Source organism: Psychrobacter sp. CX18, from assembly GCF_057396215.1.
This window is the reverse complement of the sequence record NZ_JBXYJH010000001.1, coordinates 115,343-230,685: the sequence shown is the minus strand read 5'-3', so window position 1 is coordinate 230,685 and position 115,343 is coordinate 115,343. Positions and strand designations below refer to the sequence as shown.

92 protein-coding genes (1 of these 92 cut by a window edge) are annotated in these 115,343 nt (G+C 41.5%); 44 read left to right on the top strand and 48 right to left on the bottom strand.

All coding sequences use genetic code 11. From position 1 onward, the window contains the following. Nucleotides 1-127 precede the first annotated feature (127 nt). The 3 genes from AC2SLT_RS00935 (at nucleotide 128) to AC2SLT_RS00925 (ending at nucleotide 3,305) form a co-directional block, all read left to right on the top strand. Complete coding sequence (locus AC2SLT_RS00935; protein ID WP_486545418.1) at nucleotides 128-1,321, top strand: YjgN family protein; 1,194 nt, start codon at nucleotides 128-130, stop codon at nucleotides 1,319-1,321. 190 nt (nucleotides 1,322-1,511) lie between these two features. Continuing rightward, nucleotides 1,512-2,741: a M48 family metallopeptidase gene (locus tag AC2SLT_RS00930; protein WP_486545416.1), complete on the top strand. Its 1,230-nt coding sequence runs from the start codon at nucleotides 1,512-1,514 to the stop codon at nucleotides 2,739-2,741. A gap of 309 nt (nucleotides 2,742-3,050) precedes the next feature. Further along, a complete protein-coding gene (locus AC2SLT_RS00925; protein ID WP_486545414.1) occupies nucleotides 3,051-3,305 on the top strand; it encodes a hypothetical protein in 255 nt (84 codons plus the stop codon). A gap of 288 nt (nucleotides 3,306-3,593) precedes the next feature. On the opposite strand, the gene AC2SLT_RS00920 is transcribed toward AC2SLT_RS00925, so the two are convergent. Further along, nucleotides 3,594-4,298, bottom strand: a complete 705-nt coding sequence (locus tag AC2SLT_RS00920) for a pseudouridine synthase (protein WP_486545413.1) — start codon at nucleotides 4,296-4,298, stop codon at nucleotides 3,594-3,596. 115 nt (nucleotides 4,299-4,413) lie between these two features. Between AC2SLT_RS00920 and AC2SLT_RS00915 the strand changes: the two genes are divergently transcribed. From AC2SLT_RS00915 to AC2SLT_RS00900, 4 genes are all read left to right on the top strand, one after another. Then, nucleotides 4,414-5,058 (top strand): YigZ family protein, encoded by a 645-nt coding sequence (locus AC2SLT_RS00915; RefSeq protein ID WP_486545411.1) that lies wholly within the window; start codon nucleotides 4,414-4,416, stop codon nucleotides 5,056-5,058. Between the two features lie 11 nt (nucleotides 5,059-5,069). Then, nucleotides 5,070-6,230, top strand: coding sequence for a YheT family hydrolase (locus tag AC2SLT_RS00910; protein WP_486545410.1), 1,161 nt, complete (start codon nucleotides 5,070-5,072; stop codon nucleotides 6,228-6,230). 232 nt (nucleotides 6,231-6,462) lie between these two features. Beyond that, a complete protein-coding gene (locus tag AC2SLT_RS00905; RefSeq protein WP_486545409.1) occupies nucleotides 6,463-7,581 on the top strand; it encodes a YheT family hydrolase in 1,119 nt (372 codons plus the stop codon). Between the two features lie 192 nt (nucleotides 7,582-7,773). After that, nucleotides 7,774-8,316, top strand: a complete 543-nt coding sequence (locus AC2SLT_RS00900; RefSeq protein WP_486545408.1) for an acyl-CoA thioesterase — start codon at nucleotides 7,774-7,776, stop codon at nucleotides 8,314-8,316. A gap of 846 nt (nucleotides 8,317-9,162) precedes the next feature. On the opposite strand, the gene AC2SLT_RS00895 is transcribed toward AC2SLT_RS00900, so the two are convergent. Together AC2SLT_RS00895 and AC2SLT_RS00890 are read right to left on the bottom strand one after the other, a co-directional pair. After that, nucleotides 9,163-9,666 (bottom strand): hypothetical protein, encoded by a 504-nt coding sequence (locus tag AC2SLT_RS00895; protein ID WP_486545406.1) that lies wholly within the window; start codon nucleotides 9,664-9,666, stop codon nucleotides 9,163-9,165. Next, entirely contained in the window at nucleotides 9,666-9,881 is a 216-nt protein-coding gene (locus AC2SLT_RS00890) for a hypothetical protein (RefSeq protein WP_486545405.1), read from the bottom strand. The genes AC2SLT_RS00895 and AC2SLT_RS00890 overlap by 1 nt, the downstream gene beginning before the upstream one ends. A 161-nt stretch (nucleotides 9,882-10,042) precedes the next feature. On the opposite strand from AC2SLT_RS00890, the gene AC2SLT_RS00885 reads away from it, so the two are divergent. After that, complete coding sequence (locus AC2SLT_RS00885; protein WP_486545403.1) at nucleotides 10,043-10,171, top strand: hypothetical protein; 129 nt, start codon at nucleotides 10,043-10,045, stop codon at nucleotides 10,169-10,171. Between the two features lie 230 nt (nucleotides 10,172-10,401). Here AC2SLT_RS00885 and AC2SLT_RS00880 read toward each other — a convergent pair whose 3' ends face one another. From AC2SLT_RS00880 to AC2SLT_RS00870, 3 genes are read right to left on the bottom strand one after another with little or no spacing between them, the layout of a single operon-like run. After that, nucleotides 10,402-10,878 carry a tetratricopeptide repeat protein gene (locus AC2SLT_RS00880; RefSeq protein WP_486545401.1) on the bottom strand — a complete coding sequence of 159 codons (477 nt, stop codon included), beginning with the start codon at nucleotides 10,876-10,878 and terminating at the stop codon, nucleotides 10,402-10,404. After that, on the bottom strand, nucleotides 10,868-11,035 hold the full coding sequence (locus AC2SLT_RS00875) for a hypothetical protein (protein WP_486545400.1): 168 nt from the start codon (nucleotides 11,033-11,035) through the stop codon (nucleotides 10,868-10,870). The genes AC2SLT_RS00880 and AC2SLT_RS00875 overlap by 11 nt, the downstream gene beginning before the upstream one ends. Nucleotides 11,036-11,040: 5 nt before the next feature. Continuing rightward, the gene (locus AC2SLT_RS00870) at nucleotides 11,041-12,000 is read right to left on the bottom strand and encodes an alpha/beta hydrolase (RefSeq protein ID WP_486545398.1); all 960 of its coding nucleotides are present in this window, start codon (nucleotides 11,998-12,000) and stop codon (nucleotides 11,041-11,043) included. Nucleotides 12,001-12,525: 525 nt separating this feature from the next. Between AC2SLT_RS00870 and AC2SLT_RS00865 the strand changes: the two genes are divergently transcribed. After that, nucleotides 12,526-12,810, top strand: coding sequence for a DUF2798 domain-containing protein (locus AC2SLT_RS00865; protein ID WP_486545397.1), 285 nt, complete (start codon nucleotides 12,526-12,528; stop codon nucleotides 12,808-12,810). A gap of 315 nt (nucleotides 12,811-13,125) precedes the next feature. Here the strand turns inward: AC2SLT_RS00865 and AC2SLT_RS00860 are convergent, their stop codons facing one another. The 6 genes from AC2SLT_RS00860 to AC2SLT_RS00835 form a co-directional block, all read right to left on the bottom strand. Next, nucleotides 13,126-13,890 carry a YidX family protein gene (locus AC2SLT_RS00860; RefSeq protein ID WP_486545395.1) on the bottom strand — a complete coding sequence of 255 codons (765 nt, stop codon included), beginning with the start codon at nucleotides 13,888-13,890 and terminating at the stop codon, nucleotides 13,126-13,128. 168 nt (nucleotides 13,891-14,058) lie between these two features. Next, on the bottom strand, nucleotides 14,059-15,114 hold the full coding sequence (gene oppF, locus AC2SLT_RS00855; protein ID WP_486545394.1) for a murein tripeptide/oligopeptide ABC transporter ATP binding protein OppF: 1,056 nt from the start codon (nucleotides 15,112-15,114) through the stop codon (nucleotides 14,059-14,061). A 3-nt stretch (nucleotides 15,115-15,117) separates the two neighbouring features. Then, nucleotides 15,118-16,188, bottom strand: coding sequence for an oligopeptide ABC transporter ATP-binding protein OppD (gene oppD, locus AC2SLT_RS00850; RefSeq protein ID WP_486545393.1), 1,071 nt, complete (start codon nucleotides 16,186-16,188; stop codon nucleotides 15,118-15,120). Between the two features lie 136 nt (nucleotides 16,189-16,324). Next, nucleotides 16,325-17,230, bottom strand: a complete 906-nt coding sequence (oppC, locus tag AC2SLT_RS00845; protein ID WP_486545392.1) for an oligopeptide ABC transporter permease OppC — start codon at nucleotides 17,228-17,230, stop codon at nucleotides 16,325-16,327. A gap of 163 nt (nucleotides 17,231-17,393) precedes the next feature. Further along, on the bottom strand, nucleotides 17,394-18,314 hold the full coding sequence (oppB, locus tag AC2SLT_RS00840) for an oligopeptide ABC transporter permease OppB (protein WP_486545391.1): 921 nt from the start codon (nucleotides 18,312-18,314) through the stop codon (nucleotides 17,394-17,396). 707 nt (nucleotides 18,315-19,021) lie between these two features. Next, the gene (locus AC2SLT_RS00835; RefSeq protein ID WP_486545390.1) at nucleotides 19,022-20,683 is read right to left on the bottom strand and encodes an ABC transporter substrate-binding protein; all 1,662 of its coding nucleotides are present in this window, start codon (nucleotides 20,681-20,683) and stop codon (nucleotides 19,022-19,024) included. 554 nt (nucleotides 20,684-21,237) lie between these two features. On the opposite strand from AC2SLT_RS00835, the gene AC2SLT_RS00830 reads away from it, so the two are divergent. Next, the gene (locus AC2SLT_RS00830) at nucleotides 21,238-22,215 is read left to right on the top strand and encodes a zinc-binding dehydrogenase (RefSeq protein WP_486545388.1); all 978 of its coding nucleotides are present in this window, start codon (nucleotides 21,238-21,240) and stop codon (nucleotides 22,213-22,215) included. Nucleotides 22,216-22,438: 223 nt separating this feature from the next. Here the strand turns inward: AC2SLT_RS00830 and AC2SLT_RS00825 are convergent, their stop codons facing one another. From AC2SLT_RS00825 to AC2SLT_RS00815, 3 genes are all read right to left on the bottom strand, one after another. Beyond that, entirely contained in the window at nucleotides 22,439-23,191 is a 753-nt protein-coding gene (locus tag AC2SLT_RS00825) for a YidX family protein (RefSeq protein WP_486545387.1), read from the bottom strand. Between the two features lie 122 nt (nucleotides 23,192-23,313). Beyond that, a complete protein-coding gene (locus tag AC2SLT_RS00820; protein ID WP_486545386.1) occupies nucleotides 23,314-24,885 on the bottom strand; it encodes a helicase HerA-like domain-containing protein in 1,572 nt (523 codons plus the stop codon). Nucleotides 24,886-25,947: 1,062 nt separating this feature from the next. Beyond that, nucleotides 25,948-26,643, bottom strand: a complete 696-nt coding sequence (locus AC2SLT_RS00815; RefSeq protein WP_486545385.1) for a DUF2306 domain-containing protein — start codon at nucleotides 26,641-26,643, stop codon at nucleotides 25,948-25,950. Nucleotides 26,644-26,816: 173 nt separating this feature from the next. Here AC2SLT_RS00815 and AC2SLT_RS00810 point away from each other — a divergent pair, with 173 nt between their 5' ends. Next, nucleotides 26,817-27,503 (top strand): YARHG domain-containing protein, encoded by a 687-nt coding sequence (locus tag AC2SLT_RS00810; RefSeq protein WP_486545384.1) that lies wholly within the window; start codon nucleotides 26,817-26,819, stop codon nucleotides 27,501-27,503. 193 nt (nucleotides 27,504-27,696) lie between these two features. Here AC2SLT_RS00810 and guaA read toward each other — a convergent pair whose 3' ends face one another. Beyond that, nucleotides 27,697-29,319, bottom strand: a complete 1,623-nt coding sequence (guaA, locus tag AC2SLT_RS00805; RefSeq protein ID WP_486545382.1) for a glutamine-hydrolyzing GMP synthase — start codon at nucleotides 29,317-29,319, stop codon at nucleotides 27,697-27,699. A gap of 316 nt (nucleotides 29,320-29,635) precedes the next feature. Between guaA and AC2SLT_RS00800 the strand changes: the two genes are divergently transcribed. Continuing rightward, nucleotides 29,636-29,806, top strand: coding sequence for a hypothetical protein (locus AC2SLT_RS00800; RefSeq protein WP_486545381.1), 171 nt, complete (start codon nucleotides 29,636-29,638; stop codon nucleotides 29,804-29,806). Between the two features lie 272 nt (nucleotides 29,807-30,078). Beyond that, nucleotides 30,079-31,959, top strand: coding sequence for a BCCT family transporter (locus tag AC2SLT_RS00795; RefSeq protein ID WP_486545379.1), 1,881 nt, complete (start codon nucleotides 30,079-30,081; stop codon nucleotides 31,957-31,959). A gap of 540 nt (nucleotides 31,960-32,499) precedes the next feature. Here AC2SLT_RS00795 and AC2SLT_RS00790 read toward each other — a convergent pair. The 12 genes from AC2SLT_RS00790 to AC2SLT_RS00735 all read right to left on the bottom strand — a co-directional run bounded on the left by AC2SLT_RS00790 (nucleotide 32,500) and on the right by AC2SLT_RS00735 (nucleotide 44,539). Continuing rightward, nucleotides 32,500-33,474, bottom strand: a complete 975-nt coding sequence (locus AC2SLT_RS00790) for an AraC family transcriptional regulator (protein WP_486545377.1) — start codon at nucleotides 33,472-33,474, stop codon at nucleotides 32,500-32,502. Nucleotides 33,475-33,994: 520 nt separating this feature from the next. Further along, nucleotides 33,995-35,359 (bottom strand): MFS transporter, encoded by a 1,365-nt coding sequence (locus tag AC2SLT_RS00785; RefSeq protein ID WP_486545655.1) that lies wholly within the window; start codon nucleotides 35,357-35,359, stop codon nucleotides 33,995-33,997. 118 nt (nucleotides 35,360-35,477) lie between these two features. Next, nucleotides 35,478-35,984: an anthranilate 1,2-dioxygenase small subunit gene (gene antB / locus AC2SLT_RS00780; RefSeq protein WP_486545376.1), complete on the bottom strand. Its 507-nt coding sequence runs from the start codon at nucleotides 35,982-35,984 to the stop codon at nucleotides 35,478-35,480. Between the two features lie 86 nt (nucleotides 35,985-36,070). Beyond that, nucleotides 36,071-37,438, bottom strand: coding sequence for an anthranilate 1,2-dioxygenase large subunit (gene antA, locus AC2SLT_RS00775; protein WP_486545374.1), 1,368 nt, complete (start codon nucleotides 37,436-37,438; stop codon nucleotides 36,071-36,073). Nucleotides 37,439-37,635: 197 nt separating this feature from the next. After that, a complete protein-coding gene (gene pcaD / locus AC2SLT_RS00770; RefSeq protein WP_486545653.1) occupies nucleotides 37,636-38,409 on the bottom strand; it encodes a 3-oxoadipate enol-lactonase in 774 nt (257 codons plus the stop codon). Between the two features lie 13 nt (nucleotides 38,410-38,422). Continuing rightward, nucleotides 38,423-39,643 carry a 3-oxoadipyl-CoA thiolase gene (gene pcaF / locus AC2SLT_RS00765; protein WP_486545372.1) on the bottom strand — a complete coding sequence of 407 codons (1,221 nt, stop codon included), beginning with the start codon at nucleotides 39,641-39,643 and terminating at the stop codon, nucleotides 38,423-38,425. 16 nt (nucleotides 39,644-39,659) lie between these two features. After that, complete coding sequence (locus tag AC2SLT_RS00760; RefSeq protein ID WP_486545371.1) at nucleotides 39,660-40,310, bottom strand: 3-oxoacid CoA-transferase subunit B; 651 nt, start codon at nucleotides 40,308-40,310, stop codon at nucleotides 39,660-39,662. A gap of 11 nt (nucleotides 40,311-40,321) precedes the next feature. Further along, nucleotides 40,322-41,017: a 3-oxoacid CoA-transferase subunit A gene (locus tag AC2SLT_RS00755; protein WP_486545370.1), complete on the bottom strand. Its 696-nt coding sequence runs from the start codon at nucleotides 41,015-41,017 to the stop codon at nucleotides 40,322-40,324. Nucleotides 41,018-41,176: 159 nt separating this feature from the next. After that, complete coding sequence (locus tag AC2SLT_RS00750; RefSeq protein WP_486545369.1) at nucleotides 41,177-41,974, bottom strand: 1,6-dihydroxycyclohexa-2,4-diene-1-carboxylate dehydrogenase; 798 nt, start codon at nucleotides 41,972-41,974, stop codon at nucleotides 41,177-41,179. A 49-nt stretch (nucleotides 41,975-42,023) separates the two neighbouring features. Next, nucleotides 42,024-43,037: a benzoate 1,2-dioxygenase electron transfer component BenC gene (gene benC / locus AC2SLT_RS00745; protein ID WP_486545367.1), complete on the bottom strand. Its 1,014-nt coding sequence runs from the start codon at nucleotides 43,035-43,037 to the stop codon at nucleotides 42,024-42,026. Between the two features lie 68 nt (nucleotides 43,038-43,105). Continuing rightward, complete coding sequence (catC, locus tag AC2SLT_RS00740) at nucleotides 43,106-43,396, bottom strand: muconolactone Delta-isomerase (protein ID WP_486545366.1); 291 nt, start codon at nucleotides 43,394-43,396, stop codon at nucleotides 43,106-43,108. Between the two features lie 27 nt (nucleotides 43,397-43,423). Next, complete coding sequence (locus AC2SLT_RS00735; RefSeq protein ID WP_486545364.1) at nucleotides 43,424-44,539, bottom strand: muconate/chloromuconate family cycloisomerase; 1,116 nt, start codon at nucleotides 44,537-44,539, stop codon at nucleotides 43,424-43,426. A 150-nt stretch (nucleotides 44,540-44,689) separates the two neighbouring features. On the opposite strand from AC2SLT_RS00735, the gene AC2SLT_RS00730 reads away from it, so the two are divergent. Further along, nucleotides 44,690-45,589 carry a LysR substrate-binding domain-containing protein gene (locus AC2SLT_RS00730; protein ID WP_486545363.1) on the top strand — a complete coding sequence of 300 codons (900 nt, stop codon included), beginning with the start codon at nucleotides 44,690-44,692 and terminating at the stop codon, nucleotides 45,587-45,589. A gap of 43 nt (nucleotides 45,590-45,632) precedes the next feature. On the opposite strand, the gene AC2SLT_RS00725 is transcribed toward AC2SLT_RS00730, so the two are convergent. After that, nucleotides 45,633-45,791, bottom strand: coding sequence for a hypothetical protein (locus AC2SLT_RS00725; protein ID WP_486545361.1), 159 nt, complete (start codon nucleotides 45,789-45,791; stop codon nucleotides 45,633-45,635). 12 nt (nucleotides 45,792-45,803) lie between these two features. Next, nucleotides 45,804-45,962: a hypothetical protein gene (locus AC2SLT_RS00720; protein ID WP_486545359.1), complete on the bottom strand. Its 159-nt coding sequence runs from the start codon at nucleotides 45,960-45,962 to the stop codon at nucleotides 45,804-45,806. Nucleotides 45,963-46,263: 301 nt separating this feature from the next. Between AC2SLT_RS00720 and catA the strand changes: the two genes are divergently transcribed. The 3 genes from catA (at nucleotide 46,264) to AC2SLT_RS00705 (ending at nucleotide 50,190) form a co-directional block, all read left to right on the top strand. Beyond that, entirely contained in the window at nucleotides 46,264-47,208 is a 945-nt protein-coding gene (catA, locus tag AC2SLT_RS00715) for a catechol 1,2-dioxygenase (protein WP_486545357.1), read from the top strand. Nucleotides 47,209-47,335: 127 nt separating this feature from the next. Next, a complete protein-coding gene (locus tag AC2SLT_RS00710; RefSeq protein WP_486545355.1) occupies nucleotides 47,336-48,592 on the top strand; it encodes a GTPase in 1,257 nt (418 codons plus the stop codon). Then, on the top strand, nucleotides 48,592-50,190 hold the full coding sequence (locus AC2SLT_RS00705; RefSeq protein WP_486545353.1) for a dynamin family protein: 1,599 nt from the start codon (nucleotides 48,592-48,594) through the stop codon (nucleotides 50,188-50,190). Before AC2SLT_RS00710 ends, AC2SLT_RS00705 begins: the two co-directional genes overlap by 1 nt. Nucleotides 50,191-50,235: 45 nt before the next feature. On the opposite strand, the gene AC2SLT_RS00700 is transcribed toward AC2SLT_RS00705, so the two are convergent. The 5 genes from AC2SLT_RS00700 to AC2SLT_RS00680 form a co-directional block, all read right to left on the bottom strand. Next, on the bottom strand, nucleotides 50,236-51,390 hold the full coding sequence (locus AC2SLT_RS00700) for a MalY/PatB family protein (protein ID WP_486545351.1): 1,155 nt from the start codon (nucleotides 51,388-51,390) through the stop codon (nucleotides 50,236-50,238). Between the two features lie 196 nt (nucleotides 51,391-51,586). Next, nucleotides 51,587-52,030, bottom strand: a complete 444-nt coding sequence (locus AC2SLT_RS00695) for a GNAT family N-acetyltransferase (RefSeq protein ID WP_486545349.1) — start codon at nucleotides 52,028-52,030, stop codon at nucleotides 51,587-51,589. Between the two features lie 320 nt (nucleotides 52,031-52,350). Next, nucleotides 52,351-56,079, bottom strand: coding sequence for a YobI family P-loop NTPase (locus AC2SLT_RS00690; RefSeq protein ID WP_486545347.1), 3,729 nt, complete (start codon nucleotides 56,077-56,079; stop codon nucleotides 52,351-52,353). Nucleotides 56,080-56,510: 431 nt separating this feature from the next. Further along, nucleotides 56,511-56,828, bottom strand: coding sequence for a hypothetical protein (locus tag AC2SLT_RS00685; RefSeq protein ID WP_486545346.1), 318 nt, complete (start codon nucleotides 56,826-56,828; stop codon nucleotides 56,511-56,513). 89 nt (nucleotides 56,829-56,917) lie between these two features. Further along, a complete protein-coding gene (locus tag AC2SLT_RS00680) occupies nucleotides 56,918-57,724 on the bottom strand; it encodes a crotonase/enoyl-CoA hydratase family protein (RefSeq protein WP_486545344.1) in 807 nt (268 codons plus the stop codon). A gap of 194 nt (nucleotides 57,725-57,918) precedes the next feature. Between AC2SLT_RS00680 and rlmF the strand changes: the two genes are divergently transcribed. Then, nucleotides 57,919-58,917, top strand: a complete 999-nt coding sequence (gene rlmF, locus AC2SLT_RS00675; RefSeq protein ID WP_486545342.1) for a 23S rRNA (adenine(1618)-N(6))-methyltransferase RlmF — start codon at nucleotides 57,919-57,921, stop codon at nucleotides 58,915-58,917. An 87-nt stretch (nucleotides 58,918-59,004) separates the two neighbouring features. Here the strand turns inward: rlmF and AC2SLT_RS00670 are convergent, their stop codons facing one another. The 5 genes from AC2SLT_RS00670 to dnaA form a co-directional block, all read right to left on the bottom strand. Then, the gene (locus AC2SLT_RS00670) at nucleotides 59,005-59,655 is read right to left on the bottom strand and encodes a manganese efflux pump MntP (RefSeq protein ID WP_486545340.1); all 651 of its coding nucleotides are present in this window, start codon (nucleotides 59,653-59,655) and stop codon (nucleotides 59,005-59,007) included. Nucleotides 59,656-59,923: 268 nt separating this feature from the next. Further along, nucleotides 59,924-62,584 carry a DNA topoisomerase (ATP-hydrolyzing) subunit B gene (gyrB, locus tag AC2SLT_RS00665; RefSeq protein ID WP_486545338.1) on the bottom strand — a complete coding sequence of 887 codons (2,661 nt, stop codon included), beginning with the start codon at nucleotides 62,582-62,584 and terminating at the stop codon, nucleotides 59,924-59,926. 470 nt (nucleotides 62,585-63,054) lie between these two features. Beyond that, nucleotides 63,055-64,506 (bottom strand): DNA replication/repair protein RecF, encoded by a 1,452-nt coding sequence (gene recF, locus AC2SLT_RS00660; protein ID WP_486545337.1) that lies wholly within the window; start codon nucleotides 64,504-64,506, stop codon nucleotides 63,055-63,057. Nucleotides 64,507-64,736: 230 nt separating this feature from the next. After that, nucleotides 64,737-65,912, bottom strand: a complete 1,176-nt coding sequence (dnaN, locus tag AC2SLT_RS00655; protein ID WP_486545335.1) for a DNA polymerase III subunit beta — start codon at nucleotides 65,910-65,912, stop codon at nucleotides 64,737-64,739. 374 nt (nucleotides 65,913-66,286) lie between these two features. Further along, nucleotides 66,287-67,726, bottom strand: a complete 1,440-nt coding sequence (dnaA, locus tag AC2SLT_RS00650; protein ID WP_486545334.1) for a chromosomal replication initiator protein DnaA — start codon at nucleotides 67,724-67,726, stop codon at nucleotides 66,287-66,289. Between the two features lie 891 nt (nucleotides 67,727-68,617). On the opposite strand from dnaA, the gene rpmH reads away from it, so the two are divergent. The 10 genes from rpmH to AC2SLT_RS00600 all read left to right on the top strand — a co-directional run bounded on the left by rpmH (nucleotide 68,618) and on the right by AC2SLT_RS00600 (nucleotide 79,739). Beyond that, entirely contained in the window at nucleotides 68,618-68,752 is a 135-nt protein-coding gene (rpmH, locus tag AC2SLT_RS00645; RefSeq protein ID WP_007394757.1) for a 50S ribosomal protein L34, read from the top strand. Between the two features lie 287 nt (nucleotides 68,753-69,039). Beyond that, a complete protein-coding gene (rnpA, locus tag AC2SLT_RS00640; protein ID WP_486545332.1) occupies nucleotides 69,040-69,456 on the top strand; it encodes a ribonuclease P protein component in 417 nt (138 codons plus the stop codon). Nucleotides 69,457-69,676: 220 nt separating this feature from the next. Further along, nucleotides 69,677-70,072, top strand: coding sequence for a membrane protein insertion efficiency factor YidD (gene yidD, locus AC2SLT_RS00635; RefSeq protein ID WP_486545331.1), 396 nt, complete (start codon nucleotides 69,677-69,679; stop codon nucleotides 70,070-70,072). 295 nt (nucleotides 70,073-70,367) lie between these two features. Next, nucleotides 70,368-72,074 carry a membrane protein insertase YidC gene (gene yidC / locus AC2SLT_RS00630; RefSeq protein ID WP_486545329.1) on the top strand — a complete coding sequence of 569 codons (1,707 nt, stop codon included), beginning with the start codon at nucleotides 70,368-70,370 and terminating at the stop codon, nucleotides 72,072-72,074. Nucleotides 72,075-72,319: 245 nt separating this feature from the next. Further along, nucleotides 72,320-73,759, top strand: a complete 1,440-nt coding sequence (mnmE, locus tag AC2SLT_RS00625; protein WP_486545328.1) for a tRNA uridine-5-carboxymethylaminomethyl(34) synthesis GTPase MnmE — start codon at nucleotides 72,320-72,322, stop codon at nucleotides 73,757-73,759. A gap of 93 nt (nucleotides 73,760-73,852) precedes the next feature. Further along, on the top strand, nucleotides 73,853-74,314 hold the full coding sequence (gene nrdR / locus AC2SLT_RS00620; protein ID WP_486545326.1) for a transcriptional regulator NrdR: 462 nt from the start codon (nucleotides 73,853-73,855) through the stop codon (nucleotides 74,312-74,314). A gap of 115 nt (nucleotides 74,315-74,429) precedes the next feature. Beyond that, nucleotides 74,430-75,584: a bifunctional diaminohydroxyphosphoribosylaminopyrimidine deaminase/5-amino-6-(5-phosphoribosylamino)uracil reductase RibD gene (ribD, locus tag AC2SLT_RS00615; RefSeq protein ID WP_486545324.1), complete on the top strand. Its 1,155-nt coding sequence runs from the start codon at nucleotides 74,430-74,432 to the stop codon at nucleotides 75,582-75,584. Between the two features lie 635 nt (nucleotides 75,585-76,219). After that, on the top strand, nucleotides 76,220-76,822 hold the full coding sequence (locus AC2SLT_RS00610) for a riboflavin synthase (protein ID WP_486545323.1): 603 nt from the start codon (nucleotides 76,220-76,222) through the stop codon (nucleotides 76,820-76,822). A 320-nt stretch (nucleotides 76,823-77,142) separates the two neighbouring features. Then, nucleotides 77,143-78,180 carry a methionyl-tRNA formyltransferase gene (gene fmt, locus AC2SLT_RS00605; protein ID WP_486545321.1) on the top strand — a complete coding sequence of 346 codons (1,038 nt, stop codon included), beginning with the start codon at nucleotides 77,143-77,145 and terminating at the stop codon, nucleotides 78,178-78,180. A gap of 53 nt (nucleotides 78,181-78,233) precedes the next feature. Continuing rightward, complete coding sequence (locus tag AC2SLT_RS00600) at nucleotides 78,234-79,739, top strand: transcription antitermination factor NusB (RefSeq protein ID WP_486545320.1); 1,506 nt, start codon at nucleotides 78,234-78,236, stop codon at nucleotides 79,737-79,739. 128 nt (nucleotides 79,740-79,867) lie between these two features. Here AC2SLT_RS00600 and AC2SLT_RS00595 read toward each other — a convergent pair whose 3' ends face one another. Further along, complete coding sequence (locus tag AC2SLT_RS00595; RefSeq protein WP_486545318.1) at nucleotides 79,868-80,707, bottom strand: DUF4062 domain-containing protein; 840 nt, start codon at nucleotides 80,705-80,707, stop codon at nucleotides 79,868-79,870. Between the two features lie 514 nt (nucleotides 80,708-81,221). Between AC2SLT_RS00595 and thrC the strand changes: the two genes are divergently transcribed. From thrC to AC2SLT_RS00560, 7 genes are all read left to right on the top strand, one after another. Beyond that, nucleotides 81,222-82,637 (top strand): threonine synthase, encoded by a 1,416-nt coding sequence (gene thrC, locus AC2SLT_RS00590; protein WP_486545317.1) that lies wholly within the window; start codon nucleotides 81,222-81,224, stop codon nucleotides 82,635-82,637. A gap of 311 nt (nucleotides 82,638-82,948) precedes the next feature. After that, nucleotides 82,949-84,337, top strand: coding sequence for a DNA-processing protein DprA (dprA, locus tag AC2SLT_RS00585; RefSeq protein ID WP_486545316.1), 1,389 nt, complete (start codon nucleotides 82,949-82,951; stop codon nucleotides 84,335-84,337). A gap of 219 nt (nucleotides 84,338-84,556) precedes the next feature. Further along, nucleotides 84,557-85,228: an L-threonylcarbamoyladenylate synthase gene (locus AC2SLT_RS00580; protein WP_486545315.1), complete on the top strand. Its 672-nt coding sequence runs from the start codon at nucleotides 84,557-84,559 to the stop codon at nucleotides 85,226-85,228. A 248-nt stretch (nucleotides 85,229-85,476) separates the two neighbouring features. Beyond that, a complete protein-coding gene (locus AC2SLT_RS00575) occupies nucleotides 85,477-85,995 on the top strand; it encodes a GbsR/MarR family transcriptional regulator (RefSeq protein ID WP_486545313.1) in 519 nt (172 codons plus the stop codon). 383 nt (nucleotides 85,996-86,378) lie between these two features. Next, entirely contained in the window at nucleotides 86,379-87,443 is a 1,065-nt protein-coding gene (locus AC2SLT_RS00570; protein WP_486545311.1) for a fatty acid desaturase, read from the top strand. A gap of 57 nt (nucleotides 87,444-87,500) precedes the next feature. Next, nucleotides 87,501-88,472 carry a TIGR01777 family oxidoreductase gene (locus AC2SLT_RS00565; protein WP_486545309.1) on the top strand — a complete coding sequence of 324 codons (972 nt, stop codon included), beginning with the start codon at nucleotides 87,501-87,503 and terminating at the stop codon, nucleotides 88,470-88,472. 62 nt (nucleotides 88,473-88,534) lie between these two features. Then, complete coding sequence (locus AC2SLT_RS00560) at nucleotides 88,535-89,044, top strand: thiol-disulfide oxidoreductase DCC family protein (protein ID WP_486545307.1); 510 nt, start codon at nucleotides 88,535-88,537, stop codon at nucleotides 89,042-89,044. A 180-nt stretch (nucleotides 89,045-89,224) separates the two neighbouring features. Here AC2SLT_RS00560 and AC2SLT_RS00555 read toward each other — a convergent pair whose 3' ends face one another. After that, nucleotides 89,225-90,652, bottom strand: coding sequence for an efflux RND transporter periplasmic adaptor subunit (locus AC2SLT_RS00555; protein WP_486545305.1), 1,428 nt, complete (start codon nucleotides 90,650-90,652; stop codon nucleotides 89,225-89,227). An 811-nt stretch (nucleotides 90,653-91,463) separates the two neighbouring features. On the opposite strand from AC2SLT_RS00555, the gene grpE reads away from it, so the two are divergent. Both grpE and dnaK read left to right on the top strand, forming a co-directional pair. Beyond that, nucleotides 91,464-92,096: a nucleotide exchange factor GrpE gene (grpE, locus tag AC2SLT_RS00550; RefSeq protein WP_486545304.1), complete on the top strand. Its 633-nt coding sequence runs from the start codon at nucleotides 91,464-91,466 to the stop codon at nucleotides 92,094-92,096. A 231-nt stretch (nucleotides 92,097-92,327) separates the two neighbouring features. Beyond that, nucleotides 92,328-94,259 (top strand): molecular chaperone DnaK, encoded by a 1,932-nt coding sequence (gene dnaK / locus AC2SLT_RS00545; protein WP_486545302.1) that lies wholly within the window; start codon nucleotides 92,328-92,330, stop codon nucleotides 94,257-94,259. A 239-nt stretch (nucleotides 94,260-94,498) separates the two neighbouring features. Here the strand turns inward: dnaK and AC2SLT_RS00540 are convergent, their stop codons facing one another. Continuing rightward, entirely contained in the window at nucleotides 94,499-95,737 is a 1,239-nt protein-coding gene (locus tag AC2SLT_RS00540) for an 8-amino-7-oxononanoate synthase (protein WP_486545301.1), read from the bottom strand. Nucleotides 95,738-96,043: 306 nt separating this feature from the next. Between AC2SLT_RS00540 and AC2SLT_RS00535 the strand changes: the two genes are divergently transcribed. The 5 genes from AC2SLT_RS00535 to AC2SLT_RS00515 all read left to right on the top strand — a co-directional run bounded on the left by AC2SLT_RS00535 (nucleotide 96,044) and on the right by AC2SLT_RS00515 (nucleotide 103,131). Beyond that, nucleotides 96,044-96,622 (top strand): porin family protein, encoded by a 579-nt coding sequence (locus AC2SLT_RS00535; RefSeq protein WP_486545299.1) that lies wholly within the window; start codon nucleotides 96,044-96,046, stop codon nucleotides 96,620-96,622. Between the two features lie 295 nt (nucleotides 96,623-96,917). Beyond that, nucleotides 96,918-97,379 (top strand): NfeD family protein, encoded by a 462-nt coding sequence (locus AC2SLT_RS00530; RefSeq protein ID WP_486545297.1) that lies wholly within the window; start codon nucleotides 96,918-96,920, stop codon nucleotides 97,377-97,379. A 126-nt stretch (nucleotides 97,380-97,505) separates the two neighbouring features. After that, the gene (locus AC2SLT_RS00525) at nucleotides 97,506-98,366 is read left to right on the top strand and encodes an SPFH domain-containing protein (protein WP_486545295.1); all 861 of its coding nucleotides are present in this window, start codon (nucleotides 97,506-97,508) and stop codon (nucleotides 98,364-98,366) included. 1,111 nt (nucleotides 98,367-99,477) lie between these two features. After that, the gene (locus tag AC2SLT_RS00520; RefSeq protein ID WP_486545293.1) at nucleotides 99,478-101,136 is read left to right on the top strand and encodes an alpha-keto acid decarboxylase family protein; all 1,659 of its coding nucleotides are present in this window, start codon (nucleotides 99,478-99,480) and stop codon (nucleotides 101,134-101,136) included. 336 nt (nucleotides 101,137-101,472) lie between these two features. Beyond that, complete coding sequence (locus AC2SLT_RS00515) at nucleotides 101,473-103,131, top strand: alpha-keto acid decarboxylase family protein (protein WP_486545291.1); 1,659 nt, start codon at nucleotides 101,473-101,475, stop codon at nucleotides 103,129-103,131. A gap of 206 nt (nucleotides 103,132-103,337) precedes the next feature. Here the strand turns inward: AC2SLT_RS00515 and hemN are convergent, their stop codons facing one another. After that, a complete protein-coding gene (hemN, locus tag AC2SLT_RS00510; protein ID WP_486545289.1) occupies nucleotides 103,338-104,888 on the bottom strand; it encodes an oxygen-independent coproporphyrinogen III oxidase in 1,551 nt (516 codons plus the stop codon). 485 nt (nucleotides 104,889-105,373) lie between these two features. On the opposite strand from hemN, the gene AC2SLT_RS00505 reads away from it, so the two are divergent. Next, entirely contained in the window at nucleotides 105,374-107,059 is a 1,686-nt protein-coding gene (locus AC2SLT_RS00505) for a YifB family Mg chelatase-like AAA ATPase (RefSeq protein WP_486545288.1), read from the top strand. Between the two features lie 269 nt (nucleotides 107,060-107,328). Here AC2SLT_RS00505 and AC2SLT_RS00500 read toward each other — a convergent pair whose 3' ends face one another. Continuing rightward, complete coding sequence (locus tag AC2SLT_RS00500) at nucleotides 107,329-109,038, bottom strand: formate--tetrahydrofolate ligase (protein WP_486545286.1); 1,710 nt, start codon at nucleotides 109,036-109,038, stop codon at nucleotides 107,329-107,331. A 323-nt stretch (nucleotides 109,039-109,361) separates the two neighbouring features. Between AC2SLT_RS00500 and AC2SLT_RS00495 the strand changes: the two genes are divergently transcribed. Continuing rightward, nucleotides 109,362-110,153 (top strand): hypothetical protein, encoded by a 792-nt coding sequence (locus AC2SLT_RS00495; RefSeq protein ID WP_486545284.1) that lies wholly within the window; start codon nucleotides 109,362-109,364, stop codon nucleotides 110,151-110,153. 138 nt (nucleotides 110,154-110,291) lie between these two features. Here AC2SLT_RS00495 and AC2SLT_RS00490 read toward each other — a convergent pair whose 3' ends face one another. From AC2SLT_RS00490 to AC2SLT_RS00480, 3 genes are all read right to left on the bottom strand, one after another. Then, nucleotides 110,292-110,933, bottom strand: coding sequence for a YceI family protein (locus AC2SLT_RS00490; RefSeq protein ID WP_486545282.1), 642 nt, complete (start codon nucleotides 110,931-110,933; stop codon nucleotides 110,292-110,294). A 231-nt stretch (nucleotides 110,934-111,164) separates the two neighbouring features. Beyond that, the gene (locus AC2SLT_RS00485) at nucleotides 111,165-114,266 is read right to left on the bottom strand and encodes an efflux RND transporter permease subunit (protein ID WP_486545280.1); all 3,102 of its coding nucleotides are present in this window, start codon (nucleotides 114,264-114,266) and stop codon (nucleotides 111,165-111,167) included. Between the two features lie 83 nt (nucleotides 114,267-114,349). Beyond that, a protein-coding gene (locus AC2SLT_RS00480; protein WP_486545278.1) for an efflux RND transporter periplasmic adaptor subunit crosses the window boundary here: on the bottom strand, nucleotides 114,350-115,343 show its 3' portion. 413 nt of this gene lie beyond the right edge of the window; only the last 994 of its 1,407 coding nucleotides appear in the window; the start codon falls outside the window, past its right edge — the gene reads right to left on this strand; its stop codon occupies nucleotides 114,350-114,352.

Sequence of the window (115,343 nt, the reverse complement as noted above, 5' to 3'; positions counted from 1 at the left end):
GGCAAATTATCCAAATATTTTATGAAAATCAAATATGTAAAGAAGCTTAAATAGTTAAAGCCACTTAATACAGCCGTATAACAAACTTTATAATTGATAACTATACTAAAAAGGATCAAAGCAAAGCATGAAACATCTAGTATTTAATGGAAAAGGTAGTGAGTATTTTAAAATATGGATTGTTAATGTTTTATTATGCGTTATCACGCTTGGCATTTATTATCCTTGGGCAAAAGTACGTACACGTCGATACTTTTATGCCAATACCGAATACTCAGACCGATTTTTTGATTATCATGCGACAGGCAAACAACTCTTTTTAGGCTATCTCATTGGTATGTTCATATTGATAGCCATTATTATTATCAACCAAGTCTATCCAGTGGCTGGGTTGATTATACCTATTATTATTTTCGCAGTTATGCCATGGGTAATCTGGCGCAGCTTAAAGTTTACTATGCGAATGACCAGCTTTAGTAATGTACGCTTTAGCTTCAACGGTGGTCTAAAAACGTCGTACTTTATCTATATGTTAATCCCTGTCGTGGGCTATTTGGCCGTTGTATTGCTTCTTTTAGGTAGCGTATTCCCTCTGATGCAATCGCTTCAAGGCGGTGGATCTATCCCTATGGCAGCCAGCACCATCATCGCAGTGGTGGGCGTTATTGCTACCCTTGCACTCGCCATTTATCTGGGTGGTTTATTTACTAAAAAAGCCGCTGAATACCAGGTTGGTCAGACCAAATATGGTCAAGGTAACTTCTTTATTGATGTGAAAACAGGCACATTTATAAAAATTGCGTTTAAAACGGCGCTAGTCGCCATTGGGTGTTATTTGGTACTGGCTGCGTTATTTGCGGTCATATTTTCGTCTACGATGTCAGGTGGCTTTGATCCTGAAACGATGGCCAATGAGATGGCGACTGCTAGCGCAAATCCACTGTTAGCCATAGGGCTGGTGTTGGTATATTTAGGCTTTATCGCTGCTGCTTTGTTGGTCGCGGCCTACTCCTATAGTCGCCAACGTCAATATATATACGACAATACCACATTAGATAAAGCGATCAGCTTTAAGTCGACGGTTAGTGCCAAACGGTATTTCATAGTATTGCTGACTAATATGTTACTGACTATTGTTACCCTAGGGTTGGCGCTACCTTGGGCTCAAGTACGTGTGGCACGCTACCTTGCTGAAAATACATGGATAGAAGCTTCAGATGTGGACGTTAATAGCTATTTGACTCAAAAAGAGAAAGAACAGTCTGCTATTGGGGAAGAGATTGGGGATGTGTTAGACATCGATATGGACATCGCGCTATAAGCCAATAACAAATCTAGAAATTAACCAATCGAGAATGGCTCACTAAACTCTACAACTAGTAGGTTTAGTGATCCTAATCGAGTCTAATCGGGTCTAATAAGGATAGGTTATTTTATAGAATAAGTATGATTTAGATTGAGCATTTGTTTTGAGTAAATATGGTTTTAAGTTATTATATTGAGTATAAAAAATGAGAACATCAACCCCAAAGCCTTTAAACACAAATCACTCAAAAGATGGCACAGGGATAACGGGTAAATGGTATCCCAAAGACAGCTCAACTCAATATCCTGCTCAGCTTATCGTCGATAAAACACGCTATGAGGTACATATTGTGCCTCATGAGCACAATACTACTCTCAAAGATCATGTTGAAGATAATTCAAAACCGAATTTAAAAGGTAATACGCAAAAAGACCATAAGCTAACGGGTCAGTGGTCTCAAATCAGTATCAATGAGCGCTTAGGCAATACCGAACGTAAATTGATCTTGGCGGATGGCTCACTGTTTACCACTTTGGACAACGACGCTATAGATATCTTGATTCGTGGTGATACTAATAGCAGTACAGGTTCAAAATGGAATCTACGCTTACACCAATATGAAACAAAAATGAGCAGTGTCTTAATGATGCTGGTCTTAACGGTCGTGTTTGCTATTGGCTTTATAAAATGGGGCATACCGTGGACCAGCCAAGCCGTGGCTCATGCCCTACCCCAATCGACGGGTGAGTATATTGGCAAACAGTCATTACAGGTTATCGACCGTTATTTTTTACAACCTACTAAAATAAGTGACGCGGAACAACAAAAGATTATCTCTCGTTTTGAAACCCGATTAAAACCGTTGGGTGGCAATGACAATATCCATTATCAGCTCCATTTTAGAGAGATGAACATAGGGGGCATGAGTCTGCCAAACGCATTTGCGCTGCCCTCAGGTGATATTGTGCTGACCGATAAATTTGTCGAGTTAAGTCATAATGACGATGAAATAGATGCAGTACTATTGCATGAAATGGGGCATGTGGTTGAACGTCATAGTTTAGAGATGCTGACCCAAAACTCATTCACCACTATGATTGTCATGTTAGTCTTGGGTAACCCTGATGGTATCAGTGAGCTTGCTACCGGCTTGGGAACAGCGCTGGTATCAAATCACTATTCACGTCAATATGAAACGGAAGCGGATGAGTTTGCGTTCAAAAAGATGCTTAAAGCAGGTATTAATCCGCAGGCTTTTGTCGCTATTCTAAGCCGCATGGAGGATTACTCTACTGGCGACACAGTAGACGACACCACAGCCAAAGATGACAGCCTATCTGATTTTTTATCCACTCATCCTAACACCCAATTGCGCATTGAAATGGCAAACAAATATAGCAAATGCTTCGAGCAGGGTCTAACCGTTTGCAACTAGTCATTTAAGAGTGGCGGGTTAATTTGTAGTGGTCGAGTTTAATTATACCAAATCAAGAAATTAACCTATCGAGGAAGGCGAGTGCAAACGCTACCAATAGTAGGTTTAGAGAGCTTAAGAAGATAACCTGAATTCGGGATAAGCGCTTTTGTAAGTCATTGTTTTTATTGGGTTGAAAAAATCCATCCCCAACCCTTCCTTTGGAAAAGGAAGGGAGTAAAACTGGTAACTTCTATAATCAAAACTCTATTTTAACGAGTAATAGTTGTAGCGTGTGGTGAAACGAAGTGTCACCCACGGTTTTTTTAGATGCCTCTTTTCATACAGGTAACCCTCTATTTGCAACATAGGCTATTAGTTGACAAGTATTTAAATCACGATAAATCGTGGCAAGCAGAGGATGTGACCGCTAGCCCTGACAGGAGCGGATATACTTGCTTACCCACTGAGAATAGCGGGGCTAGGCTGAGGGCAGTATCGAGACAACAGGAATGTCCTCAGCCTATAGTCACCGCCTCAGTGGGCAAGCAAGATAATAGCGGATGGCAGGATGAGCTACTCTAATTTATTCGCTTAGATTTAGGGCGTGTGGAACATTCGCAAGTTAGCACTGCTGATAGCTAAAATCGTTCCAGACTAGGCGCAAACTGACGCTAATGTCTAGACCTTGGCTAGGTTTGTAACAACGTCTGGGGCAATTTTAGTATCAGCCCGAAGGGGCGGGACTCTTTTTTGCCAATATATGGCGAAATTTTCTAACTTAGAATGACTAAGCGTCAAAAATTTCACTGCATATTGACTAAAAAATAGTCTCCGCCAGTGCCATGGTCGAATGTTCCACACGCCCTAATATTAAAAACTGGCGACTTCTTCTTCGGTGAGAAAACGACTCTCGCCTTTCTCTAATCCCTCAAGCGTCACCATGCCAATACTGGCACGATGTAGGTCGACGACTTTGTTACCGAAGTAGCCCATCATCCGCTTCACTTGATGGTACTTGCCTTCGGTCAGAGTCAAACGGGCATGCGTGTCATCTAAAAACTCTAGAGTAGCAGGCTTAGTGGGCTCATTATCGTCCTCTAATAAGATACCTTCAGCGACCTTTTGGATGGCTTTTTGTTGAGCCGCCTCGTCCATAGGATCAGCAAGCGTCATCTCATACACCTTAGCATGTTGATGACGGGGACTGGTGACACGATGCAACCAACCGCCATCATCACTCAATATCAGCGCGCCAGTGGTATCAACATCTAAGCGCCCTGCGATACGCAAGCTGCCTAGCTCGGGAACCGCGATAAGCTCGGTGACAATCGGGTACTCTTTTGGCTTTAGGGTACACTCAAAACCTTCGGGCTTGTATAGTAAAATATAACGATTGCCAGCGGCGACAGATAAAGGCTCGCCTGCCCACATCACATCATCGTTGAGCACATCGACATGCAAGCTGCCATCTTTGACGACTTGATCGTTGACGGTGATTTCGCTGGCGTGCAGTACTTTTTTGGCTTCTTTGCGCGACAATTCTGTCGCCTTACTGATAAATTTGTCTAACCGCATTTATGGTATCCTTTGTGTATTACTGATATATAGTATGAGTTCATAATAACTCACAGTTTAACACACCCATAAATGATGCATTTTATCACTTTAGTATTTTTGACTGAATTCAACTATGACTTATCAAACATTATCCAAGCCTGTCACTGCCCAACTAGAGATTAAAAAGTCGCAGTTTATTACTTACGCATACCCTGTCCTAAGTCGTGAAAAAGCGATGTTTCATGTGGAACAATTGCGTGAAAAATATCCAGAAGCCCGTCATCACTGCTGGGCCTACATTATCGGCGATCCAAATAATACCACCAGTGCTGGGTTTGATGATGATGGTGAGCCTAGTGGTACGGCAGGCCGCCCTATCCTAAATGTGCTACAGCACAAAAGCATCGGTAACGTGATTGTCATAGTGGTACGCTATTTTGGCGTTATTAAACTCGGTGCGGGCGGTCTAACAAGGGCATATGCGGGCTCCGCTCAGGCAGCCGTGGATCAGGCTCATGAACAAAACAGGCTGACCGCTTTTGTACCGATGACCCATAGACAAATTGAAGCCGACTTTGCCAATGAATCGCAGGTACGCTATGTGGTGGAGGATGTGGGAGGCACAATTGATGAGGTAGCATACAGTAAGGTTGTGACTTTAGGCGTGATCCTGCCAGAAGCTGATGTAGAGACGTTAAAAGAGCGGTTGGGGATGGACGGTCGTGTGCTTGATGATGAATCAGAATTTCAATCTAAAGGTTCTAATTTGCATAATTGAGATATAACAAAATGAATAGTAAGAAGCAGGACTCTAACCCGCTAGGCCTTGAAGTGGCTGATTTTAAACCGCCAGCTTTCAAACCGCCCGTTTTTAAACCGCCAGTATGGTTAAGAAACCCGCATTTGCAGACCATATTACCTAGATTTATTATGCCAGAGTCGCCCCCTTATCGACGCGAATTGGTATTGGATTCGCTGGAGGAAAGCGAAGTCGCCTATGATTTCTGGGATGGCATAGAGGTTCGAGAAAGCGAAGTTCGAGAAAGTAAGATTGTTGATAAGCAAATTAGTGAAAAAGAAGTTATTGTCAAAGAAGTTGCAACAAAAGAGACTAATGTCGGCTCAAACACCAATCCGTCAGACACAAACCCATCAAATAGATTAAACACGCCTTTAGTCGTGCTATTTCACGGTATGGAAGGCAGTAGCCAAAGCCACTATGCCCGAACACTGGCGCATTACGTGCATGACCAAGGTTGGCATTTTGTGGTGGTACATACTCGAAGTTGTGGCGGTGTGGCGGTAAAAGGGGAGCGGCTTTATAGTGCAGGCGATACCCCAGAGGTGCATCATGCCTTGCAACAATTGACAGCGCGTTATACCACCATTTATTGCGTAGGCGTGTCACTTGGTGGTAATACGCTTGCTAAATATATGGGTGAATATGGTGATCAAGCCCACTGCCAAGCGGCCGCTATTTTCTCAGCGCCCCTAGATTTATCCTCTGCCGCTACTGCTATGGAGAATTTTTTGGGTCGTAAAATTTATACCCCCTACTTGCTCAACCCTATCGCAACCAAAGCGCTTCAACTGACCCTGAGCGAGTCACAAATACAAGCAATTAAGACCAGTCGTAATATTGGTGAATTTGATAGCGTGTTTACCGCACCCTGCTATGGCTATCGTTCAGAAAATGATTATTATCACCAAGCGTCCGCCATGCCATATTTGCATCAAATCACCAAACCGACGCTGATTGTGATTGCCAAAGACGACCCCTTCTTAGGAGTGCTGCCTTCTCAAGGGGATGTATCAAAACAGGTGACGCTGTATACGCCCGAATATGGCGGACATATTGGTTTTTTGCGTTGGAAGAATAAGCAACTTGATGCTAATTGGTTTCCAGAGACTGTTTTTCAATTTATCAAGTCTTTAGCAGTTGGTGTTTAAGAGTAGTAAGTCTGGAATAATATTTTACCCTATGCTCACCACTACCTAACAATTACTTAATCACATATAATCATAACACTTTGATTTTGGGGCATTCGGTGCAATACATTTTAATACCCTTCATGCGCTTTAATAATTGTCAGTAACCAAATGTTCACTGAAATTATTTGTGCATATAGGATATTATCGTGCTCATATTTTAATCCCTAACTCTTATGATGAGCGCACTCTTATGGTCGATACCACTACCCACACCCAACCAATTGACTTCCATCACCAACCCTTTAATCCGCCTTTTTGGCTAACTAATCCGCACATTCAAACCATCCTACCTAAGTTCTTTGCTCCCAAAACACCAAATTACAGACGTGAAATATATCGCGACTCGCTCAGTGAAAGCGATGTGGCCTATGACTTTTATGATGCAGAGTCTGTATCTCCAGTGAGCAGTGACAACAAAGAGACCACGCCAATAGTCGTATTGTTTCACGGTATGGAAGGCAGTAGTGACAGTCATTATGCGCGTGCTTTGGCACATCATATTCATGCTCAAGGATGGCATTTTGTGGTTGCACACTTTCGCAGTTGTGGCGGCATTCCGACCCGAGGTCGTGTCTTTTATAACGCGGGGGACACCAAAGAAGTACACCATATGCTACAAACCTTAAAACAAGATTATGACAACATTTATGCCGTTGGCGTATCGCTAGGAGGCAATGCGCTGGCAAAATATATGGGGGAATATGGTGATGAGGCGCTGTGTCATGCAGCCGTTGCCATTTCAGCCCCAGTGGATATGTCGTCAGCAGCGATGAATATGCAGCGCTTTTTGGGACAAAAGATTTACACCCCCTACTTACTGACACCCATTATCAAAAAAGCATTGGCAAATGAAATCAGTAAAGAGGAGCTAAACGCCATAAAATCAGTGGACAGTATTAGTGAGTTTGACCATATCTTCACCGCGCCCCGACACGGTTACCGCTCAAGCAATGACTATTACCGTCGTGCCTCTGCCCTACCTTATTTGAGTGAGGTCACCCATCCCCTTTTACTCATCAGTGCCAAAGATGACCCCTTTATTGGCTTTACCGCGACTGACAATGATGTGTCCGAGTCAGTAACTATTTTGGACACAGCGCACGGTGGGCATATCGGTTATCTTCGCTACAGTTCTATCAAAGCTCAATCTAATAAAGCTCAATCCAATCACGCTTTAGCGCAGGCTGACCGTGACAATAACTATCATACTCAGGCAAAACCACAAAAAAACAGTAAGTTTGATATCAACTGGATACCTGAAACGGTCAGCGCCTACTTCATTTCGGTAGGTATTAATAAGGACATATAACCAAACTGGTTGAGCTAATTATATAAAATTCGACCTATCATGAGATACAACGTTTATAAAGAGCTTTCACTATTGCATACCGCTCTCAGTCTGGTCATATCGTCTTAATGACGGGTTAGACACGTCTGCTACTTTGCAACCGTCCATGTTTTGAGCATAATCGAAGCACTATTTCTATTTCGAGGCGTGACTATGTATCCTTTTTATCGTTATACCAAGGCTATCGTCAAAGCGGTTAATGCCACTCGCAAAGGCGAGACCATTGACCTTGAGGACACCGCAGAGATTCAGATACGCTGTAGCTTGACTGATATTGATAACTTTATTGAGATGAATAATGGACGGGTTCTCACGTTATACGACTTTGGCCGTACCGACTTTGCCATCCGCACTGGACTGGGTAAGAAACTACTTGAAAAGCGTTGGGGTTTGGTGGTTGCGGGCAGCACCATTCAATATCGCAAACGTATTCGTCCGTTTGATCTGGTCACGATTAAGACGCACATCGCTGCTATTGACGAGCGCTGGATCTATGTCGAACAATCTATGTGGGTAAAAGGCAAACCGTGCTCAACTGCTTTATTGCGTACTGGTGTGACCAAAGGCGGAAAGGTGATAGACACTCAAAAGATCTTAGATGCGCTGGGTCAATCTGATTTAAAATTGCCTGCTACGGGATATGTGGCGGAATGGATCGAAAGTGAAAAGGATAGACCGTGGCCGCCTAGAGGGTAGGAGGATTTGGAGTGTAAATTAACTGAGTAGCCAATCTCGCCATTCGCTTGTATCTACTGATATGAGCGAGGCGGTGACACAAAATGAGTTGTTGCTGTTACCTCGACACCCCCTCATCTTTAGCCACCGCAACTCGCTCAAACCAGTAGGATACCGCTACTGTCAAGGCTAAACCGCTCCTCGGGAGTGGGGTTAGAGACAATATATAAACATTTTGCGTTCATTTGCGTTCATTTGCGCTTAGTTCTTATCGACACTCGATAAGAAATAAACAACAGCTCTACTTTGGCCTTTCTTATGTATAAGACCTAGTTCGATTAATTTAAACAACTTTTGATGCGTTTTACTTCTACCCTCATTAATATATTCTTGAATCTCATTACGTGAAAGCTCTTTATTTAATTTTAGCAGATACTGTATGTATGAGCTTTGATAACAAATGGAAACCTGGTATCACCTGCAAAGACTTCCACTAAGGAGGTGCGTAAGCTGGAGGTGAGTGCTTCTTCAAAGCTACTGAGGTCTTATGGTTTATAAATATGCGTAAAAAAGCTGAGTCTAAACTCAGCTTTTTATTTTAATCTTGGAAAGAGTAAGCATTTAATCTAAATCGCAGTTACACAGAATTTGTGGTGGGCTCTGCTTAACCTAAGTATCTTAACGCTTTATTAACACTACTTTTAAAATCATCGTCTTTAAGCGTTTTCTGTATAGCAGTGGTGCTACTACCCCATCTGAGATTTTACCTGTATAAAACTTTCCATCTGCTAGACTATAGTAGTATTTATTTTGTAACTATCCCCTAAACAACTGAGCTAATAACTATCATAATTTTCCATAAATCGCTCAAGACACTTTGGCGTTTGAACGTTCAAGATAGGCTTTACGGCAAGGACTATGAACAGTCCAGCTGACAGACACGTGTAACTCTTCATTTATATTATTGTCTGGGAAAAAACCATCTAGTTTTTCAACATTAAGGTTATATTGATTATAGCAATAATCGTATTCTCTATAGTCTTCTAAATATACTTTTTGCCAAATTTGCTGGTTGTTAATATTTTTAATTAATCGATCAACCATTTCTTGCGATGGGTTCCTATATACCTTATTAGCGTATCGCACCTCAGGTTTTGACATTTCAGTGTTACGTTCTGCAGGAGGAAGTCCTTTAGTCACGTTATTTAATAATATTGTGACCTCCTCCATGGATGGTCTATCCTCTCTTGGTGGTGTTGTACCTCCGAATCCTAGTGAGCCTTCTTCATAAAACCCCCACCAGATGAATATAAATAAAGATACAACCATTGTGATAAAAACATATCTTACAATAGAAACAATATTGTTCATTACTTAATACCTAGCATGCTCAGTACCTTTTGCTTATTTTCTTCGCTCTCCTTAACCATTTTACCACCACTTAATCCAATTTGACTTGTTCCTAAACCATAGGTAACTACTTTATTTTTCGATGCGGTATATATCCCTCCGATACATGCACCATGGCAAACTTGTACACCCACAGAACTACCTTCAATGACACCGTCAATTTGACCTGCTGTCATATTTCCTCCAACGATACTACCAAAATTTATAGAAGTGGACATACCTACGGGTCTTGTTATTTTACCATTTGATGAAGTTACAGCATTTGCTAGCCAGCGTAGCGTGGGTTAGATTTTTCAAACCTCAAAGAGGTGCAGAAAAACGTAACCCACGTCTATTTATGGCAACAAACTATTCTGTTGCTAAGATGGTAGTCCATAATGGCTCACAGAATCGACTTTATGGGCTTGCTCGTGGCTTTATTATCACAAAAAACACCGCAATCGCTAATGTGTCTTTCGATAAGTAAGCGAGGTCGGGCTTGTAGTAAACATAGCGTGGACACGAAACAGCTTATGAAAGGTTTGGTGTTTAGATATGAGATTTTGGAACAATATATTCGCAGGTTAAGCTATCGCTAACCCACGCTACGCTTGCTAAACCTGTTAAAGTTTAAAAATAACTCACCCTTATTCTTATTCAAGTTGTTGATTTAGTTAGTAGTTCATGGTAGCGTTTCGTTTGAATCAGTTTTGAATGCTAATTTTTAATTATGGCTTTTAAAGAATCTAAACTCTTTCTAATTAACTGATCTTGTGGATCTATAGCAAGGGCATCTTCATAACACTTTTTAGCGGATTCTAACTCTCCTATATCAATTAACAAAGCACCTAAATCAATATAAGCATCGACAAAATCAGGTTCTATTTCGATTGATTCTTGGTAGTATTGAAAAGCTTGAACGAGATCATTTTTATTTAAAAAATCTGAAGCCCATAGATAATAATATCTCGATATCTTATAATTACTATCTTTTTCATATGCCTGATTGTAAAAATCGAATGCAGCACTATAGTTCTTTTTATAAAACTCTGCATTTCCTTCACATTCCAAAAATGCAACATCTGGTAGATTTGAGTTTTTTAGCAGCTCATACCCCATATCAAAATTATTATTTTTGAATAAATTAGTTATTTTTTTAACTGTATTTCTAATCTCAATATTTCTATTTTTCATAAATCTTCACTTCATTTTTCTTAATTATTTTATTGAAATTTTCAAGAATATCAGAAGAAGCTACAATATTAGTCAAACCATGTTCAGTGATGTCTTCAATATTTAGTTTAAAAGCCTTAATACCTTTAGAACCTGCTGGGTCAACCGCATTTGACATCCAAACTACTCTTTCTTTAGTCCCTCTCGAAATGCCTTATAATCATCAGCCGATTGATTCACTGCTTCTAATACGGGCACATGCCCAATGTCTGGCATTATAATCACTTTCGCTTGCGGTATAATTTGGGCAATGCGAGAGGCGGTTTCAGGCTTAATTACTCGATCTTTATCACCCCATACAACCAAAGTAGGAATGTTATATTGAGCGATGATCTTAGCACGCTCCTCAACATTATCTTCAACGATTTGTTTCAGGATAACAGCCTCAAGTTTTTGATTATCAATCCTTTCTTGAGCCAATACTGCTTTTAATGTTTTGGGAATATAGGGTGGTTTATTCATCACTAAATCTAACAGGTTATAGAAATCTTCATAATCTTTAATCAATAGTGGGTTGTTCTCAAGCGTTGTACCTTCAAAGGTCTCAGACCTACCCACTGACCAAAACCCAGCACTGTCTATCAGCCATACGCTAGCTACTTCTTCTGGGTACATTGCTGCATATGCCACCGAAATAGACCCACCCATCGAGTTACCACCCACATGCAAATTAGGCGTCATACCTTTGGCTTGCATCAGCTCATGCAACCGCTTGGCTTGGGCATCGGCACGGTAATCTGCCAACATCGGTTTGTCAGAGCCTCCAAATCCTAATAGATCTGGAATAATCACGTGGTAATCTTTGAACTCATCAGCGATACGCACGAAGTTGTCCATATTACCGCCAAAGCCATGAATCAGTAGTAAGGGCTCAGCAGTAACGTTGTTATTGTCAGCATAGACCAGTGTCTCGCCAGTCGACAACACAAAAGACTTAACCTCTAAACCTGATTTAGTACGCTCATGCTGTAACAGCTTTTGAGTGGTGGCGACCGTTACGGCATTAGGGGTTGTACAGCCGATAACAGATACGGCAAGCAACATGGCAATCACTTTTCGCAATTGTTTTTTGATCGGGGTCATTTAAGCCTCTCTTATATAGAGTATGGTTATAGAGTATGATTATAGAGTATAGATATCAAGTATGAGCGATAATGAAATGGGGTGTCCTAATTATGTAGGACCTTTAGATAAGGTAAATCAGTTAAATCAATAATACACTTAAATTAACTATTCAACCAACCTAATTTAATGCAGTCAATAATGGCTAAAGTGCTTATAGGGTGTGTGGAAACATAAAGGGGATGTCATATCCTGACATTTTTATGCAAAAATTTTACAGAGCTCATAAATAGCATTTGTTATGATAATCTAAATCAAGAGGTTAAGATTAAATAGAGACAGAATGATTACCTCATGATTACTTCGTGATAAACGCGCCAAGCTTTCAAAAAGCAAAAGCCTCTCCTAAATAAGAGAGGCTTTTTGAATGGAGGATAAGAATTAATCCTTCCAAAAACCGAGCCAAAAACCGAGTTTGACCCAGGTGGGTTAATTCTTAGAAATGATATTATGAATTTAATACGCCTTATGGAGTCACATGAACCCATGACCGAATCTTCTCAAAACCAAAGGCCCTCACCTAAAATACGTATTCATCAAAAATATTATCGTCTGATATTTACAGGACTGATGGCCTCGCTGATGTCGGTAATTATTTCTGGCGCATTAATACTGATTAAAGAGGGCTATAGTGATGCTTATTTTGAGCATCTTATCAGTTCGTGGCTCTTGGCTTTTGCATTTGCGTGGCCAAGTGCTTATGTGTGTGCGTATGTTATACAAACCCACATTTTAAGCCGTATCGATTTTTACACTGACCAAGACCAATAAGATTAAATAACAAACTTACACCAGCGGCTCAAGATTTTGAGTGTATAACGTACGACCGTACAGGTCTTTTAGCATCACCGTCATTAAGGCTTTAGGTTAAATTTATTAAGAGTCGGTGATAGGGTTAACAAGTCATGCCAAGTCTAGAAATTAGGGGCTGAATAAAAAAAGTATTTTTTATAGAAAGGTATAGTTTCAACGTTAAATAGTTTTGACGTTAAATAGTTTAGACATTAAAAGTTTTGACGTAAAAAAACCGCTGTCAATACAGCGGTATTTTAAATTAGGGTCTGTGACTGACTTCTTAATTCAGCTTTAATTGGCAATAGCGTCCAATATTTGGAACGGAAAGGTAACCACATCGAATGCCAAGGCGAACGGCAATAGCACTAATTTTTCACCCGCATTATTGCCACTTCGAGTGGTCGTTTGACTATTAGAGTGGGTGTAAATAACAACAGGATACGGTTTGGTTAACGCGTTGTATTTAGACTGAATCATACTTAAGTTGCTAACCGCAGGATACACGCCACCTTTAATAGGCACATTAAAACAGAAGCGCTGTGCGCCAATACGTTCATCACTCGCATTGGTACACTCTTTACCTCCATTTTGTAAAAAGAACTGATAGTCACTGCGCTTAAACTCATCTCTTAGTTTCGCATAGGACATCTTCATCTCACCTTGGAAATAGCCATCATTATTAGGTGAGTAAAAAGTCATATCACTGTCGACTTGGATATTTTTGGGGGTAAGATTGGTCAATATATTGACCATTTCAGGACCCCCTTGACTCAGTACATAGCTGTTCTTTTCACCAACGATAACCACGCTACTGCCTGGCATATTGGGTAGCGGCTGCGCGGGACGACCGAACGCCACCAACTGATCTTCTACCAGTATTTGCTTACTAGATGTCGTACTTGTTGTGGTACGGCTACCCGAATCGAGTAATTCAGATGTGGCACAGCCTGAGGTAAATAAAAGGGCAGACAGCGATGCGCCACCGACAATAGCTTTTAGACAAGTAGACTTCTTCAGGGCAGATCGAGTTAGATATGACTGGGTTAAATTTGACATGACAACGTCCTTGTTTATGTTAATTGATAAAATTGAGCATCTACTAGGATCTCTTTTTCTTAACTATAACGTCTTCTATAACGAATAACATACTAAATATGTAGTAAATCTTACTGTTATCTTACTGCTTTAAAACTACAGTTTACTATCTATGGGCGGTACGAGAGGCTAGGCTACCTCACCTTCGTCACCTCCGCCAATAATAGGCACTCTATTTTTAATACAGGCCACCTGATGATCACTGCGACCTTCAAGTACTGGCTTTGTTTGAGCACAGCCATCATCCGCAATAGGACACCGAGTACGGAACACACAGCCTGAAGGCGGATTAATCGGACTTGGCAGATCACCTTCTAAGAGCTCGATGGTTTTATTGCGCTCAATTTGAGGATCTGGAATAGGCACCGCTGACATTAAAGCTTTGGTATAAGGGTGGGTAGGATGGCTATACACCGCCTTATCGACGCCAAGCTCAACCGCATTGCCCAAATACATCACCAGCACTCGGTCAGATATGTGCTTGACCACAGACAAGTCATGCGCAATAAAGATCAACGCCAAGCCCATCTCTTTTTGCACGTCTTGCAATAGGTTAATCACCTGTGCCTGAATGGAGACGTCCAGTGCTGATACTGGCTCATCACAAATAATCAGCTTCGGCTTTAAGATAAGCGCACGTGCAATACCGATACGTTGACACTGACCACCGGAGAATTCATGCGGATAGCGGTTTACTTGATTAGACAGCAAACCCACCTTCTTCATCATGGCACGTACTTGCTCTTCAACTTCTGCCTTAGGCATCTTAGGATAATAAGTGCGTAGTGGCTCGGCGATGATATCACCCACGGTCATACGTGGATTTAACGACGCTAAGGGGTCTTGAAATATCATTTGGATATCTTTACGTTTAAGGCGCATCTGTTTTTTAGTGGCGCCAACCATCTCCTCTCCATTAAATTTAATACTGCCTGAACGGGCTTTGACTAAGCCAATAATAGTACGAGCCAAGGTGGATTTACCACAGCCCGATTCACCGACCACCCCCAAGGTCTCGCCAGCACATAGGTCAAACGACACGCCATTGACCGCCTTTAGGGTTGCAGGCTTCTGCCAAAAATAGCTGCCTTTTTGTTTGATATCAAAGCTTGTCACCACATCCCTTACTTGCAATAAAGGCGCATCATTGACCACATCGATTCGATTGTTTTTAGTCTGTGTCATGGCTTATCCCTCCATCCCTGTCACGATTTGATCTTGCGCATCTTGTGGCTCAGTATTGGCAACGTCTTCAGGCTTCCAGTGACATGCCCGCTGTCTATCGTGAGGTAAAAACTCAAGAGGAGGCGGCACATCGTGACAGATGTCCATCGCATAAGGACAACGCTCATAGAAGGGGCATCCGGGTGGTAGGCTGAGTAAGTTTGGCGGACTTCCCGGTATCGTCTCAAGCTTACCGCTGTTATTATCCAAGCGCGGAATGGCTCTTAGTAGCCCCTTGGTATAAGGGTGAGTCGGGTTATAAAAGATATCTTCCGTCTCGCCATAGGCCATGGTGCGACCTGCATACATCACCAACACTCTATCACAGATACCTGCCACCACGCCTAAGTCATGGGTAATCATAATAATCGTCGTACCGAAGTCGCGCTTAAGCTCATTCATTAAGGTCATGATTTGCGCTTGTACCGTCACATCGAGCGCGGTCGTCGGCTCATCAGCAATCAACAGCTTAGGACGACATAACAGCGCCATCGCAATCATCACCCGTTGCCGCATACCGCCTGAGAACTCATGCGGATACATGCCAATACGCTTACGTGCTTCAGGTATCTTTACTGCATCAAGCATCTTGACCGCTTCATTCCACGCGTCTTTTTTGCTCATGCCTTTATGCAATATCAGCACTTCTGCCAGCTGATCCCCGATTTTCATATAGGGATTTAGAGAAGTCATTGGATCTTGGAAGATCATAGACACTTGTTCGGCGCGTAGCTTATTTAGCTCTTTTTCAGACAAGCCAAGTAGCTCACGTCCTTCAAATAATACCGATCCTTTGGCATGACCATTTTTAGCCAATAACCCCATTATAGCGAATGCGGTCTGCGATTTACCTGAGCCTGACTCACCGACAATACCCAGAGTCTCACCCTGATGCAAATTAAAATTGAGTCCATTTACAGCGGTCACCAACCCATCTTCGGTACTAAATTGCACCGATAGATCCTTTACTTGCAGTAGGTCTGCTGAATTACTGCCCTCAATTCCTGATTTTAGGTTGTCTTTTAATACTGTCATAACGGTGTTACCTGTATTGGCTATAATTGGCTATCAGATAATTTGTTTATTCGGTTAAATGATGTCTAAGCTAGAATCTGTGGTGCTTTCGTCCTACCATACTTACTATACTTACTATCCTAGGACTAAGGCCTAGTTAACGGTCTTTAGGATCAAACGCATCACGTAAGCCATCACCGATAAAGTTAAAGCAGAACAAGGTCACTACCAAAAATACGGACGGTATTAATATCTGCCACGGCGCAACCTGCATGGTCTGTGAGCCTTCTTGCAGCAGTGCCCCCCAACTGGTCATGGGCTCTTGTACCCCTAAGCCTAAAAAGCTTAAGAAAGATTCGAACAAAATCATACTCGGTACCAGTAGCGAGGCATACACTACCACGACACCCAGTACGTTAGGCACGATATGACGCATGATAATATTAAAACCTGACACCCCGCCCACATGCGCCGCTTCAATAAATTCTTTACTCTTCAAACTTAAGGTTTGTCCACGTACAATACGAGCTACATCAAGCCATGACACCAAGCCAATGGCAACGAAGATCAGCATCAAATTACGACCGAAAATAGTCACTAGCAAGATCACGAAGAACATAAACGGGAAGGCGTTTAAGATCTCTAAAAAGCGCATCATGACCGCATCGATCTTACCGCCCAAATAGCCAGAAGTTGCCCCATACACCGTGCCGAATATCACCGCCACCGTTGCTCCCGCAATCCCCACCAACAGCGAAATGCGACCACCAATAGCCGTACGTACCAGCAAATCACGGCCTAACGAATCAGTGCCAAAGTAATGCTTATTATCAAAGGACGGTGCCCCCTGCATATACCCCCAGTCGGTTTCTGCATAACCAAATGGAGCCAGCATAGGCACGAATACCACAAACAATGTCACCAAAAACAAGATAACCAAACTGGCAATAGCGGCCTTGTTTTGATAAAAGCGGCGCCACGCATCTTGCCATAAGCTTCGACCTTTGATCGCAGGTGCCGTCGGCTCATCTAAATCAATTGCTTTATCAGTGATAACACTCATAGTCATCCTTATTACTATTATAGTCCGCGAACTACAGGGTTCTTCGACTATAGCGTGTGGTGTTTAAGGGTTTTATTCGTTAAATCTGGTGTTGTCTTATTTATACTTATGATCGATATACTTACGAGCTATTTACTTAACACTTACGATCTAGCTATTAAGGCTAATACTTAATTTGAGGATCAATAACCGCATATAAAATATCGACAATGGCATTAAACGAAATCGTTAATACCCCAACCAATATGGTTAAGCTCAGCACCATACCGTAATCACGATTGAGTGCCCCGTTAACGAACAGTTGACCGATACCCGGCAAGCCAAAGATAGTCTCAATGACAATTGAGCCGGTGATAATGCCCACAAAAGCAGGGCCTAAATAAGAAATAACTGGCAGCATCGCTGGACGTAAGGCATGTTTAAAAACAATGCGCTGCATCGGCAGACCTTTGGCGCGGGCGGTACGAATATATTGACTGTTCATCACCTCAATCATTGAGCCGCGCATAATACGCGCAATACTTGCCGTATAAGCCAGCGCCAACGCCGTAACCGGAAGAATTAAATTCTGTACTGCCCCATCATTCCAGCCGCCGCCTGGCAACCACTTTAAGGTAATGGCAAAGATAAGTACTAAGAGTGGCGCCTTAACGAAGCTTGGTATCACCACCCCGATATTGGCAAAGGCCATCACCACATAATCAATCCAAGAGTTTTGCTTTAAGGCGGCTACAATGCCAAAGATGAGCCCTAACACCACTGCCAAAATAAAAGCATATAAGCCAAGCTCTATAGATACAGGTAAGGCTTGGGCGAGTAGCTCATTAACGGTGTAATCTTTGTATTTAAAGGACGGCCCAAAGTCGCCCACCGCAATTTGCTTCAGATAATTGACATATTGAAGCCACATCGGATCATTAAGATGATATTTGGCTTCAATATTGGCCATAACAGCAGGTGAGAAACTACGCTCTCCACTAAACGGACTGCCCGGCGCCAAGCGCATCATAAAGAATGACACGGTTATGAGGATAAACATGGTCGGAATGGCTTCTAATATTCGCCGAAATATAAGCTTTAACATAAACCCTCTGTTGTCAATAAGGCTACTTGAATTGAGAAAAACTCGTTAATCTGTGATGTTCTTTCTAATTCACACCCCTAGTCATGCTTCGCAATAGAGACGTCTTTAATTTGCCAGTTGCTTAATGGATCTTGAATGGGAAAGTTAATTACGTATGGCTTGACCATGCTGATTTTCACAATATGGAATACATTAAAAAGCGCAGGCAACTGCACTACAACACACTGCTTTTTTAAAGACACGGTAAGACTGATTCATAGTCATATCCTTCAATCGCTAGTCATTTTGTAAGCCAGTTAAACAGATGAATCTCACCCTTCACTAATAGAATACGAGTGACCAATAAATATAGTCGGCGAACTTATAAAGAATCACAGTGTTAACCTCGTTAAGCCTACTCCAGTAGTACTTGCACTCGGTTGACTTGTAACTACTTTAAAGCTCTTTGACTATAGCATTGCGGCAGGGGCTAAGTAATCTAGCCCCTGTTAAACCTAGCTTTGGTTAATCTGGTTTTGGTTAATCTAGTTATCGTTAACCAATGCTATTCAATGTTTATCATTTAATGATTATAGGTTCGGTTATTCAGGTTACACCCATGTGGCATAACCCGAAAAAGCGTTGCATAAGCCGTTTTGCATAATTTATGCCAAAGTGTATTCGTTACCAGAGGTCTTATACTGACGTGGTGAACGATCAAGCAGACTCTAATGTTTGGCAATTTTTAGATCTTTACCTTGCCAGTTATCTAACGCGTCTTTGGTTGGGAAGCCGATAACGTATGGCTTGATAAGACGTGGGCTTACATAATGGTAAATATTGAGCAATGGCATATCTGCATCAAGCTGTTGTTCGGCTTGTTTGTACAGTTGAGCTCGCTGCTCAGGACTCACGCCTGCTTTTAAGGTTTGGGTAATGATGCTATCAAACCTAGGACTTGAGTATTTACCATGGTTATTACTGTTGCCAGATTTGACAATATTTAGGAAAGTAGAAGGCTCATTATAGTCGCCACACCAGCCTGCGCGCGATATGTCATAGTTACCATTGCGACGAGTGTCCAAATAGGTTTTCCATTCTTTATTAACCAAGTTGACATCGACAAAGTCTAACGACTGCTTCCATAGCGAGCTGGCAGCAACAGCAATCTTTTTATGGTTGTCATTGGTGTTATACAGTAGCTCAAACTTTAGAGGGTTGTTTTGGTTATAGCCAGCTTCGTTAAGCAGTTTTTTGGCTTCCTCAACCCGCTTTTCCTGACTCCAGCTTTGCCATTCAGGCTTATTATTTTCCATCGCATTAGTCGATACTGGCGTAAACTGGTAGGCAGGAGTTTGCCCTTGACCAATGACTTTATCGGTAATGGTATCACGGTCTAGCGCCAATGCTAGCGCACGACGGACACGAACATCATCAAATGGTGGTTTGACGGTATTAAACTCATAATAGTACGTACATAGCATGGGTGACACTTGTAGCTGATCGCCCAATTGCTCTTTTAACGAGGCAAACTGCTCAGGCGGTATTTCGTTATAAGTGACATCGATTTCGCCAGACTGATAGCGTGCCACATCCGTGGTACTTGAAGGAATAGCCAATAAAGTAATTTTATCTAGGGTCGTATTTGCATTGTCATAGTAGCTGTCGTTACGCGTTAATACTATTTTGTCATTTACCTGCCATTCACTGATTTTATAGGGCCCATTGACCACAATATTGGCAGGGTCAGTCCACTTATCACCAAATTGTTGCACGGCTTTAGGATTGACGGGCTTAACAGAGGTGTGAATAAGCGTATCTGGAAAATAAGGCACGGGCTCTGATAGCGTGATCTGTAGCGTTTTATCATCTAGTGCTTTGACACCCAAGGTATCTGGCTTAGCGTTACCATCAATAATATCTTGTGCCCCCACTACCTTGGCATCTGCTAAGTAGCTGGCATAAGGTGAAGCGGTAGTAGGATCAAGCACTCGGCGCATACTGTAAACAAAGTCTTCGGCGGTCACTGGATCGCCATTTGACCACTTAGCATCACGAATTTTAAAGGTCCAAACTTTATTATCAGGGCTATCCCAACTCTCGGCCATACCCGGAATGGTTTTACCCTCAGCATCTGTTGTCGTCAACCCTACCAACATCTGACGCAGAATATTGGCTTCGGGCACCCCTGATACTTTATGCGGATCCAACGACTCTGGCTCAGCGCCGTTATTAATGACCATCTCTTGTTTGTCAGCCATCACATTGGGGTCAATATTAGCTGAGCCACTGGTATCAGCTGACTTATCACCACAACCAACTAGTGCCAATGCTAGCGCTAAAGAGGTGGGAACAAAAACGGCGTTAAATAGTGAGGTTGGTTTGAGCATGTTGACATCCTTTTAACTATGGCTAAGAAATAGTTCACGAGAACTATCGTAATCAATGAGAGGTTTAGGCGTTAAAGCAAACCCCATTAAACAGACATTTCAATCAAATATTGAAAGCAACGCTTTAAGTAAACCCAATCAAAGTAAACACAAGTAAACAAACTACAGGCGTTACATTGAGTATAAAATCTGATATCGAGTTTACTATTTATTACAGGTGGTTAAAATAACAGTAATTGACTATTGTAGGCATATTAATAAAAAAAATATATAACGTTGTCAATAAATTTTAATAGTTTTATGTTATATACAAAGCTTTTGACCTTAAGTCTAAGTATTATAGTCATGGTCAGATAAATACAAGTTAACTAGAGTTATATTGATAATAAGAATGATGCTTTGTTAGGGTTAGTAGTGAGGTTAAAAACCATACAAACGCTTTGATATAAATAGCCTCAGCCCCGCATTTATGATAATCCTCAATCATGCTAAATCCCTTTAGTATCAAAGCCCCTTCATGCTAAACCCCATTCATGCGAAATAAGGAACGTATCATGCGTAGTGCGTCTTATCATACTTTTGGCAATCCCTCTGAGGTTTTAACAGTCACCGATACCCCGATACCAGAACCTGGTCCAGATGAGATACGTGTCAAAACCATATTGGCTACTATTCATAATCATGATTTAGCCACTATCAAAGGTCAATATGGCGATAAACCCACCTTACCGGCCATCGCAGGTAGTGAAGCGTTTGGTGTGGTTGATGCCGTTGGTGAAAATGTAGAAGGATTTGCCGTTGGTGACCGAGTTGCTGCCGCCAGTGTTCAGGGTACATGGGCGGAGTATTTTACCGCTCCAGCAACAATGGTATTTACTATCCCAGAGACGCTTGAAGATCACATAGCCGCCCAGTTGATCGCTATGCCACTGAGTGCCTTGATGCTACTTGAGTTTATGCAGTTACAACTGGGTCAGTGGGCTATTTTAAATGCGGCAAACGGTGCGGTTGGCAAATCCTTTGCGATGCTAGCAGCAGCCCGTGGTATCCATACCATTAGCTTAGTACGTCGTGCTGAAGCTGCTCGAGAGCTTAATGAACTGGGGATTAAGCACGCGATTGATACCTCATCTCCTAACTGGAAGGATCAAGTACGCAACATCGTAGGCGAGTCTCAAATTAGTGCGGCGGCCGACTCTTTAGGGGGTAGTGCCAGTAATGAATTGTTATCCGTATTGGGTCATGGCGGCACGTTAGTCTCATTTGGAGTGATGGCAGGTGAGCCTATGATGATAGACCCGGGCCCATTTATCTTTAAACAAGCAGTTATTAAAGGGTTTTGGGGCAGTAAAACCAGTCGCGAAATGGATCTTGAGAATAAACGTCGCCTAATCTCTGAGCTTGTCGAACGAGCCCTAAGCGATCAGTTGCTTCTTCCTGTCGAAGCTATTTATGACTTAGAGGATGTTAAAGAAGCGGTGTCGGATGAGCGCCAAAATGGTAAAAATGGCAAGGTGCTATTAAGAGTTTAAATCACACATTGTGACTTACAATTTAAACCATCAATTTTGAGAAGTTATGACTTTCTGTTATTACTGGTGGATTGTGAGCTTTTAAAAATAAAGGAACAACACTTGTGGTATTGTCCCTTTAACCATTTTTTATTTGAACAGTTTTGATCTAAACTGTTTTTATCTGAAAAATGAGCCTAATATACCCCGTATAACCCTAGCCTGATAGCTTTTTGCCCTTGATTTATTTATTGTAATGTTTTTCATCCATCCATAATAGAAATATGGGAAAGGTCACCACATCAAAAGCAACGGCAAAGGGCAACAATACAAGACTACCGACATTACCTCTTTCATAAGTTCTCTTTGTTTCATTATCCATGGTATATAGAACAACCGGGTATGCTTTGCTGAGGGCGTTATATTGTGACTTGACCGTATCAAAATTGCTGACTTTAGGGAATACCCCACCCTCAATGGGTATCTTAAAGCAGTAACGGACTATTCCCGCTTCTTTATCGCTGGTTTTACTGCAGTCTTTGCCAGCAAGCTTGTCAAATACCTGATAGTCGCTTTGGGTAAAACTATTTTTAGGCTTAGCATAAGACAGTCTCATTGTGCCCTCAAAGTGACCGTCGTTATAGGGTGAATAAAAAGTCATATCACTGTCAACTTTGATATTTTTTGGGCTAAGACCCGTCAAGAGACTCATCATCTCTGTTCCACCTGTGCTTAAAACATAGCTTTTTTGGTTGCCGACAATCACTACGCTATCTGCTGGCATGTTAGGTAAGGCCTGAGCGGGCTTACCAAAAGCAACCAGTTCATCCTCTATTAAGATATGTTTTTCAGAGGTTTGGGTAACGACCGTACTACCTTTGGCCTCACCAACAACAGCTATTGTGGCACAGCCGGATGCTGCCGCTAAAAACGCGACAGAAACAGAAATAACGGCTGACTGTCCTAATGGTTTGAGTTTATTAGGTGTATCCAGCATAGCACTCTCCTAAAATAAATGAACTAGACATTGTTAATATCGTTGGTAATTCAATCGCTATCTAAGCTAATAACCGTTCAGATTATATGTAAACGCTGATTAAGATATTATTCCAATCGGGACTACCGAAACAACGACCCCAATATACCCCGCATAATCTTACCGCCTGTGGCGCCGCCTACTTGCCGTGCCACACTGGTCGCTAACGTGCCAATGACACGTTGCTTGATCTTTTCACGATCCCTCTCAGCGCGTTGTTGCTCCTTTAAAGCCTCCGCTTGTTGCTTAGCCTTTAACTTATCGGCCTCTTTGGCTAGCTTCTCAGCTACTTTAGCGTCTGCTTCTGCTTGCTTAAGGGCTTCTTGCTGCTCTACTTGCTCAGTCTCTTCTTTTATGGCCTGTTGCGCCCGTTTATTGAGTAGCTCATACGCGCTTTCGCGATCAATCGCCTCTTCATAGACCCCTGCTAGATCGCTATTATTCATAATATCCAAACGCTCGCCAGCACTAAGCGGTTTAAACTGGCTATTAGGCGCTAACATCCATACCCGCTCTACTGGCGTCGGTGTCCCTGACTCATCGAGCACACTGACTAACGCCTCACCCACTCCAAGCGTTGTTAATGCGGCTTCCACATCGACATTGGGATTGGGCCTAAAGGTTTGCGCGGCGGCACGAATGGCTTTTTGATCTTTTGGTGTAAAGGCACGTAACGCATGTTGAATACGATGACCAAGCTGACCTAAAATATCATCTGGAATGTCGGTTGGGTTTTGAGTTATAAAATAAATGCCCACCCCTTTTGAGCGAATAAGTCGTACCACTTGTTCAATCTTCTGTGATAACGCATCATTGGCATTTTGAAATAACAAATGCGCCTCATCGAAGAAAAATACCATTTTTGGTTTTTCCATATCGCCCACTTCAGGCAGCGTCTCATATAGCTCGGATATTAACCACAGCAATAAACAACTGTATAACTGCGGGCTCAGCATGAGCTTATCGGCGGCTAATATATTGATGATCCCGCGCCCGTGCTCGTCCGTCTGGATTAAATCATCAAGATTGAGCGCAGGCTCTCCAAAAAACTGTTCTGCTCCCTGATCCTCTAAGGTCAATAATCGACGCTGTATTGCTCCAACGCTAGCGGCTGAGATATTGCCATAACGATTGCGCAGATCTGACGCATTATCCGCGATAAACTGTAGCATCTGACGCAGATCCTTCATGTCTAGCAGTAACAGCCCCTCGTCATCTGCCACTCGAAAGGCAACGGTCAATACACCGGCCTGAGTGTCATTTAAATTTAGCAGTTGCGCTAGGATCAAGGGCCCCATCTCACTAATGGTGGTACGAATCGGATGCCCTTGCTCTCCAAACACATCCCAAAACACACAGCGATAAGCGGTGAAACTAGGTGTAGGTAGCTGTAGTTCATCCAGCCTTTGTTGCAGCTTACTACTCATCTCGCCGGCGTGTGCCAGTCCTGAGATATCACCTTTAACATCGGCCATAAATACCGGTACGCCTTGATCGGCAAACTGCTCAGCCAATACTTTTAGCGATACCGTTTTACCGGTGCCAGTTGCGCCGGCAATCAGTCCATGACGATTGGCCATATTTGAGCGTATAAAGAGGGGGCTGCGTTCTGTATCAGAGGTCAAGGTAGGGTATGCAATGGTTAGGTTTGCCATAGTTTAGCTCATCAGAAGGGTGTATTTAGTATCCTTAACTATAGCATTTAATGTTAATCCATCGCTACACACTATTTAAAACAATAGTGCTACGTGTTGATAACGTTTAAAATTAATAAGGACTTAAAAGAAACGAAGTTTGTAACGTTATCTTTTTATAAAAAAAGTTATTATAGTATTCAGGTTTCACGTGAAACAACATGTTTGATTATTCTAGCCTATACCTCATTTAGTTCAACGTTGTCATATAGTCAAAGAAGTCTAAAATGGTTACGAGGCAACCGAGTGCAAGTAGCAATTAATACGGGAGTAGGCTTAACGAGGTTAACACTGTAACCGTTTAGTAGTTCGCTGACTATAGGATTGATAATGCTACCGGACTCTATACTCCTACTATTGATAATAGCTATAATTTGTACACTATGGGAAGTGGTTTTACTGATTCAAAAGACAGAGTTTATATTACTGCTTATCATTGTATTAACGATACTATTTTCAGATCTTAACGTGTTTTTGGCTATTTTATTATTGATCAAATTGACCCTATATTTACGTCATTGGGATGATAAGCAAGTACGATCGGTATGCTATTGTCAACTAATCATTATTGTTATTTATTTCGCTACGATAGGTATTGTTATGTTGGATAATCTGAATGAGTCACGATAAACAAGACTATCTTTTGAGGCTATGTTTAAAGTGTGAGTGTTGTCCTTTTCATCCTTGAACGTCAACGCCAAAAGCGGTTTAGCCACGATTGCAACGGATATCCTGCTTATTGAGACGAGTTGCAGAGGCTTGCTTTTTTCAGAAAATCGTAGATTTTCTCTTGCGTCGGGGTGAAGCAGTGCTTCACTTTATCCCTCCTCAGGCGCACGAAGTAAGCGACACCCCAAAGCTTAGACTCTGCCTCGTATAAATAAGCAGATAGGAGTGGAAAGCGTGAATAGCTACTTGTTATTGATAAGAATTAGCAAGTTATCATTAAAAACATTAAATTTATCGTGTTATTAATGGGTTTTAAGGTATGGGTTTTAATTTTTTCTGAATACAAATGTCTTGTTATTTAGCCCAATATTTAAATAACTTAAATTGTTTTATATTTAAATAAAACCATGCAAGCACTAAGTTTATCCCCCAGGCTAATACACTTTCAGTTTGGTAGATATGAAGTGGGGTAAGCCATTCGAAGTATGGAGCGAGTTGATACAGCCCCAATTTTAAAAAACGTAAAGTAACCGCTGATAAGGTTAATGCATAGCTATAAACCATTAAGGTTCTGTGCCGTTTGAAACGTCTTTTTAAAGCAAAATAAACACCCCCTAACGTAGTCAGTCCCCATAAGAAACACAATACAGTAAAGCTCATCCGAACGGGCAGCCCGCCTAGCGCTGTTAAAGCCAATACAAACCCCGAAGGTAATGCCAATACTAGAATGATAAAGACATAACCATACCCCAATCTACGATGCCACTTTGCATAATTAGGAAAACGAACCGAGTTGAACATATTCCAAAACTGGGTAAACCCTGCCAACATGGCAATGCCACTACTATAAACATGGACTTTGAACGCAAGTCTCCACCAGCTATACTCGACCCAACCTCTTTTTAAGATAAGAAACCCTGCTCTGTCTTCAAAGGGGATATAAATAAGTACCGTTTTGGCCATTAACCAACAAAACCAAACTAATAATCCTAAGGTAAGAAATTTTAAGGCCTTGCCCATTAATTTATGTTCGGCTTTAATAGTTGACATACAGTAAAACCTTAATGGATTTTTAATGAATAATTAATTAAATTTAATTAACTCTTTTAATAGAATATGCTACATTAAATTTAACCTATTGATTCAATAATAATAAGAATTTTTTAAGACTTTCCAAAATTTTGCAGATGATGGATACCCTAAATCAATCTTAAGGAAAACCCATGAAAACGTTAACCCTTCCCATCGCTTTTATTGCAGTGACGTGTCTCGGCGGTATCAGCTATGCTAGTACCTATCCAACTGGTGTTTTCTCAGGCAAATTTGGTGACGGTAAAGCGACGCTATTTATTGACTCTGTCTCTAATGGCAACGTTCGAGGCAGCAGTTTATACAAACATAATAAACGCCCTTTAAACGGCACTATTAAGGCAGAAGGTAATTTTTGGCGACTGACGTTAAATGAACCTGCTACTCAGATAGGAGATGGACAATTTGATATGATGACCAATAAGAATAGTCCAGATCTGTTAATAGGAACTTGGAAAGTTTTTCCTAAAACCGATACGGCTTTTGGTCTATCCGTCAAAAGTTTTAATCTTAAACAAAAAGAATGTGGCTATGAAAAATATAAGGGTTATTATAGTGAGGCTTCAAATCGTTTGTTAACAGATGAAGAGTTGTTTACCAGTCCTTCAGATCTAGATTATATGCGTAATGAGATTTATGCTCGCCATGGCTATTCATTTAACTCTACTGAATGGGCTAAAACATTCGCTGAGGAAGATTGGTATGTGCCTTGTTATACCAATGTGGACAATAAATTAACCAGTATTGAGAAAAAGAATATTGAAAACATAAAAGCAATGCATAAATATATGGTTGCTAATCCAAGTACTTGGGGACGTTAGAGAGTCTAACTCCTTTGACTGATAAAGTTTATAATGACAAAAAAGCACCTAACTGGGCGCTTTTTATTTATAAACCGACCTACCTCCTAGGGTGAATCAAATAGGGTTTAGTGCAAGGAAGGTGAGCGCAAATAGCACATCAAGTGCATTAAGCGAACCTGACACCGCAATAAATGCCTATTTGGATCAACCTCTACTCCCACTCAATCGTTGCCGGCGGCTTGCTCGACACATCATAGGTCACACGCGATACTTCCGCAATTTCATTCATAATACGGTTACTCACGGTCTCAATCAGCTCATACGGCAGATGTGCAAAGCGGGCAGTCATAAAGTCTACCGTTTCTACCGCACGTAGCGCAATCACCCATGCATAACGGCGACCATCACCGACCACACCAACGGATTTGACAGGCGTAAATACTGCGAAGGCTTGTGCTGTTTTTTCATACCAACCAGAGCGCTCAAGCTCTTGCATAAAGATGGCATCGGCTTGACGCAGGATATCGGCGTATTCCTTTTTGACTTCACCCAAGATACGCACCCCAAGTCCAGGTCCTGGGAACGGATGACGATAAATCATCTTGTGCGGTAAGCCCAAAGCAATGCCCAACTTGCGAACTTCATCTTTGAACAAGTCACGTAATGGCTCAACAAGTTTAAACGCCAAATCTTCTGGCAGACCGCCTACGTTATGATGGCTCTTAATCACATGTGCCTTGCCTTGATGCGACTTAGCAGACTCAATAACATCAGGGTAAATCGTCCCTTGCGCCAAGAACTCAACTGGCTTGCCGTCGCTGCCTTGGCTCACATCACGTGCGGCATCGGCGAAGACATCGATAAAGGTCTTGCCGATGATTTTGCGTTTGGCTTCAGGATCCGCCTCGCCCGCTAAGGCATCTAAGAAGCGGTCTTCGGCATCAACACGTACCACTTTAACGCCCATGTTTTCAGCAAATACTTGCATCACTTGGTCGCCTTCGTGCAGACGTAATAGACCGTTATCGACGAACACACAGGTAAGCTGTTTGCCAATGGCTTTGTGTAATAATGCTGCAACCACTGAGCTGTCCACACCGCCTGATAAGCCTAATAAAACTTGCTTGTCTCCAATCTGTTCTTTGAGCTGCTCAACACGCATATCGATGATGTTGTCTGGTGTCCAGTCGCCAGCGCAGCCGCACACTTGATGCACAAAGCGGGATAGCAACACATCTCCTTGCAAGGTATGGGTCACTTCGGGGTGGAACTGTAGACCGTAGTATTTTTTGTCCTCATTAACCATCACTGCGATTGGGCAGCTTGGCGTGCTGGCAATCACATCGAACCCTTTTGGGGCTTCGACCACTTTGTCGCCGTGACTCATCCACACATGCAGACGACTATTGTCTTGACGCTCATCTTCAATACCGTCGAGCAAAGTGCTAGAACCCGTCACATCAATAACGGCGGCTCCAAACTCATGGACATCACTGGCCTGAACTTTACCACCGAAGTGATCCGCCATTGCCTGCATGCCATAGCAAATGCCTAATATAGGCACGTCTAAATCAAATAAGGCTTGGTTAATACGAGGGCTATTGGCATCATGGACACTTTCTGGCCCCCCTGACAAAATCACCCCTTTAGCACCAAAAGCTTCAATGCGGCCTGCATCAATGTCATACGGATACATCTCACAGAACACGCCAGCCTCACGCACACGACGAGCGATAAGTTGGCTGTACTGTGAGCCAAAGTCGATAATTAAGATACGATCTTCTTTAATGGTAGGCAGATTTTGGGTAGCGGTGCTCGGTGTGGCTATGCTCATAATGTGATCCATTTCGAGTGAAAAGTACAAAATTTAATGTGGCGTCTATTTTACCAACATTCTGCAGTATTATGGAGATTGTATCGCTAACTAATTTATTCGATGAATCATTTTAAATCAGCTGATTAAAAGCGGCTGATTAGAGGTGGCTAGTTGACAATGCGCTTAGGGATTGTATATTGGACTGGCTCTATCATTAATTCTCGACGTTTGCTATTAACTGGACGTGTCCTGCTTTCTGCGCTATCGTAGTGATTAACGTTGCTGATCTTCTTCTCTATTATCTAAGCTTAACCCATGGACAAGGCTTACCTCTATGAAAATTAAAAGTGTACTGGTCTTCTTTTGTGTCGTCTTTATCCTAAACTATGTGATCAATTGGGCGATGCATTTAGGTCAAGATTTACGGTACATCTTATTCTTGAGTCTTGTCACCACCGCTTTATTCTATCTACTCAACATCATGCGCGGCAGATGGACGAAGTAGGCTTCCCATCTACTACTCAATGTTGCCGTCTGCAGCAGTGGTCAAACCAGAACCACACAACCCTAACCTCCTTATAGTTATCTAAACGGTGACATCCTCTTCTTTATTGCCATTATCATGACCTCAGTCATGAACTTTGTTATGGGCCTGTTTTGTGTCACAGTCGTTATCCTATCAGCTGAATCACGAATACTTCCTATTGTGTTAAGATGGCTAAAATTTTTAATCTAAATTTAGCAGTAACATCCTTTTTAATATGTAGGAGTAGTAAGATGACTACCTCTAGTGGCAGTAACAATAGCCCCTCTTCGCAAAAGTCTTCGGACAATAGTTCTCAACAGTCCACAAAAGAGTATTTACCAGACTTTATTAAAACCACTAGAAATCATCACAAGCCACCTCATTTGGGTACGTTTGGCGTCAATATGGACATCCCACAACGACGACCCGACCATGTACCCGATACCCGTATCGATAAATTTACCTTTGGAATGGTCATTGCCATTCTACTGGCGATTTGTATCCCGCTTATTTTCTATCAAGAACAAGGTAAAATTTGGGTCGGTATGGCACGCACGTTTGTGACCAACAATTTTGGCGTCGCTTATTTGGCATTCGGTGTCATGGCAATGATGTTTGTCATTTATATCGTGTTCTCTGATATTGGTAAAATCAAATTAGGACGCCCAGAAGACACGCCCGAATTTGCGGATGCATCATGGGCGGCCATGCTGTTTTGCGGCGGTATTGGCGCCAGTATTTTGTACTGGGGATTGATTGAGTGGGCGTACTATTTCCAAGGTCCACCGTTTAATTTAGAAGCCGGCTCGCCTGATGCCATTCGCTGGGCATCAACCTACGGTATTTTCCATTGGGGACCTGTGGCGTGGGCAATTTACCTAGTGCCTGCAATTGCTATCGCCTATTTTTATTACGTGCGCCAGACCCCTGTCCTTAAAGTCAGCCAAACCTTAACCCCATTATTGGGTGAAAAATTAGCCAGCAGCAACTGGGGTAAGATGCTCGATGTGCTGTTTATTTTTGGCATGGTGGGCGGTGGTGCGACTACATTGGGCTTGGCATCGCCTTTAATTAACGAAGGGTTATACAACCTATTTGGTCTACCGCGTAATGCCTCAATGCAGATCGTAGTACTGTTAGTCACCACCCTTATTTTCGCTTACAGTGCTTATCAAGGTCTAAAAGGTGGCATCCAAAAGCTGTCTAATATTAACTTTTATCTGTCACTGGTTTTGTTGGCGTTTATCTTAATAGCAGGACCAACGGTATTTATTTTAAACACGGGTCTTGAGGCGATTGGTCGCTCGTTGACCGAAATGCCACGTATGATGACTTATATTGAACCGTTTAAAGATTTTGAGAGCGCAGGATTTGAGCACACCACCTTCCCGCAAGATTGGACAGTATTCTACTGGGCATGGTGGCTGGTATTTGCACCAACCATTGGTTTATTTATTGCTAAGATTTCGCGGGGTCGTACCATCCGTAATATGGTGGTCGGATCGATGTTTTACGGCTCGATGGGCTGTGCCATCTTCATGATCATCCTAGGTAACTATGGTCTGTATTTACAGTTGACCGGTACTGTCGATGTGGTCGGCGTGTTGAATAATGAGTCTGCTACAGCGGCTATTTTCGCCATCTTAAATAGTTTACCAATGAGCTATGCAGTGGTTGCGGTATTTACCTTTTTGGCGGTTATCTTTACTGCCACCACGTTTGACTCCATCTCTTACATTTTGGCGTCGGTGGTACAACGTGAGGTTGATGAAGAGCCACACCGCTGGAATCGATTATTTTGGGCATTCACCTTGTGTTTATTACCGGCAATTTTGATGTTCTTAGGTGACTTAAGTACCTTGCAAACCGCTTCTATTTTCTCTGGTGCGCCACTCATTGTTATTTTAACCATGATGATGATTTCCACTGTAAAAGCAGCCAAGTTTGACTTGTACTATCAGCCAGATTACAACATCAAAACCATTCATATTGAAGAGCTTGCCGACAATGCACCGTGGGAGGAAGGCGAAACCTCTGTTGCGCCTGAAGGCTCTGTATTGGCACAGCAAGATGAGTGGGAGCAGATGCGCGAAGATGAGGGAGCAGCTGAAAAATCAGACCTAGCTAAGTAAAATTTCAACAATTAAGGGGTCTATGAGCACTGCCTACTACCAATAATATTTGTTATATACTCAAGGAAGTCTAAAATGGTTACAAGGCAACCGAGTGCAAGTAGCAAGTAGCAAGTAGCAAGTAGCAAGTAGCAAGTAGCAAGTAGCAAGTAGCAAGTAGCAAGTAGCAAGTAATAAGGATGTAGGCTTAACGAGGTTAATACTGTAACTGTTTAGTAGTTCGCTGACTATACCCCTAAGATGACCTGACGGTACTTAAATCAGCTGAAAAATACTAGAAGTCAGTAAGTAGTGCTTTACAAGTTGATTAAAACTCGAAAAAATTATTTAACGTACTATTTTTTTCTTTTTCACTTTTTGTGCTGTCCTTATTTAGATTTTTTACAACCGTCAAAGAATACAGAAAGGATTATGATTTACATCACCTACTCAAGTATTCCAAGACTTTTATTCACAGGTTTCATGATGAAAATAACCAGGTGTTTTATTCCGTGTTTGACAGCAGGGGTTAGGGTCTGAGTATACTGTTTAGACCACAGCCTAATTTTTCAGTGTTTCACGAGGCGTTTCACCAAACCTTTTCCGATATTCTTGTGAAAAGCGTCCTAAATGGTTAAATCCCCATTCGTGAGCCACTTTTGATATAGATATGTTTCTATATTGATGCGCAGTCAACACCTTGTTGATCTGGTCAAGTCGATGATTTTTCAAAAAAACCATGGGGCTGACGCCATAATAACAATTAAATTCTTGATATAATTTGGATTTAGAGACACCCACTCGGCGACAAATATCTTCAATGCTAATCTTTTCTTTTGAATATTGTATTAATAACTGCTTAACCTTAACTAAATACGCCGGTTCTTCAGTCAATAACTTTTGCTGAATCTCATCAGAATAATTGTGATCTTGAGACAATAGTAAGCCTTTGATCATAAAGTCTTCATAGTCTTCAGTCCAGAAATGTAGGTTCGGGTTACCAGTGGTTATTTGAGATTTTACAAATAACTCAATATTTTGCCACCATAGCTTATTCAAACTATGATTATCAATCCGCATAGTTGGCGAAAAAGTAACAGGCTCGCTAATAGGTGCTGAGATTAGTGAGGATAAAACCTTAGAGAGTCTATGCTCAGGTATGACAAACTGAAGCTTCTGACAGTTTTCTTCGATAATTAAACTTTGCTCACTTGAATTAGAAACAATAATCGCATTATTTTTATCAGATTGATAAGTAATTCCATCATATGTCAAATATTGTTTGCCATAGAAAGGTAGACTGATACTGTACGATCTAAGTGTTGAAATATCGATACACACATCTGCCCCATATTGGATGGTGCCTATCCCAATACGATTATAGGGTAGAATAACCCCTTGATAACGAAAGTCTAATGAATGCTTTGCTAGGGTACTTAGTGAGTGATAGCCACATATCTTGGACATAACATCATGGGCGTCATGGGCATATTGAGAAGTAAAATTTAACACTCCTTTGTCGTTAACTACTGACATAGCGGATTCCCTTCGGCCTATTTGATAATTAATGCAACATCCTCGTATCTCTTACAATTATTATAGTCAAAGAAGTCTAAAATGGTTACAAGGCGACCAAGTGTAAGTACTACTGGAGTAGGCTTAATGTGGTTAACGCCGTACCCATTTAGTAGTTCGCTGACTATACGTCTAAAGTATACTCTACTTAGGTACTTAGTAAATAATAGCTACAGGTCATGAACATAACATCATGAGTTTAATGAGAAGTAACACTAAATACCCTTTTCGATAGCTATAGAAATAACAAATTCCCTTCGAATTTTTTAATTAATGCAATATCATCATATTACTTTAATATATTTATATTATAGCTTAATAAATACCACATATGTATGTGCAACTTTTGTGCCAAGCTGATAATCCAACACTCATTTTTTTATATAAAAAAAGCACCAAAAGTATACTTTTGGTGCTTTTTGAAGTTTTAATACTGTTCAAATTCATCACTACAAGCAAGCATTAGTGATATCTTTCTTAATTAATGTTTTGATAGCGTCGCATCATTTACAGTTAACTTTGAGTGAGTAGTACGTGATTTAATCACTAGTGCAATAGCGGCAATCAAAACTGGTAGAGCAAGAATTAAAATCAATTTGCCTAAACCCCAGTTAAACGCTAGTAGTTGTGAGCCGAATAACGCACCACAGATAGCTCCGATACGCCCGATACCATGCATCCATGATACCCCTGAAGCACGCCCTTGGACAGGGTAATTGAGCGCAGTTAATGTTGGTAATGATGACTGGGCACCTGCAATTGTACTGCCACATAAGAAGATAAAAAACCCTAATAAATAAATATTATTGGTAAAAAAACTCGTTATCACAAACAATATAACTGCAATGAAATAGGTAATCTTTATGGTACTGACCGGACGAAAACTATCCATCAGATAGCCGATTATAATGGCACCAAATACACCGCCAAATGGGAAGATAGCAGCAAGAGTACTGTATTGTTGTGTGTTAAAACCCGCTTGATTGAGCATTATTGGCAACCAACTTGTTAGGAGATAAAACACCAACAAACTCATAAAACAACATAGCCAAAGCATCATTGTGCCTAAGCGATATCTTGGTGATAGAATTAAACTTAATCCTGACTTTTCTTGCTGAACTGCTGAATTTTCTTGCTGAACCGTGGAATCAATAAATAACTCAGACTGATTGATTGCAGGATTACCAGAAATTTTCAACATAAGTTTTTTAGCAGCATCTTGCTTAGCACGATTTAGCAAATACGGAATTGATTCTGGCAGCATGGCGATCAAAACAACTGTTAGTACAATCGGAAAAATGCCACAGTAAATAAACATAGGTGACCAACCCGAAACTGGGATAACTTTTGATGCCAATAAGCCGCCCACCGTAATGCCAAGCGGAAAGGCACAAATCACAAAATTTACCATTTTGGCGCGATTTCTTTTCGGCATATATTCTGCAACTAGTGTGGCTATATTTGGCATCGCAGCACCTAACCCTAAACCAGTCAAGAAGCGATAGATAGTTAAATCATTTAGCCCTGTGCTAAATGCGCTTAAAAGGGTAAATACACCAAACCAAGCTGTACTGATATTAATCACCCAACGACGACCGAATTTGTCTGCCAAAACCCCTGAAACCAATGCGCCAATTGACATACCCACCAAAGCTGCACTCAATGCAGGCGCTAATTGAGCTTTACTAACACCCCACTCTTGGAGCAAAGATGGTGCCACGAAACCAATGACGCCCGCATCCAAACCATCAGCAAAAATAATTAAAACACCAGCGATAAAAACAAACCATTGTAATGCCGACATTTTGTTTTCATCGATATATTGTTGCACATCTAATCTTTCCATGACATCCTGCTTAATATAATCTTGTTGTGTTTCTTTAATTTGAGCCATTCTAGGCTGCTGTAACATTTTTACAAAATCGATAGTTGCACTTTGCCACCATCGATTTTATACAATACGATTACAAATGGTAAAAATCGAGAACCGAGTCAATCTTGTCATTGAGTAACACAATGTGCTGAGAACGAATGCGGAAGCTATCCTGCTCTGGTCGTAGGATATAGGTCGCCCTGCCATAGAAGGTGCCTTCTAACCCTTGACGATTGTAAAGTGTTTGCCAGTTTACCTTTGCTTCAACAAGGTTGTCGGGTAGTGTTTTTACTCTGACATTACTAATCATATGTAAGGTTCGTGGTAGTGGCGTGGCGGATGCGGCTTTACCTGTACGAATGCGAAAAACCCGATCTTCAAGTCCTGTCCTGTCGGCATAATAGATATACGATAGCCCTTGATTTGGGTCTTCCACATAGCGATGCTCATCAATCCACTGGGGTACATGATAGGTACTATCTTCATCATATAACGCTAAGTAGTTATCCCAATCATAGTTATCACAAAATTCTGATTTTTCGTTTAAAAATTGGGTAACCTTGAACGTTAAATCTTGTATTGTTAAATTTTGCAACATGGTTTCCTCCTTGTTTATGCTTAACGATAATATTTCGCTTAAAAGGTGTATTAGTTCGCCTTAATTTGCATGATTTATTGACCGTCTCATTGATCTGCTTGCTGATCGATCCCTTTTAAAAGCAAACGTTGCCATTCACCATGTTGGTTCACATATAGACCTTCTTGAGTAATCTCAGTCCCTGTAATAACAGGGCTGATACCCAAGTTTTTAGCATGTTTTCCTTGTGTGTATAGCCAGTTTTGATGGCCACGAGAGATATCACTCCACTTTTCTAGGCGTGCCTGGAAGCCCCGTTGTTGCTCTCTAAATTCAACTAAATCATCCGGCGTTCCCATACCAGAAACATTAAAGAAATCCTCAAATTGACGAATACGGTTACGCCGCGCCTCTGCACTTTCGCCTTTCACACCAATGCATTGACTCACCACCTCGGTTTTATTCCACGCGACTGGGCGAATAATACGCAATTGTGAACTGATTTGATCCATTAAGAATAAACTTGGGTATAAATTGAGGTTACGAAGTCGGTGCATAGCCCACGTAGCATACTCATCGCCATACTCTTCCTGCAATCTTGGCATGACATCCTTATACCCAGGGCGTACTGTAGGATTGGGCATATCGCTAAATAATACGCTATGTCCATTTTTGAAAGTAAACCAACCGTCATCGGTTTGGTCATCCCCTGCGCCTAATTTACTGTAATCTAAGGTATCAGCATCATCTTCTTTTTGCTTAAATTGTTTACGGTGTTGTACGGTGGCCACGTAGTTATAATGCACTGTGCTAACATGGTAACCATCTAAACCGTTTTCATTTTGCAATTTCCAATTGCCCGCAAACGTATAGGCAGATTTGCCAGGCAATACTTCAAGCTCACCTGTCGGTGATTGATTGACCACCATGTCCAAGAAAGTCTTGGCGTCACCTAAAAAGTCTTCTAACGTGTCTTGAGCGTTGATATCTAAGCTGACAAACACAAAGCCACGGTAACTTGCAACGCGAGCTTTTTTCAGGTTGTGATTGGTTTTATCAAATTCTGCATGGTATTCTTTAGGAGATTTTACTTTCAATAAACGACCATCTGATTTATAGCACCAGGCATGAAATGGACAGGTAAAAGTAGATTTATTGCCACAGGAGCTACGTGTTAAGGTTGCACCACGATGTTCACAGGCATTGGCCATTGCATTTAGGTTACCTTGATGGTCACGGTTAACAATAATTGGCTGACGCCCAATTTGTACCGTGACAAAATCATTATTATTTGGAATTTCACTTTCATGACAGGCATAAATCCATACCTTCTCGAAAATGTGTTCCATCTCTAAGTCAAAAAGTTCTTCTTGGGTAAACATATCACGTGAGATGCGAAATACCCCATCATTAGGCCGAAAATCAAGGCTGTTTTCGATAACTTTACGCCACTGGGTTTGATCAACTTTTTCCATGATTTGTAGACTCCTTAATCAACTATTGATATAGACCTTTTGATATAGACCTTTTGATATAGACCTTTAAAGTCGTTTCTATCATTAAAGGCTTTTTTTTGGTGTATTACTATCCGATTCTTCCAAAGTTTTATCCAATTTAACACATAGTCTTGTTTTATTGATTCAGGTGAGACAGTGCTTATCAGACAATTTTGTTAGATAAACTCCTTAATAAGTTTATTAAAAGCGTGACGTTGTTCAATATTGGCAATGTGCGATGCCTCAATCGTTGCAAGTTGGGTATTCGGTGCTTTATCAACGATAGCCTTTGCATCTGCAACCGTGGTTACAGGGTCTTGTTCACCAGCAATCACTAGCATTGGGACTTTGGCATTGGCTAGAGCTCCTCGCAAATCCGCTTTCGCCAATGCTTCACAGCAGTTGGCATAGCCATCCGCATTGCCCTTTGCCAAATCGTCGCTCATTTTTTTGACGATATCTGGGTTATTTTTAATAAAATCTTGAGTAAACCAACGACTGGCTGCAGTATTAGCAATCGGTTGTAAGCCGTTTTGTCTTACGCTATTTGCACGTTGTTGCCAAGCGTCTTGTTGCCCGATTTTGGCAGCGGTGTTACTAACAATGACTTTATCAAAATATTCAGGTCGATTGATAGCAAGCCATTGACCAGTCAAGCCCCCCATCGAAATCCCGCAGAAATTGGCTTTTTTCACTTCCAAGTGGACAAGCAAATCAACCACGTCTTGCCCCAATTCTTCAATGTGGTAAGGATGATTAGGTGCAGAGCTTTGCCCATGTCCCCTTGTGTCGTAGCAGATAATATAGAAATCATCTTTTAACGCATCGATTTGAGGTTGCCACATGGTGTAATTTGTTCCTAAAGAATTGGAAAAAATCAACGCAGCGTTATTTTTATCTCCAAAGGTTTGGTAGTTGAGGGTAACATCAGATTTGGTTAAAGTTGGCATCATTTTTTTCCTATTAAACGTTTTCGTTGTCCACTCTTTCAATGATAAGAGCGATGCCCTGACCTACACCGATACACATACTACAAAGACCAAAGCGGCCGCCCGTAGTTTCTAACTGATTCAGGGCAGTTATCACCAATCTTGCTCCCGATGCCCCTAAAGGATGACCCAATGCAATCGCCCCACCATTGGGATTAACACGGCTATCGTCATCAGCCAGCCCCAAATCACGGGTACAAGCTAACGCTTGAGCAGCAAATGCTTCGTTTAGCTCAATCACGTCTATTTGCTCAAGTGTCAAATCCGCTTGTTTGAGCAGTTTTTTAATCGCAGGGGCAGGGGCAAAACCCATGATACGTGGCTCAACCCCAACCGTGGTACTGGCTACGATTTTGGCACGGGGTTTTAAATTATATTGTTTGACCGCTGCATCGGAGGCAATCAGTAATGCCGCTGCCCCATCATTAATCCCTGACGCATTGCCTGCAGTGACTGTGCCGTCTGGTTTCACCACACCTTTTAATTTTTTTAGCCCATCAAGGGTGCTATCGGCTCTGGGGTGCTCGTCAGTATTTACCACGACAGCCTCGCCTTTACGCTGTGGAACGGTTACAGGCACGATTTCTTTGTCAAAGTAGCCTTTGTCTTGCGCGGCTTTGGTGCACTGTTGACTGGTTAGGGCAAATTGATCTTGGTCTTCACGGTTCACGTGAAATTGTTCTGCGACGTTTTCGGCAGTTTGTGGCATGGTATCCACGCCATACATTTCTTTAAGCTTGGGGTTAATAAATCGCCATCCCATGGTAGTATCTTCGATTTTTTGACGACGTGCGTAGGCAGATTCGGCTTTGCCCATGACATACGGCGCTCGGCTCATGCTTTCAACACCACCTGCGATAATCAAATTGGCTTCACCCGCTTTTATGGCACGGGCGGCGATGGCAATGGCGTCTAGCGATGAACCACATAATCGGTTTATGGTTGTGGCTGGAACTTGGTACGGCAATCCTGCTAACAAGGATGACATCCGACCAACGTTGCGGTTGTCTTCACCTGCTTGATTAGCACAGCCGTAGATGACATCATCGACGTGTTGCCAGTTGATATTTGGGTTACGCTGCATCAAGGCTTTAATTGGGATTGCGCCAAGGTCATCGGCACGTATGGGAGCTAGTCCACCACCATAACGTCCAAAAGGAGTGCGAATGGCGTCGATAATGTAGGCGTTTTGCATGATTTTTCCTTTTTAGTTAGACCGTGGCATCAATCAAGGTCGCCCCTGTTAAGGCTTGTAGTTCGTCAAAGCTTAAACCATCAACTTTTTCTATCACTTTTAGACCGTTATCCGTGACATCAATGACGCAAAGGTCGGTATAAACTCTATCCACGCATTTTTTTCCCGTGATCGGGTAAGTCAGCTGTTTAACGATTTTAGGCTCTCCTCTTTTAGTGACATGGTCGGTGGCAACGAAGACTTTTTTTGCCCCAATGGCCAAGTCCATCGCACCACCTACCGCAGGAATGGCATCGGCTGCTCCTGTGTGCCAATTAGCGAGATCTCCTTGTTCATCGACTTGAAATGCCCCAAGCACACAGATATCCAAGTGTCCGCCCCGCATCATGGCAAACGAATCACCGTGATGAAAGAACGAACCGCCTGTGAGCATGGTGACGTATTCTTTGCCCGCATTGATAAGTTCGGGGTCTTCTTGCCCTTTTGGTGGCGCTTCACCAAAGGCAAGTAAGCCGTTCTCGGAGTGCAAAAAGATTTCTTTGTCTTTGGGCAGATAGTTGGCGATTTTAGTGGGTAAGCCAATGCCCAGGTTGACGTATGAGCCTTCAGGTATGTCTTGGGCGACTCGCTCAGCAATTTGGTCTCGGGTGAGTTTTTGGTAGGTCATGACGTTTTTCCTTATGATTGAGCGTTTGTCACGGCATGATTTTCGGATTTTAGTTCAATAACGTGCTGTATAAAAATCCCTGGGGTGACAATCACTTCGGGGTCTAATGCTCCAAGTTCTACTACTTCGTTGACTTGGACGATGGTGACGTCGGCTGCCATTGCCATGATAGGACCAAAATTACGGGCGGATTTGTTGTACACCAAATTACCCCAGCGGTCGCCTTTGTAAGCTTTAATTAAGGCAAAGTCGGCTTTAATCGGGTACTCAAGCACATAGTCCTTGCCATCGATATGGCGGGTTTCTTTTCCTTCAGCTAACAGCGTGCCAAAGCCTGTCGGAGTATAAACTGCCCCTAATCCCATTCCTGCCGCTTGGATACGGCAAGCAAGATTGCCTTGGGGTACGACTTCCAGTTCGATTTTGCCGTCACGGTATAAGCCATCAAAGATATACGAGTCGGCTTGGCGGGGAAAGGAGCAGATGATTTTTTTGACTGCCCCTGTTTGTAATAGCCTTGCCAAGCCATAGTCGCCATTGCCTGCGTTGTTGCTAACAATAGTTAAATTTTTAACATTGCAGTCAATTAATGCATCTATGAGTTCGGCAGGTTGTCCCGCAGGTCCAAAACCGCCGATTAGAATGGTTGAGCCGTCAGTGATTTGTGACATGACGTCTTTTAATGATTGTTTGCTTTTGTCAATCATGGGTTTTCCTTATGCGAATAACTGCCAAACTTGGTCGTTTTTTTGGGTCGTGGCGCAATGTTCGCTATCATATTTGAAAAGGGTTACATCTTATATCCATTGGCAATGTGCTAACATTCATTTGCACATTGGGCGTATCTAATACGCCTATCAAGAAACTTAGCCTTGATCACCACCACCCACAGGCAATACCGTACCCGTAATATACGACGCATCATCTGACGCCAAAAACAAAATCGCTGCCACTTGCTCATCAATCGTGCCATAACGTTTCATAAAGGTGCGCTCAACGGTTTGCTCAACCACTTGCTGCATCCAGACTTTTTCATCGTCTGTCTGCGGGTTGGTATTGCGAGGCACCTTGCGAGGTGGGGCATCCGTACCCCCTGTGGCGACCGCATTGACTCGAATCCCGTCTTTAGCATGTTCAAAGGCAAGGGCAGCGGTCAAGCCATTAACGCCACCTTTGGAGGCCGAATAGGGTACACGGTTAATCCCCCGTGTCGCGATCGATGATACATTGACAATCACGCCTTGCTGTTGTTCTAGCATTTGCGGTAGTACAGCACGGCAACACCACAGTGTAGGAAATAGCGAACGATGGACTTCTTTAATGATTTCTTCTTCACTAAACTCATTAAACGGCTTCATCCATATTGCCCCACCAACATTATTAATAAGCACATCGACCCGAGAGTATTTTTTGACTGCCTGTTTGACAACGTCACTTGCCCCTATAAAGGTTTCTAAGTCGGCTTTAACGCTAATGGCTTTACCTTTATGGGTTTTAATTTCGTCTAATACCTCATCAACATAATCAGAACGGTCAGCCAACACGACTTGACCGCCCTCACGAGCGACTTTCAAAGCGACACCCCGACCAATGCCTTGGGCAGCCCCCGTGACAATAACGACTTTGTCTTCAAAACGCTTATTAGAATGTCTGTTGGTTGCCATGCTTGGCTCGACTCGCTTATTTGATTAAAACGTTTTTAAAACGACAAAACTAGTTGGCGGAGAATTTTTCAAAAAAGAAATTGGCAGGTTGTATTCCTTTGCCATCCATCCAACCTTTGACTGCATCCACCATCGCTACAGGGCCGCACAGATAGACATCGACATCGCCATTATTGAGCCACTCGTCTTCAATGTGAGCGGTCACGTAGCCTTTACGTTCATGCTGAGATTCTTCACTGGCAACGACCGTACGATAATCAAACCAAGAATGGGCAGCTTTAAAGGCATCAAGGCGTTCAATATCCACAAAATCATCATCATTGGTCACACCAAAGACCAAACGAACCGGCTGTTCTGAGCCTGTTTCAACTAGCGTTTGTAACATCGATACAAACGGGGCTATCCCTGTACCCCCTGCCAACATCAAGGTCGGTCGGACAATTGGACGCAAATAAAAACTACCATAAGGTCCATTAAAGTGCATTTTATCCCCGACTTTGGCGGTATCGGTCAAAAAACGACTCATTTTGCCATTTGGTACATTACGAACAATAAAGCTGGTTTTGCGATGTAAGGGTTTTGAACTAAATGAATAAGATCGATGTTCATCGGTATTTGGTATGGCGACTTTCACATATTGCCCTGATAAGAAACTAATCTCAGGTTGCTCTTCATTCAGCGTTATCTCAAAGCTTATCGTTGTATCAGAGATTTTATGCAAAGCGGTTAATGTGCCTTCAAAGGTATGTGTTTGGGTTTGACAGGATTCTGATGACGCTAAAACCTGTACCACCATATCGGATGTTGGGTTGCATTGACACGCCAAAATATAGCCTTTGGCGGCGTCATCGGCAGTCAATGCGTCTTCAATATACATATCCTCGTCCATCTCATACTGCCCCGATTCACAGTAGGCTCGACAAGTGCCACACGCCCCATCACGGCAGTCAATGGGAATATTGATTTGCTGACGATACGCTGCATCCGAGAGTAACTCACCTTCATTGACGTTGATAAACTTGGTGACCCCATCTTCAAATTGTAAAGCAACATTATGGCTCATACTAAGTCCTTGTCTAATAAAAGCAGTATTTGAAAACAATAAAATCTTTTTTATTGTTGATTGATCGATTAGCTGTCATCTTGACGAATCGATGATGTATGGCGATTGAGCGGGGTGACTTCGATTGTCATAAACTTATACAGCGGTAAAGCTTGCAAGAGGGTGTTAAGCTCATCGTTACTTTCAACATCAAAGATACTGATATTGGAATATTGCCCCGAAATCCGCCACAGATGACGCCATTTCCCTTGACGTTGTAGCTCTTGCGAGTAGGCTTTTTCGGTAGCCTTAATATCTGCCGCGAGTTTTTCATCAAAATCAATAGGAATATTGACATCCATTTTTACGTGATACAGCATAGTACCTCCTAATTTATTCAGTGGTTATTAACGACGTAAACTATCGATTTTAGCTTCATCAAGCTCGATGCCTAGGCCTGCTCTAGTCGGTACGACCATTTCAAAGTTCTCGTAAGTTAGTGGGGTTTTTAAGATTTCTTCAGTCAAAAGCAATGGCGCAAATAGCTCTGTACCATAGGCAAGATTGCCAAAGGTACTAAAGGCATGAGCTGAAGCGATGGTACCGACTGCCCCTTCAAGCATAGTACCGCCGTATAGGTCAATGCCTTCATATTGGGCTATTTTGCCAATATCACAGGCTTCAATAAGCCCGCCAGCTTGTTCGATTTTGACAGCGAACACATCGGCGGCGTGTTGTTTGGCAAGATGGTAGGCATGAGAAGGATATTGCACCGCTTCATCTGCCATAATCGCCACATCAAAACGTTCGGTTAAAAATTTTAGGGTATCGATATCTTCAATGGCGCACGGTTGTTCAATCAAGTCAATCCCGCCTGTTTGCAGCTGGCTAATACCATCGATACACTGCCTCCTTGTCCACGCTCGATTGACATCAACTCGGATACTAACGTCTTTACCCAAGGCTTGTTTAATAGCTACGACATGGTCAACGTCTTCTTGGACTGAGCGTGAGCCGATTTTGAGTTTGAAAGTGTTATGGCGTTTAGCTTCAATCATTTTTCGGGCTTCGGCGATGTCTTTTTCGGTATTGCCCGACGCCAATACCCAAAGCACTGGTAAACGGTCACGCAAGCGTCCACCTAACAATTCGCTTACAGAAACACCCAAACGTTTGCCTTGGATATCAAGTAAGGCCGTCTGAACGGCACATTTGGCAAAGCGATTGCCCATGATATTGCGATTGATAAAACGGGTGATTTGGGCGATATTGCCGCTATGTTCTTTAGGTAAATTAGTTAGAAATGGAGCAAAATAGCTATCAAGGTTGGTTTTGATGCTCTCAGGGCTTTCTTCGCCATAGCTTAGCCCACCGATGGTGGTCGCTTCCCCCCAACCGACAATACCGTCTTGGTCGGTTATTTTAACCAACACCAAGGTTTGCTTCTGCATGGTGGCAACCGACATTTTGTGCGGGCGAATAGTCGGAATGTCTAGAATAAGGCTTTCAACGGAGCGGTACATAAATCCCTCTATCTTAAACAGTTCTTTCCTTTCACTTATACTTTATTAGAATATAATCTGGATTACCAAGACATTATAACTATAGTAAAATACCTTTTAGATATAATATCATGGACAATATTGGGGTCGCTCTGCGATAAGGAAACTCATATGGAAATTCGCCATTTACGTTATTTTGTTGCGGTGGTTGAAGAGCAAAGCTTCACCAAAGCGGCAAATAAATTATTTATCACTCAGCCGCCCTTAAGCCGACAAATTCAAGACCTTGAAGAAGAGTTAGGCATTGTGTTACTTGAGCGAGGCTCACGCCCTGTCAAGACTACCGAAGCGGGGCAATTTTTTTATCAGTATGCAAAAAAACTGCTGACCAATCTTGAACAAATGGTGTCCATGACTCAACGTTTGACGACGTCACAACAGGTATTGCGTGTTGGCTTTGTTGGGTCGCTATTATTTGGGCTATTGCCAAGAATCATATATCAGTTTCGCCAGTTACACCCTGAGCTAAAAATCGAGTTGCTAGAGCTGGGCACACAACAGCAGGTCGAGGCATTAAAACAAGGCAAAATTGATATCGGTTTTGGTCGGCTTAAAATCAGTGATTCGATGGTACAGCGAACTTTGCTACGCCAAGAACGCTTGATGGTGGCTGTGCACGCTCATCATCCGTTAGCCGCTATGCAAGAAACTGGTGTGTATTTATCTGACATTGCTGATGAGTCAATACTCTTGTACCCCAATACCGCCAAGCCAAGTTTTGCTTCGCATGTGTTGGCGCTGTTCTCGGAACATGGCTTATCGCCGGTCCATTATCATGAAGTGAGGGGGGTTAAATTGGCAATAGGGTTGGCGGCGTCGGGGGAAGGTATCACAATTGTTCCACATAATTTGGTAAATTTACAACTTTACAATCTGGTGTATGTACCACTATTAGATGAAGAGGCTACCAGTCCTATTTTTATTGCGGTGCGACATCTTGAAGATAATCCGTATATTGCGTCATTACTAGATACCATTGAGGCTATTTATACGGAAACAAAGGCAATCTAATTGTTAGTATAATTATTAGGGTCTGTTGAACAGTTTGGCGATGTTATTTAATATTACCATCTCTTTTTAACAATGCCATTTCAATGATTTTTTGATTAAACACCTCTAAATCAAAACCTTCTTTTAATAAAGCATCAATATCCAACATAGGAGTAGCAGCGTTACTCTTAATGCCTTGATTGTGGGCAATTAATCGCTGCAAACCACTAGATATTTACAGTTTTGAAGCCATCTCGATAGTTGATTCACATAATTGCTTAATCAATAGGCTACCTGCCTCAATATAACCGTCGGCTAGTGTCAAAATCAAACCCCGTTCAACTGCGCTTTGTTGTTCTCGCATATTGCTAAGATAAGCGTGTTTTAGCATCATGCGTTGGGCTTGATCGGTAAAGCTCTAAATAGATTTGTTATACATAGTATTAGATTAAACTATTCCAAGGAGCAAGAAATTTAGGCGAACTTGATCTTTTTCAAGAGGGAATTAATATAACTATACCTTTAAGATATAGTTAGATACTTATAATGTGTTAGCCAAACGCCAAAATATGGCTTAAATTACTTTTAAAGTATGATATTAGGATAAAGGGATATAACCAAGCAGTTTGTATGAATCGTATATAGCTTGTTAATACTGGCATATACACTAATCTGTCAATCATAGGGAGCTAGCCATGACAGCCAAAAACGTAAAAATATTTGATAGCAAGGATGTACAGAATTTTTTAGTCTTAGTGAGTGGCCTTGAGCAAGACGGTGGTAACCCACGTGTTAAGCAAATTTTGCATCGTATTGTCTCTGACTTATTCAAAACTATTGATGATTTAGACATCACCCCTGATGAATACTGGCAAGCCATTGCATATCTTAATACACTTGGACAAAGTAACGAAGCGGGACTCCTTTCACCTGGCTTGGGCTTTGACCATTTCTTAGATATGCGTATGGACGCCCAAGATGAAGCATTGGGGATTGATAACCCAACACCACGTACCATCGAGGGACCTCTATATGTCGCAGGTGCTCCTGAATCAGTCGGCTATGCCCGCATGGATGATGGTAGCGATGTCAATGGCACACCACTTATCCTACATGGCACAGTATACAGTGCAGAAAACAAACCTCTTCCCAATGCCAAAGTCGAAATCTGGCACGCCAATACCAAAGGCTTTTATTCGCACTTTGACCCAACAGGTGAACAACAACCCTTCAATATGCGTCGGACTGTGATGACCGATGCTAATGGTCAATATAAAGTCCGTACCATCATCCCAGCAGGTTACGGCTGTCCCCCTGAAGGCCCTACCCAACAGTTATTAAACCAACTCGGTCGTCATGGTAACCGCCCTGCCCATATTCACTACTTTGTTACCGCTCCTGATCATCGCAAACTCACTACTCAAATCAACGTCGCAGGCGATCCTTACACCTATGATGACTTTGCGTATGCCACCCGTGAAGGCTTGGTCGTAGAAGCGATTGAACATAATAGCCCTGAGGACTTAGAAGCCTTTGACATGGAAGCCCCGTTTGCCGAAATGGTGTTTGATATCCATTTAAGCCCATTGGTCGATGGCGTGGATAACCAAGTGGTAGATAGACCTCGCCTACAGGCTTAATCAGCCGTTTAGTCGTAGACTATATGTAAAATCAATCAGACCAACTGGCAACATTGGTCTGATTTTTTCTAAGTATAAGTATTTGTCTAAAAAATTTTTTAAAAGCCATAACAAGGATGTTATTGCTATGATTTTGCAACGATTTGACCCGCTTTGTTCCAGCATTTTAGCCATCACTCCCGAATACACAAAGCAATTAGCCCGTTTTCGGGCGATTTTGCTTGCTAGTGACATTCCGACAGTCACCGTGGTGGGCAAATACAATCACGGCAAAAGCCGTCTATTAAACGAGTTGATAGGCGAAGATGTCTTTGCAGTGACAGATAAACGGGAAACCACTACTTTAAGCCATCATATTCATAATAATGTGCGGTGGCTAGATGCCCCAGGTCTGGATGCGGATGTCAATCAAGCGGATGACCAGTTTGCCCAGTTGGCGATTTGGCAACAAGCAGACATTCGCTTATTTGTCCATTCACTTCAAGAAGGTGAATTTGATGCCCAAGAAACAGCGTTATTGACAGATTTACAGACTGATGAACAACTCACCCACCGCCAAACGTTGGTGGTTTTTACCCAAATCGACCAAGTGGCGGATACAGCGACTTTAAGCCAAATTACCGAGCGCTTGCAACAGCAAGTCATGCTTGACAATGCTTTACACGTATCTGCCCAACGTCATAGTCAAGGTGTTAATAAAAACAAAGCTTTATTGATTGAGAAAAGTGGAATTCCACAACTAAAGCAGCGGTTAGCCGTAGCTCTAGCAAAGGTCGCTGACGTACGATCCTTTGAAAAAGCGACGATTTGTCAAACGCTTAAAAATCGGTTAAACACTCTACAAGCGACTACTGAGCAACAAATTAGTGAATTAAGCCAATATCTCAACGACAAACGCCACGATTTTGAGCAAGATTTATTCAGCGTCTTGGATAAAGTACAAAATGATTTACGCCCTATCATGCAAGTTGATGGTAAAGATGCGTCACTCGAAGTCGATTCCTTTGCCACCAAATACCAACTCACCGCAGGTAAAAAGGAGCGTAATCGCATTCAAGTCGCCTATTCACGGGCGTGTATTGACATCAATAGCCATCTGATTCGCTATGGCGTGGTTGGCTTGCCTGAGAGTCAAAAGTCAAATGTACGAAGTCTCGATACCGTGTTGGTTGCGGTATTGGGAGTGTCGGTAAAGCTACGAAGAGAATTAAACCTAATTTTTTTCCAAGAATCGGGACGACAACGGCTAAAACGGGAATTTTGTCATTACTTTGAACTTTCGCAAGAGCGTATGTCAAGTAAACAACGCCTTGAGCAATTTAACACCACCCTTACACACATCCAAGCCGCATTGGTAGCGGTCAGTGACTTGGAGAATCTGTAATGTCAGAAACACCTACTACTTCATCGGCTCTTAAGCAATTTATCACCGCCACACAGCTTTTAAATAGCGGTTCATTAACTAATTTAGGCAATATAAATACTCAGTTAGTCGACTTACAAACCTGGCAACAGCAACTACTAGCTGACTTTCGCCACAATAGGCTTGATGCTTCAGCATTGAATCCACAGGGCGATATTACCAAACAAATTAATGAATTAAATGAATGGCTTGAATCTAGTCTTTTAACCCGCCAAACCACTTATCAAACATTGGTTACCGCTCAAAATCTGGGTGAGCAATTAGACAGTAAGGTGATTTTATTGGTGTTTGGTAAGTTTAATGCGGGCAAAAGTTCGTTATGTAACCTGTTAGCTGATTGTTTCAGACAAGCACAGCAAGCCGTGCATTATTTTTATATTCAAGACAGTGACATTGTTTTGACGGATGCGACTTTTCAGGAAGGGGCAACCGAGACCACGGCAGGCTTACAAGGCATGTGTTTGGGTAAAAATTTGGTGCTACTTGACACGCCGGGCTTGCATTCGGTTACCGCTGCCAATGCAGCCTTGACCCAACGATTTATGGAAAGTGCTGATGGGGTGTTGTGGCTGAGTAGTTCATCGTCACCCGGTCAGGTGCATGAGCTTGACACCTTAGCCCAGGAGTTGCACCGTCAAAAGCCACTGTTACCCGTCATTACCCGCAGTGACTATTTGGAAGAAGATGAAATAGACGGCGAGATTTGCCATGTACTTTGTAATAAATCTGCCGCTCAACGTAAGCTTCAAGAGCAAGATGTTCAAGCCCGTGCCATTCAAAAACTTGAGATGATGGCAGTAAATACCGCATTATTAAAACCACCTGTGTCTATCTCAGCACACATGGCAAAACAGTGTGATTTCTCTGCCGAAAGCATGAAAGAAGCAGGATTTGATGAACTATTTTTGGCGTTATTGGATTTGATTGAACCTGCCCTTTTCTATAAACAATGTAAACCTGCTGAGATTTTTTTACATTATTTACAAGAGCAAGTATTAGAGCCATTACAGCAGGGTTTTAATCAACGTTTCTCGGCATTAACCCAAACCATCACCGCTGAACTTTCTAATTTAGCAACGCATCAAGCAACCATCATCGAACAAGTATGGCGGACAATTGTGCCGTTATTGCCTGATTTGATGAATAAGTATCGACCTTTACACAGCGTCGATAAACTTTTAAATGACGTAACCGCTAAAACCCAACATCAACTACAAAACCAACTTAATAGTACTTTAACCAACTCACAAATTCACTTTAAGGATTGGCAGACCTTATCGCTGATACGTGAAGTCAACTATCAAACTGACGAGGAAAACCAGATTTTATCGATTGCCAACGAAGAAAAATTGTATAAAAATATCTGTGATAGTTTGACGGTATCGTTACAGCAAACATTGGATAATGAGCTCGATGCTTATCGCACACAACTACAAAAATTGCTTGATACTATTAATCAGTTGCAAGCGATATTGACAGATTACCAAAACTGCTTAAGTTCGATTGCCAGTGATATCAGGGAAGTAAGAGACATGAGTAAAATAAGTCATAAGAAGTAATAATTACTTGCCATTTGGCTGTTTTTTCACTTATGGGCGCGTGCATCAACTCCCACTTAATCCTTGATGCACTCGCTTTAATCCTTCCATTAATATCGACTCAGGACAAGCGACGTTAATACGCATTTTTAGATGCCCTTCCTCACCATAGCTAATGCCTGCGTTTAGCTCCACTTTTGCCTCACGCAATTTATTGTATAACGTTTTGTCGTCATCCGCATAAGCCGAACAATCGAGCCAAATGAGATAAGACGCTTCAGGGTGCATGACTTTGATATCGGGTAAATGCTCGTTTAAATAATGGATGGTCAAGTCTATATTTTTTTCTATATAGCTCAGCACTTGCGCCAACCACTCTCCGCCTTGTTCATAAGCGCTACGAATGGCGGTATAGGCAAATAAGTTTAATTCGTATTCGTCGTTTAACTGCTGTTGCTGACTGATTTGGTTTAATAAGGCTTTGTCTTTGGCAAATATCATCGAGCCTTTAATACCGGCGATATTAAAGGTTTTGGTCATTGAGGTTAGCGCCACCGTCATGTGCTCGTAGCCTTTGGCAATATTTAAAAATGGTGTAAAGGTGTGACCCGTTAAGGTTAGGTCTTGATGAATCTCATCGCTAACAATGGCGACTTGATATTTTTTACAGATTTTAAAAATGGCTTGTAACTCTGACGCTGTCCATACGCGCCCGCCCGGATTATGCGGATTACATAGCAGAAAAACTTTAACTTTATGCTGTTTAATTTTGGCTTCAATATCGTCTAAATTAAAAACATACTTTCCGTCTAGCTCGACAAGCGCAGAACGAATAACCTGACAGCCATTAAGCTTTGTTTTGGTGACAAAAGGTGCATAAATGGGGTCGTTTATGAGTACCGCATCACCCATTTGAGTGAAAACGTTGAGCATCAACGAGATACTTGGTACCACACCGGGGGAGAATATAATTTGCTCAGGCGTCAGGTGCAAATCATAGCGAGTGCCATGCCAGTTTATAATTGCTTGATATAGCGCATCAGTTTGTTTGGTATAGCCTAATATGCCGTGGTCGATGATATGTTGAAGGCTATCTAACACGGGTTTGGGTGCTTTAAAATCCATATCCGCCACCCATAACGGAATGGTGTCGTCCTCATAGTGCCATTTGATCGACCCTGTGTTACTTCTGTCGATGACTTCGTCAAAATTGTATTGCACGAATGTACTCCCAAAAAATAACTACATTTAATAGGATTATACTATAGTCAAAGAAGTCTAAAATGGTTACAAGGCAACCGAGTACAAATAGCAAGTAACACGGGAGTGGGCTTAACGAGACACCGCGTTTAGTAGTTCGCTGACTATAACCGACTAGACAGTAGCTGACTGTTATTTTTAAGATATTGGTAAAAAGCTAGGTATCATGACGTACAAGTTCTATCAACGCGCTATTGCGATAGTAAATATCATCACGAATGTTAAAGCCCATTTTCTCCCAAAAGCCATTACCAATATCGTTGCGCTTAAATATAAATAAGCCGACTTTAGAGATGTGTAGCTGTTTCATCTCATCCAATACCTGTTTTACCAAACGTTGTCCGATGCCTTGATGACGATAGTCTAAATGCACAGCGGTATGATAGATATAACCCCGCCGCCCATCTTCTCCTGCGATTATCACCCCAATAATCTGCTTGTTTTCATTTTCTGCCACGAAGCTTAAGGTAGGATTACGGTTAAGCATCCGCTTGATGCCTGCTTGCGAGTCGTCAACGTCGTTAAGTCCCATGTTTGGGGTGTTTATCCATAAGGTATAGATAGCATCATAATCGTTGAGGGTCATTGGGCGGATGGTCATGGTGATGAATCTCTAGAGTTAAGATTTTAATTGAAATAGGACTTACGCAAAATTAATATTGATAGCGGTTGAAACAGAATAATCAGCAGATTGGGCGATATTGTGTGTGTGGCAGGGGCGAAACGCTATGCTGTATAGTTTAATAAAATTTGATGTAATCGTTTAATTAATATTAATAAACATAGTAGATCATTTACCGAATACTTTAACTATTGAATATCCGTCGTGCCAATTCAGATAAGCAAAATGCAACAGGCTCTGTGCATTCTGTTGGGTTTGCGTGTTAATTTTAAATAGTAGGCTAATTGAGGTAGCTATTATCAACTATTTAAAACATTAGCCTGTAACTTTGTAGTAATTACCTTTTGTCCAAGAAAACTACCTTTCGACCTTTTAGGTTTAGATGGTTTCATTACGATTTGTGCTTCGTTTAATATTTTCAATAGTTTTTCATTGTCTGTTGTATTCGGAAACTCAACTTCTTGACCAGTAATTAAGCTTCGATAAGGTTCATCCATTAAAGTTAATAGCTCTACTATCCTTGATTTATTTAAACTGTTCATATGATGCAAAAATAAATATCGAATCTCACTATCATTAGCTTGCTGTTTGAATTCCTTATAGATAGTTTCAGGTAACGCCTCATTCTCATATAATTCAACCACCTTCTGTCGGACCTTTTCATCCATTGCCATTAGGTCGTGAACTTCAATCTTACTTAAAACTTTCTTATGGCCATTACTAATGCTAGTGGCGTACAGTAAGGTTTTCATATCCTCTGGACGGAGCTCTATAGCGTCTAAATCTTCAATAATAGCTTTATGATGATGAAGTAAAAATTTTTCAATTACTTTATTAGAAGTATTGTGCTTAATTTGCTCCCAGTTTTCAGGCGTCAAACTTAGCTTATCTAAACGTATTAAGGCTTCAATTTTATCGTTACTAAGATTCTCTAATTTCGAGTTATCCCAGTTATTGTCCGTGATTTTAATTAGTTTTTCATATGCTTCATCACTTAAATTAGAACATGCGTAGAGACGCTCATCAAAGTCTACTTTAGTACCGCCCCAGTCTTCAATATCTTCAACGTCTGATTCAGAGTAGCTTTTATAGCTTAATGTACTTGCTCCATTCTCCAAGAACTTGTTAAGCGAATCATCTATCCCTCTATAAGTCCCTTCTTCATCAAAATAGGACTCAGAGAAATATTTGAAAATATTTGACCATTCGTAGGTTGCCTTTCGCTTACCAATGATTTGTCTTTTAGTATGATAATCGTCGATGGACGCTATATCCTTAATTTTGGTAGCAACGTTATCTATTAACGTATTCACCATTTCTTCAGATACATTTAATGAGTTAAGTACCTTTATGTAAACCTCTTCATCTTCATCGTATAAGTCATTCTTGGCTTTTACTATAAATACTTGGATATACTCACTCAACTTATCCGACCAAAAGTCTTCGACTAAATAGTTGATATCAGAATTAGCTATAACGCTCAAGGGCTTAGTCTTTAAAGCAACAACAACACTTTCATCTAAGTTAGTTCTTAAAACCTGCTCTATCATGTGCTTATTAATAGCTAAATAATTATTTCCACCTAACCAATTAAGCACTTCAATCTGATTTTCTGAAAAATTGGCATGTTTAAGTGTTGGTTGAACTGTATCGGTAAACTCTTTAAATCTATCAGTATTTTTATCAAAGCAGTCTAAGATGAAACTAACGTAGTCTTTTAGAAGGTTTAGCTCACCTCTAAATTGCTCAGTTAAGTATGGTAGTTTTTCATAACATGTCAAAGGTAAATGCCTAATGAATCTGTTAAGGTTAAATCTAGCATCTTCGGTATTATTGTAAATGTTTATATCATCAATAATATTCTCTCTAATATCTACTATCTTTGGTATGAGTAAATCAAGATTTTTATCTCGTTTGAAATAAAGTTTAAGAAACTCATGAGATAATTCTGAGCCATCACAAATAGTTTTTAGGTAGCTATTTAAATATGCTGAATTATTAGCACTGGCAAGCAAATAATCTAACATACTAAAATTTAAAGCACTATGTGCTGATAATTCTTCAATGCTCAAATAGTTTTCGATTAATTCCCCACAGTTTGTTAACACGAGTTCAAAACTTGGATCATCAAAAGAACTAACTAGAATGGCATAGTTTTTATCGTTTAAAGTAATAGACTCCTCAAAGAAGTACGAAATATAATCCTGATAGGTCTCATCTATAAAGCCATTACCAATAAAATACCTTAATAATGGCTTATTAATTATGATATTAGCCTCTTTCAATAGAGCTTCAAGTTTAGCTCTCTTAATGTTTTGAATTTCATTTTTTAAATCAGCTTCTTCATTTGCTATTTTTTCTAATTTACCATTTGTCTTAGCATTTACATTACCCAATCGATCAAAATAAGATTTATCTGGATCGATTTCACCTTCAATCTCATTAAATTTTATTTCTTTCGTAAACTCAGTATTCGTAATTTCAAGAGTTATTTCTTTATGGTTGGCTATTTCCTGGAGAACCTCTGTATTAGATATTTCATTTGCAGTATATTTTTTAGAATTAACGGTTACAAGAATCTGTGATTCATTTGAATAGCGATGTTGTCTCGTTTTATCTAAGTTTTTTAAAATCATATAAGCATAAATACTATTTAATTCGTCAACAGAATTTAACCTTTCATTCGAAACTGCTTCTTCTTTAGTATGTAGACCATCAAGCTTTAGCTTTTTAACCTCTATTAACCTTTCTATCAGTATCTTTTTTTCTTTATGAAAAATATTATAAATTTCACCATCATTTGAATTAAGTTTAGCAAACTCATTTGGGTAGTAGTTTTTGTAAACAACTATCGCAAAAAGTTTATTTTTATCTATATTTAAAACGTTTAGTTGGTCAAGATAAGACTGGTACTCGTTTAATACATTCTTTAATAACCTCATATCGCTAAAATACAAACATGTCTTTCGTAAAAACCTAGGATCAAGCATATCAGCTATATCGCTATAATATTTTTTAACGATATCATAAGCATTTGTAGGGTTCATATTTGGTATAACAGGAATGATATAGTCAAAGAACTTACTCCTCTCACTATCTTCGAAAATATCATCTCGAATAGCATAAATAAATATGACTCTATGAGGGCAGGACTTGTTGATTATCGAATTTAGCTCTCTAAGCCTAATAAATATTTCGGTATCATTAAATCTATCCAAATCTTCAATGATGACAACATTTTTTCCTGTAGTCTCAAAGAAATATAATATTTCATCTAAATGGTCATTTAAGATGGACTTATCTTCTTCATTCTTAATATTAAATTCAGCGTTATGGAGATTAAATTTAATTTCTTTGAGCCCAAAAGTATAACTATATATTTTATTAATTAAATATATGGTACTTACTAATAAAGCTATTAAGTTAAAGTAATCAAAATACTTAGGGAAGTTCAATAAATTTGTGATAAAACCTAATTGATCGAAGGCATAGCCATAACTCCAAAGAGCGATCAGTATCACGTAAAAGTTATCTTTATACTCTTTTTTTGAGTTTTCGGTAATACGTTTAAATCTTGATAAAGGTATTTTACTTTGAGGTACTGCATAAAAAAATTGCTGTAATATACTACGTTCAATTAATTGTATCTGATCAGATGTTAATGCTGGGATTTCCTTTTCTATTTTATTTAAGTCTTTAGTTGTGTTATCTACTATATCAACACTACCATTTTCATCTTTATTGTTGTTATTATTTTTTTCGACTTTAAATGTAGAAAGTGAAATATCCAAAAAGTCCCAATCATTTTTATAAATTTTCTTAAATGTATTTAAAACACTGCTTTTACCTGAACCATAAATACCTGTTAGCGCAATATTAAAAACTAACTCATGGCTTAAAGCTGCAACTAGCCTTTTCTCATAGTTTTTATAACTTTCACTATCGCTTAAATCATCGGATGGTGATAGCACTGTAATTTTGAATTCATCATCTATTTGAGGGTTATACTTTTTAGATTTTTTGCTCATAGGATTCTCAATCAAACTTACATTTTTTGTCGTATAGATATTCTTAATAGTACAGTGTTAAGAAGTAATTCACTTTAAATTATAGCAAACTTAATATATGACAATACTTTAAATCCTAAATTAACTATGCATATTAAAAAAACCCTGCCGTAGGAGCGGTTTAGCCCCGATTGACGCGGATATACTGCATGTCAGGGCGAGTTGCATACGCTTGCGATGCGGTGGCGCGCGAAGCAGGCGACGCCACATCGCTTAGCGCATGCCTCGTCATGGCGTGCAGATAGTAGCAAAAAGCGGGGACAGCTCCAGACCTATTCAGCTGACGTTTAAACCTTCCTTTATACTCTAAAACCCAACTGTCATTTCCCAATAAATCATCACCGCACTGAGATTATAAAATGAGCCAATAGTCGAGATATTGTTGATAGTAGTTAATGCTTATCCTCATCCACCTTACTTTCAATTTCAATATGACGCACTATGGAGGTCATCATCATAAGTAGTAGCGTTAGAACACCCCATACCTTAGCACTCAGCCCAAAATCTGAAAGTGCCATAATAGAGAGGTTTTGGTCTATAAAGTAATGCTTGAGAGTGAGAAAAATATAAACAACCAGCGCCACCATAAATCCACGATAATGACAGGTAATATATGGATGCCCTTTAATACGCCAAGTTATTAGGTAATATATACCCTCAAAAAATGCTGGACCAAGGATTTCGACAATCACTCGTACAACAAGTTTCACTACATCATCCAGCATCATTACTCCGTATTCATCATGCCTATTTTAAGATAAGCCTACCTACTAACTGTGCCACTTAAAATATTAACACTCTAACGCCCCTTAAACTCAGCCTCACGCCTTTCAACCATTGCCATGACCCCCTCTTTGGCATCTTCAGAAGCGAACAATGGCGGTAAAAAGCTATGAATATTATCAAAGGCAGTTGACGCACCATTGCGTACGGCATCCTGTGCAGATGCCAACACCCCCTGTACCCCAAGCGGTGCAGCTTTACTAATCTCATTCGCCAACTGCTTGGCACGTTCAAGTTGTGTGCCTTGCTCTACAACCTCACTGACCAAGCCCAATTTGTCAGCAGTTTCACTATCAAAGGCTTTACCAGTGAGCAAATACGGCATGGCTTTTTGCCAGCCTGCCGCTGCCACAAAACGCACGGTTGCGCCGCCAAACGGCATGATGCCACGCTGTACTTCCATTTGCGCAAAGTTGCAATCGCTACTGGCTACTACAACATCGGCATTTAGCATCAGCTCAATACCAGCAGTAAAACAGGTGCCTTGTACCGCAACGACAACAGGTTTGGTGCGCTGTTTGCCACTGATGCCCCATGGGTCGATTTGACTGTCATCAAAAGCAAAGATACCCTTATCGAGCTTATCTTGTAGCTCCATTAAGTCAAGCCCTGCGGTAAAGTGCTCGCCATGGGCAAAAATTAGCGCACAACGTAGTTCGCTATCGGCTTCATAGCGGGTTAGGGCATCAGATAGCTGGGCAATCATATGACTATCAAAGGCGTTGCGTTTATTGGCTCTGTTCAGACCAATTAGGCAAATATAGCCATCGGTTTGATAGGTGATGCGCTCAATTTGTGCGGTGCTTGTATCATGAGCTGTCATGGGGAGCTCCTTTTTGATTTTATGGTTGTTTGTTTTAAGTTGGCTGATTAATTATGTTAACTGTATCTATCCTATACTATTTAGGGCGATATAGTGCTGGGTAACTTGACGATTGAGTTAAGCGTTTAATAGTGGTAAATCTGTTAAACTAACCGTTACAGCATATTACCTACTTTTTGGATGTTTAAATCACAATGACACAACCTTCGTACCCTAATCGCAAACCAACGCCTTCTAAAAGCAGCCTGCATCCGCGCAATCCGCATCAGGGTCGTTATGACTTCGAGAAATTAACCAAAGCGTTGCCTGAACTGGCGAAGCACACGATTGCAAACCCTAGCGGTGAGCCGACGATTAACTTCTCTGACGCTGACGCAGTCCTGACTCTAAATAAAGCCTTGCTGGCGCTACATTACGGCATTAAGTATTGGGATTTGCCCAAGGGCTATTTGTGTCCGCCTATTCCGGGGCGAGCGGATTATATTCACCAAGTCGCCGATTTATTGGCGGATAACGACAGCAAAAGCGTTAAAGAGCAAGAGAATAAAAAACCTCATGTGCTTGATATTGGTACAGGTGCTAGCCTGATTTATCCGATTGTCGGTAGTCAAAGCTATGGTTGGTACTTTACTGCTACCGATATTGATCCGATGTCGCTTAATACTGCCAAGACCATTTGTGATCTTAATCTTAACCTTAAAAAGCTAGTGACTGTCAAACCGCAACCCAATCCAAAAGATATTTTTAAAGGTGTCATTGGTGAGCATGATTATTTTGACATTACGGTGTGTAATCCGCCGTTTCATGGCTCAATGGAGGAGGTATTAGAGACCAATCGACGTAAGCAAGTTAAATTGCAAAAAAATCGTGCCCGTCGCAATCCGAACAGTCAGCTCGGCAGTAGTGCGTCGAGTCAACAAGCAAATGCGGCCAATAATCTCAATTTTGGGGGTCAAAATGCAGAGCTGTGGACCAAAGGTGGCGAGCTTGGCTTTATCAGCCAAATGATTAAAGAGAGTGTCCAGTATGCCGATCAAGTCAATTGGTTTACGACATTAGTCTCAAAAGCTGACAATCTAAAAGCACTTGATGCGCTGTTAAGAGAAGTGGGTGCCAGACAGATTAAAACCATCAATATGCAACACGGTCAAAAAGCGACGCGTATATTGGCGTGGCGTTTTAAGTCATTATAAACAACGCATAATTTTATTTAGAATTAAAAAAAGACCTTTCGTATAACAAAAGGTCTTTTTTATAGCTGATTGAATATAAACTGCCAGCTACAAAACCATATTAACCCCAATCGCTATCAATACCAATCCTCCCAATATTTCGGCTTTATCTTCTAGCCAAGTGCCTGACTTGTATCCTAAGTAGGCTCCCACAAAGCCAAACATAGCGGTTATGATCGCAATAATAAAACAAGCAAGCAATGCATTAATATCTAGTAAATTTAAAGTAAAACCGGCAGCGAGCGCATCTATACTGGTGGCGATTGCCAGTGACAGCATTAGCTTATGATCTGTTGTTATCGTGCGTCTATTGTTTTCGGAACCCTTGTTGAGTTCGCTGCTTAGTAGCTCATCAGGTAGTAACTTATCAGGACCGCCACTAAACGCTTCATAAAGCATCTTGAGACCCAAACCAACCAATAGGATACCGCCTATCAATGGGGCGGCAGAGGCTAACCATCCAATTATCGCTGAGCCTAACAAATATCCAATTAAGGGCATGATGCCCTGAGCTATCCCGAAATAGAGTGCAGAGAGTAAAGCCAGTACTAGGATGGCACGGTTGAGGACTGATTGGGAATGAGTATTAGATTCAGTAGTATCACTAGGGACAGCGGTGGACTGTTTAGCCCCTAAACCAATCGAGACCGCGAAGGCATCCATCGCTAGAGCAATCGCTAATAGAATGACTTCAAGCACGTCGTTTACTCCTTTGTTTAGCTGCTAAAGTTTTACCCTAGTAAAACCACTTTAATACTAACATAAGGGTGATTTCCCTTAGCCAAAACGGTAGTAAGTGCATTCGCTTACCTTGAATGACTATTAAAATGTCTTACAGTTGTTTAAATAAAACTAGTTTCACGTGAAACAATAAAAAGCCACCTTGAATAACAAGATGACTTTTAGTTTAGAAGGGATCAGCTAGCAGAATTGATTGACGACATTGCCGAGCAAATGAGTCTGAATTCTAAATGTCTAAATTGGTCACCGTTAAAGCATTCTCTTCAATGAACTGACGGCGTGGCTCAACATCATCACCCATTAAGCACATAAATAGATGGTCAGCGGCAATCGCATCTTCAATCGTTACCTTCAACATACGGCGATTTTCAGGATCCATCGTGGTATCCCAAAGCTGATCGGCGTTCATCTCACCCAGACCTTTATAGCGCTGTACAGACAGACCACGGCGCGCATCTAGCATGACTTGCTGCCATAAGTGATCGAAGTCACGTAATAGGGTGTCTTTCTCACCGCGGCGGATAAACGCCGTCTCGGTCAACAGGGTATTCCACTCTTTTGACAGGCGCATGAGTCGGGCATACTCACCCGAGTTAAAGAATCCCGAATCAAGTAAATAGTGCTGAGCAAGGTTGTGCACATAGATGGTAATACGGGGCAACCACTGTGGCTTAGTAGATAACATTTCACTATCACTGCCCTCAACTACTGTCGCATCTTCACCATCATCGTTTGGACTGTCTACTTTAGCGCCCACTTTAAACTTAAACTGATTTTGAGCATCTTTATCCGCTTCAGATAATGCATCGGTTTGCGGAGCATGGATATTATCAAGCTCAATAACCGGATGTAAATCACTACCAAAACGCTCTAATTGGGTTTGAAGAGCAACTTTCCAATCACTCATGGCCTCATGATCATAGGTCATGTCAGTGGTCAGCTTTGGCACATGCGTTAACGCGTCTAACAAGACAGCAGGGTAGCGTATTTGCAAACGGGCTTTTACCAATTGCGTTTGGTTATAGTCGTTGAGTAATGTTTCTAACGCTTGTCCGGTAATAGGCGGCGCATCTTCGCTAACATGAAGCTTCATCTCATCAATGGTCGACGACAATAGATACGCCTTTAATGCCTCATCGTCTTTTAAATACAACTCTTGACGACCCTTTTTAACTTTATAAAGTGGGGGTTGGGCGATGTACACATAGCCACGTTCAATAAGCTCAGGCGTTTGACGGAAGAAAAAGGTCAACAGTAAGGTACGGATGTGCGACCCATCCACATCCGCATCGGTCATGATAATGATTTTATGGTAGCGTACTTTGTCAGGGTTATACTCATCAGGACCAATACCACAGCCTAGGGCAGTGATTAAGGTACCTACTTCGGCGGATGACAGCATTTTGTCAAAGCGTGCACGCTCTACGTTTAGAATTTTACCTTTGAGTGGTAGAATCGCTTGCGTTTTACGGCTACGACCTTGCTTCGCAGATCCGCCAGCTGAGTCACCCTCCACAATATATAATTCAGACAATGCTGGGTCTTTCTCTTGGCAGTCGGCCAGTTTACCGGGCAAACCAGCGATATCGAGCGTGGTTTTACGACGGGTTAATTCACGGGCTTTACGGGCAGCATCACGCGCACGCGCCGCATCAATGATTTTATTAGCAATAGATTTAGCCGCCGAAGGATTCTCAAGCAGATAGTCATTAAACTTGTCGTGCATTGCTGACTCAACAGCAGACTTTACTTCACTAGACACTAATTTGTCTTTGGTCTGGCTTGAGAATTTAGGGTCAGGCACTTTCACCGAGACAATAGCGGTTAACCCTTCACGCGCATCATCGCCTGTGGTATTGACCTTCTCTTTTTTCATCAGCTTCTCGTTGTCCATATAAGTATTTAGACAACGAGTGAGCGCAGAGCGGAAGCCTGATAGGTGAGTACCCCCATCCTTTTGCGGGATGTTGTTGGTAAAACACAGTACTTTTTCGTTATAAGTATCGGTCCACTGCAGCGCCGCTTCGACGACGATACCATCATCTTGCTCACTGACGAAATGAAAGACCTCATTAAGCCCGTCTTTACCTGAGTTTATGTAAGCCACAAACTCGGATAGACCGCCTTTGTGCTCAAACACATGTTGTTTATCAGTACGCTCATCGGTCAGAACAATGCGCACCCCTGAGTTTAAAAACGACAGCTCGCGTAGGCGCTTGGCCAAGATATCAAACTCAAATACCGTCCCAGTGAAGACGTCTGGGCTGGGATAAAAGCGAATCTGTGTGCCTGTTCGATCCGTCTTTTCCAACTCTTGAATATCACTATCAGGCACACCATCACTATAGGTTTGCTGATAATGATGACCGTCACGCCAGATATTTAGCTCTAACTTTTTCGATAGGGCATTGACCACCGAGACACCCACCCCATGTAGACCACCCGAGACTTTATAACTGTTGTCATCAAATTTACCGCCAGCATGCAACACGGTCATAATAACTTGTGCGGCTGACACTCCCTCTTCTGGGTGAATATCAATGGGAATACCACGCCCATTATCCATGACACTGACCGACTCATCTTCATGAATAATAATGTCAATTTGATCACAGTGACCTGCTAATGCTTCATCGATTGAGTTATCCACGACCTCAAACACCATGTGGTGTAAGCCTGTGCCGTCATCAGTATCACCGATATACATACCGGGACGTACGCGAACGGCTTCAAGTCCTCGCAAAACCCGAATATTCTTAGAGCTATAATCATCTTCAGACGCAGCGACAGGTATCGCACCTTCTGGTAGCTCAGTTAACTCTATGTCGTTACCCTCTGTCAGAGCGTCTAATGGTGCCTGCTCGGTACTATGGTTTGACTCACTCATGTTCTATCCTTTCCTAAAACGGCAATACTGAATTAACAGCAAAAATAGCAATATGGTATGAAGCTTGATTGACAATAACGTGTTGTTTTAGTTAGCGAACGCTTAAACAATTACGGTATCCATCTCGCTAAGTCCACGTCAGTAGTACTTTAGCAGTACTCATATACTACTGACTCTCCATAGCCTTGTCACCCTGTCTCTTTAGCGTTCTTTGACTGTAGCTTTTGACCATAGGTAATGGCATCTTATGCTTACAGTAAGATTCTCTAATAATAAACACTGTTTCAACCAAGCTCAACTTTGACTTCTGGCACTCCAATTTTGCCAAAACTCAAGTTTTTCATGCCAATAAAATCGATACTAAAAATATTCACTATTATAGCATTTTTCGTCAAGAAAAGCATGAACTGCCCAGCGCCTAATTACCACTACATCTAGGTTTTCAAGGCGACTTTATAAGATAACATTGGTTAGTCATGTCCCCCTTCTGTGACGTTACCTTGTTTCATGTGAAACAACTTAGCATTTGGCCAATAGTGATGTATCTGACTCATAATTGATTCATCTAAACTGGTAATGAACACTTGGCAGGATAGCCCAGAAAGCGTCTTTAAAAGTATGCTCAGCGCTCGGTCGTCAAGCTCTGCGGTCACGTCATCTAATAACACCACAGGTAATATTGAGTTTTGGACTTGGTTTTGATCAGAGTTCAATGAAGGGTTGTGTGTTGGTAGAGAGTAAGTAGCATTATAAGAGGGGTTGGTATTGGACAGGGCAAGCAAGGGAAGTTGAGACAGTCTTAGAGCGGTAATTAATAATTTTTTCTCTCCCCGTGATAGGACATTTGCCGCTTGCTCACGCACATTGCTCGAAATAGACTCTTTATCCTCAGATGCAGGTATGCCTTCTTCTTTTTGGGCGTCATTGAGCACATTATCCTGATAATAAGTTAAATTATCCTTGATAATACCTTTGAATAACTCTGAGGAAGAGTCATTGTCCACTTTCGTATATATAGCTAAGCTTGACGTTGGATTATTATTATAATCTTTGTTACCTGTTAAGTCCGATGCGTCGTTCACTGATGACTGTTTGTGCTGCTTAGTAGCCGTTTCACGCGCGTGAACATCATCGACCCATAAGACCTGCACATCCGCACGATGACAGCCAATACGGGTATAGCCAGTTTGGCAATCTTGCTGCAAACGTTGCTTAAGAAGCTCATCCAACCCAACTTCAGTGTTATAACCGGGTGAAAATTTTAACTGGATAAAGGGTGCGTAATCGGGGAGCAGCTGCTCAATAAGGCTATTGAATAAGGGTTGCCACTCTGCAAAGGCTTCGCGCCGGTAATGCGTGATTAAACTGGCATGTGTTGCCAATCCTTTATCCCAAGCAGCCAACTCCTGCTGCTGGTAGGAAGATAAATGAGTAGATTGCTTTAATAAGGCATTACGTTGTTTTAATAACCGCTGATACGCTAACCACTGCGAATGGAAACCTGGTTTCACGTGAAACGTTATCCAATCGAGTAACTGCCTGCGACTACCACTTCCTATTTCCAGCACATCCATAGAAGAGGGGTCTATCAATAACGTAGGCAGTTGCTTTGTCAGCGCACTTTGAACATAGACAGTTTGTTGTCCTAAACGCAGTGTAGTACTGGCGTCCTGTGCCTTTTGGATAGCCATACTATGACCATCTACAAACTTTGCATGGACGGTTGTGTGCAGTGCATGATGACTAATATAACGCTTCGGCTGATGGTGGCGAAAGCTTTTACCTCGTGATAGCAAATATAAAGATTCTAATAAAGACGTTTTACCGCTGCCATTAGCGCCTATAAAAACATTACATTGCCCAACCTGAATACTGACAGACTGCAAATTGCGTAAATGATGAATACTCAGCTGGGTTAGCATAATTTAAGCACCTTATTTAAGAGCTTTATGTAAGAGCCTTATATATAAGCTTTATCTAAAAGCCCCAAGTACACTTTAAACATAAGACTTATTTGACACATTATGTTAAATAAAAACTGTATTTATTTCAGCGTTACTATGAATTCTATAAACCTAAAAAAAGCAAAATCCATAGATTTTGCTTTTTCATCTTTACTTGTACATATCCCATATTATGCAGTTCATATTGTCTAGATACGCATCGGCATGATGACGTATTGATGTTGAATATCGTTTAGCTGATTGACCAATACTGAGCTATTGGCTTGACTCATATGTAACTGAACATCACCCCCCAATACGTCTAATACATCCTGTAAATAAGCGGCATTAAAGGATAACTCTATAGGCTCGCCTTGGAATTGAACCTGCAATGCCTCCACGGCCTCGTCTTGTTCTGCATTATTAGCACGAACCTCAACATTGCCATCTTGGCTAAACTTAAAGATAACTCCGCGTGATTTCTCATTACTTAAGATAGCAACGCGTTTTAAAACATCGGTCATTTGTTCTTTATTGGCTAAGGCAACTTTATCCGTATTGGTCGGCATGACTCGGCGATAATCAGGGAATTTACCATCAATTAAACGCGCGGTAAAAGTGACTTTGACAGAGTCATCAATTTGGCCAGTACTGTCTACATTACCAAAAGGTAAGCTCACTTGCAGGAATTCACGTCCAAAACTTAAGGTTAAATTACCGTCTTTGTCTTCAACCAACTTACCCAGTTCATTCGCCAATCGCTCAAGTTCGATAACCGCTTTACGAGGTAATATAGCTTGCATCGAAAAGTCGTCAGCCACATCAATAACACTACGTGCCAAAGCCAAACGGTGACCATCCGTTGCCACAGTGGTTAATTGTCGTTGATCTACCTCAAACAACATTCCGGTTAAATAATAACGTACGTCTTGTATTGCCATAGCAAACTGAGTCTTAGCCATTAAATCTAGCAATACCGTACGATTCAATGTCAGTGGCGTAATATTCGCAGGACGTCCCAATACGGGGAAATCTTCTGCAGGCAAAGTACCTAATACAAAGCGGCTTTTACCACTATTAATCACGCAGCGCTCATTGGCTTCAGCTTTCATATCTATCATGGTATCTTTAGGCAATAATTTGCAGATTTCATGCAATTTGGCGGCTGGTAAAGTAGTGGCACCCACTGTTCCAGTCGCGCCGTTGCCTAACTTCACTTCGGCACTCAACTCTACTTCTAAATCAGACGCCGTCAACATTAAGGCAGTCTCAGTTACTTCCAGTTTTATATTCCCTAATACCACCATGTTATGGCGTTTATCCGCTGCTTTTGCAATTAGATTAATGGCCTTTAGCAGCAATTCACGATTTATTGACAGTTGCATAATATATGGCTCTTCAATGAGGTCTTAAATTTATTTGGATTTATATTTAATGAATATCTAAGTGTGTTGTCTAACGCACTATGTTTAAAAGGGTTGTGCTTTAAAGGGTTATCACTCATAGGAATACTTTTTATAGCAGCACCATATATAGCTTATGGCATTTTATGATTTTAATATGGTCAACTCCCACTTAGTATAACTAAATATTAAACCCTCTGCACAGTTTCGACAGCTTAGTCTTACAAATGATACGTATTTCAATACGTGTCTTTTTACCTGCTAAGATTCCTATGAAAGTTAACCTTGTGGTAGCCTTTAAAAACAGCAATATTTCTTTGCGCCCTATACTCTATTCTCTATACCCTCTACGCCTGCTATCCTGCCTGTAATGTCATGGATAGGGCTTTGTATTCTTTATCCAAGACCGGATCTTCACTACGCAGCTGCGCAATCTTTTCACACGCATGCATGACTGTCGTATGATCTCGACCACCAAAAGATTGTCCGATATCAGGAAAGCTGTCTTTGGTTAATTCTCGAGCCAAAGACATGGCGATTTGACGAGGCCGAGCAATACTACGGGTACGCTTTTTACTCATCAAGTCTTTAACAGACACATCATAATACTCAGCGACTACCTTGCGTATATTATCCATACTAACGGCTTGCGAGCGTATCGCGATCACATCTTTTAGCGCATATTGCACCATATCTAAATCGATGGGATTACCCGTCAAGTTGGCATTTGCGACCACCTGATTAAGCGCGCCTTCAAGACGTCTGACATTGGATACCACATTTTGAGCGATAAATAACGCACATTCTTTTGGCAACTCCACACCGGATAAGTGGGCTTTCTTCTGTAAGATTTGCATGCGGGTTTCCATCTCAGGAGGCTCAATCGCCACGGCCAATCCAGACGAAAACCGCGAGCGAAAGCGTTCATCAAACTCGGTCATTTGCGAAGGATGGCGATCTGAAGCCAAAATCACCTGCTTGCCCTCTACCATAAAATCGGCAAATAACGATAGAAACTCACTGCTCGATTTATTCTTACCTGCCAAAACGTGCACATCATCGATAATCAAGAGATCTACACGTTTTATCTTCTTTTTAAATTGCTCAATTTTCTGATTGCGCAGCGCATATACCAGCTGATTAATAAATTTTTCAGACGAAAAATAATAAAAAGTTTTGCCAATTTTTAAGTATTTATGAGCCACTGAGTGCATTAGGTGAGTCTTACCGAGACCTGAAGCACCATATAAAAACAAAGGGTTATGGCGATTTTGCGATTGTTTTTTACCCAATTCTTGACAGGCTTTATATGCCAACATATTGGATTTACCACTAACAAACGTCTCAAAGGTAAATTGCGGATTAATATAACTTAGTGATTTATCTGAGGCCATTTGCACAGCATCGCTTACTGAACCGGCAGAACTTTTTCCATTAACGTAGTGACCCGAGCCACTCATTTCGGTGGCGTTATGCTGATCGCTTACACCATTGACAGGGTTACCATTATTTAAACGCCCTGATTTATTAGGGGAGCCCTGTTGGCTACTGCTTTCAACTTGAATGACAATATGGTTGATATCCCCATTGCTGTGCCGCTTTGCTAAGGTTTCAATTTCAGCAAAATGATGTTGCTGTACATGAGACACAAAATATTGGTTGGGGGCTAGTAACTCTAACTTATCCCCTACAATATTTGCTGATAGAGGACGCAACCACATCGTGAACTCATTTTCTTTGAGCTGATATCTTAAATCATTAAGGCATCTATCCCATAACGGCAAACTCTCTGACATGACCTGGTAACCCTACTAAAACAGATTCAAAAAGATGGATAGGATGGAAAACATCATTACGCTTAATGGCTTTTTTAAGACTCTCATTACTGTCTTTAATATGGTTCCAACCTATTTTGAAAGCCTACTTTAGCATACAAAAACGTAAATATCATCATAATTATTCTGTGGATAACTTTGTTATTAACCCTGTGGATAACTAAAAATGCAAAGTTATACAGAGTTTAATAACAGTTTATCAACAACAATAACCACAGGATAATTTACTGATATTTAATGATATTTTTGTGTTATACACAGGAATATAAGCTACTAATAATAACAAAAGAACTATTATATATATAGTTATAGAGCGTAATGCTTTCTGTGGATAAGTTTTTATTTAATGCCTGTATTCTTTTCAAACGACATCAGTTACCTTCACAAAAAAAATAATCTTGAGTTTGATTTTCATTACATATAATCAAAATTAATAACCCTTAAATCAATGTGTATAACCGTAAAGTTGGCAACCGTCAGTTATTGAATTGTCAGTTATTGAATTATCGAAACGACGACTCATAAAGTTTTGATATTATACGAACGACGACTTAAAGTTAGTTGAAAACGGCTTTAAATGATTCGAAAGCCGTTAAATTAATTTTTTAATTGTATAGCTGTTGATTTTATTAGCGCATTAGCTAGTTCCAGTATTTTAGATGTCTTTGTTTGATTAGATAAGATTGGGGTAGTTTTAAAACGGATTACTTTTAATTACTATATCAATTGACACGCCTTGTGTTCGACTTCTTTTTTATTGACAATAAGGGTTAACACTGGCATAATCGTCCGTTATTACTAATTCTTAGTGAACTCCATACACTTTATTTTCTTTGCTGTTACAGGTGATTTATGAAACGTACATTCCAGCCAAGCGTTATTAAACGTAAGCGCACTCATGGTTTCCGTGCTCGCATGGCCACTAAAAAAGGTCGCCAAGTATTGGCGCGTCGTCGTGCAAAAGGTCGTCATCGTTTAACGGTGTAATCTTAGCTACGTTATTTATATTTTAAGTTGTTTATATTTAATGACTTAGAATATGATGATAGATCTATCGATCTCTATATGTATAAAAAAGCACCTAATGATTAGGTGCTTTTTTATTATAATATTAACAATAACTATCCACGATATTCTCTACGATAATCATAGGCCGGTAAAAGAGGGTTATGGCAACCACTTTCAAGTCTGCATAGATAGATAGGCTTAATGAGGTTAATGCTTTAATTTTCTAGTTTGCCTATGCCCGACTTTTACTGGTATATGACCCTCCCATGACTGACTCTTGTGCCCAAAGCTCCCGCCCTTTAAGCCAATCTACTCCAAAGTTTGGTTACCCTAAAGCCAATAGATTGCTTAAACCTGTTGACTTTACCCCAGTATTTAATCAAGCTTTATTTAAGGTGCATCAAACGCACTTTATGGCGTTTGTTATCGACTCTAAGCACTCACAGGCACGACTGGGTATGGCTATAACTAAGAAAAAAATACCCAAAGCAGTCGCTAGAAACACCATTAAACGTATTGTTCGAGAACAGTTTCGTCATAAACACTCTAAACTGCCTGGTCTAGACATTGTTTTTATCGTAAAAAAATCGACCAAAGAGTTGAGCAAAGCCCAGATTGCGCAAGAAGTCGGTATGATTTTGGATAAAGTGATCAGTAAATATCAAAGATTAAATCATAGCTAATCAAAAATTATGATCTAGGATTAGTATAACTTCACAATACCGTGGCTAGAAATAATCTAAAATAAGCAGATTGATACATTGTTGATTGATAAGTTGTTCTGTAGAATTAGATCGATAATGCGGGTGAGTTTATATCATGATCTTAATTCTGTTGGTTCAAAAGTAACGATACAGCTTAAACCTAACGTTTATAGTTGAAACTTTATACAGTGTGATGGTTATGGTTAATGCTTTTCTTTCTCGTCTTCTATTGAGCCTTATTCAAGGCTACCAGTCTTTTATTAGTCCTGTGCTACCTGGCAGGTGCCGGTATTATCCAACGTGCTCACAATATGGCAAGCTGGCTATTCAATGGCATGGTGCGGGTAGAGGCGGGTTATTAACGGCCAAACGCATTTGTCGCTGTCACCCTTTAGGGGGACATGGCATAGATTTTGTTCCCTTACCTCTTTATAAATACTACTATACCCCTGTCAAGTCTTTATCAATTAAAAAGTCATCAGACATTATGAATACTAATAGTCTAAATGTTTCACGTGGAACTATTCTAATGGAGGGTGGGGTGTATCGCGATAAAACCAGCTATATCGCTCGGTTAAATCGTTTAATATTATAATCGACAATCATTTATAAAGCAGACTTATAACATTCTAAGAAATTAACGTTTGGTAAAAGTCAAGCTATCTTAATCCTACCTTATTGACCTCATTTATGTTCTATATCATTTAGCGTGTTTTTTTAGTAAAATACACACCATTTTGTAACCGTTTTAAGTATGATATAGCAATCTAACTCAGAACTATTTATCAATACTGAGTGCTGCTTGCTATGCTATAGCAGCAAGCTCACTACGATTACCCTATAAGTTTAAATTATTAAAACATTCATTTAGAGTTGTTTAGGACAATCTTATGCAAAAGATACTACGGGTGCTCATCATCATTGCGATGCTGATTACCGCCTACTTGTTAGTGCTAGCGTGGCAAAAAGATTATGCCAATGCGCCAGCGACATCAGCAGACGCAGTAACCCCTTCTGTATCCTCAAGCACTGGATCAGACATTCCAACCAGTACAGGCACTAGTGCTATACCAGCAGCTGCGGCTACTGATGTGCCTGCCACTGATGTGACCACGCAAAGTATCCCAAGTAATGAGTCGACCGCGGCAACGCTTATTGACGTTACGACAGATTTGTACCATCTAAAAATCGATCCTACTGGGGGCGATGTGGTGTTTGCGGCATTACGTGAATATGATGCCACATTAGATAGTGAAGCACCGTTTGTATTACTCGAAGAGGATTCGCGCCGAGTCTATGTGGCTCAATCGGGCTTGAATGGTGCGAATGGTATTGATACATCAGCTGGCCGTGCAAAATATAGCTATCAGTCTGATAGTTATGTCATGCAGCCTGATCAAACAACGTTAGAGGTGCCCTTAACTTATCAGCAGGATGGGGTAACGATTACAAAGACCTTTACCTTTACCCAAGGTAAATACCCTATCACCGTTAATTACAATATTAATAATGCCACAAATCAACCTTGGAATGGACAACTCTTTGCTCAGTTAAAGCGTGATGGCAGTAAAGATCCGGGTATGGGTGATAAGGGGGCGCTAAGTATGGCCACCTATCTGGGCGGAGCCTGGGGTACGCCAGATGATGATTACAATAAGCTTAAATTTAAAGACTTTAACGATGGTGAGTTAAAAGCATCTAGTCAAGATGGCTGGGTAGGAATAGTACAGCATTATTTTGTTTCAGCGTGGACACCTGAGAACTTTCAGGGGCAATTTTATAGCTATGAAAAAGGGGGTAACTACTTCATAGGTATGAATAGTCAACCTATAGCGGTACCAGCGCTGAAGCAAAAAGATGTCACCGCAACTTTATACGCAGGTCCAAAAGATCAAGACGCTTTATTAGAAGTCGCACCTGGCTTAAATAAAACTGTCGATTATGGTTTTTTATGGCCGATATCTAAAGTATTATTTGCGATACTAGAAGGCATACATAAAATAGTTGGTAACTGGGGTTGGTCAATTATTGCGTTAACCATCTTAGTGAAGATTGCCTTGATGTGGTTTTCAAACAAAAGCTACTATTCAATGGCAAAAATGCGTGCCATTGCACCGCGCTTAGCGGCTTTGAAAGAAGAGCATGGCGATGATCGTATGAAGATGTCGCAAGAGATGATGGCCATCTATAAAGAAGAACAAGTCAACCCAATGGCAGGGTGTTTACCTATTCTGTTGCAAATGCCAATTTTTTTAGCCCTATACTGGGTATTGGTAGAGAGTGTTGAACTGCGTCATGCCCCGTGGATTTTGTGGATTCAAGATTTGTCAGCGATGGATCCTTGGTTCATTCTGCCTATCTTGATGGGGGCGAGTATGTTTGCTCAGCAGATGTTCAGTCCACAACCTACTGATCCTATGCAAGCCAAAGTGATGAAATTTTTACCCATCATCTTCACCTTATTTATGCTGTTCTTCCCAGCAGGTTTGGTACTTTATTGGACCGTCAATAACTTATTTACCATGGGCCAACAGTACTTTGTCAATAAAAAAGTTGAAAGAGAGCAACAAGAAAAAGCAGCTCGCATGGCTGGATAATTAATCCCGTTTATAAGCTGCTATTAGATCATATCGAGATAGTAAGGCACCTATATAAGTCATATAGGTGCCTTAATTTTATGAAAAGACTGTATAACAGATATTGTATTGATCAAACATTGAATATAGACGGGTTAGCACCTACTATAGTCACTGAGATGCTAATGATATCTTTTCTATAAAATAATCTATGTTTGTCAGACTCATTTAATCTAGCCATAACCTTTTAATTAGAGCTATTACTTATGACAACCGTTAAAACTATCGCTGCGATTGCCACCCCTGTTGGTAGAGGGGGTGTGGGTATCATTCGCTTATCAGGGCCAAAAGCCTATACGATTGCTTGTCAGTTAACGGGGAAAACCGCGTTTAAACCGCGTTTGGCAAGCTTTTGTCGTTTTTACGGTGCCGATGACAGTGTGCTCGACGAAGGGTTGGTTTTATACTTTAAGGCCCCCCATTCTTTTACGGGTGAAGATGTGATTGAGCTGCAAGGTCATGGTGGTATGGTGCTACAAAACCAGTTATTGGCGCGCGTGTTTGAGTTAGGGGCGCATCAAGCTCAGGCTGGTGAGTTTTCGTATCGTGCTTTTGAAAATGATAAACTAGATCTGCTACAAGCGGAAGCGATTGCCGATGCTATTGATGCCACCAGTGCTGCCGCCGCGAGCAGTGCCATACGCTCCCTCACTGGAGAGTTTTCAAATAAAATTAATCAGGTGTTAGAATCATTGATAGAGCTGCGTCTTTATGTAGAAGCTTCTATTGATTTCCCAGATGAGGAAGATGTTGATTTTTTGAGTGATGGTATTATTGAGAATAAGCTGAATGATATTCAAAATAAGGTAACCCACATTCTGGCTACCGCACAGCAAGGTCAATTATTACGTGATGGGGTGCATGTGGTATTAGCTGGGCGTCCTAATGCAGGCAAATCGAGCCTTCTAAACAGTCTGGCTGGACAAGAGCGTGCCATCGTGACTGAGGTGGCGGGAACAACTCGTGATACCCTGCAAGAGACCATTGTACTAAACGGATTAACCATACATTTAACCGATACCGCTGGTCTCAGAGAGACTGATGATACGGTTGAGCGCATCGGCATACAAAGAGCCCATAACGCCATCAATCAAGCAGATTTGCTACTTTTGGTGTATGATTTATCTCAAGAAGTCGATCCTATTCAATTGGCAAAAGATTTATTTGATATTGATACCTCGGCAGCAGCAACCTCGAATTTGGATCCTGCTAGGTTATTGCTCATTGGCAATAAGCGAGATTTGGTTGAAAATACCTTTATTGAAAGTTCTGTTAAAGGGGTTTCGACACAACCAAATCAAACGACCACGTTACCGGATAAGGTCACTATTAAGGGTTACGAACAAGTTAATGTTTCATGTGAAACCTCTCAAGGTTTAGATGTTCTAATTACCACATTATGTGACAAGGTCGGTTTTCACCCTCCGGAGAATAGCCTTATCGCCCGTACCCGACATATTGATGCTCTAAAACGGACACAACAACATTTGAATGAGGCTTATGAGCAACTGGTTGAGTTCCAAGCAGGTGAACTGGTGGCGGAAAGTCTACGTCAAGGTCAGTATAGCTTGGGTGAAATAACAGGAGAATTTAGTGCCGATGATCTACTAGGCCGTATTTTTGGTAGCTTCTGTATTGGTAAATAACTGATAAGTAAATAAAACAGACGCGTTTTGGCTGCCCGAGAGTCAACGGCTAGACCTTTTATGTGACTAAGTGTCCTCTACTGAGACTATATTATGCAGTGCCCTTATTGTAATGCTGGTGATACCAAGGTTATCGATTCACGCTTAGCGGCTGAAGGCGCACAAGTTCGCCGCCGCCGTCAATGTAATCAATGCCAAGAGCGCTTTACGACCTTTGAAGTCGTCGAAGTGGTTATGCCGCGTATTATCAAATCAAATGGTCGTATTGAACCTTATGACGCTCAGAAACTAAGGCGTTCTATACAGCTGCCTTTACAGAAAAGACCGGTGACACTTGATGAGCAAGAAGCGATGATTAGCCGTATTGAAAAACGGATTCGTCAACTTGGAGAGCGCGAAATTAGCAGTAAGGATCTTGGCGAAGTGGTCATGAGTGAGTTAAAAGAGCTCGATGATGTGGCTTACGTACGTTTTGCCAGTGTTTATCGAGACTTTCAAGACATTGAAGCCTTTCGTCAAGAGCTACAAAATATCCGACCAGAAGATGATAAGTAATATTTGTCAAGCCCAATGTCCTATTTTCTAGCATCAGTTTCAGTAAGCACAATTTTATTAAGTAATGGTTTTATTCGTCCTTATACGCCTCATTAAATAAAAGTAATTTCACACTATGACCAGTTATTCCATTAACTCCACTAAGCAAACGGCGACTCTTCATTCGAATACATTAGAGCTTTCTCATAATGATTTTGTAGCAAATAGCCCCCTGCAAGTAGAAGATGATTACTATATGAATCTAGCGATTGAGGAGGCTAAAAAGGGACGATATACCACCCGTCCAAACCCTGCTGTCGGTTGTGTTATTGTTAAGAATAAATTAATAGTAGGATCAGGGTTTCACCCTAAGGCGGGGGAGCCTCATGCGGAAGTCTTTGCGTTAAGAGAGGCTAAAGAATTAGCAGCAGGGGCGACGGCTTATGTTACTTTGGAGCCGTGTAGCCATACGGGTAAAACACCCCCATGCGCAACTGCTTTAATCAATGCCGGTGTCGACAGAGTAGTCATTGCTGGCTTAGATCCAAATCCGCAAGTCGCCGGTCGCGGTGCATCGATGCTTAAAGAAGCCGGTATTCAAGTAACCGTTGGGGTTGGAAATGAACAGGCAGAAGCCCTTAATAAGGGCTTTCTTAAAAGTATGCGTACCCAGTTGCCTTATGTGCGTCTGAAGATTGCCACAAGCTTAGATGGGCGCACCGCAATGGCCTCAGGCGAATCAAAATGGATTACTGGTTCTAAATCCCGTGAAGATGTACAGGCTTTAAGAGCCCTAAGCGGCGCAATAATTACCGGCAGTCAAACCATTATTGATGATAATCCTAACCTAACGGTGCGCTCCTCTCAGTTAGGAGTATCCGCTGAGAATGTGCCGCAACCCAAAGTAGTCATATTAGACAGACGTCAACGTTTAAAAGGCAATAAAAAATATAAGGTACTACAAAGATCAGATACTGTGATGTGGTCACAATCTAACTTAACAGAGTTATTGCATGCGTTAGTAGAACACTACCAAATTCATGATGTTCTTATCGAAGCAGGATCAAAGGTATCAGGAAGCTTTATTGAGGCGGGACTTGTCGATGAGCTTATTGTGTATCAAGCCCCTTGTATATTAGGCCATAATGCGCAACCTATGCTGACTTTAGAGTTGGATGATCTGTCAGCACAGCACCGCTATAAAGTCGCCTCAATCACTCCCATAGGGTCTGATATAAAGATAGTGTACACCCCATATTCTACTGCTGGTCACAGGTATATTAACGACTAACTTGGAATGGGCAAACTGAAAACTTACCGCCTTAACCTTATTGAAGGTTCGATTTTGCTCTATTGACCTCACTAGGTGAATAATACCTTTTCTATAAAATAGCCTATCTTTGTTAGACTCGGTCAGGCTAATTAAGTCTTCTATTGTCGCGGTAGCGCTCAACGTTTACGATAGGTTGATCTCAATATTCAAAGGATTTATAACTCGTCAAATGTTGATAATTATTATGTTAAGGGTATGTGTTAATTAGAGGTTTTATTCAACGGCTTATTTACAACGATTTTTAGGAAATCAAGTTATCCACAATCTGAATTATTTATACACTAAATTAGGTTTTAAAACGAACAGTTTCACATGGAACTGTGGATTATTTACGTTTCACATGGAACTATAGATATCATATATATCTTGAGAACCCTGTAATATAAAGGTTTCATGTGAAACATGAGGGATAGTAAGTAATTAATAGTTGATAAATCTAGGTTGTGGATAACTTTGGTTATAAGGCCTAATGATTACGACGTTTCGATATTTTATTTTAAGTTATCCACAGGCTAAGTTGTCTATAATAAAGTTCACACACGGCACATAAACCATTATAAAGTTAGTGTTTCATCACATTTAGAGGTAGATATATGTTTACAGGTATTATAGAAAGTACAGGAACATTACAATCAATGACAGAGGTTGACGGTGATATTCGCTTAATTATTGAATCCGATAGTTTAGATTTTAGCGATGTAAAATTAGGCGACTCTATTGCCAGCAATGGTATCTGTCTTACTGTCGTTGATATTCAAAATAATAGCTATGCAGTTGATGTTTCACGTGAAACTCTAGCAAAAACGGCAATGAATGAATGGCAACAAGGCGATATCTTAAACTTAGAAAAAGCCATGCTACCCACCACTCGCTTTGGCGGTCATATGGTATCGGGTCATGTGGATGGTGTTGGCACCGTAAAAGTAATGAAAGAAGATGCGCGTTCGATATACATTGAAATTGCCATTCCTGACGAGCTAAAAAAGTACACAGCTACAAAGGGCTCGATCACAGTTGATGGTATTAGCTTGACCACTAACTTGGTCAAAGACAATATCGTCTGTCTAAATATTATTCCGCATACGGCAGAAGTGACTAATATAGCAAAGCATTGGAAAGTCGGTGGCCTTGTCAATATTGAGGTGGATCTTATCGCGCGTTATTTAGAGCGTTTGCATCACGCAGAAGCAAAATAATTTAGCACTGTCTTTTAATAAAATTTTTATTCAATTAAGCAGTAATTTAACAGCACTCTATTTTATAAGGTTATAAGGGGATGGTAGCTTATCGTGCTTTACGCTTGTCGTTAGTGGTTGGTGGTGAACAGCACCTAAACACCATCGTATTCCATTATTCAAGCGACTACGCTGGTGCAAGGCGCTGTATACACCACAAACCACTAAGCTACCGCTGCAATCACGGCTAAACCGCTCTACCTTACAAAGATTTATCTAACGTTAAAAACCCCTATTTTAAAACCCTATTAATGAACCTAAACAACAAGTTAAGCAATATTATGACGACACCTAACGCAAAATATCGGGTAATTTTTGCCGGTACACCAGAGTTTGCAGCGGTCAGTTTGCAATCCCTTATTGAGCAGCAAAATGAACTTAATATCGAGATTGTGGCTGTCTACACTCAGCCAGATCGTAAAGCCGGACGTGGTCAAAAGTTAACCGCATCACCCGTCAAACAGTTAGCGATTGAACACAACATTCCTGTAGAGCAACCTCTTAGTTTTAGTTTAAAGAAAGATACCGGTGTTGTTTCACGTGAAACCTTAAAGCAATATCAACCCGATATTATGATCGTGGCCGCTTATGGCTTAATTTTGCCATTAGGCGTGCTCAATACACCGACCCATGGCTGTCTTAATATTCATGCCTCCTTACTACCGCGTTGGCGAGGAGCGGCGCCGATTCATCGTGCTTTGTTAGCAGGTGATAAGCAGACAGGTATTACCATTATGCAGATGGATAAGGGTCTGGATACGGGCGATATGTTGTATAAGGTGGCATACGACATCGCTGCAGATGAAACTACTGCCAGTTTGCACGACAAAATGGCACAATTGGGTGCTGAGGCTATTGTTAAGGTATTAAAAGATTTACCACACTATCAAGCACAAGCTGAACAGCAGGACGATAGCTTTGCCAATTATGCCGAGAAATTGAGCAAAGAGGAAGGTGAAATTGATTGGAACAAGTCGGCGACTCATATCGAGCGTCAAATACGCGGTATGCATCCTTATCCGGGTGCTTATACCTTTTTGGCAAATTCAGAAGACAAAGGCGCGCCTAAACGTGTAAAAGTTTTATCAGTCATGTCTGTAAATCCTTCACAAACTACGGGCGAAAAGCCGGGTACAGTTATTAGTGTTGGTAAGAATGCGATTTTAGTGGCATGTGGTAAAAACAGCCCAAATGATGACGTGGCAACTACCCTGCGCCTAACCAAGTTGCAATTTGCAGGTAGCAAACCTGTCACTGCTGAGCAAATCTGTCATGGCAATCAACTAGATGATGGCGATCGATTTGTATCACAAAATTAAGTTCAATCAAGTAACCCTATATTAACCTGAGCAAATATATAATTAGGCATTCAATGAGCTATAACCAGCAGTATCAATCGAAACCAAAAAATGTGCGTGTGGCCATTATCAATACGTTGCTCGCTATTCAACAAGGTCAGTCATTAAGCACGTTATTAGATCCACTACTCAATAGTTTGGGTGGCGATGATAAAGGGTTTGCACATGCCTTATTACTCACAACTTTACGCCATTGGCATGCGACAGCACGCTTGCTAGATAGTTTAGCGGACAATCCAATTGATGAGATTGAAGTGCGTACCACCATTCAATTGGGTTTGACTCAACTGTTGTACTTAAATGTGGCTGACCATGCAGCGATTCATGAAACGGTAGAAGCGGTCAGGCAGATCAAATTTGATCGGGCATCAGGTCTGGTCAATGCGGTACTGCGTAAAGTGGCTAAGAATCCGAATAAATTTCGAAAAAAGGCCAATAAAAATCACAGCCTGCCTAATTGGTTGGCTCAGCAGTTAAAATCAGATTGGCGGGATCAGTATGATGAACTAACCCAAAGCCTGCGCCAGTCGGCACCGATGTTTTTGCGGGTGAATAGCTTACAAACCGATTGTGAACGCTATTTGGCACAACTTAATGATGCCGAGATAGCAGCAGAATTGGTAACCCTAAAAACCACTATCAATACTGATGACGCTAAAGATACAGTTACGATTGAACAACAGGCAATCGAGCTTATCGATAGTGTGCCGGTCAGTCAATTACCTGATTTCCAAGAGGGTATTGTTAGCGTTCAGGATGCGCATGCTCAACTAGCGGCACCTATTATTGATGCGCTACTTCAAAGGGCGATTAGTACTAATTCAGCACAAAATGTACGCTTGCTAGATGCTTGTGCTGCGCCGGGTGGTAAATTAGCTCATTGGCTTGAGCTGTTAGGCAACCAAGAGAAACAAGAAACAGGATTGTTTCACGTGAAACAGACCGACGGGCAGAATAGTCCTATTAACGAAATAGAGCTGACAGCGATTGATAATGAAGCACCGCGAATTACTCGTATTTTTGAGAATTTAGAACGGTTGCAATTGCCCGCGCCTATAGTGAATAGTAAATTGTATTTGGACATCGAATGCGTGGATGCAACTAACTGGCAAGCGAAAGATGCTACTGAACAATCAACTGGTTTCGATGCCATATTGCTCGATGCGCCTTGTACTGCAACTGGCGTGATTCGTCGTCATCCTGATATTACGTTGCTGCGTACCGAGGAAGATGTGCAACATACGGCGCAGTTGCAAGAGCAAATCTTAGATAACTTATGGTCGCAACTAAAGTCTGGTGGTTACTTTTTGTATGTAACATGCTCGATTTTAAAGAAAGAAAACGTGGAACAGATGCAGGCGTTTCTTGAGCGTCATGATGATGCGGTGGCTGTGGCGTTTGATGATGGACAAACCAATTGGGGTATTGAGCAGATGGTTGGTCGTCAATGTTTGCCGTTAGAGAGTCAAAGTGGTGATGGGTTTTATTATGCGGTGTTAAGGAAGATATCAATTATTTAACAGTAATGGGTCATAGTGATTTATAACACTTTATATTCTCATCATTTAAAGATTAGATATATTGTCCGCAGCACAATAAGAACTTAGGCGCAGCGAGAACTTAGTGTCACCGACGGCGTCTGTTATATTCATAACTCTATCATATCCGCAACCTGATAGCCCAAATTACTGACTTCGAAGATTTCACCTTTAAGCCCTCGCTCAATCAGCAAGTCGTTATACGCTAGCTCTTGAAGAGCGGACTCCCATTTAACAACTTCTCTTTGCTCATTTGGTTCAATTAAGTTCTTGTTATTAGTTTGTATGTCCGTTCCACCGAGGTAACGAGCATGAATTATTTGACCATGAGGGTCTAGGCTTGCTTCTTTGAGCAGAATACGGGCTTCTTGACTTAACTCTGGTAATTGAATCGTAGACTCGACTGGTGAAGAAATATTCTCTGAGTTTATATCTTTAAATAGAGGGTGTTCGTTTAATTTTAGTTGTAAATGGCGATAAAACTTTTCCCTAAAGTCTGAATGACTATCATAATCTTCATAAAGCCCGCGTTTTTGGCAGGAATTTTTAAATTCTTTCAGTTTCTCGAGCTGCTTTATGTCTACGGTGTGCATTGCAACAGGTTGGCTAGAAAAATAAAGCATGGCGGGTTTATCAGATAATATATGTTTTTCGATTTCTTCAACTGTTCCACTAGAATATTCAGATGTAGGGGTTCCAATACGAGTCCAAAATACACCAACCAGTAAATCACACTTATCTAAGACTTGCTTATTAATTATTTTTTGGGCACTTTCACCCATTTCAGGAGAAGAATGTGACTCCCAACCAACTGGCAATAGTACTATATTGCGTGTTTCAGAATGTACCGCATTCCATTCATAAATTACATCTCGAATGATTGTCCGTTCTGATGCTACGTCCCCAGGAGACGCAATCATCACGTTAAAAACTTTTGATAAGTAACTCATGCTTGAAAACTCTCCAATTAAATATAACAATTTATTATCATGTCATACTAGCATTGTATAAACCACCGATAATGTAAACACAGCATAACTGGCTTGCAATTGAATTGTTTTATCTATATCACTGATATCATAGCTATAATATTCAATATCACAAAATTAAGGGTTGTATAAGGATTTAAACACTAAAAAATACCTAATGGAATCTATTAACACGCTATGTATGTTTTAATAGGTCTTACTACATTACAAACCTTGCCTTAGGAGCGGTTTAGCCCAGATTGCAGCGGATATACTTGGTGCAGCATAAGGTTGCGGGCGCTTAGCAAGGGGCAGTATCGTGATAGCAGGAATGCAACTTGCTATTAGCGCCCGCCCTTATGCCAACCAAGATAGTAGCGGAAAAGCTGGAATAGCTACAAAAACCAATCATATCTCTATTTAATATGGCTTATCTCTCAAAATATGCTACTCTTTTTCTAATCTAATATTATAAGACTCGTAGATAGGACAAAACATGAAATATATCTCTACCCGTGGTCAAACTGAGCCGATGGATTTTAGCGATGTGTTGTTGATGGGACTTGCGCCAGATGGTGGTTTAATGTTGCCTGAAAGCTATCCGCAGATTGATGGTGCGACATTAGATAAATGGCGTGAGCTGAGCTATCCAGAGTTGGCATTTGCGATTATGCGCCTATATGCTACGGATATTGATGACGCAGACTTAAAAGATATTATCGAGCGTACTTACACCAAAGCAATCTTTGGTAGCGATGAGATTGTGCCAGTACGTAAATTAGAAGAAGATTTATATATTTTAGGGTTGTCTAATGGTCCGACGTTGGCGTTTAAAGACGTGGCGATGCAGTTTTTGGGTAATGCGTTTGAATATGTGCTCAAAAAGAAAAACAAACGGTTGACCATTATTGGCGCGACCAGTGGTGACACAGGCAGTGCGGCAGAATATGCGCTACGAGGCAAAGATAATATCGAAGTGTTTATGATGTCACCGCATGGCAAAATGAGTGAGTTTCAGCGTGCTCAGATGTACAGCTTGACTGATGCCAATATTCATAACATTGCCATTAAAGGCATGTTTGATGATTGCCAAGATATTGTGAAAGCCTTGCAGCAAGATGCCGATTTTAAAGCCAAATATAGCTTGGGTACGGTTAATTCTATCAATTGGGGGCGTATCCTAGCGCAAATCGTATATTATTTTAAAGCGTACTTTGCGGTAACTAACCAGACCGATAAAAACATTAGCTTTTGTATCCCCTCGGGTAACTTCGGTAATATCTGTGCTGGTCATATTGCTCGTGAAATGGGACTGCCGATTGAGCGTTTAATCGTTGCAACTAATGAAAACGATGTGTTAAATGACTTCTTTAATCAAGGCAGTTATAGCCCTCGCCCTGCGGAACAAACGTATGTGACCTCTAGCCCGTCTATGGATATTTCAAAAGCGTCTAACTTTGAACGTTTTATATTTTTATTGCTTGAAAAAGACAGTAAGCGTGTGCATGAGCTGTTCGATGGGGTTAAATCAGGTAAAGGTTTCGATTTGTCAGATGTACTTGAAGCGGTGAATACGCGCTATGGCTTTGCGGCCGGTAAGTCAACACATGAGGATAGACTCAATACCATCAAATCAGTGTATGACACATACAACGACCTGATTGATCCGCATACGGCGGATGGTGTGAAGGTTGCACGAGAGCTACAACGTGAGAATGAGGTCATTATTTGTGCTGAGACCGCCTTACCTGCTAAATTTTCCGAGACCATATTTGAAGCGGTTGGGCAGATAAAGATTGAACGTCCTGAACACACAAAAGGCCTAGAATCCTTAGAACAACATGTGACGGTATTGGACAATGATGCGAGCTTAGTGGCGGATGAGATTAAAGCGGTGGTTGCGCCTCAATAATTGTTTCAGTGCTAGAGTTCTTCGACTTTAGGTGAAGACCCTCTTTAATTTACTGCTATTAACCCCATAAGTGCCGACAAACTTATGGGGTTTTATTTATATAATATTGTCACATAAGGTATTTATATGGCTTTCGCCACATTAAACAATAGAGTCGAAGTACCTTCACAGGGTAATAGTTTTAAGCTCACTGAGCTTGTTGAAGAAATATTGACACTTGCTTATTTTGAGCCACGTTTAATAGTATCTAACTATAGACGGTCTAGCCTAGACTCTTTTAAAACAGCGTTAACGTTAAGTGGGTACTCATTATGATAGACGCTGTACCGCAACCGTTGCCCACACTTAGCCCTGTGCAGTGCGCCATTTTGTTGTTATGGCAACGGGTAAATACCTCACTGTCAGCTTATGAGAAATTAAAAAAACACTTTGGATCACCTGAGAGTGCCCTACAGGCCAAACCCTCAGCATGGCGTGAATTAAAACTACATGCTAAACATATTGAGCGGCATACGCAGGCAACGGCTCAAAGCGATAGTGCGTTTATTGTGTCAATAGAGAAACGACGATTGGCCAATGATTTTCAAATCGTGTTTCAAGAGGATGCACACTATCCACAGCAGTTGCTTTCAATATTTGATCCCCCGCCGTTACTGTTTTATCGAGGCAATATAGAGCGGTTGAATCAGCATCAAATCGCCATTGTTGGCAGTCGTAAGCCTACCCAAAAGGCGCAAAAGTTTACCTTTGATTTGGCGCAATATCTGGCAAAAGTAGGGTTTGTTATTACCAGTGGTTTGGCGCAAGGGGTGGATGCACAAGCGCATTTAGGAGCATTGGCGCAGACGACAGAAGAGTCTGGACGTACGATCGGTGTTATGGGTACGGGTATCGATGTTTGTTATCCTACCCAACATCAACCTTTGTTTGATAGAATGATTAGTGAAGGCGGGTGTATTATCAGTGAGCTATTTCCGGGTACGTTGCCGCATAAGCATACTTTTCCAAGACGCAATCGGCTGGTGGCAGGGCTTAGTTTGGGGACTGTGGTTACCGAAGCGGCAATCAAAAGTGGGTCATTAATTACTGCAAGGCTGACCTCTGAGCAAGGAAAGCAAGTATTTGCATTGCCCAGTAGTATTGACAACACGCATGCAGAAGGCTGTCATCATCTGATCAGAGAAGGTGCTACCTTGGTCTATCATCCTGATCAAATTATCAATGACATCTCTTGCCAGTTGATGCCCCCGATGACGGCTAAATTAGACGAGTCAAACAAGGTTCTGCTTAGTGGCGACTTTGATTCTGGCGCTCAGTCTGATGGATTGGCAGCGTCTTCCCTGTTTAATCAAGCTGAATCAGATAGCTTGCCGCTTACTTCTTCATCATCTACTAAGCCTGCTCTTCGACCTGATATAAAAAAGCCGTTATCATCCCAACATAAAATACTTAATAATAAAGTACCGAGCAAAAGCAACCAGAATCAGCATCATCAAGCGGATGAACGGACTGCTCCTAGATCTGTTTCCGTATCTCAACACTTGCAGCCGTTATGGGTGCATATTGGCTTTGAGGCTCAAGATTTAGATGCGTTAATTACCAAGACCAAACTAGATACGGCTTCGGTATTAAGCCAGCTCATGGAGCTTGAATTAATCGGAGCTATCGAACAAGTGGGTGGGCGCTATAAACGTGTATAAATAAAACACCATACCGTTAAAAAAGTAGCAATTAACTCATATTAAAATACAGACTGTTACCCCATTCTCAACTCTTAACGTAGGCTGTGGCTTTAGCCCAGCATTTTTGATTAAAGGTTTTGATTTGCTGATCTAACAGCACCAGCCTACAATGAGTTTTAATAAGTTTAGAACGAGGTACTGTTGTTCTAAAACTTTGATCTATAAAGTAGTGATGTTATGAATTCAAACGCTCATTTTATTACCCAATGTCCAACAAAGGCCGCTCAATGGATTAGGCAAGGTAAGATACTGGCTTATCCGACCGAAAGTGTTTGGGGTATTGGCTGCGATGCGTATAACAAAGCAGCGATTGAGCAGATTATAGAGATTAAAAACAGGCCTATTGAAAAAGGAATGATCGTCGTTACTGATAGCGTTAGTCGAATTGAATCGTTGCTCGCAGGCTTAACGGATAGCTCTCGTCAGCGAATTATCGAAAGCTGGCAAAAGGATCATAACCTTAACCATAACCAGAACCTGAGCCGTCAAGCCTATACTTGGCTGTTACCTGTATTAAAGCAAGAAGCAGCATTAACCAAAGGACAGCTAAACTCTCATTTGCAGACGACAATCCCTAACTGGATAACAGGGCAACATGACTCTGTCGCAGTTCGGGTCATTGCCCATCCTTTAGTGCGTCAACTATGTCAAGAGTGTGTCAGCGATGTCAATCCTTATGGCTTCATCGTATCAACCAGTTGTAATCCCTCAGAGCAAGCCCCCGCCACTACGTTGGAGCAAGCCTTTGCCTATTTTGAAGACCGTATTTGTTATCTCAAAGGAGATACCTTGGGCTATACCTTACCGAGTCAAATTAGAGATGCTTTAACAGGTAAGGCGCTTCGGTAACGTATACTAAGAGAAATCCAGTACTAAAAAGGGGTTAAAAATAAAGCAACGTTAAAATTAAAAGACACTAAAGAAAATCGGCTCTAAAGAAAATTAGCTCTAAAGATCAAGGCAATGAGCCGGTATGTTGTCGTCAAAAAGTCTAAAAATATGAGTATGCTATTTTCTTTTATTTCTCTCTTGACAGAAATAAAAGAAAATAGCATACTCAAGGAAGTAATAATAATGACAACAAAAGAGACGCTTATATGATGTTAAATCCAGCTACTGAAAAGTTTGTATTACACTGGGGTGAAATGGGCTCGCAATGGGGTGTCAATCGTACCATGTCGCAAATCCATGCTTTGTTATTTATTATTGGTAAGCCCTTAAATGCGGAAGAAATAACCGAAACCCTAGGGGTTGCTCGCTCAAACGTCTCCAATAGTATCAAAGAGCTACAAAACTGGGGACTGGTACAGAAGGTGTCGATATTAGGCGATCGCCGCGATCACTTTACTACTCATAAAGATGTATGGGAGTTGGCACGTATTATAGTGGTAGAGCGTCAAAAGCGTGAGTTGACGCCCACCGTTGAGTTTCTACAACAGTTGATTGAAAGCCCTGAATTTGCTCAAGAGAATGTCGATGTACAAAGTCGTATCAAAGAGACGCAGGAGTTTGTGGATACGCTAACCAGTTGGTCCGATGAAATGTTAAAGTTGCCGACCACAACCCTAAAAAAGATATTAAAGCTTGGCGCACGAATCAAAAAGAAACTAAGTTAAATACACTAAGTTAGATAAACCGATCTAAATAAACCAGTCTAAATAAATTAGGTTAAACAAATTAAGTCAAATAAGTATAATAACACTATTGTTTTAAAAATTTATCTAGTTATTTCTGTTATGACAGAAATTAATGAATAAAAAGAAGAGAATTATATCAAGTTATGTTTGTCTCCAGTACGGCTAGTCCGTATGACCATAGACCAATGCTATGAATCAAAACTTTCAATCAAAGCTATGAGCTAAAGGTTATGAACTACAGGTTTTTAAATAAAGGTTATGAACTAAAAATAGATGAACGAAAGATATATGGACCAAAATAAATTTCAACACAGAATGAATTAAGACTTATAAGCGCTACCATTCATAGAGAGGGACCTGACATGACACTTCTACCGGATACATTAAATAACCCGACAGTTAATCATAAGGCAAATAACGCGGCTGTGAATCATAGGGTTCGACAAGAGGTTAAGGACGTTAAGTGGCAAGACTTAAGGTCATTGACTAAGCGACAAGTCGCTTATAACCTGATTTTACCTTATCCTTTTTTAATAATATCATGGTGGTTTGCTTGGCAGTCTAGTTACGTTTTGGCGAGTGTCTGTACTTACTTATTTTTTGCCGCCGCTTTCAGACAAGCACATGATGGCTATCATCGTAGTTTGGGGGTTGGCAGGCGTAGTACGACCGTGGTTATTATGCTGCTCAGTGTCTTACTGTTGACAGGACTGCATAGTATACGAGCCACGCACATGTATCATCATAGATATACTTTAGCGGATGATGACCTCGAAGGGAATCTTGCCAAAAAGTCATGGTGGCAAGCATTAATAGGCGGTGTTCATTACCGTTTGGCACTCTATAAACGAGGTATGCAGCTTAGTTCACGTAACAACCGTCGTATCGCATGGATAGAGTTTGCGTTAATAGGATGTGTGATTACTGGCATGATAATGGCTGCGTCATTTATCTTTTTAGACAACTTTGTAGACAACACTTTCTCGAATAACCTTTTGCATCGTATTCACTACTCGACTTATACACCCTTCATTCATGTGGCGGTTTATCATTTAGTAGTCATGATATTGGCAAACGCGTTTATGGGGATTATTGCAGCTTGGAGCGTACACCATCACGTTGGAGATAATATCGCCCGTACAGAGCGTAATAAGCTGGTTAACCTACTAACATTTGGACTTTTGTTTCACGTGGAACACCATCTATTTCCGGCTGTACCTACTAACCACTTACCCATCCTTGCTAAGCGTTTAGACTTGATAGCGCCTCACTTAAGCGAAAAACGAGTGGTACCTACTAAGCAAGATGTGCTCGCTATGCTCATACCTATATGGGATAAATTTAAAAGTAGCAGTAGCATTAGCACTAATAATAACAGGGATAAATCTGATGATACTTCTTGTCCAATACGTCGTCGATTTGCTTGATCGTAACAAATAAATAACCGTCATATAATAATGACTAATAATGATAACGGATTAAATATGAATATTCTAATTAGTGGTGGGTCTGGATTTTTAGGCCGTGCGTTTAGCGAGTATGTGCAACGCCAACAAGGGGCACCTAGTAGTATTACCTGGCTGACTCGAAACGCTAATCAAGCACATCCAGATGACATTAGCATGATGAGTTATGACCAACTTCAAGTAACTCAAAAAACGTTTGATGTCGTTTTAAACCTAGCGGGTGCAGGTATTGCAGACGCACGCTGGACGGACAAGCGCAAAAGAGAGTTGTTCGAAAGCCGGCTACAACCGACTCAAGCCATTTTAGATTATATTGCCCGAATTAGCGTTAAGCCAAAGCTGTTAGTCAGCGGTTCCGCCATTGGGTGGTATGGTAATCAAGGGAACAAACCGCTCGATGAACAAAGTCCTGCTGCATCACAAAGTCATAAAGCCGCTGGCGATACTGGTGAGGCAGACTTTGCGCATGCGTTGTGTGATCGCTGGGAAACGGAAGCCAAAGGCGCATCCGCTTTTGGGGTCGACGTTGTGTTATTACGGACCGGCGTGGTCATTCACCCTGAGGGAGGCATGTTGAGTAGGTTAATTACTCCGTTTAAATTAGGCACAGGCGGACAACTGGGCAATGGGCAGCAAATCATGAGCTGGATTAGCCGAGAGGATTGGGTTAGGGCCACTTGGTTTATCATTGAAAAGCATATGGCTGATTTGCCTTTTAAACAAGACTCAGAGTCAAGCTCTAAGCAAGCTAACGTCTATAATTTGACCAGTCCAAATCCAGTGACCAATGCGCAATTTACCAAAGCCGTCGGTCATTGGCTCAATCGCCCAACCTTTATGACCCTACCTGCTTGGGTATTAAAGACGATTTTTGGTGACATGTCGACACTGTTACTTGATGGTCAAAAGGTATTACCACAGGCCTTATTGGCTGAAGGTTTTGAGTTTAAGCACCTGAGTATCGAAAAGGCTTTAGAAGAGCAGATCTAAGCACATAATGGACACTGAATCAGTGTAGATATTCAGTGGGAAAATCATTTAAGAGGGGTCTTATGATTATCTATAAAATCAATGCAGATCACTTACCTACCTCAAAAGGCGACACTTTATCACTCTCGCCCAATGTTGATAAATCGATAACGATGTTTTTTGACAAGGAATGCGTACTTTGTGTGAGTGAGGCGAAAAATCTTCATGCACTAAATCCAGAGGGTATTAAGCTTATACCTGTTGAGCAGGGTCTTAATATTTTAAATGAGGCGGGCTTTAGTCGCACAGAAGCACTGACCTATTTATGCGTTCAAGATAGCAGTGGCAATTGGTATACGCATATGGATGCCATACGTCTGCTACACAAAACAGCGGGTAAACCTTGGGCATCACTACTATATCTGCCTTTAATTAAACAATTAGGTGACGTCGCCTATCCTGTTATTGCTCGTAATCGATATCGATTGCCAGACTGGTTAATAAGCATTTTCTACGGTAAAAAAGCGGTATTAAACTGTCGAAAAGGGGTATGCAAGTTCTCTATTGAAGATAGAGTGTCAAAAAAAGTCTAAAGTAAACCTTTTTCAATAAAATAACCTGTGTTTGTCAGGCTTACTGAGCCGATAGTTGCAGCGTTTGATTTGCTGTGCTTGGATTGGCTATTCTCGATGGGTTTATTTCCAGATTTGGTATAAAGTGAAAATGAGGTTTGTTAAACCCTAGCTATTTAACATAATTCTGTTAACACAATACTATTTTATGGAAATGGTTTTGCCTGCGGAATCCTTAGGTAAATCTGTTAAGCAGACAAGACTGTCATTATTAATACCACTGACCAAGAATTTATCCGAGTCCGCAAAATATTGCACGATCTCCACCGCCTCATAGGTCAGACGTTGATCTTGTCCGACAATCCATACATAGCCTTTGATAGGTGAAGTGGGTCTAGGATGCTTGTCCGAAAAGTTTTGCAGATTGGCTTCATGTATCGCCTGTTTCGGTAGTCGTACCCCTAACTCAATCTGACCATATTCGATACTCATCGCAGCATCCATCCCCGGTGCTAAAGATTCGGCACTATTTTCCCCAGGTATCAGAGGCGCTTTTACAATTAAAGTATCTGATTCTGGATCTGGGATAATATGGCTGATTTGTCCGGTAAAATCAGATTTAATGTCAAATACCGTAAAGTTTACCGGACGACCCACGGATAGTTGGGACTTAATCGATAGGGGTAGCCTGCCAATTAATTGTAGATGTTTGGTGTCAGATATAGTGATGATTGGCACATTATCGATAGCATTATAAGAGCTGCTATTCTGATTACTATTAAGCTTAGAACTACTGAGTTCAGTATTAGGAGTCGTTTTATTACTCTTATGGGACTCAGTTTCCAATTGACTAGAGGTGTTTAAATTGTCTGCTTCGGTTTCAGAAACAAGTTGGTTTGATATTTGGGTTACTTCCCCTTCAATAGGCGATTTTTGCACCAAGGTCGCCGTAATAAGGGGTTCGGGAGCATTATTAGCATCAGGTTGCGCGCCAGTTATGTCAATAATAGAATGAGAGGCGGTGTTGTCAGATTTGATAGAATTTTTAGTAGCTGTATTCGTTACCTTGGTTTTTGGCTGAGATAATGATGGTTTTTCAGGGGCTTCGTCTGACGAACTGTTTGGGTTGTTTATGGGTTTAGGATTATCGGTGTCCATTGGGTTCAGTTCTGCCAGCGTATCTTCTTCTATTTTGTTGCCATCAATATATACTTCCGTAAAGTCACTCACCAAAGCTCTGGCTTTATGGTCATCTACCTTGACCACAAACTCCGCAACAATCTGACCTTGCTTAACGACATCGCCTTGTTTAACCAATACTTTACTATCTATTACGCTCGACGCTAAAGAATCAGGAGCCGTTACCTCCATTTGGGTAACCGGAATAAGTGACCCTTCAAGGTTGTAACTGGGTTGGTAGCGCTCAGGAATACTGGTGTGAATCAATGATTTATCAACAATGACCGTGTCGGCAGTGATTGTCACGTTCTTTTCGTTATCGGTATTACTAACAGAAGTATCGCAGCCCACTATAATGAGATTAGACAATAAAATGGCAACCATTAAGCCCCTAACAACATGTTGTAGGTTTAGAGGACGAGTAGCGGTAATCGATGTAAAGGGCAACATACTAAGAGTAGTCCTATATAAGGTGTAAAGCGCTAAGTACTATTTATAAGCCAAATAAATATATATTAAATCTAAATTAACATAAGCATTCTTGTAGGCTACGTTCCACACACTCAATAGTTATGCAAATTAAGACATTTAATTAGGCATGTATAAGGTAGATATGACGAAGCCTACGATAGTATCTATATGTTTTTTTATTATAGCGGCCTAATATAATTAGATTTTAGAGTTATGTATATTAAAGGTGATGTACATTAAAAGAGCTGTCAAGGATACAAGGATACAACTGTCGTTTTAAAAATAATTTTAGAATATCAAATCCATAATCTTGTTGATGGTTTGTGTTTAGTTTGTGGTTAGACCTTGAAATTTTAACTAATGACCTTTATGAAGCATAAAGGTTACCTTGATTTAAAAGCCACCTTAGAATCACAAAAATAGAATAAAAAATAAAATCAAAAAAAATTATGACAAATAAATGCTATGAGCGATTAAACGCCTAAGACGCTAATCAGAATTAAGCAAGTCACTCTTAAAATGAGACCTTAAAAAAGAGACCTTAAAAAAGAGACCTTAAAAAAGAGACCTTAAAAAAGAGACCTTTTATTTTAATCGTGTACTTTAATTACTGACGATAGCCCCGATATCTTATAAATGCAAATTGTTATCTTGTTCAAAGTTCCAAATTTAAAGGGTTCATAACTTAAGCTTCACTAAACCAAATTAAAAAAACGACCAAAGTAACACAGCTATCAAGAGTTTATTCATTGTTTTTAAAAGATTTGTTTTATCACACTAAGGAGACACCATGACTAATAATGATACCAATAATACAGCACCAAATCATGAGCATGACACTCAGAATCCTAATGCGGCTCAAAGTAATGTGGAGCAATCAGGCACTGTATTAAAGGAGACTTTAAACGAGTTTAACCCCCAAGCCAACGAGGGTGAAAATCAGACCGTAGATAGTGAGATCGATCTGCAAGCCTACAAAGATCGTATTGCTGAGCTTGAAGGCGAAGTAAAAGCGGCCAAAGAAGGTCAAGCTCGCGCTAATGCGGACGCTTATAATGCGCAAAAGCGTATGGAGCAGGAAACCGAAAAAAGCCGTAAATTTGCGCTACAAAAGTTTATTAAAGAGCTATTAGAAGTGGTCGATAACCTAGAGCGTGCCATCGTCAGCGTTGAAAATGATGACGATGCTGATGACGCTATTATGGAAGGGGTTAAGTTGACCCACAAAACTTTCCTAAACGTGCTAAATAAACAAGGTGTGGAAGTGGTTAATCCTGACAATGAAAAATTTGATCCTGAATTGCATGAAGCGGTGGGTATTGATCCCGAGGCGCCAGCGGATACAGTTGGAGAAGTGTTGCAAAAAGGATATACCCTAAATGGGCGCTTACTGCGCCCTGCTATGGTGAAAGTAGGACAGTAGTATCGATTGCGTAAATTTTACACTTAACTGCTTATTTCACAAAAAAAGACAAAAAAATGTGGATTTGCAGGGATATTAGCTTGAAAAAGAGTGTTACTAAACCGATATATAAAGACAAGATGCAAGGCTTACTTTATAGACACAAGGTTGTCACACATGCCTTAAAAGTAAAAAGTAAGCAAATTGCGAATATTGACATAGACAAACAAAAATAATTTGGAGTTTTATATTATGGCTAAAACAATTGGTATTGATTTAGGTACAACCAACTCGTGCGTTGCAGTGATGGAAGGTGACAAAGTTAAAGTCATCGAAAATGCTGAAGGTACCCGTACTACCCCATCGATCATTGCTTATAAAGATGGTGAAATCTTAGTCGGTCAATCCGCTAAGCGTCAGGCAGTGACCAATCCAAACAACACTCTATTTGCAATCAAGCGTTTGATCGGTCGCCGCTTTGAGGACAAAGTGGTACAAAAAGACATCGGTATGGTGCCTTATAAGATCGTTAAAGCCGATAACGGTGATGCGTGGGTTGAAGTGAATGGTAAGAAAATGGCGCCACCACAGATCTCTGCCGAAATCTTAACCAAAATGAAAAAAACAGCCGAAGACTATCTTGGTGAAAAAGTAACCGATGCCGTTGTAACCGTGCCTGCTTACTTCAATGACTCACAGCGTCAAGCCACTAAAGATGCGGGTAAAATCGCGGGCTTAAACGTTAAGCGTATTATCAACGAACCAACTGCCGCTGCCCTTGCTTATGGTATGGATAAGCAACAAGGTGACCGCACTATCGCCGTTTATGACTTAGGGGGTGGTACTTTTGACGTATCAATCATCGAAATCGCTGACGTCGATGGTGAGCAACAATTTGAAGTACTGTCTACCAATGGTGACACCTTCTTAGGTGGTGAAGACTTTGACTTAGCCTTAATCGATTATTTAGTTGATGAGTTTAAAAAAGAGCAAAACTTCAACCTTAAAGGTGATCCATTAGCTATGCAGCGTCTTAAAGAAGCTGCTGAAAAAGCAAAAATCGAGTTATCAAGTGCGCAAAGTACAGATGTCAACCTACCTTATATCACCGCAGATGCGACAGGTCCTAAACATTTGGTAGTGACTATCAGCCGCTCTAAACTTGAAGCGTTAACAGAAGGTTTAGTAAAACGCACTATTGAGCCATGTAAAATTGCTTTAGAAGATGCGGGTCTAAAAGCAGAGGATATCGACGACGTTATCTTGGTTGGTGGTCAAACACGTATGCCAATGGTACAAAAAACAGTAGAAGAGTTCTTTGGTCAAGAGCCTCGCAAAGATGTGAACCCTGACGAAGCTGTAGCCGTTGGTGCAGCGATTCAAGGTGCGGTATTATCAGGCGATAAAACCGACGTTTTATTACTAGACGTAACACCGCTTACCCTTGGTATTGAAACGATGGGTGGTGTAATGACGCCAATCATCGAGAAAAACACCATGATACCTACTAAGAAGTCACAAGTATTCTCAACGGCTGAAGACAACCAACCAGCAGTGACGATTCAAGTGTATCAAGGTGAACGTAAAGTGGCTTCACAAAACAAGTTACTCGGTAACTTCAATCTAACGGATATCCCACCTGCACCACGCGGTATCCCACAAATCGAAGTAACCTTTGATATCAACGCTGATGGTATCATGAACATCTCAGCGAAAGACAAAGGTACGGGTAAAGAGCAGAGTATCCAAATTAAAGCGGACTCTGGTTTATCGGATGAAGAAATTGAGCAAATGGTACGCGATGCAGAAGCGAATGCTGCTGAAGATGAGAAATTCGCAGCACTAGCCCAAGTCCGTAACGAAGCCGATGGTCGTATCCATGCTATCCAAAAAGCCTTGAAAGAAGCTGAGGATAAAGTGACTGAAGATGAGAAGTCTGCTGTAGAAACCGCCATTAGTGAGCTTGAAGCGGCGACTAAAGAAGATGATCAAGATGACATCAAAGCGAAACTTGAAGCCTTGGATAATGCCTTCTTACCAATTAGTCAGAAGATCTACTCTGCTGGTCAAGGTGCGGAAGGGGTTGATCCTAGTCAAGCCGATGCCACTCAAGCTGACACTGCCGCAGATGATGATGTGGTCGATGCTGAGTTCACTGAAGTCAATGAAGATGATAAAAAGTAATGAGTCATTCAGTTGTCGTTATTAATGAATGACTGAATTAATGACGGGACTAATGACCGGTTATCAATAATTAGGCATCTTTAACAGCCGAGTTATTTTACGGTTTAAGAGTTACGCCTAATTATAAAAACAAAGACCATACTCTATGAGTGTGGTCTTTTTTAATTGTTTGAATTTAGAAGCTCTGAATTAGAAACCCTGAATTTAGAACAAAAGTTTCGCTTAAGTCACTGTCACTGTTAATTGTTTAACTCTTCGATAAGACGGGTACAGTCAGGTGCAGTAAGCTTCGCATTCATGACTAGACGGATGCGTGCAGTGTTAATAGGGACGGTGGGCGGACGAATAGGTAACGCATAGAACCCAGCCTGTTGTAGCTGTTGGGCCTTATTCACTGCACTGGCGTTATCACCCAATATATAGGGGATAATCGGAGACTGGTAATCAATATCCTTCTCAGTCATGTCGCTATGAATGGCCTGTGAGACTTGTTGCGAAATATGGGCAAGGTGGCTTCGTAGCTGACTAAAAGAAGGCATTTTAGCCAATACAAATCTTGTCCAGCTATGGGTAATAGGAGGCAAAGCGGTACTAAAAATAAAAGAACGCATTTGATTGATCAACCAATGCTTAATAGTCGCTTCGCAAATCAGATAAGCCCCCATAGAAGCGAATGCTTTACCGAAAGTGCCGATAATATAGTCAATATCAGGCAAGGTGTTAGTTTCCTCGGCGAGCCCCAATCCATTACGACCAAGCACTCCAACCGCATGCGCTTCGTCAACATACAGCTCAATTCGTGAGTCCAGTGCTTTTAGCCTGACTAACGCTGGCAAGTCAGCACGATCACCATCCATACTAAAGATACTTTCTGTGACGATGATAATGCGTTCAATTGAGTCATCAACTTGCTCAATAATTGAAGATAAATGCTCCATATCGTTATGACGATAACGCTGATAGGTACAATGCTCTCTGTCCTTACTACTAATTAAACGAACACCATCGATAATGCTGGCATGAACCAAACTGTCTGTCAAAATTAGTGTCTTTAGCGGTAATCTAGCCAATGCGGGTAATATGCCAATATTGGCATGGTAGCCACTATTCATGACTAACACAGATTTGGATAGAGCGTCATGTTGCTCGTAAGGTATGGCAAGCTTATACCACTCTAGCAACTCGTCTTCTAATAAGGGCAGCTGTTCGTGGTTGCCTGTCAGCAGACGAGAAGAGGTTGAGCCCATTTGTGGACGCTGTGATTTGGGTAACTCTTGTAGCTGGGTCAAAAACTGCGACTGCAAGAGCGTATCACTGCCCAATCCTAGATAATCATTGCTTGAAATATTTAATAAAGGTTTGTTATTTATCTCAATCCAGCGGTCACAATGCCTCACATTTGGTAGATGGCGATATTGGTGTTGTTTTTTTAGCGTATTCAACTTATCAATGGCGCTTAAAAGTGAGGGACCTGCCATAAAAGTATCCTTAATAATGTTTTTAACCTTATAATGGAAAAAAGAGGAAAGAAATTAGAAAATAACCGCGATTTAATTAATAAAATATAGACAAAGTATTGCAGAAATCGGAATTTGTAACAAATAGTTTCATAACTCCCGATTTGTAACTCGTTAAATAACTAACCTATGCAAAAGTTAACTTTCTCCCTGTCAAACAACGACAGAGTTAATGAAATATCTTGTTACTATAGGTTCATCGGAAGTCAGGCGAGATGTCTAAATAATTTAACTCGTTTGATTGTGATAATTAACTAGGAGAAAACTATGAATACTATTCAAAAAACATTACTTGCTCTAGCTGCTGGTTCACTAATGACTGCAGGCGCACAAGCTGCTGTTAACTATGGTAACGGCATGGTTGCTCAACCATATATCGGTGCTAAAGTGGGACAGTATGATTTAGACGATGCGAAAGACAAAGCCACTTCATACGGTATTTATGGTGGTGCTAAGTTCACCCCTAACTTCGGTGTTGAAGCTGAATATATGACGACCAGTGATGAAGATTTTAAAACTGGTACTCTGAATAAATCTGAGTATAACGGTGAAGTCTATGGTCTATACGGTACTTATGACTATGCTTTCCCAAATACTGGTGGCTTATATGCTAAAGGTCGTTTAGGTGTTGCTAAAAACGAAGTCGAAATTGACTCTAAAGTAGCCAATATCGGAAATACCACTAAGTCTGACACAGGTATTGCAGGTGGCTTAGGTCTTGGTTATAACATTGCGCCTAATGCAGCTGTTGAACTGGCTTATGATTGGTATCCTACTGTAGATGATGTTAATGGTAAAGATTTAGATGCTACTGGTATCACGTTAGGTGCTAACTTTAAATTCTAATTGCTACCTACTCTAAATAACATTTATTTTATTGAATTAAGTTAGAGTTATTTAAATTTAAAAAACGATCGCTTCGGCGGTCGTTTTTTTTGCTTAAAATTATTCATTTTGCACAATATATGAGACTGTACAAGTTTACATTAAAAGATTGATTCATATCAAAAAACTGGATCATTAAAAGGCTTGCTCGTGAAAAGAATGGATAATATTAAAAGCACAAGGATACGCCTACGCATAAAAATGATAATATAAGGTAAGGATAAATAATAATAAATACTCTTTTAAGGATAATAGAATGTTAATGATTGAACCTTGGCATTGGTTGGTACTTGGAATGGTGCTTATCATCTCCGAGATGTTTTTGACCACATTTGCAACCTTGTGGTTTGGTGTTGCGGCCGTCATTGTGGCTTTATTGAGTTGGTTGTTTCCGTTGCCCTTATTTATGCAAATCATCTTATGGCTCATACTGTCTATCTTAATGGTAGTTATCTGGTTTAAATTTATAAAACCGCTAGCGATAGATCGTACCAAAGCAGGTTTAGGAGGCAGTGTCATTATCGGTGAAACAGGGATGATCACGGTAGCGCCTACCTTAAATCATGAAGGAACGGTACGCTTTAGTGTGCCTCTCGTGGGGGCAACAGAATGGAAATGTCTGACGCGCGGTGAGCCTCTTGAAGTAGGTCAAAGGGTGATTGTCGTTGAGGTTATCGGGAATCAGTTGGTAGTGGCGCCTGCGAATACACGTGTTTAAATAAGGGCTCAAATATAGTTGTCAGCAAAAAAATACTGACAGTGTTAACCTCACTAAGCCAACTGGAGTAGCACTTGCGCTCGATTGGTTTATAACGGATCTAAATATAATAACAGGAGAGGAAAGATGGGAAGCTTTAGTATCGTAATGTTGGTATTAGTAGCACTGGTGGTATTCACCTTATTTAAAGGGGTACGCATTGTTCCGCAGGGCTACAAATGGGTAGTACAAAGGTTAGGTAAGTATCAGCAAACCTTAGAGCCAGGGCTAAATATTATTATTCCCTATGTCGACAGTGTGGCTTACAAATTAACCACGAAGGATATTGTGCTAGATATTCCATCCCAAGAGGTAATTACCAGAGATAACGTGGTCATTATTGCCAACGCCGTTGCTTATATTAGTATTGTCCAGCCAGAGAAGGCAGTTTACGGCATTGAAGATTATGAGTATGGTATTCGCAATTTGGTACAAACCTCATTACGCTCTATTATCGGTGAGATGGACTTAGACAGTGCTTTATCAAGCCGTGATCAGATTAAAGCCTTATTAAAACATGCGATATCAGAGGATATCGCGGACTGGGGCATTACTTTAAAAACAGTAGAGATTCAGGATATTAATCCATCAGATACGATGCAGACGGCAATGGAAGAGCAGGCAGCAGCAGAGCGTCAACGCCGTGCAACAGTAACCCGTGCAGATGGTCAAAAACAAGCGGCTATTTTAGAAGCGGATGGTCGTTTAGAGGCATCACGCCGCGATGCAGAAGCTCAAGTGGTGCTGGCCAAAGGTTCTGAAGAGTCTATTCGCCTAATCACTCAAGCCATGGGAGAGGAAGAGATGCCTGTGGTTTATTTACTGGGTGAGCAGTATATCAAAGCGATGCGAGAGCTTGCAGAGTCTGATAATGCCAAAACTGTGGTGCTACCTGCTGATATACTAGGTACTGTCAAAGGGATGGTGGGTAATAAGTTTAAAGTTTAGTCATTGCGCTCAATTTATTTAGTTACCTTATATCTCTTTCGGCATGTTTTTCGTTGCCTGAAATTATAGGTAGTCTGTAATATAACTAACCTTTCATTTAAGTGGTATTATTTCAATGATATACCTCATTCACAACGCTTAACGTAGGCTGTGGCTTTAGCCCAGCATGTTTGATTAAAGGTCTTGATTTGCTGGGCTAAAAGCACTAGCCTACAGTGAATTTAAATAAGTTGAGAACGGGGTGGAATGTGCTTTACTAGCGAATTTATATAAGCTTAACCATGTAGTCAAAGAGTCGATCCGTTTAAAGTCACTAAACGGGTCGACTCTTTTTTTATTGCGACAGTATAGTGTTTTGTCGATTTTAATAGAAATCTTTAATTGGAGTCATTGATTTTATCAAGTTGAGCTTAAGCAGTGACGCGTTACAATAAATATAACTAATAAGCGTATTTTGAGCATTCTCCACGGCAGCGTATAAATGATATGAGTTTATGGGTAATTAAGCTTTCGCAACTTATTAACTCTGACTATTTATCGGCTCTGACTATTTATTGGCTCAGGCAATTAGACTTTCACAACTCATTAACTGTCACACTTAAAAAAGTAATAAAGATCTAAATTTATTGACTCAGCGTCTATGAATGACTCACTCACTATCGCAATTTTAGTGACATTCATTGTCGTAAATAGGTTTGACTGCTCTCAGCTTTTCTTAAGAATAAGAAGGTGTACTACGCTTTAATTTACACATAGGTGACGGTATATAACATAATTATTATTTTGTCTATATTGATTCATTGCTAGAATTTTAGGGCAAGAAATATTTTTGTTATATGTTCACTGTTGGGTTTAAAAAAAATTAGTCATAGCCAGACTAAAGAGTTACGGCGTTAACCTCGCTAAGCCTACTACAGTACTACTTGCACTCGGTTGCCATGTACCTTTTTAGCTGGCTTCGACTATAGTGACATTAAATAGTGACATAAAATATGCTTAAATAAAAAAATTAAATTCAAAGCATATTGATTAGGTCTGCTTATCAATTAAATAGTGAATTACGCTACTAAACAAATAAAACCAATTAAACATATAAATAAAGGAAGGAATCATGACGACTGAAAACTATACCATTGCAGATTATCTATTTGATCGTATCGCAGAAGTAGGTGTCACAGAAGTATTTGGCGTGCCAGGCGATTATAACCTGTTGTTTTTAGATAATATTATTAAATCAGACAAACTACGTTGGGTAGGTAATACCAATGAATTAAACGCAGGCTATGCCGCCGATGGTTATGCGCGTGAACGCGGCTTTGCGGCTATGGTCACAACCTTTGGCGTAGGTGAGTTATCTGCCTTGAACGCAACCGCAGGCTCCTATGCAGAGTACGCACCCGTCCTTCACATTGTCGGTGCGCCTAAACTAAATTATCAAGACAGAAAGTTAATTCTTCACCATAGCTTGGGTGAAGGCGAGTTTGATGATTTTATTAAAATGAGTGAGCCGGTCAATGTGGCTCAAGCTTTAATTACTCCTGATAATGCCGCGGCTGAGATTGACCGTGTTATCAGTGAGATTATTAAAAAACAGCGCCCTGGATATATCGTGCTACCTGCGGATGTCGCAGACGTTGCTATTTATCGCCCTACCCGCCCACTTGCGCTTGAGAGAGAAAATGTTACTAGTCAGGAAGCACTGGCGGAGTTTAAGACAGCATTAAGCAACCACATTGAAGGCAAAAAAACCACTTTATTGGCAGATGTCATTGTCAAACGTTTAGGGTTGCAATCTGAGCTTAAAGCACTGGTAGCAGATACGAATATTACCTATGCGACCCAGTCTTGGGGCAAAAGCTTATTGAATGAAGACGATGAACGCTGGGCCGGCGTATATTATGGTGGTCTTTCGAACCCAGTCGTTAAGGACGCAGTCGAAAATGCTGAATGTTTGTTAATCGTCGGGGTGACCTTTACAGACACCACAAGCTCAGGCTTTAGCCATAAGATTGAGCAAGATCGCACTGTTAATATCGGCGCAGACAGTGCAATGATTGGTGACAAGACGTTTGCACCACTGAGTATGAAAGATGCGCTGCAAGCACTGCATGACGTATTGACCTCTGGAATAGATGTTGTTGCTAAGCCGTTAAGTGGCAAAATTGAGAAGCATGAGCAACAAGGTGGCGATAACGAGCCCTTATTGCAAGATGATCTATGGCATATCGTTGCGGATAGCTTAGACAATAGCAGTTTGGTATTTGCTGAGCAGGGCACGGCGTATACGGGTATGGGACCGATCCGTTTGCCTGAAGGCGTGACCTTCTATGGTCAGCCGTTATGGGGCTCTATCGGTTATACCTTACCGGCAAGTTTAGGGGCTGGTCTAGCGTCACCTGATAAACGTACTACGTTACTCATCGGTGATGGGTCATCGTTATTGACCATTCAAGATATTGCGGTGATGCTGCGTGAAAAACTAAACCCAATTATCTTGTTGGTGAATAACTCAGGCTATACCATTGAACGCGCGATCCACGGTGAGAATGAGCTGTATAATGATATTCCTAAATGCGATTGGCAGTTGATACCAAAAGCCTTTGGAGCCAATGATGACAACTGTGTTATGTTAAGTGTGAAGACGCCAAACGAGCTTAAATCTGCGTTAGATAAAGCTAAAGCCACTGAAGATAAAATGGTATTTATTGAAGTATTTACCGAGATGATGGATATGCCACCACTATTAGAAAAAATGGCAGCGTTATTCTAATCACTGAATTAGATTGGTATAAAACCCCCTACAAGCTCAGAGCTTATAGGGGGTTTTCGTTTTGACCTAGTTTTCGACTATATGATTTACAAAGCAGAGATTGTCTATAACATAACTCTTATTTCTGCTATATTGATTCATTGCTAAAATTTTGGTGCAAGAAAGATTTTGGTTATATAACATCTATAAATATAAGTCATACCAAATCTTGAAATTAGCCTATCGAGTAAGGTAAGTCCAAACTCAATATATACACGCAACAAATAGTGGATTTAGTGAGTCTGACCAAGCCTGAAAAAGATAGGTAGTTTTATAAAAAAAGTAAAAGGAATAAAGATGTCGACAGAACAATATACTATAGCTGATTATTTATTTGACCGAGTTGCTGAAGCAGGGGCAACCGAAATATTTGGGGTGCCTGGAGACTATAACTTATCTTTTTTAGATAATATTATTGCATCCGATAAGCTGCGCTGGGTCGGTAATACTAATGAATTAAATGCGGGGTATGCGGCAGATGGTTATGCGCGTGAGCGTCGTTTTGCTGCTATGGTGACGACTTTTGGCGTAGGGGAATTGTCCGCGATAAATGCCACGGCAGGCTCCTTTGCAGAATATGCGCCCGTGCTACATATCGTAGGTGCGCCGAATACTAAGCTAAGAGAGGGTAGAGGCCGTCTGCATCACAGTTTGGGAGATGGAGAATTTAACCATTTTATAAAAATGGTAGAGCCTTTAAGCGTGGCTAGAGCAGAAATTACCGAAAAAAATGCCGCCTCGGAGATTGATAGAGTGATCCGAATGGTATTAAAAAAACAACGTCCCGGTTATTTACTGCTGTCACCCGATGTGGCCAAATTACCCATCTATCCACCCACCACTAAGCTTAAAGACAGCGAGGAGGATATTACTAGTCAAAAGGCATTGGTAGATTTTAAACAAGCCTTAACAGATTTTATTGCTGGTAAAGCCACGACCTTGATTGCCGACCTAATGGTTCATCGCTTAGGACTACAGCCACAACTAAAAGCATTAATTGCAGATACTCATATCCCGTATGCGACCTTGTCTTGGGGCAAGTCATTGCTGGATGAAAATAGTGAGCGCTGGGCTGGAGTTTATGTCGGTGAGCCGTCGCAGCCTGTGGTGAAAGATGCGGTCGAAAATGCAGAGTGTTTGATTAAACTTGGGGTTAATTATACCGATACCACCACAGCAGGTTTTACTCAGAAGATTGATAGCTCACGGGTGGTCGATATCCATGAAGAGCGTGCTACAGTGGCTGATAAAATCTACTCGCCCATCGCTATGAAGGATGCTCTGCAAGCCTTGTATGAGGTCCTGACGTCTGGAATCGATGTTATACCCAAGCCTTTAATTGGACGAGTAGATGTGCATGAACAACAAGGGGGAGATAACGAGCCCTTATTACAAAAAGATTTATGGCACCTTATCGCTGACTGCCTAGATGAAAATAATCTGGTGTTTGCCGAGCAAGGAACGGCGTATTTTGGGATGAGTGAGGTACGCTTGCCTGAAGGGATTACTTTTTATGGTCAACCGTTATGGGGCTCTATCGGCTATACTTTACCGGCAAGCTTGGGCGCAGGCATCGCCTCTCCAAATAAGCGAAGTGTACTATTAATTGGCGATGGTTCGGCATTATTAACCGTTCAAGACTTGGCGGTGATGATACGAGAAAAACTAAACCCAGTTATCGTGCTTGTTAATAATTCAGGCTATACAGTAGAGCGCGCGATCCATGGGGAAAAACAGCCTTACAACGATATTCCTTACTGTGATTGGCAGATGATGCCTAAGTCGTTTGGTGCAAATGACAACAACTGCGTTATCTTAAAAGCGACTACGCCCGCTGAACTAAGAACAGCATTAGATCAAGCAAAAATCACTCAGGATAAAATGATGTTTATTGAAGTGGTAACGGCCGTTATGGATATTCCACCTTTATTAGAAGATGTGGCCGCTGCCCTTTAATTAGACTCAATATATAGTCAGCAAACTTCTAAAAAGTTACTGCGTTAACCTCGTTAAGCCTACTCCAGTAGTACTTGCACTCGGTTGCCTTGTAACCATCTTAGACTTCTTTGACTATAGAGTGGATTTAAATGAGACGTCATCAAAGCTTACCTATAGGTAATAAAAAACCGACCCTTTTGGTCGGTTTTTTAGTGGTACAACCCCTAAATGACTTTAGAGAATCGACCTTTTTCTTTATTGGCTAAATAGCTATCAAACACCATCGCGACATTACGGGCAAGAAGGCGACCTTTGGGTAATATGCGTATACCTGCGGCATCCATGTCGATGAGTTTATCCTGTTGCATCTCACCGAGCTGCTGGATTTCATTAATGAAAAAAGTAATGGCATCAATACCAAACTTTTGATTAACATCCTTAAAGTCAAGATAGTCATGACACAATAGATTCATGATGACATAACCGCGTAGACGGTCTTGAATGCTGGTTTTAATATGCTTTATAGCAGGTAGTTTACTAGCATCTACCGCCGCTTTATAGCGATCAAGGTCAGGATTATTCTGCAAGATATGAGTCGCTGCGCCGCCTTGACTGCCATAAAGCGTGCTATTGATTTGGCTTATCGCTGACACGCCAAAACCGAGTAGATCACAGTCACCTAAAACGGTATACCCTTGGAAATTTCGATGCAACTGACCCTCACGTTGCGCCACTGCAAGCTCGTCATCTGGTTTGGCAAAATGATCAATACCGATATATTGATAGCCAGCTTTAGTAAGTGCCGCGATAGTATCGCTAAACATCTGTAGCTTTTGCGCAGGAGATGGTAGGTGTGCTTCTTCGATTTGACGCTGAGCTTTGAATCGATCAGGCAAATGAGCATAGTTAAAGATAGACAGTCTATCTGGGCTCATCTCGATAATACGCTTAACCGTATGTGCAAAAGTCGCCGGCGTTTGATGCGGTAGACCATAAATCAGATCTATATTGATCGAGTTATAGTTTAAGCGGCGTGCCTCATCCATAACGCTTTGAATCAATTCTTCAGATTGAATTCGATTGACGGCTATCTGGACGTGTCCGTCCAAATCTTGCACCCCAAAACTGACCCGGTTAAAGCCCAATTCACGTAGCTTCTCTAAGGTATTCTCGCGTAGCTCACGGGGGTCAATCTCGATAGAGTAATCGCCACTGCCGCCTTGTTCTGATGGGGCATCGAATTCAAACTGAGTTTGCAAAAACTTCCATAGCGCAATTAGTTCATCATCACTAAAGAAGGTTGGGGTACCGCCGCCCAAATGCAGCTGTTTTACAAACGGCTTTTTACCCAGCTCTAGGGTCGGCAATAAGGCTTGTTTTTGTTTAATTTCTGCAAATAGGTAATCAAGGTAATCACCGGCATCGCTGTTCTTTTTAGTAATAATTTTATTACAAGCGCAGTAATAGCAAAGATGACGACAAAACGGGATATGGAAATAAAGAGATAGCGGCGTTTGAGCATCACGCTGCGTCAGGATATTAAACTCCGTGCCTGCTTCGATAGGCTTAAACTCAAGCGCAGTCGGATAAGAGGTATAGCGAGGGCCTGAGCGATTGTACTCATGAATCAAATCTTCGTCATATTCTAATGGGGGCACGCTTGACGACGCCTGATCAAATTGACGACGCGCATAAGGATTTGTCGGCGTAAAATCGGGACGCTCTGTGGTAGGAGGTAGGTTGGCTTGATCAGTAAAAATAGAAGACGATGTCATAATGAAGCCTTATCGATAGACCGATAAACAAGGACACACCCTCGTACAGGGTGGGTGTTAAATAATGTGAACGTACGTTAAATCATACCTTTTCTATAAATACGCTATCTTTGTTAGATTCACTGAAGCTACTATTTGCCGCGTTTAATGGGTTGTGTTAGTACTACCCTGCCTCTATAGGTTAATTTCTAGATTTGGTATAAACAGGGTGACATAAAGGGTGACCTAAAAAGTGATTAGGTGGCTTAATTGTGACCCCATTATAACAAATAAAGGCATGGTAACGGATACTAAGCTTGTCAGCTATGGTCAGATGTTATAGGTGTAACTATGTCGAGGTGTGACCATGCACTTGATAGTGCACTATTATTTGGATAGATTTCACTGTGCCATAAATAATAAGCTCAATTATTTGCTAGTTGATTGTTAATCACTTATTATCAATAAAATTTTAACAATAACTATCTTTTATAAGAGAGCCTAACATGTCTTTTGCGCAAGTTAATACCCGATCGGTTGTGGGGCTACATGCGCCTAAAGTCATGGTAGAGGTTCATTTATCTCAAGGCTTACCTGCTTTAACCATTGTTGGTCTGCCAGAAGCGGCCGTGCGCGAAAGTAAAGATAGGGTTCGCTCTGCTATTATTAATTCAAACTTTCAGTTCCCCAATAGACGACTTACCATTAATTTGGCCCCTGCCGATTTGCCAAAAGATGGCGCACGACTCGACTTACCGATAGCCATGGGGATATTGGCAGCCAGTGGACAAATAGAGCCGGACTGGTTAACCGATTATGAGTTTATCGGTGAGCTGGCGTTAAATGGCAACTTACGTGCCGTAACAGGCGGTTTGGCAGTTGCCAGAGCGATTAAGACCGACAGCAATAGCAACAAAAACCAAAGTGCTGAGGGTGAGGTGGAAGACGGCACGGATAAAGAGGATAGTAAGGCTGCCGATAAGAATAAGAATAAGAATACGGATGGCGACAGTGCTGTCGTGAAAAAACCGAGCCTATCTGACACTACCGTTAAGGCAAGTTGTAAGTTGATGGTGCCTAAGCTGATAGGGGTAGAGGCGAGCCGAGTAGCGGGTGTGACCGTGTATGGAGCACCAACGCTGAAAGCAGTATGCGAACATCTGCGCGCCGAGAATGAGATTAATTTTGCTAGCAATGGTCAGTCGAATACCGTTCCAGAGGGATTGCTCACCCCCATCGTGTCAAAAATACCTGTGAATAATGCCACCTATAAGGTGGATTTGGCTGATGTTAAAGGGCAGCACCATGCCAGACGGGCACTTGAAATCGCTGCGGCGGGCGGGCATTCGTTACTGTTTACAGGGCCGCCTGGCTCTGGTAAGACTTTGATGGCATCACGACTGCCGACCATATTACCCGACTTAAGCGATGAAGAAGCATTAGAGGTAGCGAGTACGTACTCAGTTGCCGATACTGAATATCAATATGGCACCAGACCCTTTCGCGAAATTCACCATACTATTTCAGCAGTGGCTTTAGTAGGTGGCGGCTCACGTCCAAAACCTGGCGAGATCACATTGGCGGACAAGGGCGTTTTGTTCCTTGATGAAATGCCTGAGTTTGACCGCAAAGTGTTAGAGGTGTTGCGTCAACCGCTAGAATCGAAACAAATCACCATTAGTCGTGCCAATCAGCAAGCGACTTTTCCGGCCAATTTTCAGTTAGTCGCCGCTATGAACCCCTGTCCTTGTGGCTATCAAGGTGACCCTTCTGGCCGCTGTCGTTGTCGTCCTGAGCAAATTCAGCGTTATCAAGATAAAATCTCAGGCCCGCTTCTAGACCGTATTGACTTACACGTAACCGTACCTGCGCTGCCCATTAGTGACCTACAAAATGCCAGTAATGGTGAACAATCAAAGATAGTACGTGCCAGAGTCACCGAAGCATATCGGCGTCAACAAACCCGTCAGAAAAAAGCCAACAGTGATCTGACGCCCAGTGAGCTTGATAGCTATACTCAACTTGGCGAGGGGGAGAAACAATTATTGGCGATTGCACAAGCCAAGCTTAATTTATCGGCTCGGGGCTACCACCGGGTATTGCGAGTGGCGCGTACTATTGCCGACTTAGCAAACAGTGTCGATATAAAAACCCCACATCTTAGTGAGGCCCTAAGCTATCGGGGGAATTAAAGGTTATCAAGGTAATTAATGGTGATCAAGTGCGTTAAAAATTATCGAGGTAATTAAAAGCTATTTAGGTGCTAAAACCACTCTATTAAGGGCTAGGATATAGCCCCTAATGTGAGGGTCACATATTCATTATATAAGCTATAGTCGGCGAACTTATAAAGAGTCACGGCGTTAACCTCGTTATGCCTACTGCAGTAGTACTTGTACACGGTTGCCTTGTAACCATTTTAGACTTCTTTGACTATAAGCATATTATATGGTAGCAGGTTTTAGAACAGCCCTGTTATGTTACCGTTATCATCTACGTCGATATTTTCTGCAGAAGGGCGCTTGGGCAATCCTGGCATTTTCATAATCGGTCCACATATCACCACAATAAAACCTGCACCATTTGATACAGTGACATCCCGAACGTGAATATTAAAGCCAGTGGGACGCCCGAGTAGCTTGGCATTATCACTTAAAGAATATTGAGTCTTGGCAATACAAATAGGCAGTTTATCTAAGCCTAAAGCCTCGAGACGGCGAATCTTAGCGAGGGCGGTACTGCTCAAGTCAATATCATTGGCACCATATACCCGCTGTGCCACTTGACGAATCTTATCGGTAATAGGCTTATCCGTATCGTATGCAAACTTAAACTGACTTGGCTCAGCATCATGGTCTTCAATTAACTCAATTAAGGTATTGGCTAACGTCTCACCGCCTGCACCGCCTTTTGCCCATACCTGAGTCAGTGCCACCTCTACTTTTAGACGTTTGCAGGCTTTACGCACCATATCTATTTCAGCATCGGTATCACTATCAAACTGATTAATCGCCACGACTACAGGCAAGCCAAATATCTCTTTCAAATTTTCAATATGCTTGGTCAAGTTAGGCAGACCTTGCTCAAGGGCGGGTAAGTTTTCAGTTGTGAGGGTGTCTTTAGCGGCTTCGCCATTATATTTTAACGCACGAATGGTAGCGACTATGACCGCAGCATCAGGGGTTAAGCCTGACAGACGACACTTAATATCACAAAACTTTTCTGCTCCAAGGTCAGCCCCAAAGCCTGCTTCGGTCAGCGTATAATCGGCCAAATGTAGAGCGGTACGGGTGGCAATCACTGAGTTACACCCATGAGCAATATTGGCAAATGGGCCACCATGCAAGATGGCAGGCGTACCTTCAATGGTTTGCACTAAATTGGGTTTGATCGCATCTTTTAATAGGGCAGCCATAGCACTGTGAGCGTTAAGATCTTTGGCATAGATAGGTTGTTTGTCTTTGGTATAAGCGACGAGTATCTCACCAAGGCGACGCTTTAAGTCAGCTAAATCGGTGGCGAGACAAAAGATAGCCATCACCTCTGAGGCAACCGTGATATCAAAACCATCTTCGCGCATTACCCCATCTGAGGTCTTGCCGATACCGCTAATAATAGTGCGTAACTGACGATCGTTCATATCCACTGCTCGTCGCCAGACTACCTGTTTTGGGTCGATATTTAGCGTATTACCTTGGTAAATATGGTTATCTACCATAGCAGCCAGCAGATTATTAGCAACCCCAATGGCGTGTAAATCGCCTGTAAAATGCAAGTTGATATCTTCCATGGGCAGAACTTGCGCATACCCACCACCGGCTGCCCCACCTTTAATGCCGAATACGGGACCGAGTGAAGGTTCACGTAGTGCTATGATGGCTGTTTGCCCGTTGTTTTTCTGTGCAAACACACGGTTCAGGGCATCTGCTAAGCCAATAGTAACCGTCGTTTTCCCTTCTCCTGCTGGGGTCGGGTTGATGGCGGTGACTAAAATTAACTTACCGTTTTGCGATTTGGCCGGCCTGTTAAATACATCATTTGGGTTAATTTTTGCTTTATAGTGGCCATAAGGTTCAATCTGCTCGGCAGATAGACCGATTTTCTCAGCAATATCAATGATGGGTTTTAAGGTTGCTTGTTGAGCAATATCGATGTCGCTAGGTGTGGTCATGGTTAGGTCTCAGTTATTCTGTCGTGTATTGTCAATTAATGGTTGTTATATCATACGACTATTTATAGATTCAAATAGTATCCCGTTTCAATAAAACAACCTATCCTTTTCAGACTCGAGCTCGGTCAGACTCATTAAACCTACTATATTGTCGCGTTTGATTGATTGATTTTGGACGTGCCTTCCTTGATAGGTTAGTTTTTAATTTTAGTCATAAATAGTTCTTAACCTTCAGTAAGCGACGGGTTAATTAAGGTTTTATTATGAATGTTGTTAAGTTATACTCAAAATACAACCTTTAATAAACGATAAGAGAAATGATTATGAAGCTTCAGCAGTCTCAATGGGTAACCGTTTCAAGTATAGCCATACTGGCCTTAGTATCAGGATGTTCGTCACAAGAAAATATGCAAGATGCGACTCGTTCGACTTCTGAAACTGAGGTTGCCCCTACGCCCGTAATAGTGATTGAGCCTGCGCCAGCACAGGTCGCAGCCGAGTCAGAGCGTCTAGGTACGCAGTGGGGTGATGAGGTTGACTCAGAGGTGACTGAAGTTGATTTGCGACGTGTGGGTAGCGAACCAATTGAAAGTATTCAGGTGAGTTATGCTGATAAAAATTACTCAGGTAGGGCTTTAAATAGTATGTCACTCGTCGCAGGAAAGGTTGACTTCTCAGTAGAGAGCGACAGAGGACGACTGCCTATTTATCGTGATGCTGGCAATTATTATTTGCAAGGTAGAGCGGGTCAGGCCTATCGTCTAACATATCATAATAATAGTGACCATATTTATGAAATAGTGGCGAGTGTGGATGGTATTGATGTGTTAGATGGTAGCACGGCCAGTCGTTATAATGGAGGCTATGTGTTATATCCACACGATGATTTAGTCATTGAAGGCTTTCGTAAAAGTCAAAGTGCGGTAGCGTCTTTTATTTTTAGTAAGCCTGAAAGTGCTTATGCCGCTAATACCCCTTCGGGCTCCATACAAAACACCGGTATTATTGGCACCGTTGTGTACGAGCTTTACGATCCTTCTAAACCTCGTCCTAAACCTTATCAGCAGCCGCAAGCTTATCCTGCAGATAGTGGCTATGCCCCGCCGCCTCAATAATGTTCAACAGACCCTGAACCAATTCGATTGAACAAGTTATGAGATATCGAAAAAGTAGAGTGGCGCCCCGCTTGCGAAACCCAGCAAATCAGTTTGTTGGGTTTGGTTCTTTGGCACTAATCAGCACCAATCAATCTATTATCTTTTGGCCGCTTCAATTTGAATATTGAGTACCACATCTTTCGTCATGCCCAGTAACACGTATTTACTAATGCCCCATTGGGTGCGGTCGATAACGGTCGTAAAATCACCGCCACACACTGATTTTTTAAGAACAGGACTGAGATAACAGTTGAACTTGGTGGCTTCAAGGCTGACTGGATGGGTTTCACCATGCAACGTCAAATTACCATCGACACGGGTGACGGCAAGAGCATTCTGACTGGTATTTGAACCCAATATCTTGCTAAAAAAAGACGGCTGCTCTCCGAAATGCCATTGGGTAGACTCAAACGTTGCCGTCGGAAAACGTGCCACATCAAAAAAGTCACTGCCTTTAAGGTGCTCATCAAACTCACTATTGCCAGTATTGATACTGTCTAAAGGGATGACAATAGAAACTTTACCAAGCTGCTGCTTGGGGTCATATTCTATTTCGCCCGTTAAGTTATAAAAACCACCAGTATTGGTCGATGTCTCGAAGTGATCGATAGCAAAGCGAACATTGGCATGAGTAGGGTCAATGTCGTAAGTGGCGGCTTGCACAGTACTCACTGTGCCTCCCATCAATAAGAGACACGTCAAAGGATAAAAATAAACCGATTTAGAGAGGTGCATCATAAAGGTGCCTTATTATAAAAGTTGCGGTTATATGTCATATTGCATTATCGAGTCATAAAACCTAAAAGTGAAAACTCAAGCTAAAATCTTAAAGGTTAATTACCTCAGCATGAGCTTGTTTTTACGTCATAAGACGCTTGTCGGATAAAATATTTACCAGATGACACCTTTATCTTATAGCACGCTAATCGCATGATATATTTATCCAGCAGTGAGACCAATTTACAGCCTCTAAGCGGTTGTATTTGCAGGTCCATTCGGACGAAACCATTTGCGTAATTGTTTTGAGATATCGTCCATAAAGGTATAGACCATAGGGATCACAATTAAGCTAAGGAGTGTTGATGTGACCAGTCCACCCAATACAGCGGCGGCCATCGGTTGACGGAAGGTAGGATCTGCCGACCCCCAACCAAACACTAGTGGCAACATCCCTGCACCCATAGCGACTGTGGTCATAATAATAGGCTGAGCACGCTTATGACACGCGTCGATCAAGGCATCAAAACGGTTCAACCCCAAGTCTTGCTCTGCTATGATTGCATAATCCACTAACAAGATAGAGTTTTTGGTGGCAATACCCATCAGCATAATAAAACCAATCATCGATGGCATCGATAAGCTGCTATTGGTCAGTACCAAGCCGACAAAGGCACCACCAATAGACAGCGGTAAAGCCATTAGGATGGTAAAGGGCTGTAGTACCTTGCCGAATAACAGCATCAATACCCCAAAAATACAGATGATCCCTACTAGCATGGCGATAACAAAGCCACTCATGAGCTCCGCCATACTCTCCGCTTGCCCTTGATCTATCACAGTAATGCTACTAGGCAGGCTATCAGGCTGTAATGATGGGATCGATTTAACGGCACTAATAAGCTCCCCAAGCTCTCCAGATCCAGGTTGCACACTTATTTTAATGGCGCGTTCACGGTCAAAACGACGAATCTGTGAAGGACCCGTACCAAATGATAAATCAGCAACCTCACTGATACGGGCAGGGGATGTACCAGCCCGACTTGTCGGTACATATAGGTCACTCAGCTGACTGACGTTATCCTTAGCCTCGTCCGTTAATCGCACCACTATGGGGACTTGTCGGGTATCTAGATTTAGCTTAGATAAGCGCTGCTCATAGTCGCCAAGTGTCGCAATGCGTAGCGTATCTGCAATGCCTTGAGTGGTAACACCGCGGTCTGCTAAAGCAACTCTATCAGGCAATACGGACAACTCTTGCATAGGTAGGCTACGGTTACTGGTTACGTTACCAGCGTTAGGTAGAGACCGTATCTCAGTCATGACTTGCTGAACGGTTTGCTCCAATATCTCAGGGCTAGCACTGGTCAAAGAAAAACTATAGCCCGTTTCGCCGCCACTCGATAAGCCGACATCAAAACGTGCACTTGGTACATCTGTAAGAACATCGGTGATTTGACGTTCAATTTGGGTTTTGCCAATACGCTCACTTCTAGGCGCTAAAATAATATCTAGACTGGCTTGGTTCTTTGCAGCGCTCTGATTTGAGCGTGAATCCATACTGGCCGCTTGAGGGTCGCCCACCACACTCAGCACATCGGTGACACCATCAACCTGCATCACCCGTTCACGTGCCAAAGCAGTAATGCGAGCGGTATCTTCCAAACTGGCATCTGGCGTCAGCTCGATACCTACGCGCGTTTGGTTAATATCATTATCAGGGATAAAGGCCGTCGGCAATAACTTAACTAAGGTTAAGGATGCCATAAACAGCACTAGAGTCACGGTAAAGGTTAACCAACGATGGCGTATCGTCCAGCTTACTGTTTTAAGATATTGACGCATGAGCCAACTGTCTTTTTCAACATAATTGTCTTCGGGTTTTAAAATATAAGCAGCCATCATTGGGGTAACCAAACGTGCCACCAGTAGCGATGCAAAGATGGCAATGGCCGCTGTCCAGCCAAATTGACGGAAAAACTGTCCTACCACTCCACTCATAAAGGCCGTCGGTAAAAATACAGCAATGAGGGTAAAGGTGGTCGCCACTACCGCCAGACCAATTTCATCAGCAGCTTCCATCGCCGCCTCGTAAGGCGTTTTTCCCATCCTAAGGTGGCGCATGATGTTTTCGACTTCGACAATCGCATCATCCACCAATACCCCAATAACTAATGACAACGCCAGTAAGCTGATAATATTTAAACTAAAATCGAACAAGTACATCGCTAAAAAGGTAGGGATAACGGAGAGAGGTAGGGCAACGGCAGCCACGATAGTTGCACGGACATTACGGAGGAACAAAAACACCACCAGCACTGCCAGTATACCGCCTTCAATAAGCATCTTTAAGGAAGCATGATAATCATCTGCAACAGGCGTGGCACGATCAAATACTTTAGTAATGGTGTAGTTAGGGAGCTCTTGTTGTAGTTTGGCAAGTTCAGCATCGACTTTTTCAACCACGTCTACTTCACTGGCACCGCGGCTACGGGTGACATTAAACGCCACTACTGTGTCACCGTTTAATTGAGCCACAGAGTTTGGATCGGCAAAGCTGTCGGTAATTTGGGCGATTGACCCTAAGCTTTGCGTGCCTCCTGTTGGCACCGCAATTTGCAGCTCATTAAGCTCACGTGCGTTATCAACACCGCCAAGTACTCGTATGGTCTGAGTATTACCGCCCACTTCAGCCTCACCACCTGAAGTATCCTGCTGTATACTGGCAATTTGTTGGGAAAGCTGGGCAATAGGGATTTGTAACGCAGTTAAGTTTTCAGGCTCTACGGCAACCGTAATCTCTCTATCAAGACCACCCACACGACTAACCGCACCGACTCCTTTGATATCTGACAAACGCTTACTAATCACATCATCGACAAACCAAGAGAGATCGACCCCGCTTACGCCTTCTGCAGAGACAGAGTAGGTAGCGACAGGAAGTCCTGCGGTAGTGCGTTTATTGATAATAGGATCATTTGCTGCTGCCGGTAACTCACCGCGTACTTCGCCCACAGCGGAGCGAACATCGTCGACGGCTTCTTGTATGTCTTTTTCTAAGACAAATTCAGTCGAGATGGTAGCAGCGCCAGTCTGCAAGGTTGAGTTGATGTGTTTAACCCCTTCGATACTGGCAATTTTATTTTCAATCTTTTTTGCCACATCATTCTCTAACTGACTTGGCGCAGCGCCCGGCAGTGTTACCGTAACGACCACAGCAGGGAAGTCAATATCAGGGAATTGCTGTACCTTCATTTGCATAAAACCATAGATACCGCCTAGTGTTAGCAGTATAAATAGTAATATGGCAACCAAAGGGTTTCTGATGGAGTAGGCTGAGACATTAAGGCTCATAAAGTGCTTCCTGCGGAGAATAGGGTCAACATTAGCTTACGGCTTTACCATTATCTTAGAGCTTGTCGTTGCATAGGTTTGGGTTAGGTAGTTGGTTTTGGCGTTGTTTCAGAAATACGAACGATATCGCCATCACTTAAGAAGCTACCCCCTTGACGCACAATATTGCCGTCACCTGAGAGCGGCTCAAGCAATACCACGCGATCTCCCTGCCGCTCGCCAAGTTTAACTTTGACCTGTTTAACCCGGTAGATAGTATTGCGGTTGGCATCTTTTACCGCTTTTACTTGCATCACATAATCATAGCCATCTTGGGTGACCACGGCACTGACAGGGATAGTGACTTTTTGTTCACTACCTAGCTTAAACGTCCCACGCTGATACATACCTGCGCGGGCATTAGGATGGGGTGCAAGGGACGCATAAATAGTGATTTGACGGCTACCATCCTCTGCCGTTGGCGATATGCGTGTGACTTGACCTTTGACACTTTTGTTATTGGGCAAACTCACCTCAACAGGAGTGCCTCTATTGATGTCTCCGACTTTATTGGGGTCTACTTGCGCTTGCCATTCAAGCTTACCGGACTCAATAATGGTAAATAAAGGTTCGGGACCTGGGACACTACCCACATTGGCATTTTTCTCACTGATTACCCCACTGACGGGTGCGGTCACTTGAGCATTTTTAAGATTAAGGTTTTGATTATTTAAACGCGCCTTTGAGGCCGCCACTGAGGCGGCAGCTTGATTGGCATTGGCCACATAACGGTCAGCTTCTTGTTGGCTAATGGCATCAATATCTAGCAGGGGTAATATCCTGTCCGCATCCCGTCTGGCAAGATTATAGGTTGACTCAGCTTCAGCAAGCTCAGCTTGGGCTTGAATTTGCTGTTGACGCATGGCCGCAGTATCAAACACTGCCAAAACTTGTCCTTTTTTTACCTGATCACCTTCTTTAACCAATACTTTATCAATGGCAAAGCCGCTCACTTTACCATTGACGGTCGAGGTGCTTTCAGGACTAATAGTGCCGTCTGCTGTTAAGTCGTTGTCTACTTTAGATTGGGTAGGAGTG

Coding starts and splice junctions, on each gene's coding strand:
- AC2SLT_RS00835 (WP_486545390.1), bottom strand. CDS start 20,683: ATGCTCAAACCAACCTCACTATTTAACGCCGTTTTTGTTCCCACCTCT.
- rlmF (WP_486545342.1), top strand. CDS start 57,919: ATGACACAACCTTCGTACCCTAATCGCAAACCAACGCCTTCTAAAAGC.
- nrdR (WP_486545326.1), top strand. CDS start 73,853: ATGCAGTGCCCTTATTGTAATGCTGGTGATACCAAGGTTATCGATTCA.
- catC (WP_486545366.1), bottom strand. CDS start 43,396: ATGCTGTATCACGTAAAAATGGATGTCAATATTCCTATTGATTTTGAT.
- AC2SLT_RS00555 (WP_486545305.1), bottom strand. CDS start 90,652: ATGTTGCCCTTTACATCGATTACCGCTACTCGTCCTCTAAACCTACAA.
- oppF (WP_486545394.1), bottom strand. CDS start 15,114: ATGACACAGACTAAAAACAATCGAATCGATGTGGTCAATGATGCGCCT.
- AC2SLT_RS00720 (WP_486545359.1), bottom strand. CDS start 45,962: ATGATGCTAAAACACGCTTATCTTAGCAATATGCGAGAACAACAAAGC.
- AC2SLT_RS00600 (WP_486545320.1), top strand. CDS start 78,234: ATGAGCTATAACCAGCAGTATCAATCGAAACCAAAAAATGTGCGTGTG.
- AC2SLT_RS00540 (WP_486545301.1), bottom strand. CDS start 95,737: ATGGCAGGTCCCTCACTTTTAAGCGCCATTGATAAGTTGAATACGCTA.
- AC2SLT_RS00610 (WP_486545323.1), top strand. CDS start 76,220: ATGTTTACAGGTATTATAGAAAGTACAGGAACATTACAATCAATGACA.
- AC2SLT_RS00910 (WP_486545410.1), top strand. CDS start 5,070: ATGAATAGTAAGAAGCAGGACTCTAACCCGCTAGGCCTTGAAGTGGCT.
- guaA (WP_486545382.1), bottom strand. CDS start 29,319: ATGAGCATAGCCACACCGAGCACCGCTACCCAAAATCTGCCTACCATT.
- AC2SLT_RS00695 (WP_486545349.1), bottom strand. CDS start 52,030: ATGACCATCCGCCCAATGACCCTCAACGATTATGATGCTATCTATACC.
- AC2SLT_RS00795 (WP_486545379.1), top strand. CDS start 30,079: ATGACTACCTCTAGTGGCAGTAACAATAGCCCCTCTTCGCAAAAGTCT.
- AC2SLT_RS00680 (WP_486545344.1), bottom strand. CDS start 57,724: ATGACAGCTCATGATACAAGCACCGCACAAATTGAGCGCATCACCTAT.
- oppC (WP_486545392.1), bottom strand. CDS start 17,230: ATGAGTGTTATCACTGATAAAGCAATTGATTTAGATGAGCCGACGGCA.
- AC2SLT_RS00505 (WP_486545288.1), top strand. CDS start 105,374: ATGTCTTTTGCGCAAGTTAATACCCGATCGGTTGTGGGGCTACATGCG.
- yidC (WP_486545329.1), top strand. CDS start 70,368: ATGCAAAAGATACTACGGGTGCTCATCATCATTGCGATGCTGATTACC.
- AC2SLT_RS00880 (WP_486545401.1), bottom strand. CDS start 10,878: ATGAAAAATAGAAATATTGAGATTAGAAATACAGTTAAAAAAATAACT.
- AC2SLT_RS00930 (WP_486545416.1), top strand. CDS start 1,512: ATGAGAACATCAACCCCAAAGCCTTTAAACACAAATCACTCAAAAGAT.
- AC2SLT_RS00690 (WP_486545347.1), bottom strand. CDS start 56,079: ATGAGCAAAAAATCTAAAAAGTATAACCCTCAAATAGATGATGAATTC.
- AC2SLT_RS00825 (WP_486545387.1), bottom strand. CDS start 23,191: ATGCTGGATACACCTAATAAACTCAAACCATTAGGACAGTCAGCCGTT.
- yidD (WP_486545331.1), top strand. CDS start 69,677: ATGGTTAATGCTTTTCTTTCTCGTCTTCTATTGAGCCTTATTCAAGGC.
- AC2SLT_RS00565 (WP_486545309.1), top strand. CDS start 87,501: ATGAATATTCTAATTAGTGGTGGGTCTGGATTTTTAGGCCGTGCGTTT.
- recF (WP_486545337.1), bottom strand. CDS start 64,506: ATGCTAACCCAGCTGAGTATTCATCATTTACGCAATTTGCAGTCTGTC.
- AC2SLT_RS00495 (WP_486545284.1), top strand. CDS start 109,362: ATGAAGCTTCAGCAGTCTCAATGGGTAACCGTTTCAAGTATAGCCATA.
- AC2SLT_RS00570 (WP_486545311.1), top strand. CDS start 86,379: ATGACACTTCTACCGGATACATTAAATAACCCGACAGTTAATCATAAG.
- antB (WP_486545376.1), bottom strand. CDS start 35,984: ATGTTGCAAAATTTAACAATACAAGATTTAACGTTCAAGGTTACCCAA.
- AC2SLT_RS00535 (WP_486545299.1), top strand. CDS start 96,044: ATGAATACTATTCAAAAAACATTACTTGCTCTAGCTGCTGGTTCACTA.
- AC2SLT_RS00915 (WP_486545411.1), top strand. CDS start 4,414: ATGACTTATCAAACATTATCCAAGCCTGTCACTGCCCAACTAGAGATT.
- oppB (WP_486545391.1), bottom strand. CDS start 18,314: ATGTTAAAGCTTATATTTCGGCGAATATTAGAAGCCATTCCGACCATG.
- catA (WP_486545357.1), top strand. CDS start 46,264: ATGACAGCCAAAAACGTAAAAATATTTGATAGCAAGGATGTACAGAAT.
- AC2SLT_RS00485 (WP_486545280.1), bottom strand. CDS start 114,266: ATGAGCCTTAATGTCTCAGCCTACTCCATCAGAAACCCTTTGGTTGCC.
- AC2SLT_RS00735 (WP_486545364.1), bottom strand. CDS start 44,539: ATGTACCGCTCCGTTGAAAGCCTTATTCTAGACATTCCGACTATTCGC.
- AC2SLT_RS00520 (WP_486545293.1), top strand. CDS start 99,478: ATGACGACTGAAAACTATACCATTGCAGATTATCTATTTGATCGTATC.
- AC2SLT_RS00575 (WP_486545313.1), top strand. CDS start 85,477: ATGATGTTAAATCCAGCTACTGAAAAGTTTGTATTACACTGGGGTGAA.
- AC2SLT_RS00895 (WP_486545406.1), bottom strand. CDS start 9,666: ATGAACAATATTGTTTCTATTGTAAGATATGTTTTTATCACAATGGTT.
- AC2SLT_RS00900 (WP_486545408.1), top strand. CDS start 7,774: ATGTATCCTTTTTATCGTTATACCAAGGCTATCGTCAAAGCGGTTAAT.
- AC2SLT_RS00820 (WP_486545386.1), bottom strand. CDS start 24,885: ATGGCAAACCTAACCATTGCATACCCTACCTTGACCTCTGATACAGAA.
- dprA (WP_486545316.1), top strand. CDS start 82,949: ATGATAGACGCTGTACCGCAACCGTTGCCCACACTTAGCCCTGTGCAG.
- gyrB (WP_486545338.1), bottom strand. CDS start 62,584: ATGAGTGAGTCAAACCATAGTACCGAGCAGGCACCATTAGACGCTCTG.
- AC2SLT_RS00810 (WP_486545384.1), top strand. CDS start 26,817: ATGAAAACGTTAACCCTTCCCATCGCTTTTATTGCAGTGACGTGTCTC.
- AC2SLT_RS00750 (WP_486545369.1), bottom strand. CDS start 41,974: ATGGCAACCAACAGACATTCTAATAAGCGTTTTGAAGACAAAGTCGTT.
- rpmH (WP_007394757.1), top strand. CDS start 68,618: ATGAAACGTACATTCCAGCCAAGCGTTATTAAACGTAAGCGCACTCAT.
- AC2SLT_RS00905 (WP_486545409.1), top strand. CDS start 6,463: ATGGTCGATACCACTACCCACACCCAACCAATTGACTTCCATCACCAA.
- AC2SLT_RS00710 (WP_486545355.1), top strand. CDS start 47,336: ATGATTTTGCAACGATTTGACCCGCTTTGTTCCAGCATTTTAGCCATC.
- AC2SLT_RS00790 (WP_486545377.1), bottom strand. CDS start 33,474: ATGTCAGTAGTTAACGACAAAGGAGTGTTAAATTTTACTTCTCAATAT.
- AC2SLT_RS00705 (WP_486545353.1), top strand. CDS start 48,592: ATGTCAGAAACACCTACTACTTCATCGGCTCTTAAGCAATTTATCACC.
- AC2SLT_RS00755 (WP_486545370.1), bottom strand. CDS start 41,017: ATGATTGACAAAAGCAAACAATCATTAAAAGACGTCATGTCACAAATC.
- grpE (WP_486545304.1), top strand. CDS start 91,464: ATGACTAATAATGATACCAATAATACAGCACCAAATCATGAGCATGAC.
- AC2SLT_RS00925 (WP_486545414.1), top strand. CDS start 3,051: ATGCCTCTTTTCATACAGGTAACCCTCTATTTGCAACATAGGCTATTA.
- dnaA (WP_486545334.1), bottom strand. CDS start 67,726: ATGTCAGAGAGTTTGCCGTTATGGGATAGATGCCTTAATGATTTAAGA.
- pcaD (WP_486545653.1), bottom strand. CDS start 38,409: ATGCCAACTTTAACCAAATCTGATGTTACCCTCAACTACCAAACCTTT.
- ribD (WP_486545324.1), top strand. CDS start 74,430: ATGACCAGTTATTCCATTAACTCCACTAAGCAAACGGCGACTCTTCAT.
- dnaN (WP_486545335.1), bottom strand. CDS start 65,912: ATGCAACTGTCAATAAATCGTGAATTGCTGCTAAAGGCCATTAATCTA.
- AC2SLT_RS00920 (WP_486545413.1), bottom strand. CDS start 4,298: ATGCGGTTAGACAAATTTATCAGTAAGGCGACAGAATTGTCGCGCAAA.
- fmt (WP_486545321.1), top strand. CDS start 77,143: ATGACGACACCTAACGCAAAATATCGGGTAATTTTTGCCGGTACACCA.
- AC2SLT_RS00500 (WP_486545286.1), bottom strand. CDS start 109,038: ATGACCACACCTAGCGACATCGATATTGCTCAACAAGCAACCTTAAAA.
- AC2SLT_RS00815 (WP_486545385.1), bottom strand. CDS start 26,643: ATGTCAACTATTAAAGCCGAACATAAATTAATGGGCAAGGCCTTAAAA.
- AC2SLT_RS00865 (WP_486545397.1), top strand. CDS start 12,526: ATGACCGAATCTTCTCAAAACCAAAGGCCCTCACCTAAAATACGTATT.
- AC2SLT_RS00830 (WP_486545388.1), top strand. CDS start 21,238: ATGCGTAGTGCGTCTTATCATACTTTTGGCAATCCCTCTGAGGTTTTA.
- AC2SLT_RS00885 (WP_486545403.1), top strand. CDS start 10,043: ATGGCAACAAACTATTCTGTTGCTAAGATGGTAGTCCATAATGGCTCA.
- AC2SLT_RS00800 (WP_486545381.1), top strand. CDS start 29,636: ATGAAAATTAAAAGTGTACTGGTCTTCTTTTGTGTCGTCTTTATCCTA.
- AC2SLT_RS00730 (WP_486545363.1), top strand. CDS start 44,690: ATGGAAATTCGCCATTTACGTTATTTTGTTGCGGTGGTTGAAGAGCAA.
- oppD (WP_486545393.1), bottom strand. CDS start 16,188: ATGACAGTATTAAAAGACAACCTAAAATCAGGAATTGAGGGCAGTAAT.
- rnpA (WP_486545332.1), top strand. CDS start 69,040: ATGACTGACTCTTGTGCCCAAAGCTCCCGCCCTTTAAGCCAATCTACT.
- mnmE (WP_486545328.1), top strand. CDS start 72,320: ATGACAACCGTTAAAACTATCGCTGCGATTGCCACCCCTGTTGGTAGA.
- AC2SLT_RS00860 (WP_486545395.1), bottom strand. CDS start 13,890: ATGTCAAATTTAACCCAGTCATATCTAACTCGATCTGCCCTGAAGAAG.
- AC2SLT_RS00580 (WP_486545315.1), top strand. CDS start 84,557: ATGAATTCAAACGCTCATTTTATTACCCAATGTCCAACAAAGGCCGCT.
- AC2SLT_RS00595 (WP_486545318.1), bottom strand. CDS start 80,707: ATGAGTTACTTATCAAAAGTTTTTAACGTGATGATTGCGTCTCCTGGG.
- benC (WP_486545367.1), bottom strand. CDS start 43,037: ATGAGCCATAATGTTGCTTTACAATTTGAAGATGGGGTCACCAAGTTT.
- antA (WP_486545374.1), bottom strand. CDS start 37,438: ATGGAAAAAGTTGATCAAACCCAGTGGCGTAAAGTTATCGAAAACAGC.
- AC2SLT_RS00525 (WP_486545295.1), top strand. CDS start 97,506: ATGGGAAGCTTTAGTATCGTAATGTTGGTATTAGTAGCACTGGTGGTA.
- AC2SLT_RS00530 (WP_486545297.1), top strand. CDS start 96,918: ATGTTAATGATTGAACCTTGGCATTGGTTGGTACTTGGAATGGTGCTT.
- AC2SLT_RS00785 (WP_486545655.1), bottom strand. CDS start 35,359: ATGGAAAGATTAGATGTGCAACAATATATCGATGAAAACAAAATGTCG.
- AC2SLT_RS00875 (WP_486545400.1), bottom strand. CDS start 11,035: ATGTCAAATGCGGTTGACCCAGCAGGTTCTAAAGGTATTAAGGCTTTT.
- pcaF (WP_486545372.1), bottom strand. CDS start 39,643: ATGCAAAACGCCTACATTATCGACGCCATTCGCACTCCTTTTGGACGT.
- AC2SLT_RS00935 (WP_486545418.1), top strand. CDS start 128: ATGAAACATCTAGTATTTAATGGAAAAGGTAGTGAGTATTTTAAAATA.
- AC2SLT_RS00490 (WP_486545282.1), bottom strand. CDS start 110,933: ATGATGCACCTCTCTAAATCGGTTTATTTTTATCCTTTGACGTGTCTC.
- hemN (WP_486545289.1), bottom strand. CDS start 104,888: ATGACATCGTCTTCTATTTTTACTGATCAAGCCAACCTACCTCCTACC.
- AC2SLT_RS00870 (WP_486545398.1), bottom strand. CDS start 12,000: ATGACCCCGATCAAAAAACAATTGCGAAAAGTGATTGCCATGTTGCTT.
- AC2SLT_RS00560 (WP_486545307.1), top strand. CDS start 88,535: ATGATTATCTATAAAATCAATGCAGATCACTTACCTACCTCAAAAGGC.
- AC2SLT_RS00890 (WP_486545405.1), bottom strand. CDS start 9,881: ATGACAGCAGGTCAAATTGACGGTGTCATTGAAGGTAGTTCTGTGGGT.
- AC2SLT_RS00515 (WP_486545291.1), top strand. CDS start 101,473: ATGTCGACAGAACAATATACTATAGCTGATTATTTATTTGACCGAGTT.
- dnaK (WP_486545302.1), top strand. CDS start 92,328: ATGGCTAAAACAATTGGTATTGATTTAGGTACAACCAACTCGTGCGTT.
- AC2SLT_RS00760 (WP_486545371.1), bottom strand. CDS start 40,310: ATGACCTACCAAAAACTCACCCGAGACCAAATTGCTGAGCGAGTCGCC.
- thrC (WP_486545317.1), top strand. CDS start 81,222: ATGAAATATATCTCTACCCGTGGTCAAACTGAGCCGATGGATTTTAGC.